Annotated in this window: 106 protein-coding genes, 1 tRNA gene and 1 rRNA gene (1 of these 108 only partly in view); 37 read left to right on the forward strand and 71 right to left on the reverse strand. The window is 64.4% G+C overall.

Features of this window, described 5'->3' with window-relative positions; genetic code table 11:
- The 16 genes from dnaE to rpsB all read right to left on the reverse strand — a co-directional run.
- On the reverse strand, positions 1 to 2762 hold the 5' portion of the coding sequence (gene dnaE / locus F0A17_RS12625) for a DNA polymerase III subunit alpha (RefSeq protein ID WP_149328682.1). It extends 742 nt beyond the left edge of the window; only the first 2762 of its 3504 coding nucleotides appear in the window; it begins with the start codon at positions 2760 to 2762; the stop codon falls past the left edge of the window.
- An 82-nt stretch (positions 2763 to 2844) separates the two neighbouring features.
- A complete protein-coding gene (gene rnhB / locus F0A17_RS12630; RefSeq protein WP_149328683.1) occupies positions 2845 to 3456 on the reverse strand; it encodes a ribonuclease HII in 612 nt (203 codons plus the stop codon).
- The gene (lpxB, locus tag F0A17_RS12635; RefSeq protein ID WP_149328684.1) at positions 3449 to 4687 is read right to left on the reverse strand and encodes a lipid-A-disaccharide synthase; all 1239 of its coding nucleotides are present in this window, start codon (positions 4685 to 4687) and stop codon (positions 3449 to 3451) included. Before lpxB ends, rnhB begins: the two co-directional genes overlap by 8 nt.
- 20 nt (positions 4688 to 4707) lie before the next feature.
- A complete protein-coding gene (gene lpxA / locus F0A17_RS12640) occupies positions 4708 to 5475 on the reverse strand; it encodes an acyl-ACP--UDP-N-acetylglucosamine O-acyltransferase (RefSeq protein ID WP_149328685.1) in 768 nt (255 codons plus the stop codon).
- The gene (gene fabZ / locus F0A17_RS12645) at positions 5472 to 5915 is read right to left on the reverse strand and encodes a 3-hydroxyacyl-ACP dehydratase FabZ (protein WP_149328686.1); all 444 of its coding nucleotides are present in this window, start codon (positions 5913 to 5915) and stop codon (positions 5472 to 5474) included. Before fabZ ends, lpxA begins: the two co-directional genes overlap by 4 nt.
- 121 nt (positions 5916 to 6036) lie before the next feature.
- Positions 6037 to 7080, reverse strand: a complete 1044-nt coding sequence (lpxD, locus tag F0A17_RS12650) for a UDP-3-O-(3-hydroxymyristoyl)glucosamine N-acyltransferase (RefSeq protein WP_149328687.1) — start codon at positions 7078 to 7080, stop codon at positions 6037 to 6039.
- Between the two features lie 37 nt (positions 7081 to 7117).
- Complete coding sequence (locus F0A17_RS12655; RefSeq protein ID WP_149328688.1) at positions 7118 to 7624, reverse strand: OmpH/Skp family outer membrane protein; 507 nt, start codon at positions 7622 to 7624, stop codon at positions 7118 to 7120.
- Between the two features lie 23 nt (positions 7625 to 7647).
- Positions 7648 to 9990, reverse strand: coding sequence for an outer membrane protein assembly factor BamA (gene bamA / locus F0A17_RS12660; RefSeq protein ID WP_228716903.1), 2343 nt, complete (start codon positions 9988 to 9990; stop codon positions 7648 to 7650).
- Between the two features lie 128 nt (positions 9991 to 10118).
- A complete protein-coding gene (gene rseP, locus F0A17_RS12665; RefSeq protein ID WP_149328689.1) occupies positions 10119 to 11477 on the reverse strand; it encodes a sigma E protease regulator RseP in 1359 nt (452 codons plus the stop codon).
- Positions 11478 to 11525: 48 nt separating this feature from the next.
- Complete coding sequence (gene ispC / locus F0A17_RS12670; protein ID WP_149328690.1) at positions 11526 to 12719, reverse strand: 1-deoxy-D-xylulose-5-phosphate reductoisomerase; 1194 nt, start codon at positions 12717 to 12719, stop codon at positions 11526 to 11528.
- Position 12720: 1 nt separating this feature from the next.
- On the reverse strand, positions 12721 to 13521 hold the full coding sequence (locus tag F0A17_RS12675; protein ID WP_149328691.1) for a phosphatidate cytidylyltransferase: 801 nt from the start codon (positions 13519 to 13521) through the stop codon (positions 12721 to 12723).
- The gene (gene uppS, locus F0A17_RS12680) at positions 13514 to 14290 is read right to left on the reverse strand and encodes a polyprenyl diphosphate synthase (protein WP_149328692.1); all 777 of its coding nucleotides are present in this window, start codon (positions 14288 to 14290) and stop codon (positions 13514 to 13516) included. Before uppS ends, F0A17_RS12675 begins: the two co-directional genes overlap by 8 nt.
- Positions 14291 to 14354: 64 nt before the next feature.
- Positions 14355 to 14912, reverse strand: coding sequence for a ribosome recycling factor (gene frr / locus F0A17_RS12685; protein ID WP_149328693.1), 558 nt, complete (start codon positions 14910 to 14912; stop codon positions 14355 to 14357).
- Positions 14913 to 14916: 4 nt separating this feature from the next.
- Entirely contained in the window at positions 14917 to 15705 is a 789-nt protein-coding gene (gene pyrH, locus F0A17_RS12690) for a UMP kinase (protein WP_149328694.1), read from the reverse strand.
- A gap of 119 nt (positions 15706 to 15824) precedes the next feature.
- Positions 15825 to 16694 (reverse strand): translation elongation factor Ts, encoded by an 870-nt coding sequence (gene tsf, locus F0A17_RS12695; protein WP_149328695.1) that lies wholly within the window; start codon positions 16692 to 16694, stop codon positions 15825 to 15827.
- Positions 16695 to 16871: 177 nt separating this feature from the next.
- Positions 16872 to 17618, reverse strand: coding sequence for a 30S ribosomal protein S2 (gene rpsB / locus F0A17_RS12700; protein WP_149328696.1), 747 nt, complete (start codon positions 17616 to 17618; stop codon positions 16872 to 16874).
- A gap of 329 nt (positions 17619 to 17947) precedes the next feature.
- On the opposite strand from rpsB, the gene map reads away from it, so the two are divergent.
- The 7 genes from map (at position 17948) to F0A17_RS12735 (ending at position 25781) form a co-directional block, all read left to right on the forward strand.
- Positions 17948 to 18739 carry a type I methionyl aminopeptidase gene (gene map / locus F0A17_RS12705; RefSeq protein ID WP_149328697.1) on the forward strand — a complete coding sequence of 264 codons (792 nt, stop codon included), beginning with the start codon at positions 17948 to 17950 and terminating at the stop codon, positions 18737 to 18739.
- 11 nt (positions 18740 to 18750) lie between these two features.
- The gene (locus F0A17_RS12710) at positions 18751 to 21432 is read left to right on the forward strand and encodes a [protein-PII] uridylyltransferase (RefSeq protein WP_149328698.1); all 2682 of its coding nucleotides are present in this window, start codon (positions 18751 to 18753) and stop codon (positions 21430 to 21432) included.
- Between the two features lie 100 nt (positions 21433 to 21532).
- Positions 21533 to 22732 (forward strand): succinyldiaminopimelate transaminase, encoded by a 1200-nt coding sequence (gene dapC, locus F0A17_RS12715; protein ID WP_149328699.1) that lies wholly within the window; start codon positions 21533 to 21535, stop codon positions 22730 to 22732.
- Positions 22732 to 23076 carry a Spx/MgsR family RNA polymerase-binding regulatory protein gene (locus tag F0A17_RS12720; RefSeq protein WP_149328700.1) on the forward strand — a complete coding sequence of 115 codons (345 nt, stop codon included), beginning with the start codon at positions 22732 to 22734 and terminating at the stop codon, positions 23074 to 23076. The genes dapC and F0A17_RS12720 overlap by 1 nt, the downstream gene beginning before the upstream one ends.
- Positions 23077 to 23105: 29 nt before the next feature.
- A complete protein-coding gene (dapD, locus tag F0A17_RS12725) occupies positions 23106 to 24131 on the forward strand; it encodes a 2,3,4,5-tetrahydropyridine-2,6-dicarboxylate N-succinyltransferase (RefSeq protein WP_149328701.1) in 1026 nt (341 codons plus the stop codon).
- Between the two features lie 50 nt (positions 24132 to 24181).
- Entirely contained in the window at positions 24182 to 25354 is a 1173-nt protein-coding gene (gene dapE, locus F0A17_RS12730; protein WP_149328702.1) for a succinyl-diaminopimelate desuccinylase, read from the forward strand.
- 19 nt (positions 25355 to 25373) lie between these two features.
- Positions 25374 to 25781 (forward strand): hypothetical protein, encoded by a 408-nt coding sequence (locus F0A17_RS12735; protein ID WP_149328703.1) that lies wholly within the window; start codon positions 25374 to 25376, stop codon positions 25779 to 25781.
- Between the two features lie 307 nt (positions 25782 to 26088).
- Here F0A17_RS12735 and F0A17_RS20955 read toward each other — a convergent pair whose 3' ends face one another.
- Positions 26089 to 26553 carry a cold-shock protein gene (locus tag F0A17_RS20955; protein WP_149328704.1) on the reverse strand — a complete coding sequence of 155 codons (465 nt, stop codon included), beginning with the start codon at positions 26551 to 26553 and terminating at the stop codon, positions 26089 to 26091.
- 128 nt (positions 26554 to 26681) lie between these two features.
- Here F0A17_RS20955 and F0A17_RS12745 point away from each other — a divergent pair, with 128 nt between their 5' ends.
- The gene (locus F0A17_RS12745; protein ID WP_228716904.1) at positions 26682 to 26918 is read left to right on the forward strand and encodes a SlyX family protein; all 237 of its coding nucleotides are present in this window, start codon (positions 26682 to 26684) and stop codon (positions 26916 to 26918) included.
- A 79-nt stretch (positions 26919 to 26997) separates the two neighbouring features.
- Here the strand turns inward: F0A17_RS12745 and trxB are convergent, their stop codons facing one another.
- Together trxB and F0A17_RS12755 are read right to left on the reverse strand one after the other, a co-directional pair.
- Positions 26998 to 27948, reverse strand: coding sequence for a thioredoxin-disulfide reductase (trxB, locus tag F0A17_RS12750; RefSeq protein WP_149328706.1), 951 nt, complete (start codon positions 27946 to 27948; stop codon positions 26998 to 27000).
- A gap of 142 nt (positions 27949 to 28090) precedes the next feature.
- Entirely contained in the window at positions 28091 to 28297 is a 207-nt protein-coding gene (locus F0A17_RS12755) for a CPXCG motif-containing cysteine-rich protein (protein ID WP_149328707.1), read from the reverse strand.
- Positions 28298 to 28454: 157 nt separating this feature from the next.
- Between F0A17_RS12755 and acnA the strand changes: the two genes are divergently transcribed.
- Positions 28455 to 31205: an aconitate hydratase AcnA gene (gene acnA / locus F0A17_RS12760; RefSeq protein WP_149328708.1), complete on the forward strand. Its 2751-nt coding sequence runs from the start codon at positions 28455 to 28457 to the stop codon at positions 31203 to 31205.
- Positions 31206 to 31284: 79 nt separating this feature from the next.
- On the opposite strand, the gene F0A17_RS12765 is transcribed toward acnA, so the two are convergent.
- The 11 genes from F0A17_RS12765 to radC form a co-directional block, all read right to left on the reverse strand.
- Positions 31285 to 32964 carry an NAD-dependent malic enzyme gene (locus tag F0A17_RS12765; protein WP_149328709.1) on the reverse strand — a complete coding sequence of 560 codons (1680 nt, stop codon included), beginning with the start codon at positions 32962 to 32964 and terminating at the stop codon, positions 31285 to 31287.
- A gap of 162 nt (positions 32965 to 33126) precedes the next feature.
- Positions 33127 to 34332, reverse strand: coding sequence for a YeeE/YedE family protein (locus F0A17_RS12770; RefSeq protein ID WP_149328710.1), 1206 nt, complete (start codon positions 34330 to 34332; stop codon positions 33127 to 33129).
- A gap of 111 nt (positions 34333 to 34443) precedes the next feature.
- Entirely contained in the window at positions 34444 to 35469 is a 1026-nt protein-coding gene (locus F0A17_RS12775) for a tryptophan--tRNA ligase (protein WP_149328711.1), read from the reverse strand.
- A 296-nt stretch (positions 35470 to 35765) separates the two neighbouring features.
- The gene (gene ald, locus F0A17_RS12780) at positions 35766 to 36878 is read right to left on the reverse strand and encodes an alanine dehydrogenase (RefSeq protein ID WP_149328712.1); all 1113 of its coding nucleotides are present in this window, start codon (positions 36876 to 36878) and stop codon (positions 35766 to 35768) included.
- Positions 36879 to 37045: 167 nt separating this feature from the next.
- On the reverse strand, positions 37046 to 37492 hold the full coding sequence (locus tag F0A17_RS12785) for an acyl-CoA thioesterase (RefSeq protein WP_149328713.1): 447 nt from the start codon (positions 37490 to 37492) through the stop codon (positions 37046 to 37048).
- Between the two features lies 1 nt (position 37493).
- Complete coding sequence (locus tag F0A17_RS12790) at positions 37494 to 37808, reverse strand: putative signal transducing protein (RefSeq protein ID WP_149328714.1); 315 nt, start codon at positions 37806 to 37808, stop codon at positions 37494 to 37496.
- 59 nt (positions 37809 to 37867) lie between these two features.
- Positions 37868 to 39058, reverse strand: coding sequence for a class I SAM-dependent rRNA methyltransferase (locus tag F0A17_RS12795; protein WP_149328715.1), 1191 nt, complete (start codon positions 39056 to 39058; stop codon positions 37868 to 37870).
- Positions 39059 to 39079: 21 nt separating this feature from the next.
- Positions 39080 to 39904, reverse strand: coding sequence for a bifunctional DNA-formamidopyrimidine glycosylase/DNA-(apurinic or apyrimidinic site) lyase (mutM, locus tag F0A17_RS12800; RefSeq protein ID WP_149328716.1), 825 nt, complete (start codon positions 39902 to 39904; stop codon positions 39080 to 39082).
- A 137-nt stretch (positions 39905 to 40041) separates the two neighbouring features.
- Positions 40042 to 40197, reverse strand: coding sequence for a 50S ribosomal protein L33 (gene rpmG, locus F0A17_RS12805; protein WP_016417370.1), 156 nt, complete (start codon positions 40195 to 40197; stop codon positions 40042 to 40044).
- A 25-nt stretch (positions 40198 to 40222) separates the two neighbouring features.
- Positions 40223 to 40459, reverse strand: a complete 237-nt coding sequence (gene rpmB / locus F0A17_RS12810) for a 50S ribosomal protein L28 (protein WP_149328717.1) — start codon at positions 40457 to 40459, stop codon at positions 40223 to 40225.
- A 271-nt stretch (positions 40460 to 40730) separates the two neighbouring features.
- A complete protein-coding gene (gene radC / locus F0A17_RS12815) occupies positions 40731 to 41405 on the reverse strand; it encodes a RadC family protein (RefSeq protein ID WP_149328718.1) in 675 nt (224 codons plus the stop codon).
- 134 nt (positions 41406 to 41539) lie between these two features.
- On the opposite strand from radC, the gene coaBC reads away from it, so the two are divergent.
- The 5 genes from coaBC to slmA all read left to right on the forward strand — a co-directional run bounded on the left by coaBC (position 41540) and on the right by slmA (position 46468).
- The gene (coaBC, locus tag F0A17_RS12820) at positions 41540 to 42826 is read left to right on the forward strand and encodes a bifunctional phosphopantothenoylcysteine decarboxylase/phosphopantothenate--cysteine ligase CoaBC (RefSeq protein WP_149328719.1); all 1287 of its coding nucleotides are present in this window, start codon (positions 41540 to 41542) and stop codon (positions 42824 to 42826) included.
- Positions 42827 to 42868: 42 nt separating this feature from the next.
- Positions 42869 to 43351, forward strand: coding sequence for a dUTP diphosphatase (gene dut, locus F0A17_RS12825; protein ID WP_149328720.1), 483 nt, complete (start codon positions 42869 to 42871; stop codon positions 43349 to 43351).
- A gap of 104 nt (positions 43352 to 43455) precedes the next feature.
- Positions 43456 to 44853 carry a phosphomannomutase/phosphoglucomutase gene (locus tag F0A17_RS12830; RefSeq protein ID WP_149328721.1) on the forward strand — a complete coding sequence of 466 codons (1398 nt, stop codon included), beginning with the start codon at positions 43456 to 43458 and terminating at the stop codon, positions 44851 to 44853.
- 33 nt (positions 44854 to 44886) lie between these two features.
- Complete coding sequence (argB, locus tag F0A17_RS12835) at positions 44887 to 45807, forward strand: acetylglutamate kinase (RefSeq protein WP_149328722.1); 921 nt, start codon at positions 44887 to 44889, stop codon at positions 45805 to 45807.
- 46 nt (positions 45808 to 45853) lie between these two features.
- Positions 45854 to 46468, forward strand: coding sequence for a nucleoid occlusion factor SlmA (gene slmA / locus F0A17_RS12840; RefSeq protein WP_149328723.1), 615 nt, complete (start codon positions 45854 to 45856; stop codon positions 46466 to 46468).
- A 68-nt stretch (positions 46469 to 46536) separates the two neighbouring features.
- Here slmA and rpoH read toward each other — a convergent pair whose 3' ends face one another.
- The 4 genes from rpoH to ftsY all read right to left on the reverse strand — a co-directional run bounded on the left by rpoH (position 46537) and on the right by ftsY (position 50659).
- Complete coding sequence (gene rpoH, locus F0A17_RS12845) at positions 46537 to 47403, reverse strand: RNA polymerase sigma factor RpoH (RefSeq protein WP_149328724.1); 867 nt, start codon at positions 47401 to 47403, stop codon at positions 46537 to 46539.
- A gap of 198 nt (positions 47404 to 47601) precedes the next feature.
- The gene (ftsX, locus tag F0A17_RS12850; protein ID WP_149328725.1) at positions 47602 to 48576 is read right to left on the reverse strand and encodes a permease-like cell division protein FtsX; all 975 of its coding nucleotides are present in this window, start codon (positions 48574 to 48576) and stop codon (positions 47602 to 47604) included.
- Positions 48573 to 49241, reverse strand: a complete 669-nt coding sequence (gene ftsE / locus F0A17_RS12855) for a cell division ATP-binding protein FtsE (RefSeq protein WP_149328726.1) — start codon at positions 49239 to 49241, stop codon at positions 48573 to 48575. Before ftsE ends, ftsX begins: the two co-directional genes overlap by 4 nt.
- Positions 49238 to 50659 (reverse strand): signal recognition particle-docking protein FtsY, encoded by a 1422-nt coding sequence (gene ftsY / locus F0A17_RS12860; RefSeq protein WP_149328819.1) that lies wholly within the window; start codon positions 50657 to 50659, stop codon positions 49238 to 49240. The genes ftsE and ftsY overlap by 4 nt, the downstream gene beginning before the upstream one ends.
- A gap of 90 nt (positions 50660 to 50749) precedes the next feature.
- Here ftsY and rsmD point away from each other — a divergent pair, with 90 nt between their 5' ends.
- Both rsmD and F0A17_RS12870 read left to right on the forward strand, forming a co-directional pair.
- Complete coding sequence (rsmD, locus tag F0A17_RS12865; RefSeq protein ID WP_149328727.1) at positions 50750 to 51373, forward strand: 16S rRNA (guanine(966)-N(2))-methyltransferase RsmD; 624 nt, start codon at positions 50750 to 50752, stop codon at positions 51371 to 51373.
- 119 nt (positions 51374 to 51492) lie between these two features.
- The gene (locus F0A17_RS12870) at positions 51493 to 51684 is read left to right on the forward strand and encodes a cell division protein ZapB (RefSeq protein ID WP_149328728.1); all 192 of its coding nucleotides are present in this window, start codon (positions 51493 to 51495) and stop codon (positions 51682 to 51684) included.
- Between the two features lie 48 nt (positions 51685 to 51732).
- Here the strand turns inward: F0A17_RS12870 and F0A17_RS12875 are convergent, their stop codons facing one another.
- The 8 genes from F0A17_RS12875 to F0A17_RS12910 all read right to left on the reverse strand — a co-directional run bounded on the left by F0A17_RS12875 (position 51733) and on the right by F0A17_RS12910 (position 59813).
- A complete protein-coding gene (locus F0A17_RS12875; RefSeq protein WP_149328729.1) occupies positions 51733 to 52209 on the reverse strand; it encodes a GNAT family N-acetyltransferase in 477 nt (158 codons plus the stop codon).
- Complete coding sequence (locus F0A17_RS12880) at positions 52202 to 53023, reverse strand: hypothetical protein (RefSeq protein ID WP_149328730.1); 822 nt, start codon at positions 53021 to 53023, stop codon at positions 52202 to 52204. Before F0A17_RS12880 ends, F0A17_RS12875 begins: the two co-directional genes overlap by 8 nt.
- Positions 53020 to 53328, reverse strand: a complete 309-nt coding sequence (locus F0A17_RS12885; protein ID WP_149328731.1) for a BolA family protein — start codon at positions 53326 to 53328, stop codon at positions 53020 to 53022. Before F0A17_RS12885 ends, F0A17_RS12880 begins: the two co-directional genes overlap by 4 nt.
- Before the next feature lie 33 nt (positions 53329 to 53361).
- The gene (locus tag F0A17_RS12890; protein WP_149328732.1) at positions 53362 to 54798 is read right to left on the reverse strand and encodes an MFS transporter; all 1437 of its coding nucleotides are present in this window, start codon (positions 54796 to 54798) and stop codon (positions 53362 to 53364) included.
- 77 nt (positions 54799 to 54875) lie between these two features.
- Complete coding sequence (locus tag F0A17_RS12895) at positions 54876 to 55262, reverse strand: hypothetical protein (RefSeq protein ID WP_149328733.1); 387 nt, start codon at positions 55260 to 55262, stop codon at positions 54876 to 54878.
- Positions 55263 to 55491: 229 nt separating this feature from the next.
- Complete coding sequence (lysS, locus tag F0A17_RS12900; protein WP_149328734.1) at positions 55492 to 57042, reverse strand: lysine--tRNA ligase; 1551 nt, start codon at positions 57040 to 57042, stop codon at positions 55492 to 55494.
- Between the two features lie 160 nt (positions 57043 to 57202).
- Positions 57203 to 58301, reverse strand: a protein-coding gene (prfB, locus tag F0A17_RS12905) for a peptide chain release factor 2 (RefSeq protein WP_149328735.1) whose coding sequence is annotated in 2 segments (ribosomal slippage) — positions 57203 to 58225 and positions 58227 to 58301 — 1098 coding nt in all. Because the reading frame shifts where the segments join, the coding sequence is not laid out codon by codon here.
- Between the two features lie 180 nt (positions 58302 to 58481).
- The gene (locus F0A17_RS12910) at positions 58482 to 59813 is read right to left on the reverse strand and encodes an OmpP1/FadL family transporter (RefSeq protein WP_149328736.1); all 1332 of its coding nucleotides are present in this window, start codon (positions 59811 to 59813) and stop codon (positions 58482 to 58484) included.
- Positions 59814 to 60102: 289 nt separating this feature from the next.
- On the opposite strand from F0A17_RS12910, the gene F0A17_RS12915 reads away from it, so the two are divergent.
- The 3 genes from F0A17_RS12915 (at position 60103) to F0A17_RS12925 (ending at position 63676) form a co-directional block, all read left to right on the forward strand.
- Positions 60103 to 60552: a MerR family transcriptional regulator gene (locus F0A17_RS12915; protein ID WP_149328737.1), complete on the forward strand. Its 450-nt coding sequence runs from the start codon at positions 60103 to 60105 to the stop codon at positions 60550 to 60552.
- Positions 60549 to 63122 (forward strand): heavy metal translocating P-type ATPase, encoded by a 2574-nt coding sequence (locus F0A17_RS12920; protein WP_149328738.1) that lies wholly within the window; start codon positions 60549 to 60551, stop codon positions 63120 to 63122. Before F0A17_RS12915 ends, F0A17_RS12920 begins: the two co-directional genes overlap by 4 nt.
- Before the next feature lie 134 nt (positions 63123 to 63256).
- On the forward strand, positions 63257 to 63676 hold the full coding sequence (locus F0A17_RS12925; RefSeq protein ID WP_149328739.1) for a VOC family protein: 420 nt from the start codon (positions 63257 to 63259) through the stop codon (positions 63674 to 63676).
- A 52-nt stretch (positions 63677 to 63728) separates the two neighbouring features.
- On the opposite strand, the gene F0A17_RS12930 is transcribed toward F0A17_RS12925, so the two are convergent.
- The 11 genes from F0A17_RS12930 to ffh all read right to left on the reverse strand — a co-directional run bounded on the left by F0A17_RS12930 (position 63729) and on the right by ffh (position 74905).
- Entirely contained in the window at positions 63729 to 64346 is a 618-nt protein-coding gene (locus F0A17_RS12930) for a YitT family protein (protein ID WP_149328740.1), read from the reverse strand.
- Positions 64347 to 64451: 105 nt separating this feature from the next.
- Positions 64452 to 66251, reverse strand: coding sequence for a single-stranded-DNA-specific exonuclease RecJ (locus F0A17_RS12935; RefSeq protein WP_422670887.1), 1800 nt, complete (start codon positions 66249 to 66251; stop codon positions 64452 to 64454).
- Between the two features lie 264 nt (positions 66252 to 66515).
- Positions 66516 to 67904 (reverse strand): threonine synthase, encoded by a 1389-nt coding sequence (gene thrC / locus F0A17_RS12940; RefSeq protein ID WP_149328742.1) that lies wholly within the window; start codon positions 67902 to 67904, stop codon positions 66516 to 66518.
- A gap of 87 nt (positions 67905 to 67991) precedes the next feature.
- Positions 67992 to 69308 (reverse strand): homoserine dehydrogenase, encoded by a 1317-nt coding sequence (locus F0A17_RS12945; RefSeq protein ID WP_149328743.1) that lies wholly within the window; start codon positions 69306 to 69308, stop codon positions 67992 to 67994.
- A 68-nt stretch (positions 69309 to 69376) separates the two neighbouring features.
- The gene (locus tag F0A17_RS12950) at positions 69377 to 70135 is read right to left on the reverse strand and encodes a DsbC family protein (RefSeq protein WP_149328744.1); all 759 of its coding nucleotides are present in this window, start codon (positions 70133 to 70135) and stop codon (positions 69377 to 69379) included.
- 3 nt (positions 70136 to 70138) lie between these two features.
- On the reverse strand, positions 70139 to 71041 hold the full coding sequence (xerD, locus tag F0A17_RS12955) for a site-specific tyrosine recombinase XerD (RefSeq protein ID WP_187774692.1): 903 nt from the start codon (positions 71039 to 71041) through the stop codon (positions 70139 to 70141).
- Positions 71042 to 71126: 85 nt separating this feature from the next.
- Positions 71127 to 71483 (reverse strand): 50S ribosomal protein L19, encoded by a 357-nt coding sequence (gene rplS / locus F0A17_RS12960; protein WP_149328745.1) that lies wholly within the window; start codon positions 71481 to 71483, stop codon positions 71127 to 71129.
- 118 nt (positions 71484 to 71601) lie between these two features.
- Positions 71602 to 72384, reverse strand: coding sequence for a tRNA (guanosine(37)-N1)-methyltransferase TrmD (gene trmD / locus F0A17_RS12965; protein ID WP_149328746.1), 783 nt, complete (start codon positions 72382 to 72384; stop codon positions 71602 to 71604).
- Between the two features lie 38 nt (positions 72385 to 72422).
- Positions 72423 to 72980 (reverse strand): ribosome maturation factor RimM, encoded by a 558-nt coding sequence (gene rimM, locus F0A17_RS12970; protein WP_149328747.1) that lies wholly within the window; start codon positions 72978 to 72980, stop codon positions 72423 to 72425.
- A 20-nt stretch (positions 72981 to 73000) separates the two neighbouring features.
- Entirely contained in the window at positions 73001 to 73249 is a 249-nt protein-coding gene (gene rpsP, locus F0A17_RS12975; RefSeq protein ID WP_104204845.1) for a 30S ribosomal protein S16, read from the reverse strand.
- Positions 73250 to 73498: 249 nt separating this feature from the next.
- Positions 73499 to 74905: a signal recognition particle protein gene (gene ffh / locus F0A17_RS12980; RefSeq protein ID WP_149328748.1), complete on the reverse strand. Its 1407-nt coding sequence runs from the start codon at positions 74903 to 74905 to the stop codon at positions 73499 to 73501.
- A gap of 245 nt (positions 74906 to 75150) precedes the next feature.
- Here ffh and F0A17_RS12985 point away from each other — a divergent pair, with 245 nt between their 5' ends.
- Both F0A17_RS12985 and F0A17_RS12990 read left to right on the forward strand, forming a co-directional pair.
- Positions 75151 to 75951, forward strand: coding sequence for a cytochrome C assembly family protein (locus F0A17_RS12985; RefSeq protein ID WP_149328749.1), 801 nt, complete (start codon positions 75151 to 75153; stop codon positions 75949 to 75951).
- Between the two features lie 74 nt (positions 75952 to 76025).
- Positions 76026 to 77312: an HlyC/CorC family transporter gene (locus tag F0A17_RS12990; protein ID WP_149328750.1), complete on the forward strand. Its 1287-nt coding sequence runs from the start codon at positions 76026 to 76028 to the stop codon at positions 77310 to 77312.
- On the opposite strand, the gene F0A17_RS12995 is transcribed toward F0A17_RS12990, so the two are convergent.
- Together F0A17_RS12995 and F0A17_RS13000 are read right to left on the reverse strand one after the other, a co-directional pair.
- Complete coding sequence (locus F0A17_RS12995; RefSeq protein ID WP_422670889.1) at positions 77303 to 77974, reverse strand: 1-acyl-sn-glycerol-3-phosphate acyltransferase; 672 nt, start codon at positions 77972 to 77974, stop codon at positions 77303 to 77305. The genes F0A17_RS12990 and F0A17_RS12995 overlap by 10 nt on opposite strands.
- Before the next feature lie 53 nt (positions 77975 to 78027).
- Positions 78028 to 78645 (reverse strand): TetR/AcrR family transcriptional regulator, encoded by a 618-nt coding sequence (locus F0A17_RS13000; protein ID WP_149328751.1) that lies wholly within the window; start codon positions 78643 to 78645, stop codon positions 78028 to 78030.
- 155 nt (positions 78646 to 78800) lie between these two features.
- Here F0A17_RS13000 and F0A17_RS13005 point away from each other — a divergent pair, with 155 nt between their 5' ends.
- Together F0A17_RS13005 and F0A17_RS13010 are read left to right on the forward strand one after the other, a co-directional pair.
- Entirely contained in the window at positions 78801 to 79484 is a 684-nt protein-coding gene (locus F0A17_RS13005; protein WP_149328752.1) for an SOS response-associated peptidase, read from the forward strand.
- Positions 79481 to 82363 (forward strand): insulinase family protein, encoded by a 2883-nt coding sequence (locus F0A17_RS13010; protein ID WP_149328753.1) that lies wholly within the window; start codon positions 79481 to 79483, stop codon positions 82361 to 82363. The genes F0A17_RS13005 and F0A17_RS13010 overlap by 4 nt, the downstream gene beginning before the upstream one ends.
- A 155-nt stretch (positions 82364 to 82518) precedes the next feature.
- On the opposite strand, the gene sbcB is transcribed toward F0A17_RS13010, so the two are convergent.
- From sbcB to minC, 4 genes are all read right to left on the reverse strand, one after another.
- Entirely contained in the window at positions 82519 to 84009 is a 1491-nt protein-coding gene (gene sbcB, locus F0A17_RS13015; protein WP_149328754.1) for an exodeoxyribonuclease I, read from the reverse strand.
- A gap of 64 nt (positions 84010 to 84073) precedes the next feature.
- Positions 84074 to 84325, reverse strand: a complete 252-nt coding sequence (gene minE, locus F0A17_RS13020) for a cell division topological specificity factor MinE (RefSeq protein ID WP_104205310.1) — start codon at positions 84323 to 84325, stop codon at positions 84074 to 84076.
- A complete protein-coding gene (gene minD / locus F0A17_RS13025) occupies positions 84322 to 85140 on the reverse strand; it encodes a septum site-determining protein MinD (protein WP_149328755.1) in 819 nt (272 codons plus the stop codon). The genes minE and minD overlap by 4 nt, the downstream gene beginning before the upstream one ends.
- 65 nt (positions 85141 to 85205) lie before the next feature.
- Positions 85206 to 85943, reverse strand: coding sequence for a septum site-determining protein MinC (gene minC, locus F0A17_RS13030; protein WP_149328756.1), 738 nt, complete (start codon positions 85941 to 85943; stop codon positions 85206 to 85208).
- Between the two features lie 289 nt (positions 85944 to 86232).
- Between minC and F0A17_RS13035 the strand changes: the two genes are divergently transcribed.
- Positions 86233 to 89016: a DUF349 domain-containing protein gene (locus tag F0A17_RS13035; RefSeq protein WP_149328757.1), complete on the forward strand. Its 2784-nt coding sequence runs from the start codon at positions 86233 to 86235 to the stop codon at positions 89014 to 89016.
- Between the two features lie 61 nt (positions 89017 to 89077).
- On the opposite strand, the gene phbB is transcribed toward F0A17_RS13035, so the two are convergent.
- Positions 89078 to 89824 carry an acetoacetyl-CoA reductase gene (gene phbB / locus F0A17_RS13040; protein WP_149328758.1) on the reverse strand — a complete coding sequence of 249 codons (747 nt, stop codon included), beginning with the start codon at positions 89822 to 89824 and terminating at the stop codon, positions 89078 to 89080.
- 201 nt (positions 89825 to 90025) lie between these two features.
- Between phbB and F0A17_RS13045 the strand changes: the two genes are divergently transcribed.
- Positions 90026 to 90102: transfer RNA gene (locus F0A17_RS13045), tRNA-Met, on the forward strand.
- 131 nt (positions 90103 to 90233) lie between these two features.
- On the opposite strand, the gene F0A17_RS13050 is transcribed toward F0A17_RS13045, so the two are convergent.
- The 4 genes from F0A17_RS13050 to F0A17_RS13065 all read right to left on the reverse strand — a co-directional run bounded on the left by F0A17_RS13050 (position 90234) and on the right by F0A17_RS13065 (position 95054).
- Positions 90234 to 92210, reverse strand: a complete 1977-nt coding sequence (locus F0A17_RS13050) for an acyltransferase family protein (protein WP_149328759.1) — start codon at positions 92208 to 92210, stop codon at positions 90234 to 90236.
- 253 nt (positions 92211 to 92463) lie between these two features.
- On the reverse strand, positions 92464 to 93315 hold the full coding sequence (locus tag F0A17_RS13055) for a PP2C family serine/threonine-protein phosphatase (protein WP_149328760.1): 852 nt from the start codon (positions 93313 to 93315) through the stop codon (positions 92464 to 92466).
- Positions 93305 to 94288: a kinase gene (locus tag F0A17_RS13060; RefSeq protein ID WP_149328761.1), complete on the reverse strand. Its 984-nt coding sequence runs from the start codon at positions 94286 to 94288 to the stop codon at positions 93305 to 93307. The genes F0A17_RS13055 and F0A17_RS13060 overlap by 11 nt, the downstream gene beginning before the upstream one ends.
- A 97-nt stretch (positions 94289 to 94385) precedes the next feature.
- Positions 94386 to 95054 (reverse strand): vWA domain-containing protein, encoded by a 669-nt coding sequence (locus tag F0A17_RS13065; protein WP_149328762.1) that lies wholly within the window; start codon positions 95052 to 95054, stop codon positions 94386 to 94388.
- A 199-nt stretch (positions 95055 to 95253) separates the two neighbouring features.
- Here F0A17_RS13065 and F0A17_RS13070 point away from each other — a divergent pair, with 199 nt between their 5' ends.
- A complete protein-coding gene (locus F0A17_RS13070; RefSeq protein ID WP_149328763.1) occupies positions 95254 to 96183 on the forward strand; it encodes a tetratricopeptide repeat protein in 930 nt (309 codons plus the stop codon).
- A 43-nt stretch (positions 96184 to 96226) separates the two neighbouring features.
- Here the strand turns inward: F0A17_RS13070 and F0A17_RS13075 are convergent, their stop codons facing one another.
- On the reverse strand, positions 96227 to 97405 hold the full coding sequence (locus tag F0A17_RS13075) for a MalY/PatB family protein (protein ID WP_149328764.1): 1179 nt from the start codon (positions 97403 to 97405) through the stop codon (positions 96227 to 96229).
- Positions 97406 to 97441: 36 nt separating this feature from the next.
- Between F0A17_RS13075 and F0A17_RS13080 the strand changes: the two genes are divergently transcribed.
- The 8 genes from F0A17_RS13080 (at position 97442) to F0A17_RS13115 (ending at position 102209) form a co-directional block, all read left to right on the forward strand.
- On the forward strand, positions 97442 to 97876 hold the full coding sequence (locus tag F0A17_RS13080; protein WP_149328822.1) for a hypothetical protein: 435 nt from the start codon (positions 97442 to 97444) through the stop codon (positions 97874 to 97876).
- Positions 97877 to 97905: 29 nt separating this feature from the next.
- The gene (locus F0A17_RS13085; RefSeq protein ID WP_149328765.1) at positions 97906 to 98721 is read left to right on the forward strand and encodes a hypothetical protein; all 816 of its coding nucleotides are present in this window, start codon (positions 97906 to 97908) and stop codon (positions 98719 to 98721) included.
- Positions 98722 to 98805: 84 nt separating this feature from the next.
- Entirely contained in the window at positions 98806 to 99219 is a 414-nt protein-coding gene (locus F0A17_RS13090; RefSeq protein WP_149328766.1) for an acyl-CoA thioesterase, read from the forward strand.
- Entirely contained in the window at positions 99216 to 99698 is a 483-nt protein-coding gene (gene ybaK / locus F0A17_RS13095) for a Cys-tRNA(Pro) deacylase (protein ID WP_149328767.1), read from the forward strand. The genes F0A17_RS13090 and ybaK overlap by 4 nt, the downstream gene beginning before the upstream one ends.
- 71 nt (positions 99699 to 99769) lie before the next feature.
- Positions 99770 to 100099 (forward strand): hypothetical protein, encoded by a 330-nt coding sequence (locus tag F0A17_RS13100; RefSeq protein ID WP_149328768.1) that lies wholly within the window; start codon positions 99770 to 99772, stop codon positions 100097 to 100099.
- Positions 100071 to 100592, forward strand: coding sequence for a DUF501 domain-containing protein (locus F0A17_RS13105; RefSeq protein ID WP_149328769.1), 522 nt, complete (start codon positions 100071 to 100073; stop codon positions 100590 to 100592). Before F0A17_RS13100 ends, F0A17_RS13105 begins: the two co-directional genes overlap by 29 nt.
- 68 nt (positions 100593 to 100660) lie before the next feature.
- A complete protein-coding gene (locus tag F0A17_RS13110; RefSeq protein WP_149328770.1) occupies positions 100661 to 101212 on the forward strand; it encodes an LOG family protein in 552 nt (183 codons plus the stop codon).
- 25 nt (positions 101213 to 101237) lie between these two features.
- Positions 101238 to 102209, forward strand: coding sequence for an NAD(P)H-quinone oxidoreductase (locus F0A17_RS13115; RefSeq protein WP_149328771.1), 972 nt, complete (start codon positions 101238 to 101240; stop codon positions 102207 to 102209).
- A gap of 23 nt (positions 102210 to 102232) precedes the next feature.
- On the opposite strand, the gene F0A17_RS13120 is transcribed toward F0A17_RS13115, so the two are convergent.
- Both F0A17_RS13120 and F0A17_RS13125 read right to left on the reverse strand, forming a co-directional pair.
- A complete protein-coding gene (locus F0A17_RS13120) occupies positions 102233 to 102733 on the reverse strand; it encodes a 3'-5' exonuclease (RefSeq protein WP_149328772.1) in 501 nt (166 codons plus the stop codon).
- A gap of 56 nt (positions 102734 to 102789) precedes the next feature.
- The gene (locus tag F0A17_RS13125) at positions 102790 to 103308 is read right to left on the reverse strand and encodes a tetratricopeptide repeat protein (RefSeq protein WP_149328773.1); all 519 of its coding nucleotides are present in this window, start codon (positions 103306 to 103308) and stop codon (positions 102790 to 102792) included.
- A gap of 255 nt (positions 103309 to 103563) precedes the next feature.
- Between F0A17_RS13125 and F0A17_RS13130 the strand changes: the two genes are divergently transcribed.
- On the forward strand, positions 103564 to 104595 hold the full coding sequence (locus F0A17_RS13130; RefSeq protein ID WP_149328774.1) for an NADP(H)-dependent aldo-keto reductase: 1032 nt from the start codon (positions 103564 to 103566) through the stop codon (positions 104593 to 104595).
- Positions 104596 to 104703: 108 nt separating this feature from the next.
- A complete protein-coding gene (gene yaaA, locus F0A17_RS13135; protein ID WP_149328775.1) occupies positions 104704 to 105483 on the forward strand; it encodes a peroxide stress protein YaaA in 780 nt (259 codons plus the stop codon).
- Positions 105484 to 105535: 52 nt separating this feature from the next.
- Here yaaA and F0A17_RS13140 read toward each other — a convergent pair whose 3' ends face one another.
- On the reverse strand, positions 105536 to 106111 hold the full coding sequence (locus F0A17_RS13140; RefSeq protein WP_149328776.1) for an isochorismatase family protein: 576 nt from the start codon (positions 106109 to 106111) through the stop codon (positions 105536 to 105538).
- Between the two features lie 92 nt (positions 106112 to 106203).
- Here F0A17_RS13140 and F0A17_RS13145 point away from each other — a divergent pair, with 92 nt between their 5' ends.
- On the forward strand, positions 106204 to 107025 hold the full coding sequence (locus tag F0A17_RS13145) for a Tim44 domain-containing protein (protein ID WP_149328777.1): 822 nt from the start codon (positions 106204 to 106206) through the stop codon (positions 107023 to 107025).
- A 52-nt stretch (positions 107026 to 107077) separates the two neighbouring features.
- Here the strand turns inward: F0A17_RS13145 and F0A17_RS13150 are convergent, their stop codons facing one another.
- The 3 genes from F0A17_RS13150 to rrf form a co-directional block, all read right to left on the reverse strand.
- Positions 107078 to 109003: a methyl-accepting chemotaxis protein gene (locus F0A17_RS13150; protein ID WP_149328778.1), complete on the reverse strand. Its 1926-nt coding sequence runs from the start codon at positions 109001 to 109003 to the stop codon at positions 107078 to 107080.
- A gap of 142 nt (positions 109004 to 109145) precedes the next feature.
- Entirely contained in the window at positions 109146 to 109334 is a 189-nt protein-coding gene (locus F0A17_RS13155; protein ID WP_149328779.1) for a hypothetical protein, read from the reverse strand.
- A 273-nt stretch (positions 109335 to 109607) separates the two neighbouring features.
- Positions 109608 to 109696: ribosomal RNA gene (gene rrf / locus F0A17_RS13160) — 5S ribosomal RNA — on the reverse strand; the annotation flags it as partial.

The raw sequence follows: 109696 nt of genomic DNA on the forward strand, positions 1-109696 counted from the left end.
TTGGTCTGGGTCTGGGCCGCCGCGCGAATGGCGTCGTCGAGCGCGGCGGCGAGCACCGCCCGGTTCGGCCCCAGATTATCCAGCGCCCCGGAGCGGATCAGCGCCTCCAAGGTGCGCTTGTTCATGCGCTTGGGGTCGACCCGGCGGCAGAAGTCGAACAGGTCGGCAAACGGCCCGTCGGCCTCGCGCGCCTCGACGATGGCACCGATGGGCCCCTCGCCCACGCCGCGGATCGCTCCCAGGCCGTAGACCACGCGCCCATCGGTATCCACGGTGAACTTATAGGCGCCGATGTTGACGTCCGGCGGCGTCACGGTAAGGCCGATACGCCGCGACTCCTCGATCAGCGGCACCACCTTGTCGAGGTTGTCCATCTCGGTGGACATGACCGCGGCCATGAATGGGCCGGGGTAATGTGTCTTGAGCCAGGCGGTCTGGTACGAAACCAGGCCATAGGCCGCCGAGTGCGACTTGTTGAAGCCGTAGCCGGCGAACTTCTCCACCAGGTCGAAGATGTTGCCGGCCAGCTCCTTGTCGATGCCGTTGGCCGCGCAGCCCTCCATGAAGCCGGCGCGCTGCTTGGCCATCTCCTCGGGCTTCTTCTTGCCCATCGCCCGGCGCAGCATGTCGGCCTGGCCCAGGCTGTAACCCGCCAGCACCTGGGCGATCTGCATCACCTGCTCCTGGTAGAGGATGATGCCGTAGGTGGGCTCCAGCACCGGCTTGAGCCACTCATGCTGGTAATCGGGGTGCGGGTAGGAGATCTCGGCGCGGCCGTGCTTACGGTTGATGAAGTCGTCGACCATGCCCGACTGCAGCGGTCCCGGGCGGAACAGCGCCACAAGCGCGATCATGTCCTCCAGCGAGTCGGGCAGCAGGCGCTTGATCAGCTCCTTCATGCCGCGCGATTCGAGCTGGAACACCGCCGTGGTCTCGGCGCGCTTGAGCATCTCGAAGGTGGGACCGTCGTCGAGCGGGATGCTGTCGATGTCAAGCGGCCCTTCACCCTTGGCGGCACGCACCTTGTCGACCATCTCCAGCGCCCAGTCGATGATGGTCAGCGTGCGCAGGCCGAGGAAGTCGAACTTGACCAGCCCGGCCTCCTCGATGTCGTTCTTGTCGAACTGCACCACCAGACCGTTGCCCTCCTCGTCGCACAGCAGCGGCGAGAAGTCGGTCAGCTTGGTCGGCGCGATCACCACGCCGCCGGCGTGTTTGCCGGTGCCGCGGGTGATGCCCTCGAGCTTGACCGCCATCTCCCAGATTTCGGCGGCCTCCTCGTCGTTCTCGACGAACTCCTTGAGCGCCGGCTCCGCCTCGATGGCCTTGGCCAGGGTCATGCCCACTTCGAAGGGGATCAGCTTGGAGAGCTTGTCGCCCAGCGAGTAGGGCTTGCCCTGGGCGCGCGCCACGTCGCGCACAACCGCCTTGGCCGCCATGGTGCCGAAGGTGACGATCTGCGACACCGCGTTGCGGCCGTAGCGGTCGGCCACGTACTCGATCACCCGGTCGCGCTTCTCCATGCAGAAGTCGACGTCGAAGTCGGGCATCGAGACCCGCTCGGGGTTCAAGAAGCGCTCGAACAGCAGGTCGTATTCCAGCGGATCGAGGTCGGTGATCTTCTGCGCGTAGGCCACCAGCGAGCCGGCGCCGGAGCCGCGCCCCGGCCCCACCGGAACGTCGTTGTCCTTGGCCCACTGAATGAAGTCCATCACGATCAGGAAGTAGCCGGGGAAACCCATCTGGATGATGATGTCGAGCTCGAAGTCGAGGCGCTCGCGATAGCGCTTGTCGATCTCGGCGAACTCGGCGCCATCGCGCGGGTACTTCTCGGCCGGATAGAGGAAGTCGAGGCGTTCGGTCAGGCCGTCGTGTGACACCTTGCGGAAGTACTCGTCCTGGGTCATGCCCTCGGGAATCTCGAACTCCGGCAGGAATATCTCGCCCAGGCGCACGTCGACGTTGCAGCGCGCGGCGATCATGACACTGTTCTCGAGCGCCTCGGGAATGTCGGCGAACAGCTCCGCCATCTCCGCCGGGCTCTTGAGGTACTGCTCTTCGGTATACTTGCGCTCGCGGCGCGGGTCGTCCAGCGCCTTGCCTTCGCCGATGGAAACGCGGGTCTCGTGGGCCCAGAAGTCGTCTCGTTCGAGGAAGCGCACGTCGTTGGTGGCCACCACCGGCGTGCCCGAGGCCACGGCGAGCTCCACCGAGAGATGCACGCACTCCTCCTCCAGCGGCCGCCCGGTACGGGTCAGCTCCAGGTAGAAGCGATCCGGAAAAGCGGCCTTCCATTCTTCGAGCAGGGCGTGTGCCTCGTCGCGATGATCGGCCAGCAGATGGCGGCCGATCTCGCCCTCGCGACCGCCGGAGAGCGCGATCAGCCCCTCGCTCTGCGCGAGCACCCAGGTCTTCTCCAGCACGGCGCGCCCTTGACGCTGCCCTTCCATCCAACCGCGCGAGATCAGTTCGGTGAGGTTGCGGTAGCCAACTTCGTTCATTGACAGTAGTGTCAACCGGTAGGGGTGCCCTTCATCATGGGGGTTGGCGAGCCATAAATCGGCACCGATCACCGGCTTGAGCCCGCTGCCCTGGGCGCCGCGGTAGAACTTGACCAGGCCGAACAGGTTGGCCTCGTCGGTCACGGCCAGGGCCGGCATGCCCTGCTCGGCGGTGGCCTTGAGCAACGGTTTGAGTCGCACCAGGCCGTCGACCAGTGAGTACTCGGTGTGGACACGAAGGTGTACGAAAGGCGTGGTCATGATGGACTCGGCGCTTGGCAGTGAATGAACCGCACGTAAACAGGGCGAACAGGCAAACGCAAACTTGGGCTGACCGACCGTGCTAGAGCAGCGCCAGCTGTCCCTTCAACGGAGCGAAGCTGCGGCGGTGCTCGGGCAAGGGCCCGTGGCGCTCCAGGGCGTCCAGGTGCTCAGGCGTCGGATAGCCCTTGTGGCGGGCGAAGCCGTACTCGGGATACAGGGCATCGAGCGCCACCATCTGCGCATCGCGAGCCACCTTGGCCAGAATCGAGGCGGCGGCAATGGCCGGGTGACGGGCATCGCCCTTGACCACCGCCTGGCCGGGGACATGATGCCCGGGCAGGCGATTGCCGTCCACCAGCAGGTATTCCGGCACCAACGGCAGCGCATCGATGGCTCGGCGCATGGCCAGGTGAGTGGCGTGGTAGATATTGAGCTCGTCGACCTCGGCATGATTCGCCTCGGCCACGGCGAAGGCCAGCGCCTTGTCGCGGATCTCGGCATCGAGCTCGACGCGTCGCTGCGGCGAGAGCTTCTTGGAGTCGGTCAGGCCCGCGATCGGCCGCAGCGGGTCGAGGATGGCGGCGGCGGCGACCACCGCGCCGATCAACGGCCCTCGGCCGACCTCGTCGACACCGGCCAGCAGATGGCCCTGATAGTCGACCACCAGAGAAGGAAACGGACAGTCAATCATGTCTCTTCTCTCCCTGACTTGCGCCTGGCTCAATCAGCGCCGGTCTCAGCCCCTCCTCGCTCGACAACGAGGCGGGCAGCGAGTGCCCTTCCACCAGCGCCTCGATGGCATCGCAGGCTCGAGCACTGGCATTGCGCCGCAACCCGGCGTGCATGTCGGCGAAACGCGACTCGAGTTCGGCGCGTTCCTCTTCGTCGTCGAGCAGCCCCGCGAGGCGCTCGGCAATCGCCTCGGGCGTGGCGGCGTCCTGAATCAGCTCCGGCACCAGGGTTTCCCGGGCGATCAGGTTGGGCAGCGAGATCCACTCGGTCTTGACCAGCCGCCTCGCCAGCCAATGGGTCATCGGCGCCATCCGGTAGGCCACCAGCATGGCGCGATGGCACAGCATCGCCTCGAGCGCCGCCGTACCCGAAGCCAGCAGCACAGCGTCGCTGGCCACCATCGCCTGACGGGCCCGGCCGTCAAGCAGCGTGACTCGCTCGTCGAGCAGCGGCCGGCATTCGAGAAGTTGTTCCAGTGCCTGGCGGCGTAGCGGGGTCGCGGCCGGAATCAATACCCTCAACGCCGGCCGTTCGCGACACAGCCGCTCGGCGGCATCGAGGAACGTCTCACCGAGATAGCGAATTTCGTTGGCCCGGGAGCCGGGCAGCACGGCCAGCACCGGATCGCCAGAGGGTAGGCCGAGTTCGGCACGCGCCCCGGCGCGATCATTGACCAGCGGCAGTTCGTCGGCCAGCGGATGGCCGACGAAGGCCACCGGCAGCCGATGCCGTTCGTAGAAGGCCGCTTCGAAGGGCAGGAGGGCCAACACAGCGTCCACCGAGCGGGCGATTCCCTTGACCCTGCCCTGCCGCCACGCCCATACCGTTGGGCTAACGTAATGGACGGTGGTGAGGCCGGCTTCTCGCAGCTGCCGCTCGAGTCCCAGATTGAAGTCGGGGGCGTCGATGCCGATCATGATATCCGGCCCCCAGGCCAGCGCATCGGCACGCAGGGCGCGTCGCACCCGGATCAGCTCGGGCAGGTGTTTGAGCACCTCGATCAATCCCATGATCGAGAGCGTTTCCAGCGGGAAGCGGCTATCGATGCCCTCGGCGATCATGCCGGCCCCCCCGATACCGCGGAATGCCACCTGCGGATGGCGCGCTTTCAGGGCGCGCATCAGGCTGGCACCGAGCTGGTCGCCGGACATCTCGCCAGCGACGATATAGACGCGCTTGATCTCGCTCATGGCAGGCCCTACAGCGCCGGTCAGCGCACAATACCTCGCGTCGACACCTCGATCGAGGCAGCGAAGGTCTCGGTCTCGGCCAACGAAAAACGGCGACGAATCTCTTCGAGCGCCTGAGTCACGGTGAAGCCCTGCCGATAGACCAGCTTGTAGGCCTCGCTCAATGCCCTGATCGCCTCCGATGAAAAGCCGCGACGCTTGAGGCCAACCAGATTCAATCCGTGGACCTGGGCCGGGTTGCCGTTGATCATGACGAAGGCCGGGGTGTCCTTGGTGATGATCGAGCCGCCACCGGCCATGGCATGCGCGCCGAAGTGGCAGAACTGATGAATGGCCGACAACCCGCCGAGGATGGCGAAATCGCCCACCGTCACATGGCCGGCCAGGGTCACCTGGTTGGCCAGCACGCAGTCGTTGCCGATCACGCAGTCGTGCCCTACGTGCACGTAGGCCATGAACAGATTGCGTGACCCGATGGTGGTCTCGCCACGATCCTGTGCGGTGCCGCGATGCAGCGTCACTCCTTCGCGAATGACGTTGTCATCGCCCATCACCAGGCGCGTTGGCTCACCGGCGTACTTCTTGTCCTGGCAATCTTCGCCCACCGAAGCGAACTGAAAGATGCGGGTTCGCGCCCCCAGTACGGTCGGCCCCTTGACGACCACATGGGGGCCGATGCGACTGCCGGGCCCGATTTCCACATCGGGCCCGATCACGCAAAAAGGCCCGACCTCCACATCCTCGGCCAGACATGCCCCCGGATCGACGATGGCAGTGGAATGAATCAAGCAACCTTCCTCTCGGCACAGATGATATCGGCCTCACAGGCCAGCTCGCCGTCTACAGTAGCACGGCAGGCGAACTTCCAGATGCCGCGTTTTTCACGTTCAACCTTCGCTTCCAGCACCAGGCAGTCGCCCGGCATCACCGGTCGCTTGAAACGCACGTTGTCACTCCCTACCAGATAATAAACATAGCCGTCCGCGGGCAGCTTGTTGACCGTCTTGAAGCCGAGAATGCCGCAGGCCTGCGCCAGCGCCTCGAGAACCAGCACGCCGGGCATGATCGGGTGATGCGGGAAGTGGCCGTTGAAGAACGGCTCGTTGATGCTGACGTTCTTGTAGGCAACGATGGATTCGCCAAGCGCGAGTTCCGTCACTCGGTCCACCAGCAGGAAGGGGTAGCGGTGCGGCAGATACTCACGAATCTCGTTGATGTCCATTACCATCGTAGCGACCTCTGAAATGAAGTTGGGAAGCCTGCGCGAGCATTGGCATCGCGGCCGGCTTCCCGAAAAGACCCGCATACGGCACGGGCAGGCGTGGATTATAGCCACGTCCGTCCTCGCCTCAACCCTCCTGGTCGCGTTTCTCCAGCCGTACCAGGCGACGTGCGATGTCGTCCAGCTGCTTGAAGCGCACTGCGTTCCTGCGCCATTGGGCGTTGGGCATGGCACCGGTACCCGAAGAGTAGACGCCCGGCTCATGGATCGAGTTGGTCACCAGGCTCATGCCGGTGACCTGCACGCCGTCACATATCGTCAGGTGGCCGGACAGCCCCACGCCGCCACCCAGCATACAGTTCCTGCCCACGCGGGTGGAGCCGGCAATGCCGACGCAGCCGGCCAGGGCGCTGTGGTCGCCAATGCGCACGTTATGCGCGATCTGCACCTGGCTGTCGATCTTTACGTCATTACCGATCACGGTGTCGTCAAGAGCGCCGCGATCGATGCTCGAGCAGCTCCCCACCTCGACGTCGTCACCCAGTACCACGCCGCCGAGCTGAGCGATCTTGTGCCAGCGGCCGCCATCATGGGCGAAACCGAAGCCATCCGCCCCGATGACGCAGCCGCTGTGGAGAATCGCTCGCTTGCCGATGACCACGCCGTAGCTGACGGTCACGTTGGGGTGGAGCCGCGACTCGGCGCCGATGCAAGTATGTGCGCCGATCACGCATCCGGCCCCGATCACCACATCGTCACCAAGTTCCACGCCGGCCTCGACCACCGCGTTGGGACCGATCTCGACCCGATCTCCCATGGCCACGTCATCGGCCACCACGGCCGTGGGGTGAACGCCTCCCTGTGGCGGCGCCAGGCTGGGATCGAAGAGTCGCGACAACTGGGCGTAGCCCAGGTAGGGGTTGTCCAGTTCCAGACGAGCGACCGGGCAAACGTCGGCGTGTTTGGAGTGAAGCAGCACGGCGCCGGCCCGTGTCGTGGCCAGGTCCTTGAGGTAGGAGCGGTTGGCGACGAAGGCGACCTGGTCGGGACCGGCCTCCTTCAGGGTGGCCAGCCCCGTCATCCGGCGGGCTTCGTCGCCGCCCACCAGGTGGGCGCCAAGTCGCTCGGCCAGCTCGGCCAGGGTGAAGTCGGGAGAGGCAGGGTGCGTCATGAAAACCCGTATCGTGTGGCGGTGGCGACCGCCCGTATCAGTTGAGAGAATTGAGAATTTCGACCACTTCACTCGTGAGGTTGGGCAGGTCCCGCTCGGAGTGCAACACCCCCTGCGGTTCCACCAGAATCTCGACGCCGTGACGCTCGATCACCTGTTCCACGGCCTGCTCCAGCTTTGGCTCCGCCTCCTGCAGGAAAGCTTCTTCGGCGCTTCGCTGCTCCTCCATGATCTGCTGGCGCAGCTGCTCGAAGCGGCTTCCCTTCTGCTGAAACTCCTGAATCAGCGTGCGACGCTCGGCATCGGGTAGCGTCTCGCCCTCCTGCTGCAGGCGCTGCTGCAATTGCGACAGTTCCTGACCCAGCGACTGCGCTTCCTGCTGTTGGCCGCTCAGGCGGCTCTCCAGCTCGCTCATGGAACGCTGCGCAGCGTCAGAGGTGAACAGCGCCTGGCGCCAGTCCAGCACGGCGACCTCGGCGGCCAGGGCCGGCAATGCCACCGCCGCGACCAGCCCCAGGCAGAAGGTGACGATTGACTTACGCATGGCGTACCCCTTGGCAAATCGGATCAGAACGTCTGACCCAGAGAGAATTGGAAGAACTGAGTATCGTCGCCGCTCTTGTCGTTGAGCGGTTCGGCGATGCTGAAGGTCAGCGGTCCCACCGGGGTCAGCCAGGAGAGCCCAACGCCGACGCTATAGCGCAGATCGCCCAGGTCGACGCCCGACGAACAGTTCGACGGGCCATCTTCGGGCATGACCGGATAGCAGCTGGTCAGGAAGGTATTGCCCGCGTCGAGGAAGAAACCGGTCTGCATCGAACGACGATCCTCGATGAACGGCAGCGGAAAGAGCAGCTCGGCGCTGCCCTCGACCAGCACGTTGCCACCCAGGGTGCGGTCGCGCCCGGACTCGCGCGGCGTGGTGCGCTCACCCAGCGTGTTGGCGGTGAAGCCTCGCACCGACCCCAGCCCTCCGGCGAAGAAGTTTTCGTAGAACGGGTAGGGGTCGTTGCCGATGCTGTCGGCGTAGCCCAGCGTGGTACCGAACTTCAGCGTCCAGGTTTCCTCCTCGTTGAGCGGGAAGAGCTGTTGGGCCCGGGCGCGCAGCTTATAGTAGTCGGCATCGCTGCCGGGAGCGGCGGTCTCCAGCGACAGGCGCTGATAGTTGCCCGAGGTCGGCATGATGCCGCGGTTGAGGTTGTTGCGCGTCCAGCTTGCCGTAAGCTTGAGACTCTGGGCGTTGTCGCCCTGCTCTTCGGCATAGCGCACGATCTCGGAGGCGGTGTCGCGATAGGTCTTGATGGTCAGATCCTCGACGCTGGCGCCGAAGTTGAGCCGCGAGAGTTCGCTGATCGGGTAACCGAAGTTGATCCCCGCACCGTAGGCGTCGGTGGAGTAGGTCGAGATATCCGAATCTTCGTAGTCGGTTTCGCGATAGAAGATGTTGTACCCGCGAGAGATGCCGTCCAAAGTCCAGTAGGGATCGGTGTAACCGAAGTTGACGCTGGTGAAGGTGTCACTGCGCTGGGCACCGATGTTGACGCGATTGCCGGTCCCCAGGAAATTGTTCTGGGCCAGCGCCGCGCCGTAGATCACCCCTGCGCTCTGCGAGAAACCGATACTCGCCGAGACCGAGCCGGAGGGCTGCTCTTCGACGGTATAGGTGACATCGAGCTTGTCGGGTTCACCGGCCACCGGCTGGGTCTCCACTTCGACCTGACTGAAGAAGCCCAGGCGCTCCAGGCGCCGACGCGACTGGCTGATCGAGTCGGTGGAAGCCGGCGCTCCCTCCATCTGGATCATCTCGCGTCGTAGCACCTCGTCCTGCGTGGTGGTGTTGCCGATGAAGTTGATGCGACGCACGTAGGCACGGCGTCCCGGATCGACGCTGAAGGTGAGATCGACCGTCTCGCCATCGGCCCGCGGCTCGGGCACGCCCTCGACCCGGGCGAAGGCGAAACCCTCGGCCCCCAGCCGGGAGCGCAGCGCCTCGGTGGAGGCGGTGACGTCACTGCGCGAGAAGATCTCCCCGCTCTCTACCTGCAGCAGCTCGCGGGCTTCCCGCTCGCCGATACGCAAGTCGCCGGCGAAGCGAATGTCGCCCAGGCGGTACTGGCCGCCCTCGTCGACGTTGACGGTAACGAAGATCTGCGACTTGTCGGGACTGATCGAGACCTGGGTGGAAGTGATGTTGAAGTTGACGTAGCCGCGATCGAGATAGAAGGAGCGCAGCCGCTCGAGGTCACCGGCCAGCGCTTCGCGTGAATACTCGTCCTTGGAGAACCAGCCGAAGAAGCGCCCGGGGCGGTCGTTGAGTTCGAAGACATCGCGCAGCTCCTCGTCGTCGAATTGGCGGTTGCCGACGATGTTGATCTGACGAATCTTGGCCACCGCACCTTCGTCGATATCGATATCGACCTGGACCCGGCCTTCGTCGATCTCGCTTACGCTGGTATCGATGCGCGCGCTGTAACGACCCTGGGCCTGGTAGACCCCCTCGAGTTCGCGCTGGATCTCTTCCAGCGTGGAGAGCTGCAGCACTTGACCCTCGGCCAAGCCTGCCTCGCTCAGGCCGCGGCGCAGGTCCTCCTCGGAGAGCTGCTTGTTACCGCTGATGCTGAGCCGTGAGATGGTCGGCCGTTCCACCACCTGAATGACCAGCACGTCGCCGTCACGGGCGAGCTGGATGTCCTCGAACAGGCCGGTGGCAAACAGGCTGCGGGCCGCCTCGGCGAGCTCACGGTCGTCCACCCTGTCGCTGGCGCTGATGGGAAAGGCATTGAAGACGGAGGCAGCGGAAACTCGCTGCAGCCCCTCCACGCGTATGTCGGAAACTTCAAAGGGTTCGGCCAGTACCTGACTGGAACCGGCCAGCAGCAGAGCCGCCAGTCCGAGGGTCTTGATATTCATGCAGTCGCTTCGCTCGCGTTGATCCGCCTGCCTGTCCAGACGGGCACCTTATACATATATGCGGGTGACTGACAAGGCGGAGCCGAGCTCCACCTCCCTGTGTCCCCGACAGGGGAGTGAGTCGCTCGCTACCAGAGACGCATCAGATCGAAATAGAGCGCCATCAGCATCAGCGTGGCGACCAGTGCCAGGCCGATGCGCAATCCGAATGCCTGGGTCCGCTCCGACACCGGCCGGCCGCGAACCACCTCGACGAAATAATAAAGCAGATGCCCCCCGTCCAGCACCGGTATCGGCAGCAGGTTGAGCACCGCCAGGCTGATCGACACGTAGGCCAGGAAGCTGACGAAGGTCTCAAGTCCGGTGCGCGCCGTATCCCCCGCCATCTGGGCGATAGTGATAGGACCCGACAGGTTGGACGGCGAGATCAGCCCGATCAGCATCTTGCGGATTGCGTCCAGGGTCAGCACGGTCATCTCGCCGGTGCGCATGACCGCCTGCCCCATGGCGGCGAGCGGCCCGTAGCGAATCTCCCGATGATACTCCTCGGGCCACTCCACCGGCACCACACCGGCGCCAACGTAGCCGATCGTCGCACCGTCCTCGATCTCCCTGGGGTCGGGCTCGAGGTTCAGCGTCAACCGCTCCTCGCCCCGCGCCACATCCAGCGCCAGCGTCTCGCCGGGACTTGCCCGCACCACGCTGACGAAATCCATCCACTCGTCGACCGGATTGCCGTTCACGGCGAGAACCTCGTCGCCTGGCTGCAACCCTGCCTCGGCGGCGGCCTCGCCATCGACAATCTGCCCCAGCACGGCGGGAAAACGCGGCTGCCAAGGCGTGATACCGAGGCTTGCCAACGGCTGGGGAGGATCCTGGCGGACCAGGAAGTTCTCCACCGGGAGCCGGTGCTCGCGGGGCTCCGACTCGGCATCGTCGCGAGCCTGGAGCGTCAGCTCGCCGCTGGCGCCGATTCGAGCGATCAGGCGCAGATTGATCTCGTCCCAGGAGCGTACCTCCCCCCCTTCCACCGCGACGATTTCCTGGCCGCTCTGCAAGCCGCTGCGCGCGGCCGGTGAGTCGGGCGCGATATCGCCCACCACCGGCGCCACCGTGGTGGTGCCGGCCACGAAGAGCGCCCAGTACGCCACGATCGCCAGCAGGAAGTTGGCCAGCGGCCCCGCCGCGACGATAGCAATCCGGCGCCATACCGACTGACGGTTGAACGCCTCGTCGAGCTGTTCGTCGGGCACCGGCCCCTCGCGCTCGTCGAGCATCTTGACGTAGCCGCCGAGAGGAATCGCCGCCACGGCGAACTCGGTCCCGTGGCGATCGACACGGGACCAGATCGGCTTGCCGAAGCCCACCGAGAAGCGCAACACCCTGACGCCGCAGCGACGCGCCACCCAGTAATGGCCGAACTCGTGGAAGGTGATCAACACCCCCAGCACCACGATGATGGCCAAAATATTCTGGATCAGGCCCAAGACACTCTCCTTGACAACAAACAGACAACAGGGAACATGCGCACCGCTTCAGCGCCGCTGCAGCCAATCGTGCGCCGCCCGGCGTGCCCGCGCGTCGGCTTCGAGGATGGTTTCAAGATCCCCCGCCGGCTCCATCGGCAGTGCCCCCAGGATTCGCTCAACCAGCTCACCGATACCGGTGAACGCCAGCCGACCGGCGAGAAAGGCGTCTACTGCAACCTCGTTGGCCCCATTCAGCATCGCCGGCGCCGTGCCACCTGCCGCCATCGCTTCCCGAGCCAGGCGCAGGCAGGGGAAGGCCGCTTCATCGGGCGCCTCGAAGTCGAGCCGAGCGACCCGGAACAGGTCGAGGGCCTCGACGCCGGCCTCAATGCGCTCAGGCCAGGCCAGGCCATAGGCGATCGGCGTGCGCATGTCGGGGTTGCCCAGCTGCGCCAGCACCGAACCGTCGCTGTAGGCGGCCATCGAATGAATCACGCTCTGCGGGTGTACCACCACCTGCACCTGCTCGGGACGCGCATCGAAGAGCCAGCACGCCTCGATCAATTCGAGCCCCTTGTTCATCAAGGTGGCACTGTCGACGGAAATCTTGCGCCCCATGGACCAGTTGGGGTGGGCGCAGGCCTGCGCCGGCGTCACCGAAGCCAGCCGCTCGACCGGCCATCCGCGGAAGGGACCGCCGGAAGCGGTCAGCAGCAGCTGCGTCACGCCGTGGCGAGACAGTCCACCACGGTGCTCGGAAGGTAGACACTGGTAGATGGCATTGTGTTCGGAGTCGATCGGCAACAGGGTCGCGCCATGGCGGACCACGGCGTCCATGAACAGCGCCCCCGACATCACCAGCGCTTCCTTGTTGGCCAATAGCACGCGCTTGCCGGTGCGCACCGCGGCCATCGTCGGCAATAGCCCCGCGGCACCGACGATGGCCGCCATCACCACGTCGACCTCGGTGGCGCTGGCCGCCTCGACCAGGGCACCGACGCCGGCCCGCACCTCGGTCGGCAGCCCGGCTGCGACGAGGCGCTCGCGCAGCCAGGCGGCGTCGCGCTCGTGATCGAGCACCGCCAGCGCCGGGCGATGCCGGCGACACTGCGTCAACAGCGTCTCGCGCGAGCGATGCGCCGTCAGCGCATGCACGCGATAGCGTTCGGGATGACGGGCGATGACATCGAGCGTGCTGGTGCCAATGGAGCCGGTCGCGCCCAATACCGTAACGGTCTGCTGCCTTTTGCCCTGGCTCATGCTACAGCACTCCGAGGGAGAGCAGCGCGAGGAGCGGTACCGCTGCCGTCAGGCTGTCGATGCGATCCAGCACCCCCCCGTGGCCCGGCAACAGGTTGCTGGAGTCCTTGATGCCGCGGAAGCGCTTGAGCATGCTCTCGAGCAGGTCGCCGAGCACCGAGACCAGCGTTACCGCGACGGTGGTAAGCACGAGACCGAGACCGCCGACCGCCCCGAGCCGCTGCCAGACGGCGAAGACCACCGCCAGCGACAAGGTCACCGCCAGCCCCCCAAGCACGCCCTCCCAGGACTTGCCCGGGCTGACCGCCGGCGACAGCTTGCGCCGGCCCCAGGCACGCCCGCTGAAATAAGCGCCGATATCGGCGCCCCACACCAGCAGCAGCACGTACAGCAGCCATACGCCGCCCATGTCGCGCAGCACGTTGAAACCGACCCAGGCCGGCAGCAACACCCACAACCCCATGGCCAGTCGCGCGATCGTCGAGCCCCACTGGTCGCTCTTTGCCGGATAGTGCACCACCCAGTAGAGATTGATCGCCCAGCCGGCCACGGCGATCCACAGCGGCCAGGCGGCCAATGCTGCACCGAGCCACCACAGCAGCGCCATCAGCAGCGCCAGGCCGGTCACCAGCATCAGGCGACGACTCGCCACGGTAACGCCGGCCAGGTTGGTCCACTCCCAGGCCGCCAGCAACACGATGACGCCGGTGAAGGCGGCGAAGGCGCCACCGGCAAGGCCGAACAGGCCGGCCAGCATCAGCGGCGCCAGCCACGCCGCCGTGATGATCCGCTGCCTAAGCACCTTTTGCCTCGATCTGTTCGTCGGTCATGCCGAAGCGCCGCTGCCGCCGGCAGAAGTCATCAATCGCCATGTCGAAAGCCTGGCCATTGAAATCCGGCCACAGCAGCGGCGTGAAGTAGAGTTCGGCATAGGCCATTTGCCACAACAGGAAGTTGGAAATGCGCTGCTCGCCGCTGGTGCGAATGCACAGGTCGATCGGCGCCTCCTCGCCCAGGCAAAGTTCTCGCTGGAAAGCGTGCTCGTCGATGGCATCGGGTTCGATCTCGTTGCGCGCGATGCGCTCGGCCAAGTGCCGCGCGGCGTTGACGATGTCCCAGCGCCCGCCGTAGTTGGCGGCGACGACGAGGTGCAGGCCGGTATTGTCACGGGTGAGCTCTTCAGCCCGAACGATGTACTTCTGGATCGAGTCGGAGAAGGCAGTGCGGTCGCCGATGACCGAGAGCCGGATGCCATTGTCGTGGAGCTTGCGCACCTCGCGCTTGAGCGCGATGAGAAACAACTCCATCAAGGCGCGGACCTCGGCTTCGGGGCGGCGCCAGTTCTCGCTGGAGAAGGCGAACAGGGTCAGGGTCTGGATGCCACGCTCGGCGGCGCGTCGGATCACTGCACGCACTGCCTCGACGCCGGCCCGATGGCCACGAATGCCGGAGAGACCGCGCGCACGCGCCCAGCGGTTGTTGCCATCCATGATGATCGCCACGTGGCGTGGCAGGTCGTCACCGGGCGGTTTGGGAGGCATCTGGGATGCGGAGGTCGGCGCTGACGTCATGGTGTCTCGCATTGGGGTGGGAGAACCGGGTGGAGCGCAAGGGACGGCGCCCACCCGGCGCCGCTCAGACCTGCATCAGGTCGTGTTCCTTCACTTCGAGCAGCTTGTCGATTTCGGCAATGTACTTGTCGGTCAGCTTCTGGATCGCGTCCTCGGCGCGGTGCTGCTCGTCTTCGGAGATTTCCTTCTCCTTGAGCAGAGACTTGAGGTCGCTGTTGGCATCACGACGCACGTTGCGCACCGCCACCCGGGCGTTCTCGGCCTCGGCGCGAGCCTGCTTGATGTACCCCTTGCGGGTCTCCTCGGTGAGCATCGGCATCGGCACGCGGATCACGTTGCCGGCGCTCGCCGGGTTCAGGCCCAGATCGGAGGTCATGATCGCCTTCTCGATCTTGGGCACCATGTTCTGCTCCCATGGCACCACCGAAAGCGTACGGGCGTCTTCCACGTTGACCGAAGCAACTTGGTTGAGCGGTACCTGGCTGCCGTAATACTCCACGGTGACCGAATCGAGAATGCTGGAGTGCGCGCGCCCGGTACGAATCTTGTTGAAGTTGGCATGAAGGGCGTCGAGGCTCTTCTTCATGCGACTTTCAGCGTCTTTCTGGATGTCATTGATCACGGTGTCAACCTCTGTCTATCAGCGTGCCTTCCTTGCCGCCCATCACCAGATTCAGCAGGGCGCCCGGCTTATTCATATTGAAGACGCGGACCGGCATGTCATGGTCCCGCACCAGGCAGATAGCGGTCAAATCCATGATACCGAGCTTCTGATCGAGCGCATCATCGTAGCTCAGGTGATCGTACTTGACCGCATCGGTGTGCTTCACCGGATCCTTGTCGTAGACACCATCCACCTTGGTGGCCTTGACCACTACGTCGGCATCGATCTCGATGCCGCGCAGGCAGGCGGCGGAATCGGTGGTGAAGAAGGGATTGCCGGTACCGGCCGAGAACAATACCACGTCTCCGGACGTCAGGTAGCGAATGGCGGTACGGCGGTCGTAGTGCTCGACCACACCGCTCATGGGAATCGCCGACATCACGCGGGAGCGGATGTTGGAACGCTCCAGCGCGTCGCGCATGGCCAGGGCGTTCATGACCGTCGCCAGCATGCCCATGTGGTCGCCGGTGACCCGATCCATGCCGGCCGCGTTGAGCGCGGCACCGCGGAACAGGTTGCCGCCACCGATGACGATGCCGACCTGAACGCCGATACCCACCAGCTGACCGATCTCCAGCGCCATGCGGTCGAGTACCTGAGGGTCGATGCCGAAGTCGTGCTCCCCCATCAGGGCTTCGCCGGAGAGCTTCAGCAGGATGCGCTTGTACTTCGACTTGTCGGTACGGGACTTGTCGGACCGGGACTTGGTGTCCGGCTCGTGGGGGGCGTCACTGCGATCGGCTGGGGCCATGGCGTCTCTCCTGAGGGTCAACGGATGAAGCAACTCTACAGCAGCGGCCGACGCAGCGGCCGGATACGAGAAGGCGTGCGCTCGCGCGCACGCCATGTCTCGAGCTGGAACCTCTGACCTTAGCGACGGCCAGCCTGTTCCATGACTTCCTTGGCGAAGTCGACTTCTTCCTTCTCGATGCCTTCGCCCACTTCGAAGCGGGTAAAACCGAGCACTTCGCCACCGGCGGCCTTGGCATAGGCGGCGACGGTCTGGTTCGGATCCTTGACGAAGGGCTGCTCGGTCAGGCTGTTCTCGGCCAGGTACTTCTTCAGGCGGCCTTCGACCATCTTCTCGGCGATCTGCTCGGGCTTGCCGGCCATGTCGGGCTGGGCCAGGATGATCGCCTTCTCTTTGTCGAGCTGTTCCTGCGGCATGTCCTCGGGACGCGCCACGGCCGGATTGATGGCGGCCACGTGCATGGCGACATCCTTGGCCACGTCGGCGTTGCCACCCTTGAGCACGGTGAGCACACCAATGCGGCCACCGTGGACGTATTCGCCCACCAGCCCGCCTTTCGGCGCCTCGACGACGGCGCAACGACGCACACCGATGTTCTCGCCGATCTTCTGTACCAGCTGTTCGCGAGCGCTTTCAAGAGCGCCTTCCATCACGGCGGCGACGTCTTCGCTCTTGGCGGCGAAGAAGGCGTCGGCGACCTGATCGGCGAAAGCCTTGAAATTGTCGTCACGGGCGACGAAATCGGTCTCGGAATTGATCTCGACCACCACACCGTAGCTGCCGTCCTCGGCGACGCGGGTCGCCACGGCGCCTTCGGCGGCGGTACGGCCAGCCTTCTTGGCGGCCTTGAGGCCGGAGCTCTTGCGCAGGTTCTCGATGGCGACTTCGATGTCGCCGCCGGCTTCGGTGAGTGCCTTTTTACACTCCATCATGCCGAGCCCGGTACGCTCGCGCAGTTCCTTGACCTGGGAGGCGCTGATCGCTGCCATGGTATTCACCTCTTGATAGTGGAACCCGGTTCGGTTCGACCTGGGACCTGGGAATAAGGGCGCCGGACCCTGGGCCCGGTGAAATTCCACCCCGCCGGGGCGGGGGTAAAGAGGGCGATCGCACCCGGCGATCGCCTGCCCGGGGACGGCACTGCCGACCCGGGCCTTTCGCCGTTATTACTCGGCAGCGGCAGTCGCGTCGCCGCCTTCACCCTCGGTGACCTCGACGAACTCATCGGGGCGACCTTCCTTCGCACGCGCGCAGGCATCGGCGATAGCCCGAACGTAGATCTGGATGGCGCGAATGGAGTCATCGTTGCCGGGAATGACATAGTCGACGCCATCCGGATCGGAATTGGTATCCACCACGCCGATGACCGGAATGCCGAGTTTATTCGCCTCGTTGATGGCGATACGCTCGTGGTCGACATCGATCACGAACAGCGCGTCGGGCAGGCCACCCATCTCCTTGATACCACCGATGGAACGCTCGAGCTTGTCCTGCTCGCGGGTTGCCATCAGGACCTCTTTCTTGGTCAGCTTGTCGAAGGTGCCGTCCTCGCGCATGGTCTCGAGGTCACGCAGACGCTTGATCGACTGACGAATGGTCTTGTAGTTGGTCAGCATGCCACCGAGCCAGCGGTGGTTGACGAACGGCTGGCCGACCCGGTTGGCCTCTTCCTTGATGATCTTGCTCGCGCTGCGCTTGGTGCCGACGAACAGGATCTTGTTGTTGGCCGCCGCCATCTTCTCGACCACGTCGATGACCTCGTTCAAGGCCGGCAAGGTGTGCTCGAGATTGATGATGTGGATCTTGTTACGGGCACCGAAGATGAACTTGCCCATCTTCGGGTTCCAGTAGCGGGTCTGGTGACCGAAGTGTGCGCCTGCCTTGAGCAGGTCGCGCATATTGACATGTGCCATGGATGACTCCTGAAAAATCGGGTTAGGCCTCCACGCACCCCATGGATCCGACCGCCGGGATCGACCGACGGCACCCGGGACCATGTGCCGGTACGTGTGTGTTTTCAAGGCTGTAGAGTTACGGCTCGAACCGTCGATGCGCACAGGCGCTTCGCCGCTCTCGTCGCCGGCGCCATCGCTGCGCCTCGTTTGGGTCGGGCGAGGCCCAGCCGGGGGAGGCGATTGCAGGAAAGCGCGCGGCTTTATACCATAGTTCATCAGCGAGATGAAGTCGCCCGCCTTCGACCACGCCGGATACCGGCGCTGCAACCCCTCTGAAACGAGCATTCATGAACATACCCATCAAGACGCCCGACGAAATCGAGAAGATGCGCGAGGCCGGTCGCCAGGCCGCCAGCGTGCTGGAAATGATAGCACCGCATGTCACGGCCGGCGTGACCACCGGCGAGCTGGACCGTCTGTGCCACGATTACATCGTCGACGAATTGGGCTCCACGCCGGCGCCACTCAACTATCACGGCTTCCCCAAGTCGATCTGCACCTCGATCAATCACGTGGTCTGCCACGGCATCCCGGACCTCGCCAAGAAGCTCAAGAAAGGCGACATCATGAATATCGATGTCACCGTCAGGACCGCCGAGGGCTACCACGGCGACTCCAGCGCCATGTACATCGTCGGCGAGAACATTCAAGGCGAGCGGCTGTGTCGCGTCACCCAGGAGTGCCTGTATCGCAGCATCGCCCTGGTACGCCCCGGCGTGCGTCTGTCCGATCTGGCCCGCGCCATTCAGCGTCATGCCGAGGCCAACGGCTATTCGGTGGTGCGCGATTTCTGCGGCCATGGCATCGGTGCCGGCTTTCACGAGGACCCGCAAGTGCTGCACTATGACGGCTACGCGCCCGAGGCCGATGCGACCCTCGCCGCCGGCATGTGCCTTACCATCGAGCCGATGATCAATGTCGGCGGGCACCAGACCAAGGTGCTGCGCGACGGCTGGACTGCCGTCACTCGCGACAAGAGCCTGTCCGCGCAATGGGAGCATACGCTGCTGGTCACCGAGACCGGCGTCGAGGTGCTGACGGCGCGCCACGAGGAAGACTTCTCCTTCCTCGATCACTGAGCCGAGTCGCCATGCTCTTGCATCACTATCGCTTCGTGCCCGATGCATCGCTGTTCGATGCCGAGACTTTCCGTCGTGAGCTCGCCGGCACCCGCTCGCCCATCGCCCCCTTCAAGGCCGCCCTGCGCGACATCCAGAGCCGACTCGACGAGCGCTTTCGCGCCGGGGCCGACATTCGCGATCTGGTGCACGGCCGGGCCTGGTGCCTCGACCAACTGCTCGGCGTGGCGTGGTCGCTGCAAGAGTGGCCCGACGACGGCGTGGCACTGCTCGCCGTGGGCGGCTATGGCCGCGGCGAGTTGCATCCCCACTCCGATGTGGACCTGATGCTGCTGCTGGAGCACGACGACGACACGCCCTACCGCGAGGGGCTGACCGCCTTCATCACGCTGTTGTGGGACATCGGCCTGGAGATCGGCCACAGCGTACGCTCGCTTTCCGACTGCCAGCGCGAGGCCGAGGCCGACATCACGATCATCACCAACCTGATGGAGTCGCGCACCCTGGCCGGCCCCGAGCGCCTGCGTGACGCCATGAAATCACGCATCGCACCCAAGCGGATGTGGCCCGCCGACCGCTTCTTCGAGGCCAAGTGGCAGGAGCAGATCACCCGCCATCATCGCTTCAACAACTCCGAGTACCACCTCGAACCCAACATCAAGAGCTCGCCCGGCGGGCTGCGCGACATCCAGATGATCGGCTGGGTGGCCAAGCGCCATTTCGGCAGCCAGCGCTACGAGGATCTGGTGGCCGGCGGTTTCATGAACGACGCAGAGCTGCGCATCCTCAGCCAGGGCCAAGCCTTCTTGTGGCAGGTGCGCTATGCCTTGCATATGCTCACCGGTCGCGCCGAGGATCGCCTGCTGTTCGACCATCAGCGCACCATCGCCGAGCTGTTCGGCTTTCGCGACATCCCGGAACGACTCGCCGTCGAGCAGTTCATGAAACGCTACTATCGCCATGTCACGGCACTGGCGGGTCTCAACGACATGCTGCTGCAGCATTTCGACGAAGCGATCCTGCGCGGCGGCGAGCGACTGGAAATGCAACCCCTCAACGAGCGCTTCGTGATCGAGGGTGGCTACATCAAGGCGCGCCACCGCGCGGTCTTCCGCGAACACCCCTCGGCACTGCTCGAGCTGTTCCTGCTGATGGCCGAGCACCCCGAGATTGAAGGCGTGCGTGCCGACACCATTCGCCTGATCCGCGATCATCGTCACCAGATCGACGATTTCTACCGCGACGATGCCCATCATCAGCACCTGTTCATGTCACTGCTGCGCTCCAGCGGCAACGTGGCCCGCCAGCTCAGGCGCATGAACCGTTACGGCGTGCTGGGCAAATACCTGCCGGAGTTCGGCCGCGCGGTGGGGTTGATGCAGCACGACCTGTTCCACATCTATACCGTGGACGCGCATACCCTGCGCCTGCTCAAGTTCATCCAGCAATTTCGCAAGCCGGAAGCGCGCGACGAATATCCGGTGGCGGCGACGCTGGTGCACCAACTGCCCAAGCTGGAGCTGCTGTGGATCGCCGGCCTCTTCCACGACATCGGCAAGGGCCGCGGCGGCGATCACTCGGTCCTGGGCGCCCGGGACGTGGAGCGCTTCGCCGAGCGTCACGGACTATCGCAGCGCGATACGCGGTTGGTCAGCTGGCTGGTGGAGAATCATCTGGTGATGTCGATGGTGGCCCAGAAGCGGGACATCACCGACCCCGACGTGATCCGGGAATTCGCCGTCCTGGTCGGCGACGAGATTCGCCTGGACTATCTCTACGTGCTGACCGTGGCCGACATCAACGCCACCAACCCGACGCTATGGAACGGCTGGCGCGCTTCGTTGTTGCGTCAGCTTCATGCCGAGACCAAGCGTGCCCTGCGCCGCGGCCTGGACAATCCGCTCGACCGCGAGGAGTGGGTGCGCGAGACCCGCGGCGAGGCGCGCTCGCTGCTGGTCACGGTGGGCGCCGACATCGACCGGGTCGACCGCCTGTGGGAATCGCTCGGCGAAGAGTATTTCCTGCAGTATGCGCCCAGCGAGATCGCCTGGCAGACCATGGGCATCCTGGCCCACGGCGAATCTCCCCTGCCGTTGATCCTGATCAGCGCCCCCATCGATGACATGAGCGATGGCGGCACCAAGGTATTCATCCACACCCGCTCGGTGGACGACCTGTTCGCCGCCACCGCGGCCGCCATGGAGCAGCTCGGGCTCTCCATCCACGATGCGCGCATCGCCACCTCGAGCAACGACTGGACGCTCAATACCTTCATCGTGCTCGACGACCAGGGCCGCGCCATCCGCGACGCCCGGCGCATCGAGGAGATACGCGAGCACTTGGTGGAAGAGCTCGATGACCCGGACGACTACCCGCAGATCGTCACTCGCCACACACCGCGCCAGCTGCGCCACTTCAGGGTGCCCACCGAAGTGACCATCGAGCAGGATCCGGCTAACGATCGCACCCTGCTTGAGCTGACCGCCCCCGACCGCCCCGGCCTGCTGGCCCGGGTGGGGCGTATCTTCATGGAGCAGGGCATCGCCCTGTCGGCAGCCAAGATCGCCACCCTGGGTGAACGCGTCGAGGACGTCTTCTTCATTACCGACAAGACCGGCCAACCACTGACCGATCCGGAGCGCCAGCAGCGCCTTCGCGCGCGATTGATCGACGTGCTCGACGTGGCAGGGTGAGCCTGTCGCTCGTCGGTTTGAGGCGAGCCGGGGCCTTCCCTATAATCGTCCGTCTGCCCGTAATGACGATAACGACGCCGCTCACGGCGCCTGGACTCCGATGAACCCCGACCTCGATGCCCTGAAACCCTACCCCTTCGAGAAGCTTGCCGCCCTCAAGGTCGGCGTGACGCCTCCCGAAGGGCTGGCCCACATCCCGCTCACCATCGGCGAGCCGCAGCACGCGCCCTTTGCCGCCGCACTGGAAACTCTGCAGGCCCACCAACAGGCGTTCGCCCGCTATCCGGCGACCGCCGGGATTCATGAGCTGCGCATGGCGATCGCCGGCTGGGCCACGCGGCGCTTCGGGCTCGAAGGGCTCGATCCCGACCGTCAGGTGCTCCCGGTCAACGGCACGCGTGAGGCGATTTTCGCCTTCGTCCAGGCCGCACTGGACCGCACCCGGCCGGCGAAGGTCGCGGTGCCCAACCCCTTCTACCAGATCTACGAGGGCGCCACCCTGCTCGCCGGGGGCCGGCCGCTCTACCTGGACTGCCTCGCCGAGACCGGCTTTCGCCCCGATGTCGATGCCGTGCCGGCCGATACCTGGCGCGAGGTGCAGATCGTCTTCCTCTGCTCGCCGGGCAATCCCACCGGCGCGGTGACGCCGCGGACCGAATTCGAAAAGCTCATCGCGCTTGCCGACGAGTTCGATTTCATCATTGCCTCCGACGAGTGTTACTCCGAACTCTACCTCGACGAGAGCGCCCCGCCGCCGGGGCTGCTCGAGGCGTGCGCTGCCCTCGGCCGGCACGACTATCGCCGCTGCCTGGTGTTCCACTCGCTCTCCAAGCGCTCCAACCTGCCGGGACTGCGCTCAGGGTTCGTGGCGGGCGACGCCGCACTGATCGCCCCGTTCAAGCGCTACCGCACCTATCATGGCGGCGCCATGTCGCTGCCGCTGCAGCACGCCTCGATCACCGCCTGGAACGACGAGGCCCACGTGCGGGCCAACCGCGACGCCTATCGCGAGAAGTTCGCCGCCGTGACCGACATCCTCGCTCCAATCCTTGAATTTCCTATACCCGAGGCCAGTTTCTATCTATGGCCGGCGGTGCCGGGAGGAGACGACGAGACTTTCACCCGCTCGCTGTTTGCCGAGGAGCATGTCAGCGTACTGCCCGGCGCCTACATGGGTCGCGAGAGCAATGACGGCTCCCATCCCGGGCGCGGGCGGGTACGCCTGGCACTGGTGGCCGAACTCGAAGCAACGGTAGAAGCCGCCCATCGCATTCGCCGTTTCATTGAAAGGAGCTCATGATGGCAACGCTCTTCGTGATCAAGAATTGCGATACCTGCCGCAAGGCACGCCAGGCGCTGGACGAGAAGGGCCTGCCCTACCAGGTTCATGACCTGCGGGAGGACGGTCTTTCCGCGGCGCTGCTAGAACACATCCTCGAGCGCGTCCCGGTGATGGAGGCCATCAACCGGCGCAGCACCACCTGGCGCAACCTCCCCGAGGAGGACAAGCAGGACATTGACGCCAACAAGGCTCGCGCACTGCTCATGGCGAATCCCACCCTGCTCAAGCGACCGCTGCTCGATACCGGCGACGAGATTCGCGTTGGCTATCGCGACGGCGACTATGACGATCTCAAGGGCTGATGCCCCCCGACACGACGTGAGGACACCAAATGCTGAGTTTTGCCTTCGGTATCGGCACCCAGAACACCCAGGGCGATTGGCTGGAGATCTACTATCCGGCACCGCTGCTCAAGCCCGATGCCAGCCTGGTGGAGGCCGTCGGCAAGGTACTCGACGTCCCCGCCGGCAACAGTGCCGTCAGCTTCCTGCCCGAGCACTGCACCGCACTCGGCGCCGCGCTCAGGGAAGCCGGCCATACCGCCCAAGCGGAACTGGCCGAAGCGCTGGCGGCCAGCCAGCGGCCGCTGGTCGCCATGTTCCTGGAAACCGACCTGCCGCCGCAGAGCGCCCCGGAGGTCTACCTCAAGCTGCATCTGCTGTCGCATCGCCTGGTCAAGCCGCACGGCGTCGACCTGACCGGCATGTTCGGCCTGCTGCGCAATGTCGCCTGGACCAGTGAAGGGCCGATCGATATCGAGGAGCTCCCGGCCCGCCGTCTCAAAGCGCGCCTGGCGGGTCGCCCCCTGTCGGTGGATTGCGTCGACAAGTTCCCCAAGATGACCGACTACGTGGTGCCCAGCGGCGTGCGCATCGCCGACACCGCCCGGGTGCGCCTGGGCGCCTACCTGGGCGAAGGCACTACCGTCATGCATGAAGGCTTCGTCAACTTCAATGCCGGCACCGAGGGCCCCGGCATGATCGAGGGCCGCATTTCCGCCGGCGTCATGGTGGGCAAGGGCTCCGACCTGGGGGGTGGCTGCTCCACCATGGGCACGCTCTCCGGCGGCGGCAACATTGTCATCAAGGTGGGCGAGGGCTGCCTGATCGGCGCCAACGCCGGTATCGGTATTCCGCTGGGCGATCGTTGCACCGTGGAGGCCGGGCTCTATATCACCGCCGGCGCCAAGGTGACGTTGTTGGACGACCAGGGCCAAGAGGTCAAGACCGTGGCAGCGCGCGAGCTGGCCGGCCAGAGCGACCTGTTGCTGCGCCGCAACTCGCAGAACGGTCGCATCGAGTGCCTGACCAACAAGAGCGCCATCGCATTGAACGAAGCGCTGCACGCCCACAACTGAGGCGCGAAGGTGGCGTCACCCGGCGCCGCCCGCCCCTTCCGGGATTCTGAATGTCCTCGACGACGACCTCCGACCTCTCCCCCACCCTGGCCCTGGCCACGGAGCTGATCCGCCGCCCTTCGGTGACGCCCGACGACTGTGGCTGTCAGGCGCTGATGATCGAACGCCTGGAACGGCTCGGCTTCCATATCGAGCGCCTGCCCTTCGGCGACGTGGAAAATTTCTGGGCCACGCATGGTCATCACGGCCCGGTGCTGGCCTTCGCCGGCCATACCGACGTGGTGCCGAGCGGACCCCATGTACACTGGCAGACGCCGCCGTTCGAGCCCGTCATCGACGCGGACGGCATGCTGTGCGGTCGCGGCTCGGCCGATATGAAAGGCAGCCTGGCAGCGATGATCACTGCCGTGGAGCGCTTCGTCGGCGCTCACCCCGACCATCACGGCCGCATCGCCTTTCTCATCACTTCCGATGAAGAAGGCCCCGCGGTGGATGGCACCCGGGCGGTGGTCGAGCATTTGCGCGAGCGCAACGAGCGCCTCGACTACTGCATCGTCGGCGAACCCTCCTCCACCGACCTGCTCGGCGACGTGATCAAGAACGGACGGCGCGGCTCGCTGGGCGGCGTACTGCATGTCAAGGGCATCCAGGGCCACGTGGCCTACCCTCATTTGGCGCGCAATCCGATTCACCAGACGATGCCGGCACTGGATGCGCTTGTGCGGGAGCACTGGGACAGCGGCAACGATTTCTTTCCGGCCACCAGTTTCCAGATTTCCAATCTTCGCGCCGGCACCGGCGCCACCAACGTCATTCCCGGCGACGTGGAAGTGGTGTTCAACTTCCGCTTCTCCACCGAGGTGACCCATGAGCAGCTTCGAGCACGCACCGAGGCGATCCTCGATGCCCACGGCCTCGAGTACCAGCTCGACTGGACGCTCAACGGCGAGCCCTTCCTGACGGCCGAGGGCGAATTGGTGGAGGCCGCCCTCCACGGGGTGGAGACGGTGCTCGGCCGTCAGCCCCGTCTCTCGACCAGCGGCGGCACGTCCGATGGTCGTTTCATTGCCACGCTGGGTAGTCAGGTAGTAGAACTGGGACCACGCAACGCCACCATTCACCAGGCCAACGAGTGCGTGCGCGCCGCCGATCTCGACGATCTGAGCCGAGTCTATGAAGCCATTCTGGCCCGGCTCCTTGTCAACGGCAGTGCCCAGCCCTGAGTGCCCGAGGAAGAACGCCATGCCAGACCAGCACCACAGCGATACGCGCTATCCGGACATCGAGATCTACCTCCGCCAGGCACCGCTGGATACCTTGAATGCCTGGCTGGGCGAGACGCTGGATGCCGCTCCGCTGCGCGCCGCGGGACGCAACAAGTGGCAAACCCGCGGTCACCGTGGTGGACACAGCGTGCCGGTGTTGCTGGTCGAGAAGGCCGCCGACGGCTTCGCCAGCCTGTGGTTCGACAGCGACCATACCCCCTGGCAGCGCGACACCGACTGCGCTCGCGAAGCCGCCGGCCGGCTCGGCTGCGAGGTGCGCTGCTCGCTGGGTGGCTGGCAGCCCGGCGACGACCCCGATCGCTTCTGGCGCGTGCTGCCCGACGGCAGCGAAGGCGTCATCGACTGGCCCGATTCCGGCCAGTGACCCGAAACGACATCGCCCCGCATGTTCGAAACATGCGGGGCGATGTTCTTGACTAGCTTGCGAAAGCTGGCGAGCGAAGGTCAGGGCTAGGCCCGTTTCCTACGGGCCGACGCACTTCCCACATCCCCGTGGGTCGCAAGGCAAAAATCGGTGACAAATCGGCATGGAAAGCCGATTTGGGCAGCTCCGCTGTTCGAAGAGCGAGCGACAGGGATGTCGCGATCCATAGACGGAGTTTGCTGTTGCAAATGAGTACCTTGACCCGATTTTTAATGCAGTATGACCGAGCGCAGCCGCTTTCTACCACCTAAGTAATGACGGTGACGTCGTCGGCTTGAAGCCCCCTCTCATTCTCGATCACGTGATAGCGCACCTTTTGCCCCTCGGCCAGGGTGCGATGCCCACGACCGCGGATGGCGCGGAAGTGCACGAACACGTCCTCGCCGCTCTCGCGCTTGATGAAACCGTAGCCCTTGTTGACGTTGAACCACTTGACCTCGCCAATCTCGCGATCGTCATTCTCCACCGCGGCCAGCACCGCCAGCTGCGGGCTCAGCGCATGGGTGGCCAACGTGGCGATGAGCAGCAGTACGAAGACGGCGGCGACCACGGCGAGATAGGCCGCCGCGACACCGCCGACTTCCAGTAGGGTGAGGAGTTGGCGAGGCAGGCCGACATCGGCCAGGCCGAGGGAGAGGGCGACCAGTAGCGGCGCCGGAGCGGCCAGCAACAGGCTAATCAGCGTGCAGCGAAAGATAACCTTGCGATTCATGGATCCGTATTGCTCACTTGTTGTGTGGAAATGATGAAACAGGAAGTCCGATGACGACACGGCCAGAAGCCCCACCGCCCGACGAAGGTGTCACGATGAACAGTGACACGCAGCGCGACGATTCTAGCATGAGCCTTTCTCAGGCGCTCGCTGCCCGTTTTGAGGAACTGGAGAGCCGCATCGCCTACCAGGAGCACTGGTTGGAGACGCTGGACGAAGCCGTGGCCAGCCAGGAACGACGCCTGGCCCAGCTTGAACGGATCAATGCCCTGATGCAGAAAACGCTGCGCGAACAGCAGCGCGCGCTGCAGGAAGCGGACATGACGGCACCCGGTCCGCAGGACGAGATGCCGCCGCACTACTGAAGGGGAAGCCAGCCTATGGCGTCTCTTAACGACAAGGCGCGCAGCGCCGGTCTTCGCCCTTCAGGCGGCAAAGCCGCGTTTACAACTCGTCTAGGTATCGCTCCGCATCCAGCGCCGCCATGCAGCCGGTGCCTGCGGAAGTCACCGCCTGTCGATAGACGTGATCCATGACGTCGCCGGCAGCGAATACACCCGGCACGCTGGTGGCGGTGGCGTTGCCCTCGAGGCCGGACTTGACCTTGATGTAGCCGTCGTGCATCTCGAGCTGCCCCTCGAAGATACCGGTGTTCGGGCTGTGGCCGATGGCGATGAACACGCCGGGTACCTCGAGCTCCTTCACGCTGCCATCGACGGTGGAGCGGATACGCACGCCGGTCACCCCGCTGGCATCGCCCAGCACTTCCTCCACTACGTGATTCCATTCGAGCGCCACATTGCCGCCTTCGGCCTTTTCGCGCAGCCGATCCTGCAGGATCTTCTCCGCGCGCAGGGTATCGCGGCGGTGCACCAGGGTCACCTTGGAGGCGATGTTCGACAGGTACAGGGCTTCCTCCACGGCGGTATTGCCACCGCCCACCACCACGACTTCCTTGTTGCGGTAGAAGAAACCGTCGCAGGTGGCGCAGGCCGAGACGCCCTGGCCCATGAACTGCTGTTCGGAGGGCAACCCCAGGTAACGGGCGCTGGCACCGGTGGCAATGATCAACGCATCGCAAGTGTAGGTGCCGGTGTCACCCTTGAGCGTGAAGGGCCGGCTTCGCAGCTCCACCTCGTGAATGTGGTCGAACAGCACCTCGGTATCGAAACGTTCGGCGTGACGTTTCATGCGCTCCATGAGTTCCGGTCCCTGGACGCCGGCATCGTCGCCGGGCCAATTGTCCACGTCGGTGGTGGTGGTCAACTGGCCGCCGGCCTGGATGCCGGTGATCAGCACCGGCTTGAGATTGGCCCGCGCCGCGTAGACGGCGGCGGTATAGCCGGCCGGGCCGGAGCCGAGAATGATCAGGCGTTCGTGACGCGCTTCGCTCATGCGGAGAACCTCGCAACTGGCTAACGGGATGAGACGTAGAATGGCGCGCCCGGCGACACGCTAGCCGCAGCCGACCGGGGCAGCGAATGTTCCCATTGTACCAGCACCCGACGCCAAGCGGGGTGATGTCGCACGGCGTCCGTTACAGGACTTCGTCGTCGCGTCCCAGGGCCAGCCCCTCGAGTTCGCCGCTGACCGAGACCATCACGCGCAGTTGGATCGGCGAACAGCAATAAGGACAATCCTCCCATGTCTCGTGGCTACCCTGGGAGATGTCGATCAACAGATCGAAGGGCATATCGCAGTAGGGGCAGTTCACCGGGTGACTGTCGAGATGCGCTTCGTGCATTGCAAATCTCCTTGCCGCGGCGTCTTCACGACGCGGCACATCCGCTCACGGACAGCATAGAAACGTTGGGCAGCGCTTGAAAGGGAGACCTATCATGACCATGTGTTAAAGACGAGAATACGAAAAGGACCGTTCTCAACCGTGACAGGAGGCCCTCATGAGCCGTGACGAGATGCCGGATACCCTGCAGACGCTGGATGCCGGCGGCACCACCTATCACTACTACAGCCTGCCGAAGGCGGCCGATGCGCTGGGTCGTATCGACCGGCTGCCGAAGACGCTGAAGATTCTGCTGGAGAATCAGCTGCGCTTCGCCAGTGACCCGAGCGTGGCGCGAGAGGATCTCCAGGCGCTGGTCGACTGGCAGCAGGGGGGGCGCTCCGACCGCGAGATCGGCTACCGCCCGGCACGCGTGCTGATGCAGGACTTCACCGGCGTGCCCGCCGTGGTGGACTTGGCCTCCATGCGCGCTGCAGTGCAGAAGCTTGGCGAGGATCCCTCGCGCATCAACCCGTTGTCGCCGGTGGACCTGGTCATCGACCACTCGGTGATGGTCGACAAGTTCGGCAACCCCACCGCCTTCAAGGATAACGTTGCCATCGAGATGGAGCGCAACCGCGAACGCTACGAGTTCCTGCGCTGGGGTCAGCAGGCGTTCGACAACTTCAGCGTGGTGCCGCCGGGTACCGGCATCTGTCACCAGGTCAACCTCGAGTACCTGGGCCGAGCGGTGTGGAGCAAGGAAGAGGACGGAAAGACATTCGCCTATCCCGATACCTTGGTGGGTACCGACTCCCATACCACCATGATCAACGGTCTGGGTGTGCTCGGCTGGGGCGTCGGCGGCATCGAGGCCGAAGCCGCCATGCTCGGCCAGCCGGTGTCGATGCTGATACCCGAGGTGGTGGGTTTCAAGCTTACCGGCAAGCTCCGTGAGGGCATCACCGCCACCGACCTGGTGCTCACCGTCACCCAGATGCTGCGCAACCACGGAGTGGTCGGCAAGTTCGTCGAGTTCTACGGCGACGGCCTGGCCGACCTGCCGCTGGCCGACCGCGCCACCATCGGCAACATGGCGCCCGAGTACGGCGCTACCTGCGGTTTCTTCCCGGTCGACGAGGAGACCCTCGAGTACATGCGCCTGACCGGACGCGACGCGGTTCAGATCGAGCTGGTCGAGGCCTACTGCAAGGCTCAGGGACTCTGGCGCGAGCCGGGCGACGAGCCAATCTTCAGCGACGCCCTGCATCTCGACCTCGGCGATGTCGAAGCCAGCCTGGCCGGCCCCAAGCGTCCACAGGACCGGGTCGCACTGAAGGACATGAAGGCAACCTTCGAGAAGCTCATGGAGGGAGAGAACGGCGGCAAGCCGCTCCCCAGCGAGGAAAAGGGCCGACTGTTCTCCGAAGGCGGCCAGACCGCGGTCGGCGTACACGAGAGCTACGAGCACCACGACAGCCAGAACGTCGAGTTGGACGGCGAGCAGTTCATGCTCAACCCCGGCGCCGTGGTAATCGCCGCCATCACCTCCTGCACCAACACCTCCAACCCCAGCGTGATGATGGCCGCCGGGCTGCTGGCGCGCAACGCCCGCGCCAAGGGGCTCAGGACCAAGCCATGGGTGAAGCCTTCACTGGCACCCGGCTCCAAGGTGGTGACGGAGTACTTTCAGGCTGCCGGCGTCCAGGAGGACCTCGACGCCCTTGGCTTCAACCTGGTGGGCTACGGCTGCACCACCTGTATCGGCAACTCCGGCCCGCTGCCGCCGCCCATCGAGAAAGCGATCGAGGACGGCGACCTCACCGTGGCCTCGGTGCTCTCCGGTAACCGCAACTTCGAGGGGCGCATTCATCCACTGGTGAAAACCAACTGGCTCGCCTCGCCGCCGCTGGTGGTGGCTTACGCCCTGGCCGGCAACGTGCGCCTGGATCTCAGCAGTGAACCGCTGGGCGAGGACCCGGACGGCAATCCGGTCTACCTGCAGGATATCTGGCCCTCCCAGGCCGATATCGCCAGCGCCGTGGAGAAGGTCAAGACCGAGATGTTCCGCAAGGAGTATGCCGAGGTGTTCGAGGGCGACGAGACCTGGAAGGCCCTGCAGGTACCGCAGAGCCAGGTCTATGAATGGTCGCCCTCCTCCACCTACATCCAGCACCCGCCCTTCTTCGAGGGCATGGGCCGCGAGCCCGAGCCCATCGAGGACGTCGAGAACGCCCATATCCTCGCTCTGCTGGGCGACTCGGTGACCACCGACCACATCTCGCCGGCCGGTGCCATCAAGCCCGACAGTCCCGCAGGGCGCTATCTGCAGGAACGCGGCATCAAGCCGGTGGATTTCAATTCCTACGGCTCCCGCCGCGGCAATCACGAGGTGATGATGCGCGGCACCTTCGCCAACGTGCGCATTCGCAACGAGATGCTTGAGGGTGTGATCGGCGGCGAGACCCGTCACGTGCCCAGTGGCGAGCAGATGGCCATCTATGACGCGGCCATGAGATATCAGGAAAAGGGGACGCCGCTGGTAGTGGTGGCCGGCAAGGAATACGGTACCGGTTCCTCTCGTGACTGGGCGGCCAAGGGCACCCGACTGCTTGGGGTGCGCGCCGTGCTCGCCGAATCCTACGAGCGAATCCACCGCTCCAACCTGATCGGCATGGGCGTAGTGCCGCTGCAGTTCCCCGAGGGCGAGGATCGAAAGAGCCTCGGCCTGACCGGCGACGAGACGATCTCCATCGAAGGTCTGGCCAGCCTCACCCCAGGCGGCAGGGTGACGGTCACCATCAAGAGCGAAAAGGGCGAAAAACGTATCGAAGCCCTGTGCCGCATCGATACTGCCAACGAGCTGGAGTACTACCGCCACGGCGGTATCCTCCACTACGTGTTGCGGCGGATGATCGGCGCGGTGTGAAGCGAGCCTTCACTCGCTCATGCAAGGCCCCGCCGAGGCGGGGCCTTCTTCGTACAGCCAGAGCGCGATGCGCTTGCCGTCAGAAGGAGCGGCGGCGATAGCGGCGATACTCCGGCGTCCAGCTGCTGCGCTCGATGGCCTGGCGCAGCTTGATACCGTCGGTGCGCAGTGCCACGCCCTCTTGCTGGGCCTGGGCGGCCACGTCGAAGGCGATGGCCTTGGAGAGCTCGCGGATCTGCGACAGCGCCGGCAGCAGCGATCCTTTGCCCTCCTTGACCAGTGGCGCCTCGCGGGCCAGCGCCCGCGAAGCGGACATCAACATGGCATCGGTGACGCGCTTGGCGCCGCTGGCCACCACGCCAAGGCCGATACCGGGGAAAATGTAGGCGTTGTTGCACTGGGCGATAGGATAGGTCTTGCCGTCATGCACCACCGGCATGAAAGGACTGCCGGTCGCCACCAGCGCCTGGCCGTCAGTCCACTCGAGCACCTCCGAGGGCGTGGCCTCGGCGCGGGAGGTGGGGTTGGAGAGCGGCATGATCACCGGCCGCTCGCAGCCGGCGTGCATGGCACGGACCACGTCCTCGGAGAACAGCCCCGGCTGCCCCGACACGCCGATCAACACCGTCGGCTTGATATGGCGCGCCACTTCGAGCAGGGATTGATCCTGCCACCCTTCGACGAGTTCGGGCTCATGGGACAGGCGGCGCTGGAAGTCGCGTAGCCATGCCTGATCCGAGGTCACCAGGCCTTCGCGGTCGACCATGAACACTCGGCGGCGAGCCTCCCTCTCGGAGAGCCCCTCCGCCTGCATGGCGATCACCACCTGTTCGGCAATGCCGCAGCCGGCGGAACCGGCACCGACGAAGACCACACGCTGGTCGGCGATGGTCTCGTCGCGGGCCTGACAGGCCGCCATCAGCGTGCCAACGGCGACGGCGGCGGTGCCCTGGACGTCGTCGTTGAAGCAGCACAGCTGATCCCGATAGCGCTCCAACAGCGGCACGGCATTGGCCTGGGCGAAATCCTCGAACTGCAACAGCACGTTGGGCCAGCGGCGCTTCACCGCGGCGATGAATTCATCGAGGAAGGCATCGTACTCCTCCTGGGAGATGCGCGGGTGCCGCCAGCCCATGTACATGGGGTCGTCGAGCAGTGCCTGGTTGTTGGTGCCCACGTCGAGAGTGATCGGCAGCGTGTAGGCCGGGCTGATGCCGCCGCAAGCGGTATAGAGCGCCAGCTTGCCGATGGGAATGCCCATGCCGCCGATGCCCTGATCGCCGAGGCCGAGAATGCGCTCGCCGTCGGTCACCACGATCACCTTGACCTTGTCCTTGGTGGCGCTGCGCAGGATGTCATCCATGCGCTCGCGGTCCGGATAGCTGACGAACAGCCCGCGGTGGCTGCGGTAGATATTGGAGAACTCCTCGCAGGCCTGACCCACCGTCGGGGTGTAGATGATCGGCAACATTTCCTCGAGATGCTCCATCACCATGTGATAGTAGAGGGTCTCGTTGTCGTCCTGGATCGCCCGCAGGTGAATGTGCCGCTCCAGGTCGCTATGACACTGCTGGTACTGGCGGTAGGCCCGTTCGGCTTGCTCCTCGATGGATTCCACGTTCTGCGGCAGCAGGCCGACCAGGTTGAACTCGAGGCGCTCCTCGCGGGTGAACGCACTGCCCTTGTTGAGCAGCGGCATCTCGAGCAGCGAAGGACCCGCGTAGGGAATGTAGAGGGGGCGTTTGCTTTCGATGGGCATCTCTGATCTCGTTGCGGTGACTGGAACCGGGCCGTAAGGGAAACGCTGCCATCGCGCCACGCTGTGATTCATTCGCACGGCCAGTCGAGCAGTGTCTCCCAAGCGCTCTGACGGCGCCTTGGCGCTAACTCTACCACGCCTGTGCTGCGGCGGCGCCCTGGCTCAACTTACCTTGGCCCGGGTCCTTTCGCTGGGCGGGCGGTCGAAGAACAGCGGGCGCAGCCGCACGCCTAGCATGTTGCCGGCGAAGCCCGCCACTAGCCACACCCAGCCGTGCAGGCTGCCCGAGGCGATGCCGCTGAAGTAGGCGCCAATATTGCAGCCGAAGGCCAGACGCGCACCATAGCCCAGCAGCAGCCCGCCGATCACCGCCGCCAGCACCGAACCGAGCGGAATGCGTAGGGTCGGGGCGAAGCGTCCGGCCAGAGTGGCGGCGACCATGGCGCCGAGGATGATTCCGATGTTCATTACCGTGGTGATGTCGCTCCACACGCTGGCGCGCAGCGCTGCGGCATTGGCCGGGTGTTGCCAGTAGCCCCACTGAGTCACGTCGCCGCCGACGAATTCGTAGGTCTTGGCCCCCCACAGGGCGAAGGCCGAAGTGATGCCCCAGGGGCGCCCGGCCAGGGCCAGGGTGGCAAAGTTGAGCAACGCCAGCGCCACCGCACCGAGCAGCAGCGGCCAAGGACCGGTGAGCCAGCGCCTCTCGCTCAGGTTGACGCGCGGGCTCTCCTCCAGCCGGCCATGGCGACGCTTCTCCATCAGCACGGTAAAAGCGGCGATGGCGCCGAACAGGGCCAGACTCACGGCGATGCCGCCGCCAGCACCGAAGGCCTGCACCAGCGACACCGGCTGAAAGGCCGGCAAGCTCATCCACCATGAGAAATGAGCGGTACCGATCAACGAGCCGGCAATGAAGAAGAGCAGCGTTATCACCATGCGCGCATTGCCGCCACCGGCGGTGAACAACGTGCCCGAGGCACAGCCGCCACCGAGCTGCATGCCGATACCGAAAAGGAAAGCGCCCACCACCACCGAGACACCGATCGGCGAGACGAAGCCCGTCACGCTCTGCCCCCACAAGGTACCCGCGCCCAGTGCAGGGAAGAACAGCACCACGGCAATGGCCAGCATGACCATCTGGGCGCGCAGCCCGCGCCCACGGCGCTCGCTGATAAAGACCCGCCAGGCGGCGGTGAAACCGAAGGCGGCGTGGTAGAGAGAAACGCCGAGCAACGCCCCGACGATCATCAGCAGCCCCAGGCGCGTGCCGTAGGCCAGGCCCACCAGCAGCGCCCCGGCCAGCAGCAGTGCCCCCAATATCGAGGAGATCCGCCGTGGTCGTTTCGCATCCAGTGCAGTGGCCATCCGATTCCTCCTTATCCTCTCCTGTAGAGTGGCAAGTTTGATCGATGCATGCCAGGCAGCGGGCAGAACGAGACAGGGCGCCCAGCGAAACCGGGTACCTTCTCCCACTCCTTATGCAAAGCGGCCCAGCCCCACGGTCTGGCGCAGCTTGTCCATGAGCGGGGCGGCCTCGGCACGTGCCCGCTCGGCCCCCTTGAGCAGCACGCTCTCGATGTGTCCCGGATCCTCCATCAGCGCCTGATAACGCTCTCGGGGCTCCCGGAGCTGGGCGTCGAGATGCTCGAACAGACGGTTCTTGACTTCGCCCCAACCGATGCCGTTCTCGTACTCGCGGCGCATCGCCTCGCGCTCATCGCGGCTGGCGAAGGCGGAGTAGATCTGGAACAGGGTGCAGCCCTCGGGATCCTTGGGCTCGCCGGGCTCCAGCGAATTGGTCTTAATCTTGCGCACCAGCTTGAGCAGTTTCTTCTCGGAGACGAACAGCGGAATGGTGTTGTTGTAGCTCTTTGACATCTTGCGCCCGTCGAGGCCGTTCAACACCGCCACGTCATCATCCACCACCGCCTCGGGCAGGGTGAAGAATTGCCCCTTGTAGAGATGGTTGAAGCGCCCGCCCATGTCGCGAGCCATCTCGATGTGCTGGATTTGGTCGCGCCCCACCGGCACCTTGTTGGCATTGAACATCAGGATGTCGGCGGCCATCAGCACCGGATAACCGAACAGCCCCATGGTGATGCCCTTGTCGGGGTCCTGGTTGCCGGCGGTCTCGTTCTCGGCCACCGCCGCCTTGTAGGCGTGGGCGCGGTTCATCAACCCCTTGGCGCACACACACGAGAGCATCCAGGTCAGCTCGGGGATCTCGGGAATGTCCGATTGCCGATAGAAGATGGCGTTGTCGGTGTCCAGCCCCAGCGCCAGCCAAGTGGCGGCAATTTCCAGACGCGACGCCTGCACGCGCTTGGGATCCTGACACTTGATCAGCGCATGCAGGTCGGCGAGGAAGTAGTAGGACTGCACGCTGGGGTCCTGGCTCGCGGCGATGGCGGGCTTGATCGCGCCGACGTAGTTGCCCAGGTGCGGGGTACCGGTGGTGGTGATGCCGGTGAGAACGCGGGTCTTCTGTAAAGCTGCACTCATGGAAGGCGGACTCTGCTAGCGGAAATGCCCGCTATGGTAACGCGAGGGGACGGTCAAGGCGACCTGGCCAGGTGCGCCCCCCGCGGCTTTCCCGGCGCCGCTCGCCAAGGCGATTCGTGTAGCGCCAAACAAATTGGCGAGCGAGATGAAGCGACCAACAGCCGTAGGCGGGCCCCGGAGGGGCGAGAAGCCGAAAGCTTCGCGTCAACCGGAGCCTATGGGGTGTAGGTGAGGATTCCGACCGGGCGGGCGCACCAGTACCACGCAACGCAGCGATTCGCTCGCGCAGACATTTGTTATACCAGGCTGGCGGGATCGACGCTCTGAAGGCCGAAGGCCTCGCCCACGGCGCGGTAGGTGACCTGGCCATCATGCACGTTGAGCCCCGGCAGGAAGTGCGGATCGTCGGAAAGCGCCCGCTTCCAGCCCTTCTCGGCCAGGGCGATGACGAACGGCAGGGTGGCGTTGGTCAATGCCTGGGTGGAGGTACGCGCCACCGCCCCCGGCATGTTGGCCACGCAGTAGTGGACGATGCCGTCGACGATATAGGTCGGCTCGGCGTGGGTGGTCGCGCGGCTGGTCTCGAAGCAGCCGCCCTGGTCGATGGCCACGTCCACCAGCACGCTGCCGGGCTTCATGTCGGCGAGCATCGCGCGGGTGATCAGCTTGGGCGCGGCGGCACCGGGGATCAGCACGGCGCCGACGATCAGGTCGCATTCGCGCACCGCCTCGTCGATGGCGTCGGCGGTGGAGAAGACGGTCTTCATGCGGCCCTGGTAGCGGTCGTCGAGGACCTCCAGGCGCGGGATCGACTTGTCGAGCACGGTCACCTCGGCACCCAGGCCCAGCGCCATGCGTGCGGCGTTCTCGCCCACCACACCGCCGCCGATCACGGCGACCTTGCCGGGAACCACGCCGGGCACGCCGGGCAGCAGTACGCCGGAACCGCCCTGGGCCTTCTCCAGGCTATGTGCCCCGGCCTGCACCGCCATGCGGCCGGCCACGGTGCTCATCGGTGCCAGCAGCGGCAGGCCACCTTGCCGGTCGGTGACGGTTTCGTAGGCGATACAGGTGGCCCCGCTCTCCATCAGCCCACGGGTCAGCTTCTCCTCGGCGGCCAGATGCAGATAAGTGAACAGGATCTGGCCACGGGAGAGGCGTGCGACCTCCTCCGCCTGCGGCTCCTTGACTTTGAGGACCAGCTCCGCGTCGCGCCAGACGGTGTCCACGTTCGCCTCGAGGCTGGCCCCAGCCGCTTCATAATCGGCATCCGAGAAGCCAGCGCCTTCACCGGCACCGACCTGAACGGTGACCGAATGGCCACGCGATACCAACTCACGGGCTCCCGTGGGTGTCAGGGCGACGCGATACTCATGGTTCTTGATCTCCTTCGGCACGGTAATCTTCATGAAGCACCTCCTGGGCGTTGACTGCACGTTGTTTGGTATACGACAGGCGCATTACAGCACAGGAAGTTCAAACATGAAGCATTCGGAAACAAGTACGGCAAAAATCCTCGCAGAGACAACGGACAGCAGAAAAACGTCGTTCGAAAGAAAACGCCGACAAAAAATTTTCAAGCCTGCTCGACAATGAGCGCACCGCCGTAGACAGCCACGTACTCCTCGGGGAGCCGCCGTGGCCGGCCGCTGGTGAGTTCGATGCAGGCAAAGCGGGTGCGTGCCCGCAGCAAGGTCCGGCCATCGGCGGGACGCAGTAGCTGGAAGCGGCGGGTCAGGGTAAGACGACCGTCGCAGTCGACGATCCAAGTGGCCAGCCTCAGTCGGTCACCGTTGAAGGCGGGGGCCAGATAGTCGAGTTCGTGGCGGTGTACCGCCATGGCGCGGTCCAGCTCGCGGTAGCGGGCCAGATTGAGGCCCAGCCGCTCCGAATGGGCCCAGCTCACCTGTTCGACCCAGCGCAGGTATTCGGCGTTGTTGGCATGGCCGTATTCGTCGATAGCCGAGGCGTCGACCTGGATCTCGATGATGAACGGATCGGGCAAATCCCACGCTTCCTGCATCTCACATCTCCTTGTCGCTGCATTGCCAGCAGGCCTCGAAAACGCCCTCCAACCGTTCGCCACAGGAGGACGGGCAGATCCATTCAGGGGCCTCGCTCACGCCCTCCAGAGCCTCCCGAATGATGGTATCGGCATGCTTGCGATTGTGCGACGCCACCCACACCTCGGGCTCGCACTCTCCCAACGGCAACTCTCCCGCGCCCCCACCCAGCACCATGTTGCGCAGCTCCACGGGAATGCCCGCCGCGGCCAGCACGTTGCGTACGTGGCATACCAGCAGCGCATTGGAGTGAGCGAAGACACGCACGTAATTCATAAGCGGTATGCGCGAATGTCAGTCAGGACCAAGCCGCTCCCCACGAACCACTCCATTCTTCAGTCGCGGAAGACGCGAACACCCAGCGTCTTCAAATAAGCGGTTTCAGGAATGGCAGGATGCACCGGGTGATCCGCTGCCTGGTGCCCCTGATAGAGCACCTGACCGTGGCGGTCCTGATGGCGCACCGCGCCACGCACCACTTCCATCAGCCGCTCCGGTGCCAGGTGCATGGAGCAGGAGGCGGAAAGCAACAGTCCGTCGCGCCCCAGCAGGCGCATCGCCTCGCGGTTGAGCTTGGCGTAGGCGCGCTCGCCGTTGGGAAGGTCCTTGCGCTTCTTGATGAAGGCCGGTGGATCGAGGATCACCACGTCGAACTGCTCCCCGTCGGCTTTGAGCGCGGCCAGCGCTTCGAAGGCATCGGCCTCGCCCACCGCCACTTGCTCATGGAGACCGTTGAGCGCCGCGTTCTCGGCCACCCGTTCCAGCGCCTGAGCACTGGCATCGACGCACAGCACTTCGCTGGCGCCATGTGCCGCCGCCTGCACGCCCCAGCCGCCGATATAGCTGAACACGTCAAGCACCCGCTTGCCGGCAACCAGCCCGTTGAGCCAGGCTCGGTTGGCCCGATGATCGAAGAACCAGCCGGTCTTCTGCCCGTCGAGCACGGGCGCGTGGAAACGGACGCCATTCTCTTCAAGCCGCACCGGGCCGTCGAGCTCACCCTTGGCCACGATGACCTGACGTTCGAGCTGCTCCTGGCGGCGGCCCGAGGAGTCGTTCTTGAACACGATGACCCGCGGCGAGAGCACCTTGTCCAGTGCGGCCAATATCTCCTCGGCGAGGCGCTCCATACCGAGAGTATTGAGCTGCACCACCAGCACGTCATCGAAACGATCGATCACCAGTCCCGGCAGCAGGTCGCCCTCGCCGTGTACCAGCCGGTAGAACGGCTTGGCGTAGAGCCGCTGGCGAAGGGCCAGTGCCTGATTGAAACGATGCACCAGCAGCGAACGGTCGAGGCGCACACCGGAATCGCGCGACACCACCCGGGCGCAGATCAGCGAATTGGGATTGACGTAAGCCACTCCCATCGCCCTGCCGTTGGCGGCTTCGACCACTACCTGGCCGCCCGGCTCGAGCCCCTTGAGCGGCGTGGCCTCGGTGTCGACCTCGTTGGAGTAGAGCCACAGGTGACCGGCCTTGAGGCGGCGGTCGGCGTTCTTCTTGAGGCGCAGGGTCTGGGTCATGGTAGGTCTCGTGGAATGGAATCATCTTTGGCAAGAAGGACAGAACACACTGGCCCGTTGTCCCAGTGTCACCAGGCGCAGCTCACCGTTGCAGCGCCGGCAGCCCTGGCCATGCCGGCCGTAAACATTGAGGCGCTGTTTGAAGTAGCCCGGCTCGCCGGTGCCGCTGACAAAATCGCGCAGGGTGGTACCGCCCTGCGTAATGGCCGCGGCCAGCACCTCGCGCACCGCCGTGGCCAAACGCCCATAGCGCTCGCGGGAGATACGCCCCGCCGCCCGGCGCGGGTCGATGCCCGCCAGGAACAGCGCCTCGCTGGCATAGATATTGCCCACGCCCACCACCACGGTATTGTCCATCAGGAACGGCTTGACCGCCATGCGACGACCGCGCGAGAGCCGATAGAGCCGCTCGCCGTCAAAGGCCTCCGACAGCGGTTCGGGCCCCAGGCTCGCCAGTCGCGGGTCGCTCTCGGCGCTGCCGGCCAGCCAGTCGACGAAGCCGAAGCGTCGCGGGTCGTGATAGCGAAGGATGGCACCGTCGTCCATCACCAGATCGATATGGTCGTGTTTTCTTGGTAGCTCGCCAAGGCGAGCAATACGCAGGCTGCCCGACATACCCAGATGCCAGATCAGGCTGGCGTCGCCGTCGCCCTCGATCGGCAGCAGCAGGTACTTGGCACGACGAGAAAGCGTGCCGACACACGCCCCGACCAGGCGATCGATGAAGTCGCCAGGTACCGGCACGCGCAGGCGCGGCTGACGTACGATTGCCTCTACGATTTCGCGCCCCTCCACGTGTGGGGCGATGCCTCGCCGGGTGGTCTCGACTTCGGGAAGCTCGGGCATGGCGAGAAGATCCGGGAATAGATACGCCTGAACCCGGCGGCGAGCCGGGTTCAGGGGGACAGGTCTTGCTACCTGCGGCTGGAAGCCATCAAGTCACCCGATGATGTCCGTTGCCAATGGGCGGACATCGGAACGGCTTACTTGATCTTGGCTTCCTTGTACATCACGTGCTTGCGGACGACCGGATCGTACTTCTTGAATTCGAGCTTGTCCGGAGTGTTCCGCTTGTTCTTGTCGGTGGTGTAGAAGTGACCGGTACCGGCACTGGACACCAGCTTGATCTTGTCACGCATGATGGCTGTCTCCCTGGAAGATCGCTTAGACGGCTTCGCCGCGCTTGCGGATATCGCTGAGTACCGCGTCGATACCCTTCTTGTCGATGATGCGCATGCCCTTGGAGGAGATGCGCAGCTTGACGAAGCGATTTTCCGACTCCACCCAGAAGCGATGGGTGTGCAGGTTCGGCAAGAAACGACGGCGGGTCTTGCGCTGGGAGTGTGAAACGTTGTTTCCAGTCACCGGACGCTTGCCGGTAACCTGACATACTTTGGACATGGGAGCCTCCAACCGCTTGGCCAGGTGGTCAAACCTGTGTGTTCAAAACCTGTCGGGCAAACCGGGAACGACCCCGTTGTCATTTGACCCAAGGGAATTCAAAGGCTGCACTTTATAGCAGAGTGCGCCCCGTCAGGCAATAGTAGCCGCGTATTCTACACCTCACGTCCCCCACTCCCGCAAGTGTTTATCACCGCTACCGCTCGCCTCCCACCCGACCAAGCCCCCCTATCATCCACCGACTAGCGAACCGAGCTCACCCGCCCCTTCCCTAAAGCCATCCTCTCTCGGCGAAGGACACCACCTCACCATCGCCGATGACGAAATGATCCAGCACGCGAATGTCGAACAACCCCAGCGCCTCGCGCAGCCGCTCGGTGATACGCCGATCGGCATCAGAAGGCTCGGCCACGCCCGAAGGATGATTATGGGCGAAGATGATCGCGCCGGCGCCGAGCTCCAGTGCCCGGCGCGCCACTTCGCGGGGATAGACCGAGGCGCTGTCCAGCGTGCCGCGGAACAGCGACTCGAAGCGGATCACTCGGTGTTGGGTGTCGAGAAATAGCGCAGCGAACTCCTCGTGCCCGAGGTGGCGCAACTGCGTGGCCAGGTAGGCACGCACCAGGGTGGGGGATGTCAAGGCACTCCCGCGGGCGAGCTGGGCAGCCAAGTGGCGCTTGGAGAGTTCCAGGGTCGCCTGTAGCTGCACGAACTTGGCCGTGCCCAGGCCGCGCTCGGCACAGAAGCGCGCTTGGTCAGCTTCGAGCAATTGACGCAGGCCGCCGAAAGCCGTGAGTAGATCGCGAGCGAGATCCACCGCCGAACGCCCCGTCACCCCCACCCGCAGAAAGATCGCCAGCAACTCGGCGTCGGACAGCGCCTCGGCGCCCAGCGCCAGCAGTTTCTCCCGCGGCCGCTCGCCCTCGGGCCAGTGACGGATCGACATCCTCTGTCTCCTTGTTACGCTTCCATAGTGAAATGATGCCAAGCATTGTAACCGAACCACACGGAGTGCTGCGGCTGCGCAACTTCAACGGCAGTGGTAAGGTAGAAGGTCGGGTTTCAGCTCAGGAATTCGCCATGACAACGCTTTCCGCCACCCCGGTCGCCGGTCGGCGCATCCTGCTCGGCATCAGTGCCGGTATCGCGGCCTACAAGAGCGCTCAGCTCGCCCGGCTACTCAGGCAGGCCGGCGGTGAGGTGCGAGCGGTCATGACCCAGGGCGCCCAGGCCTTTATCACTCCGCTGACGCTGCAGGCACTAACCGGCGAACCGGTGCGCACCTCACTGCTCGATCCCGAGGCCGAAGCCGGGATGGGCCATATCGAGCTGGCGCGCTGGGCCGACCTAATCCTGATCGCCCCGGCCACCGCCGATCTGATGGCACGGCTCGCCACCGGTCAGGCCGATGATCTGCTCACCACACTCTGCCTGGCAAGCGAAGCCGACAAGCTGATGGCACCGGCCATGAACCAGGCCATGTGGCGACATCCCGCCACTCAGCGCAACGTCATTCACCTCGAACAGGACGGCTGGCGCCTGCTGGGCCCCGATAGCGGTGACCAGGCCTGCGGCGACGTAGGACCGGGTCGCATGCTCGAGCCCGAAGCGATCGTCGCCGAGCTCGGCCGGCTGCGAGACCCCACCCCACGACGACAGGACGCAGCAACGCAAGATACCCCGGCGCTGGGGCTGCATATCGCAATTACCGCCGGTCCCACCCGGGAGCCCCTCGACCCGGTGCGCTACCTTTCCAATCACAGCTCGGGGAAGATGGGTTTCGCTCTGGCGGCGGCGGCGGCCGAACTCGGCGCCCGTGTCAGTCTGATCAGCGGACCGGTAAGCCTGCCGACACCGGATGGCGTCGAGCGCATCGACGTGGAGACGGCACTGCAGATGCACGAGGCGAGCCGCCGCCTGGCCGGCGACTGCGATATCTTCATTGGCTGCGCCGCGGTGGCAGACTACCGAGCCGAGGCGCCGGCCGAGCACAAGATCAAGAAGGTCGAGAGCGAGGATGCACTGACGCTGAGACTGGTCAAGAATCCGGATATCATTGCCGATATCGCCAATGAGCGGGACGCGGCAGGGGGGCGCCCCTTCGTGGTGGGCTTCGCCGCGGAGACCCGCGACCTGGAGGCCTACGCTCGCGACAAGCTCACGCGCAAGCGTCTGGACATGATTGTCGCCAATGACGTTTCCAGCGCCGGGCTGGGGTTCGGTGCCGATGACAACGCCGCCCTGCTGCTGTGGCGCGATGGCGAGGGCGAGGGGGGCGAGAGCCTGCCACCTCAACCCAAGACCCAGCTGGCCAGAGCGGTGATCGAACGCGCGCTCGGCTGCCTGTCGGTCCGCCCGGTCCACTGAACGCCACTTTCCGAACGAAGCATCGAACGCAACGGAGTCCCGATGACCGACACGACACCAAGCCCACCATCCGTCCGGCCTCGCCTGGAGGTTAAACTGCTAGACGAGCGGCTGCGCGACTACCTGCCCCGGTATGCCACCCTCGGTTCCGCGGGCATGGATCTGCGCGCCCTGCTCGATGAACCGCTGACCCTCGAGCCCGGCCAGTGCGAGCTGATCCGCACGGGGCTCGCCGTGCACATCGGCGACCCCGGCCTGGCCGGCCTGATCCTGCCGCGCTCGGGGCTCGGTCACAAGCACGGCATCGTGCTCGGCAATCTGGTCGGACTGATCGATTCCGACTACCAGGGCGAGCTGATGATTTCGACCTGGAACCGCGGCAGCGCCCCGTTCGTGCTGGAGCCGTTCGAGCGCCTGGCCCAGTATGTCCTGGTGCCAGTGATCCAGGCCGAACTCGACGTCGTCGACCGCTTCGAAGCCAGTCTGCGTGGCGAAGACGGCTTCGGCAGTTCGGGCCGTCACTGATCACCGCCCCTGCGGATGCCGGCCGCAACAAGGATCGACACCGGCCGCATCGCCTCGCAACCCTGATCACATTGACATACACCCAGCATTGACAAGGAAACGTTATGAGCCAAGCCCAGAACAGCACCGTCCCCGCTTCCATCTTCCGCGCCTACGACATTCGCGGCATCGTCGACGATACCCTGAGCGAGGCGACCGTCGAGAAGATTGGCCGCGCCATCGGTTCGGAGGCCGCCGCCCGCAACGAATCCACCGTGGTGGTGGCCCGCGATGGCCGCCTCTCCGGACCGCGGCTCAGCGAGGCGCTGATTCGCGGCCTGACCGCTGCCGGCCGCAACGTGATCGATATCGGCATGGTGCCCACGCCGGTACTCTACTTTGCCACTCACGTGCTCGAGGGCACCGCTTCGGGAGTCATGGTCACCGGCAGCCACAACCCGCCCGACTACAACGGCTTCAAGATCGTGCTCGGTGGGGAGACGCTCTCGGGCGAAGCGATCACGGCGCTGTACCGCCGCATCGAGGCCGGCGAGCTCGCCGAGGGCCAGGGCAGTGTGCGCCACGAAGACGTGCGCAACGCCTATCTCGAGCGCATCGTCGGCGACGTCAAGCTGGATCGCCCGATCAAGGCGGTGGTCGACTGCGGCAACGGCGTGGCCGGCGAACTCGGCCCCAAGCTGATCGAGAAACTTGGCGCCGAGACCGTGCCACTGTTTGCCGAAATCGACGGCCACTTCCCCAATCATCACCCTGACCCGGGCAAGTTGGAGAACCTGCAGGACGTGATGCGAGCCGTGAAGGAGACCGGCGCCGACATCGGCCTGGCCTTCGATGGCGACGGCGACCGCCTGGGCGTGGTCACGCCGAACGGCAAGCTGGTTTATCCGGATCACCTGCTGATGGCCTTCGCCGAGGACATGCTGTCGCGCAACCCTGGCGCGCGGGTGATCTTTGACGTCAAGTGCACCGGCAACCTGGCGCAAGTGGTCGAAGAAGCCGGCGGCACGCCGGAAATGTGGCGTACCGGCCACTCGCTGATCAAGGCGCGCATGAAGGAGACCGGGGCTCAGCTCGCCGGCGAGATGAGCGGCCACATCTTCTTTCAGGAGCGCTGGTACGGCTTCGACGACGGCCTCTACGGCGCCGCCCGGCTGCTCGAGATCCTGTCCAAGCAGGACATGGATGCCGATGCCTTCTTCGATCGTTTCCCGCAGGACTTCGGCACCCCCGAGATCAACGTGCACGTGACCGACGAAAACAAATTCGACCTGGTGGATAAGCTGGCCCGCGAGGGCGACTTCGGCGAAGACGGCGTCAAGACCACGCTTGACGGCATCCGCGTTGATTACTCCGACGGCTGGGGCCTGTGCCGCGCCTCCAATACCACGCCGGTGCTGGTGCTGCGCTTCGAAGGCAAGAGCGACGAGGCCCTTGCACGTATCCGCCACCGTTTTGCCGACGCCCTCAAGCAGGTCGACCCGACGCTGACGCTGCCGAATTGACGACAGCGCTTCCGTATCCGTAAAGGAAGGACCATGACCGAAACGACTCGTGACCCGCGACTGGTAGTGGAAGTGCTCTCCGAAGCGCTTCCCTATATCCAGCGCTTCTCCGGCAAGACCGTCGTCGTCAAGTACGGCGGCAACGCCATGACCGAGGACACCCTGATCGACTCATTCGCCCGCAATATGGTGTTGATGAAGGAGGTGGGGATCAATCCGGTGGTGGTGCACGGCGGCGGTCCGCAGATCGGCGATCTGCTGGCCAAGCTCAGGATCGAGTCGCGCTTCGTCAACGGCATGCGGGTGACCGATTCACAGACCATGGACGTGGTGGAGATGGTGCTCGGCGGGCTGGTCAACAAGGGCATCGTCAACTTGATCAACCAGTGCGGCGGCAAGGCGATCGGACTCACCGGCAAGGACGGCGCCCAGATCCGTGCGCGCCAGCTCAAGGTGGCGCACAAGACGCCCGAGATGACCGCCCCCGAGATCATCGATATCGGTCATGTGGGCGAGGTCGAGCATATCTCCACCGACCTGATCGAGATGCTCGCCGAGCGTGATTTCATTCCGGTGATCGCACCGATCGGCGTCGATGCCCAGGGCCACAGCTACAACATCAATGCCGACCTCGTGGCCGGGAAGGTAGCCGAGGCACTGGGCGCCGAGAAATTGATGCTGTTGACCAACGTGGCCGGCCTGATGAACGCCGAGGGCGACGTGCTTACCGGACTCACCACCGCCCAGGTCGACGCGCTGATCGACGACGGCACCATTCACGGCGGTATGCTGCCGAAGATCCGCTGTGCGCTGGAGGCAGTCAAGGGCGGCGTGAAGAGCGCCCACATTATCGACGGGCGGGTGCCCCATGCCACCCTGCTGGAAATTTTCACCAACGCCGGCGTCGGTACCCTGATTACCGACACCGCGCAGGAAGGGAACGACAACGCCTGAGGCCGACCGCTTCGGGCCATCTCAATAACCAGAAGACAACATCGACATGACGCAGGCAACGCAATCAACCAGCCGGCGCGAGCAGATCCTTCAAGCGCTCGCCCTGATGCTGGAGGAGGACAGCGGTAAACGCATCACCATCGCGGCACTGGCACGCCAGGTGGGCGTCTCCGAGGCCGCTCTCTACCGCCATTTTCCCAGCAAGGCTCGCATGTTCGAGGGGCTGATCGAGTTCATCGAGGAAACGCTGTTCGAACGCATCAAGCGCATCCTCGAGGAGGTCCCCGAGGCCGTGCCGCGCTGCGGCCAGATCCTCACCCTGCTGCTGGCCTTCGCCGAGAAGAACCCGGGGCTCTCACGCCTACTGGAAGGTGACGTGCTGACCGGAGAAACCGCCCGGCTGCGGTTGCGCATCCATCAGCTCTTCGAGCGCCTGGAGACGCAGCTCAAGCAGTTACTGCGCGAGGCGGAGCTGCGCGAACGACAGCGTACCGTACTGACGGTCTCGGCCACGGCCAATCTGCTGATGGCCCATGCCGAAGGATGCATTTCTCGGTACGTGCGCAGCGACTTCCAGCGCCGCCCCACCGAGCATTGGGACGACCAGTGGTCGCTGCTCTCGGCCCAGCTCATGCGCCAGCCTGCCACCCAGACCGCCTGAGGCCACCCAAACGCGCGAAGCCCCGGTCATGGCCGGGGCTTCGTCGTTCGGTGCGGGCAGGCTCGCCGTCACGCGGCCAAGGCGTCGCCCAACTGCTGGCGGATCTTCTTCATGGCGTTCTTCTCGAGCTGACGAATGCGCTCGGCGGATACGCCGTAGACATCGGCCAGCTCATGCAGTGTGGCCTTGTCATCGCTCAGCCAGCGGCGCTGCAGGATATCGCGCGAGCGATCGTCCAGCGCCTCCAGTGCCAACTGCAGCCGACGGCTGGCATCGTCCTCCCAGTCGCTGTCCTCGAGCTGCACGGCGGGATCCGCCTCGGCGTCGTCCAGGTAATGGACCGGCGCCTGGTAGACGGCATCCTCGTCCTCGCTCGGGGAGACATCGAAGCCGGCGTCGTGAGCCGCCAGGCGACCCTCCATCTCGCGCACCACCTCGGGCTTGACGTCGAGATCGCGGGCGATGGCGTCGACCTCGTCGTTGTTGAGCCAGGCCAGGCGCTTCTTGGCACTGCGCAAGTTGAAGAACAGCTTGCGCTGGGCCTTGGTGGTGGCGATCTTCACGATGCGCCAGTTGCGCAGCACGAATTCGTGTATCTCGGCCTTGATCCAGTGCACGGCGAAGGAGACCAGACGCACGCCCTGATTGGGATCGAAGCGTTTGACGGCCTTCATCAGGCCCACGTTGCCTTCCTGGATCAGGTCGGCCTGGGGCAGGCCATAACCGGAATAACTGCGCGCGATATGCACGACGAAGCGCAGATGAGACAACACCAGACGACGCGCCGCCTCCAAGTCGCCTTCGTCGTGAAGGCGGAAGGCAAGCTCGCGCTCTTCCTCAGCGGTCAGCATGGGAATGCCGTTGACCGCCTGGATGTAACCATTGAGATCATGCCCCGGAGAGAGCTGACCCACCGGCAGAAGACTGGTGCTCATTGCAGGTTGTCTCCCTTGTAAACCTGTTGTGCCATTCACAACCGCCCGATTAGACGGGCATTATCGAAAAACGTTCACTGCCCGGCAAAAGCCATCGTGGCAGAGGGCAGCGGGTGGCGCCGGCGAGACAACGCCCGAGTGACGGGATGACGCAGTCGCGGCGCGGCGGGCAGGTCTCCGCGGTCGGAACTCCGCGCTTTACCGTGGCCGGATCTCCGCGAGGTGGCGGCTCACGGCGATCCAGGCACCCAGCCAGCCCAATAGTGTACTGCACAACAGCAGCGTTGCCGACCCCTCGAGGCCCAGCCGGGGCAAAGTGAAAGAGGCGCCGTAACTGGCGGCGAGTGCGCTGACCGGCACCGTCAGCCATTGATTGCCGAGTCCCAGCAGCCCGCAGGCGAGCAGACCGCCGCCAAGCCCGTACCAGGCCCCGCTGTAGAGAAAGGGTCGGCGTACGAAGGCATGGGTGGCACCGATCAGCATCACCACCTCGATTTCCTGGCGGCGGCTCTCCACCGCCAGGCGTATGGTGTTGCCCACCACCAGCAACACGCCCAAGCCAAACAGCACCGCCAGGGCCAGGGCCAGACGACTGCCGAGCTCGGCCAGGTGGCGCAGGCGCTCGAGCCAGGCCAGGTCGAGGCGCACCTCGTCGACACCGCTCAGTGCCTGGAGTTCGCCGGCCAGCTGACGCACGGCCTCGGGCGCCGGGTCGCTCGGCACTACCACGATGCTGGCTGGCAAGGGATTGTCCTCGAGACGCTCAAGCGCGTCATCCAGCCCCAGCGCCTGCTGGAACTCCGCCATGCCTTCGGCAGCGGTGATCAAGCGGCTGCGCATCACGCCCTCATGGGCCGCCATGGCCTCGTCGATGCGTCCGGCCTGCGCCTCGCCCACGTGCGGCTCCAGGTAGGCGGTCAAGGTGGCGCTCTCGTCCAGTTCGGCGTCGAGTAGGCGCGCACTGTCGAGCGCCAGCCACAGTGCCGCCGGCAGTACCAGGGCAATGGCGATGGCGAGCATGGTCAGCAGACTGCCGATGGGCCGACGCAGCAGTCGGCGGGCACTGTCCAGCATCATGGCGCGATGATGACGCAACCAACCGCGGAAACGGCTCGAGGAGCGGGTGCGCTGACTGCGGGCACCACGTGGCGGCGCCGGAGACTGGCGGCTCATGCGGCCTCCTCGTCATCCACCAGGCGCCCCTCGCGCAGTCGCAGCACGCGATGCCGCAGGCGGGCGATCAGAGCGAGGTCGTGACTGGCGATCATCACCGTGGTGCCGATGCGATTGAAGTCTTCGAACAGCGCCATGATATCGGCCGAAAGCTGGGGATCGAGGTTACCGGTGGGCTCGTCGGCGAGCAGCAGCGAGGGCTTGTTGACCACCGCCCTGGCGATACCCACCCGCTGCTGCTCGCCGCCGGAAAGCTCGACCGGCAACGCCTTCTCGCGATGCAGCAGGCCAACCTTGTCAAGCGCCGCCCTGACACGGCGCGCGACCTCGCGCGGCTCGACCCCGCGAATCTCCAGTGGCAGTGCCACGTTGTGGTAGATGGAGCGATCCAGCAATAGCTGATGATCCTGGAACACCACACCGATCTGTCGGCGGTAGAACGGCACTTGGCTGGGGTGCAGACGGCCGATATCGTGCCCGGCCACCAGCACGCGCCCGCGGGTCGGCCGCTCGAGCAGCATAATCAGGCGCAGCAGCGAACTCTTGCCGGCGCCCGAATGCCCGGTGAGAAACACCATCTCGCCACGCCGCACGCGAAAATCGATATTGGCCAGTGCCTCGAAGCGCCCGCCGTATCGCTTCCCCACATGCTCGAACGCGATCATGGCGAGGCGGTGTCACGCTCGTCGCCCTGATCGAAGAGGGCATCGACGAAATCGCGGGCCGCGAAGGGCCGCAGGTCATCCAGGCCTTCGCCCACCCCGATGAAGCGTATTGGGGTGCCGAGCTGCTTGGCCAAAGCAAAGATGATACCGCCCTTGGCGGTACCGTCGAGCTTGGTCAGGGTGATGCCGGTCACCGTCACCGCCTCGTTGAAGGTGTTGGCCTGGGCCAGCGCGTTCTGACCGGTACCGGCATCCAACACCAGCATCACCTCGTGGGGTGCGCTGACGTCGAGTTTGCCCATCACCCGGTGCACCTTCTTGAGTTCCTCCATCAGGTGCCCCTTGTTGTGCAGCCTGCCGGCGGTATCGGCAATCAGAACGTCGACCCCCCGCGCCTTGGCTGCGGACACCGCATCGTAGACCACCGAGGCACTATCGGCGCCGGTGTGCTGGGCAATGACCGGCACCTTGTTGCGCTCGCCCCATACCTTGAGCTGCTCCACGGCTGCGGCGCGGAACGTATCACCGGCCGCCAGCATCACGCTGCGCCCTTCACGCTGAAACCGCTGGGTCAGCTTGCCGATGGTGGTGGTCTTGCCGACACCGTTGACCCCCACGACCAGGATCACGAAAGGCCCTTCGCCCTTGGGCGGCAATTCGAGCGGCTTGGCTACGGCATCGAGCATGACGGCAAGCTCGTCCTGCAGCGCGCGGTAGAGCGCCTGGGGCTCCTTGAGTTCCTTGCGCGAGACGCGCTCGGTCAGTCGCTCGATGATCTCCGTGGTCGCCTCGATGCCCACGTCGGCCATCAGCAGTTGGGTCTCGAGATCCTCGATCAGCTCGTCGTCGATCTGTTTCTTGCCCAGAAACAACCCCGCGATACCCTCGGTGAGGTTGGCGCGGGTTTTGCCCAGGCCCGAGCGGATGCGCGCGAACCAGCCCTTCTTCTCGGCGACGGGTTTCTCTTGCAGGGGCGCGCCTTCGGGTTCGGGTTCGGGTTCGGGTTCGGGTTCGGGTTCGGGTTCGGGTTCGGGTTCGGGTTCGGGTTCGGGTTCGGGTTCGGGTTCGGGTTCGGGTTCGGCGGGAGTCTGTTCCGATGCGGCCTCCGGCACCGCCTGTGCCTCTTCGCGCAGCGCGGCGTTCTCCTCCTCGCGACTCACCGCATCCACCGCCTCGGTGCGCGCTAGCGCCTCATCCGCTGCCGGACCGGCCATCGCGGCCTCCCCGGGCTGCGACTCATCGGCGATATCGGGCTCAGCGGGAGCTCGCTCGCGTGGGGCGTCACGAACCTCGTCCGGCGGAATCGTGGCGGCTTCGGGCAACGTCTGCTCCCGCTCCGCCTCTTGCCGCTCCGGCGAGCGCTCTTCCTCTCGTTCCTGCCGTTCCTGCTGTTTCTTGCGCTTGAAAAAACCGAACATGGGGGGATTCAGCCTCACGGGTGAATGATCGCTACATCCTAACACTGCGCATCATGACTGTGGACAAGGCGGCGGGTACAATTAGGTCGCATGACACGCCGCCGCTCTCCTCCACGCTCCCGACAGCGCCCCGCCACCCGCTCCACTCAGGGAGGCGGCCGTCTGCGCATCATCGGTGGCGAGTTTCGTCGTCGATTGCTGCCGGTGCTTGACAGTCCCGGTCTGCGCCCCACGCCGGACCGGGTACGCGAGACCCTGTTTAACTGGCTGGCCGCGGCCACGCCAGGCGCCCGGGTGCTGGATGTGTTCGCCGGCACCGGGGCGCTGGGGCTTGAGGCCCTTTCCCGCGGTGCCACCGAGGCCCGCTTCGTCGAGCGAGACGGCCATGTCGCCCAGGCGTTGATCGCGAACCTGCACGCCCTGGGTGCGAGTGAGCGCGCCCGGGTCGACATCGCCGATGCCCTCGCTTTCCTGGCGGCCGGTCCCGTTAATGGTGAAGATGTCACTCTGGCCTTCCTCGACCCACCTTTCCGTCAGAACCTGGCCGAGCCCTGCTGCAAGCGCCTGGAGCAGGGCTGGCTCGCCGATGATGCCTTCATCTACCTGGAAACGGAATCCGAGCTGGTCCCGTATGTCCCCTCCACCTGGACGTTGCATCGCGAGGTGCGTGCCGGCGACAGCACCGGGAGGCTGTACCGTCGTCTCGCGACCTGACGGGACCCACGTCGCCGCTCGGCGACGCTTGCCGTGCCACAGCCCCCGGCGTTACGCTGCGCGACGGGTAACTCGGCGGGCAGGGCCCGCCCCGGCAGGATGTATTTCAGGAGAAAAGGATGAGCACCGAACTCTTCAACCGGCTCGAGCAGAAAGTCACCAGCGCCGTCGAGGCCCTGGAGCTGCTGAAAATGGAAGCCGAGGAGCTGCGCGAGGAAAACAGTCGCCTGAAGCAGGAACGCGAGGACTGGGAGCGCCGCCTCACCGAACTGCTGGGCAAGTTCGACGAAGTGGAAGCCGGCAGTCGCTGACACCGCTTCGCCTTCAACATCGATCACCTCGACCTGGCCCACCGCCTGTCACGGCCGGCGCGACATCAGGATGGCATCTTCCCGCTTCGCGCCGGCACCGACTTCCCCTGCAACGGATACCAAGAGCGGATAGTAACCGCGCCGCCTGCCGTCCTCGCTGAAGCCGCAGCGCCGGTAGAGCGCAATGGCTGGTGCGTTACCGGCCCGCACCTCGAGCAGCAACCGCTCACTGCCCCAGCGTCGCGCCTGTTTCCTTGCCGCCTCCAGCAGTTGCGTTCCCAGGCCGTATCGGCGCATGACCGGTGCCACCAGCATGGCCTGCAGTTCGGCCTCGAAGGGAAGACGCATCACGACGGCATGGCCGACCAGGGCACCGCCGTATTCGGCTCCCAATACGCAACCGTCAGCGGTCGTCAGGGCGGCCTCCAACTGGCCGACCGTCCACGGACGCGGCTGGCCGCGCTCCAGCATCGCCAGGGGTGCCAGATCGGCGACGCCCAGGCGTCGAATCGACGCCTCACGCATCGGCGTTCGCCTCGGGGCCCTGCGACCAGGCCCGCTGCCACTCCAGCAGGGTGGGCCATAGCGAGCGCTTGGCTTCGGCGCTCTCGGCCAGCTCGGCGAGCGCCGGTCCCTGCCAGCCGGGCATCGCAAGCGGCCCGCAATGCCCTTGCTCGATCGACAAGACTCGATCGATGGTTTCCTCACGGCCGAAGATCAGCACCCGCTCGGGCGCCCAGCCTCGACGACGTGTCCCGTCGATGAAGGCATGCAGGCCCTCGCGCGCCTCCTCGAGTGGCGAGATCACCGACAGTTCCTCCATCAACGGCCAGCGAAACGTCTGGAAAGCAGGTAACCGGTCAGGGACGATGCCCACCGCCTGCAACGCATTGCCGAGCAACTGGATCTGGGCGGCATCGGGCGGCGACGCCTCCGGAACGACGATCAGCCAGCGGTCGCCGAGACAGGCAACCTGCAATACGAAACGCAATGGCTCCTGTCGCGGCGCCACCTCGTCCGGCACGGCCTTGGCATTCTCCGCTGGAACGACGTTACCGTTTTCGGGCATCGCCCCCAACAGCTGCCGGGCACGCCCGATCGTGGCCGGGCGCGGCGCTTCCGCAACGACCGGATCGGGATCGGACTGGCGTGATGACGCCGCTTCCGCCTCGTCCAGCAGGGCGTGCAGGCGCTCTGCCGGTGGCTTGGCGACAGGGCGTTCCGGCAGTTCCCATTCGCAGGCGTCGGTCGGCCGGGCATTGGGCAGCCGGTAGCGTGCCACCCATGCCGTCAACCCCATCGCCTCCAGGTACTGCAGACGCTGCGGCTCGGTGATCACGTGCCCGCGCCACGACAGTCGGGGGAGTCGGGCCGCCCCTCGCCGCGCGCGGCCCATTCTTCGGGAGTATAGAGGTGCAGCGCCAGAGCATGCACCGGCCCGGAAAGCTCATCGGCGAGCAGCGCATAGAGGCGCTGGTGGCGCTTCACCGGCATCAAGCCCTGGAAGTGCTCGGATACCACGGTGACCTTGAAATGGGTTTCGGAGTTGGGCGGCACGGCATGTCGGTGGCTTTCGTTCTCCACCGCCACGAAGCTGGGGTCGAGGGCCTTCAGCTTCTCTTCAATGACGGCCTGAATGCTCATGTGGGCTCCTCGAGGATGGATGTGTCGTCATCATCATTGTACGCTTTTGCCCGATCGGTTGCTCCGGGTCCCGGCGGATGCGCTCTGCTGGTACCGCTGGGCGATCCCGGCCAACGACATCCGCGCCAGGCTGGCCGCGAGTGACAGCACGCACGCCAGGCAACCCACCCAGAGCGTCATCTGTACGGGTGAACCGACGGCGAGAAACACCCCCACCAGCGCCACACCGAGAGACTGACCCACGGTGCGGGTGGTGCTCATCACCCCCGAGGCGCTAGTGCTGAGTTCGCGTGGCGCACTGGTCATTATCTCGCGGTTGTTAGGTGGCTGAAACAGCCCAAACCCGATGCCACACAGTGCCGTGCGCCAAAGGCTGTCGGCGAGCCCGGCCTCCGCCGGCAACAACGCCAGGGAGGCCAGCCCCAGCATCAATAGCACCAGCCCCGCGCTGGCCATGACGCTGGGATTGGCGCGGTCGGCCAAGCGGCCGGCGACGGGCCCGACCAGCATGATCGCGAGCGGCCATGGCGTGAAGAGCCAGGCGGTGTGCAGTGGCGAGAACCCCATCTCCTGTTGGTACAGGAACGATAGCGCAACGAAGGCGAGCCCCTGCCCCACGAAGGCGAACCCCGAGGCGGATACTGCGAGTCGGAAACGCGGCTCGAGGAACAGGCGCGGCGGCAACAGTGGGTGGCTGGCTCGCCGCTGGCGGCGCAGGAACAGGTAGCCCGTGACGAAGCTCAGCAACAGCCAGGCCAGCGATTGCAGAAGTGGCGCATCATGCCCCAGGGTATCCATCGCCAGGAAAAAGCTGCCCAGCATAATCACCGAGCCCAACGCTCCACGACCATCGAAACCGCCGCGGCGCGTAGTTTCGCGAGGCAACGCGCGCCATGCGAGCCAGAGCGCGCAAAGCCCCAGCGGCAAATGGAGAGCGAACAGCCATGGCCAGCTCACCACCGACAGCATCAGCCCACCCAGCGCGGGACCGGCGGCGTAGCCGCCCGCCACCACCAAGGCACTGAGCCCCAGGGCGCTGCCCAGCAGACGCGTCGGAAAGATCGAGCGATAGAGCGAGGGACCGATGGAAAGAGTCGCCGCAGCCCCGAGTCCTTGCAACGCGCGAAACACCAGCAGCAGCTCGAGGCTGCGTGACAGGGCGGCGCCCAATGAAGCCAGCACGAACAGCGCCAGCCCCCCCACGTAGAGCCGTCGACGGCTGACCATCTCGCTGAACGAGGCGCATACCAGCAGAAAGGCGGCACAGACGATCTGAAAGAGATTGGTGACCCATACCGCCCGGGCAGCGGATACCTCGAGGTCACGGGCGATCGATGGGAGCGCGATATTGATCATGGTGGTATCCACCACCGCCATCAGGGTCCCGAGGATCAACGCCAGTACCGCCAAGCGTCGCTCGGGGCCCGGCAAACCATCGTCACCGGGCCGGGAGGAAAAGAGTCGGCTCATTCTAGTTCCATCACTGCGGGGTCCGTGACGAGAAAACCGGCCGTAGCCGGTTCTCGAAGATCAACGAGGGAAGCGCATCAGTCCTGATCCGTCTCCAGCAGCAGGGAATCGTCGACCTCAGAGATCTCCAGTGCCGTCTCGTCATCCAGATCGATCGCCAGGTAGCTATGCTCGATCTGCAGGAAGCGCTGAAACAGCGCCCAGTCCAGGGCCTCGGGCCATTGCCGTTCGTCCTCCTCCCAGGCGCGCAGCTCGGTCTCGAGGATCTCGAGGTAGCGCTCGCGCACGAAGGCCTCCAGCGCCTCCGGGGTATCCATCTCGGGAATGAGGTAGACGGTGCTTTCGCGTTCGACGTCGTCCAGGGTGAGGTCATCGTCTCCCACCGTGGGTTCCAGGGCATTGATCCAATCCACGAAGTGCCGGGTCGGCCTGACGCTCAGGGCGGAGCGGTTGAGCAGTTTCATCGCGGTCTCCTCGACGTCGAAACGGTGATCATTATGGGCGTTACCTCCGCCGCTTACCAATACTTCCGCCGGTCAGCAGAGAAGCCCGGGGCTTTACAGGGGGGGCAGGCCTTCGAGGAAGCGAGCAAAGGCCAGGCTAGGCGCTCAGGGGCTCGCTGGCGGAATGTACGAGTTGTACATGAGCAAAGCGAACTCCTGAGCAACAATGCCTGGCCGAAGCGCAGCCCCTTCATTCCCCTTCAGGGCGCATGGCCGGGAACAGCAACACGTCCCGGATCGAGGCGCTGTCAGTGAACAGCATGACGAGGCGGTCGATGCCGATGCCCTCGCCCGCCGTGGGCGGTAGGCCGTACTCCAGCGCACGCACGTAGTCGGCATCGTAGTACATCGCCTCGAGATCGCCGGCTTCCTTCTCCGCCGCCTGGGCGCGGAAGCGTTCGGCCTGATCCTCGGCGTCGTTGAGCTCCGAAAAACCGTTGGCGATCTCGCGCCCGCCGACGAAGAACTCAAAGCGCTCGGTGACGAACGGGTTACTGTCGTTGCGCCGCGCCAGCGGGCTCACCTCGGTGGGGTAATCGGTGATGAAGGTAGGGTCCTTCAGCCGATGTTCGACGGTCTTCTCGAAGATCTCGATCTGGATCTTACCCAGTCGCCAACCGTCCTTGACGTCGATGTCCAGCCGCTCGGCGATCTGGCGAGCCGCCGCCTCATCGGCCAGGGCATCGGCATGGATGTCGGGATTGTGCTCGAGGATCGAGTCGAACACGCTGATGCGCTTGAGCGGCTTGCCGAAGTCGTATTCGTAGGTTTCCAACACCTCGCCGTCGGCGTTGCGCACGGTGTTGACTACCGTGGTAGTCCCCAGCACCTGGCGCGCAATGGTGCGCAGCATCTCTTCGGTGAGATCCATCAGGTCATGGTGGTTGGCATGTGCCTGGTAGAATTCAACCATGGTGAACTCGGGATTGTGGCGCGTCGACAAGCCTTCGTTGCGGAAGTTGCGGTTGATCTCGAAGACCTTCTCGAATCCCCCCACCACCAGGCGCTTCAGATAGAGCTCCGGCGCGATGCGCAGGTACATGTCGATATCCAGCGCATTGTGATGGGTGACGAAGGGGCGCGCCGTGGCGCCGCCGGGAATCGGTTGCAGCATGGGGGTTTCAACCTCCATGAAGCCACGCTCCTCGAAGAAGCGACGCATGGCACTGATCACCCCGGCGCGGGTCTCGAACACCTTGCGCGAGTCCGGATTCATGATCAGGTCGACGTAGCGCTGGCGGTAGCGCGCCTCCATATCGGTCAGGCCGTGGAACTTGTCCGGCAACGGGCGCAGGCTCTTGGTCAAGAGCTTGGCCTCCTCCATCATCACGTAGAGGTCACCCTTGCCCGACTTGTGCACCGGACCGCGGCCGGCCACGATATCACCAATGTCCCAGCCCTTGATGTCCTCCAACACTTCCTCCGCCAGGCCCTTCTTGTCGACGTAGAGCTGGATCGTGCCGGAGGGGTCCTGAATCACCAAGAAGGGGCCGCGCTTGCGCATGACGCGCCCGGCCACCGCCGCTCGGCGTTTCAGCGCCTCGAGCTCCGCCTTGTCCTTGTCGCCCAGTTCGTCGTTCAACTCCGCGGCGAGGCTATCGCGGCGAAAGTCGTTGGGGAAGGCGCTGCCGCCGGTCTCGGCGGCACGCTCGCGCCGTGCCGCCAGTTTGGCGCGCCGCTCGGCAATGAGGCGGTTCTCGTCGATCTGGGGGTTGTCCTGGGAAGAGCTCTGGTTGGCCATGACACTACCTGTTAGCAATCACAATATGCGGTGTAGTAAACGCGATTAGAGCCGCGCGGGCGAAGCTGAGACAAGACACCCCTCAACGAGAGAACGGAGTTGACTACTGTCAATGCCTATCTCGAGCTAAGGGCAACGCCGTACCAGCGAGCGCAGCAGGCTATAGCCCTTGCTTCAAGCTAGCTTCGATGAAGGCGTCCAGATCGCCGTCGAGCACCCGGTCGCAATTGCTCGTCTGCACCCCAGTACGCAAGTCCTTGATGCGTTGGTCGTCGAGTACATAGGAGCGGATTTGGCTGCCCCAGCCGATGTCGGCCTTGGCGTCCTCCGCCTCCTGCTTGGCGGCGTTGCGCTTCTGCATCTCGTGCTCCCACAGCTTCGCCTTGAGTTGCTTCATGGCGAAGTCGCGGTTGGCGTGCTGGCTGCGCTGACTCTGGCAGGCCACCACGATGCCGGTGGGCTCGTGGGTGATGCGCACCGCGGAGTCGGTGGTGTTGACGTGCTGGCCGCCGGCGCCACTGGAGCGATAGGTATCGACGCGCAGGTCCGCCGGATTGATCTCTACCTCGAAGTTGTCGTCCACCTCCGGCGACAGGAATACCGAAGCAAAGGAGGTATGGCGGCGACCACCGGAATCGAACGGGCTCTTGCGCACCAGGCGGTGCACGCCGGTTTCGGTGCGCAGCCAACCGAAGGCATGGTCGCCCTGCACATGCACGGTGGCTGATTTGATGCCTGCCACTTCACCGGCCGAAATCTCGACGATCTCCGCCTTGAAACCGTGATGCTCGCACCAGCGCAGGTACATGCGCAGCAGCATGTTGGCCCAGTCCTGGGCCTCGGTGCCGCCGGAGCCGGCCTGGATGTCCAGGTAAGCATTGTTGGCGTCCATCTCGCCGGAGAACATGCGCCGGAACTCGAGCTTCGCCAGGCTCTCCTGCAGCCCGTCGAGCTCCTTCTGGACCTCGGCGACGGTGTCCTCGTCCTCCTCCATCTCGGCCAGCTCCAGCAAGTCGCGACTATCCGCCAGGCCACGGTCGAGTTCGTCGATGGTCTCGACCACCAGTTCGAGGGAGGCGCGTTCCTTGCCGAGCTTCTGGGCATAGTCGGGGTCGTTCCAGACGCCGGGATCTTCCAGCTCGCGGGAGACTTCCTCTAGCCGGTCCTTCTTCTCGGCATAGTCAAAGATACCCCCTCAGGACGTCTGTCCGTTCGGCCAGGTCCTTGATGAGGTTGTGAATGGGGTTGGTTTCCAACATGGGCTCGCTCGCCTGATGGCAGTGGATGTTCGGCGGCCTACGCGGCGCCGAATCGACGGCGCGCCGGACGGCGCGGAAAAGGTCGTTATTGTAGCTAACTTACCGGGAGGACGCATCCGCCAGGGATCACAACGCAAGCGACCCGGCCGAAGCCGGGTCGCGAGCCAGCACCTGCGGAGCTTAGAAGCGATAGGTCAGCTGAGCGCCGAAGCCGTGGGCTTCGTTCTTGTAGTCAGCAGCATAATCCAATTCCATTGGCCCTAAGCTCCTTTCTCTATCAATTGTTGTACTACGCTCGGTCAGATAGGAATAAGCGAAATCCAGCGTAAGGTCTTCAGTCGGGCTCCAACCAGCTCCGATAGAGAAAATCCGACGATCATCGGACGGAATGCGGACACTACGGTACTCATCATTCGTCGGGGTATTGTCAATGGTGACACCGGCACGAAGAGCCAATTGTGTACTAAGCTGATACTCTCCGCCGACGCCGAAGGCCCAAGCGTTAGAATAATCCTGCGTTTCTTCAGTGATGGGATCAGGATTGACACTACCCTCGATTCGTATTTGTTCGAAACGACTCCAACGCGCCCAAGAGGCGCCAAACATAAGTTTCAACCTATCGGTCATTTTTTGGGTCACGGAAAAGTTAACCGTTTCGGGAGTGGTTAACTTGAGAGAAGCATCTTGGTTCGGAATTAATGCTTCAGCTCCGCCTGAAGCACGTGATGCTCCTTCCAACGTATACGAAACTTTCGAACGATAAGTTAAACCCAGCGTGGTTTCAGGGGCAGGTTGATACATGACACCAAAGTTATACCCGTAAGCCTCGTCATCACCCTCTACCCGCACCTCCCCATCTTGCCCACCAGGCCTTCCCAAGAGAGTGCCAGGAATACTGGTCGCCAATTCTCCATCAACACGATTATACGTCACACCCAAGCCGACCGACCATTGATCGTTGAAACGATAAGAAACCGTCGGCTGAGCACTCATGACTCTTACTTCAGTGTAGTTACCGAAGTTTCGTCCTTCGAACGTATTTTCATATTCGGTTTTGGAACCGAAAGGAGCGTAGACGCCGAAGCCAAAGGCCAACCGCTCATTGACCGGATGAGCATAAAAAGCAAAGGGAACCAGAGTCCCCGGAACCATATCGCCGTTATTGGTGCCATCAATCGGACCCAACGGCACCTGCACATCACCGGGTGCCACCGGAAGCCCAGCAGCAGCCCCATCAATAGAGGAATCAGACCGAGCGTTGCGTATTTCACTATTGACGTTCAGATAGGTGCCGCCCGCCGTCACCTGCGCCCGGTCGAGAAACGACATGCCGGCCGGGTTGCCGAAGACAATGGTGGCATCGTTGACGTTGGAACTCCGCCCCGCATGGCCATAACCCTGGCCGCTGACGCTCTGCTCGTTGATCTGGTAGCCGCCGGCGTTGGCCTGGCTGGCAAAAGCGGCAGCGGCAGCCGCCACGGCCCAGGTAAGCTTGTTGAACTTGTTGTGCATGTCTTGAGGTCCTCTTCCAGATGCGAGCTGGCGCTGGTTGTGTGTTGCGCCCTCGCCGGGGCGCTACCCTACGAGACCAGTTTTCGCCAAACATCCGTTCGGATCAAGGCCAAACGTTCGTTTTAATACGATAAAAGCTAATACTTTAGTCCAAGCAAAGCATCAGACTTTGAACTTTTGCCACCCCCTTTGATACAGAACGGCACTTCTCTTCGGACAACCGCTTGACCTTTGGGTAACACACAGGTTTTAGACTCCAGCCATGACTGGGATTCCATGAGGTCGAAGCATGAAGGTCAGCGAACTGGCGCGCCGCGCCGACGTCACCGCCGAAACGGTGCGCCACTATACCCGTGAGGGGCTGCTGCAGCCCCGGCGCGATCCCGACAATGGCTATCAGCTTTACGGTCAGAGCGATCTGGAGCGACTGCGCTTCATCCAGCGCGCCCGCACGTTGGGCTTCAGCGTCGCCGAGATCGGCGACATCCTGGCCCACGCCGACCAGGGCGACTCTCCCTGCCCCATGGTGCGTGATCTGTTGGCCAGCCGACTGCCGCAGATTCGTACTCGTATCCGCGAACTGGAGGCATTGGCGACACGCATGGAACAAGCCTTGGAAACCTGGGCCGGGATGCCCGACGGCATACCCGACGGACATAGCCTGTGCCGGTTGATCGAGAGCTTTCCCGAAGCGTCGCAAGCTCCCGCCTACCGCCATAAAGGCAAGGAGTCACGATGACGATTCATACCCTCGAGCGCCACGTGCCGGGCATGAGCTGCCAGGGCTGTGTCAAACGTATGCGCGAAGCGATTCAGGTCCGTGATCCCGAGGCCGAAGTGATCGGCTTTCCGGCCGACAAGCGCCTGGCCGTTTCTTCCATTCTGGATGAGGCCCAGTTGGATAGTGCGCTGGAACAGGCCGGATACCCGTCCCGGCTTCCTTCCGGTAACGGGATGACCGAAGCAGGATCCGGGATGACGGCATCAGCACCTGCTGCCCAGCCTGCGAGCACGGATGAGCCTCCACGCCAGGAAGGCGGCATCACCTATCGTCTGGCGATCTCTGGCATGACCTGTGCCAGCTGCGTGAAGACTGTGCAACAGGCGCTGGAGCGCACGCCGGGCGTGGCGACGGCCACGGTAAATTTCGGCACGCGCATTGCCCAGGTGCACGGCCATGTAGACGATCAGGCGCTGATGCGAGCGGTGGCAGCCGTGGGTTACGGCGCCGAGCCCATCGTCGACCTGCGCCAGGCCGAAGCGGCCCGTGCCGAGCACGACGCTCGCGAGTATCGCCGCCGCCTGCGCGGCAGCGCCTGGTCGCTGGCACTTGCCGTGCCGTTAATGGCCAGCATGTTCGTCTACCATCCGCATCCAGTCGGCTGGGGACGTTTCTACTGGCTGGTGGTCGGGCTCTTGACGTTGGCCGTACTGGCCGGCCCGGGGCGCCATTTCTTCATCAACGCCTGGAAGAACTTCCGCCACCATCAGGCCAATATGGATACGTTGGTCGCCATGGGCACCGGCACCGCCTGGCTCTACTCCATGGCGGTGGTGGCTTTCGCCCCTTGGTTGCCCCATGCGGCCCAAGACATCTACTTCGAGGCTTCGGCGATGATCGTCGGGCTGATTCTGCTGGGCAACGCCCTGGAGCTGCGTGCCAGGGGCCGTACCAGCGAGGCGCTCAAGCGGCTGCTCGACCTGCAGAGCCGCACGGCTCGAGTCATACGTGGCGGCGACGAACGCGAGCTGCCCATCGACGAAGTGCGCGAAGGCGACCGTATCCGCGTTCGTCCCGGCGAGCGTCTGCCTGTCGATGGCAGGGTGACCGAAGGCAGCAGCCATATTGACGAATCCATGCTGACCGGCGAACCGCTGCCGGTGGCCAAGAGCGAGGGTGACGAGGTCAGCGCCGGCACCGTCAACGGCCGCGGCGGCCTGGTCTACCGCGCCACCCGCGTCGGTGCCGATACTCGCCTGGGCCAGATCACCGAACAGGTGGCATTGGCACAGAATTCACGCCCACCGATCGGCGAATTGGCCGATAAAGTGTCGAGCCTCTTCGTACCCGCGATAATGATCATTGCCGTGCTCACCGCGCTGGCCTGGTTCAACGTTGGCGCCGAACCGCGCCTGGTCCATATGTTCGTCACCGCCACCACGGTGTTGATCATCGCCTGTCCCTGCGCCCTGGGCCTGGCCACGCCCATCTCGACCATGATCGGGGTAGGCAAGGCCGCCGAGCATGGCATTCTGGTCAGGAGCGGCGAGGCGCTGCAGACCGCCAGCCGACTCACCACTCTGGTGGTCGACAAGACCGGTACCCTGACCGAAGGCAAGCCGAGCGTCACCGAGGTGCACTGTCTCGATAAGGATCAGGCAAGGCTGCTGGGAATGGTGGCGGCGCTCGAGCGCGGCTCCGAGCACCCGCTCGCCGCCGCCTTGCTGATACATGCCGAGCGGGCCGGCGCCGAGGCCGTTGAGGTGACGGATTTCGACAGCATCACCGGGGGCGGCGTACAGGCCACGGGGCCGCAAGGCGAGCCACTGCTGCTGGGCAACGCCCGACTGCTACGCGAGGCCGGCGTCGACCTGGCTGCCGGCAGCGGGCTGGCCGACGAGCTGGAAAAGCGGGCTCGTACCGTGGTCTACCTCGCCGTGAACGGCCGGCTCAGCGCGCTGTTCGGAATCAGTGATCCGCTGCGTGCCGATACCCGCGAGGCGGTGAAGCGACTGCAGACCGACGGCCTCAGGGTGGTAATGCTCACCGGGGACAACGAGCACACCGCGGCGGCCATTGCCCGAGAGGTCGGCATCGACGATTTCCGCGCGGGGCTTTTACCCGAGGACAAGCACACCGAGATCGAGCGCCTGCAGCAGGCCGGTGAAGTGGTCGGCATGGTCGGCGATGGCATCAATGACGCTCCCGCTCTGGCTCGTGCCGATGTCGGCTTTGCCATTGGCCAGGGCACCGACGTGGCCATCGAGAGCGCCGGTATCACGCTGATGCGCAGCTCACTACACGGTATTGCCGATGCCATCGAGATCAGCCGTCTGACGCTGCGCAACATCAAGCAGAACCTGGTCGGCGCCTTCGGCTACAACGTGCTGTGCATTCCCATCGCCGCCGGCGTTCTCTACCCGATCACCGGCATGCTGCTGTCGCCGATGATCGCCGGCGCCGCCATGTCGCTGTCGTCGATCACGGTGGTCAGCAACGCCAACCGACTACGCCTGCTCAGGATCCGTGGCGACACCTCCTCGGGACACCAGGCGGCAGCGACCGAATCGAGAGAGGCGCTGTCATGAACGGGATCGTCAATCTTGCTGGACTGGCCTTGATCGTCGCCATCATCTGGTGGTTTTGGTGGCGCCGCTAAGACGGGCTTAGACAGAAAAGGCAACTGCTAAGCTAAGGAAAATGGCTGAAGGGAGGAGACGCCATGCCCAAGCTCAACGGCGTACTGGAGACTGCACTCTACGTCGACGACATGGATCGGGCGCGAGTCTTCTTTGAAGGCGTGATGGGTCTCGAGCCCTTCAATGCCGATCATCGCTTCACCGCCTACGATGCCGGTGCCGGCTCGGTGCTGCTGCTGTTCCTGCAGGGCGAGACGTTGGAGACCGTGGTGCTACCCAAGAGGATGGGTACCATTCCGCCCCATGACGGCAAGGGGCGAGTGCACCTCGCCTTCGCCATCTCAACTCAGGAATTGCCCGCCTGGGAGCGTCAGCTCGACGATCACGGCGTGGTCATCGAGGGCCGCACCCACTGGCCCCGCGGCGGCGAGAGCCTTTACTTCCGCGACCCCGACGGGCATCTGATCGAGCTGGCGACGCCGGGTGTATGGCCCAACTACTGACGGCGCCCTGCCCGTGCCGCCGAAAAGTCGGCGAGCGAAGCGCAGCCACTTTTCAACTCACGCCCATATAGCGGCCTGGCTTGTGATTAAGCGCAATAATCAGATTCAATGCCACCGCCCCCAGTACCGAGAGCCCCACCCGCTCCGGCGGCAACACGAGAAAGGCGGCGAGCATGATCAACCCATCGATGCCGAGCTGCACGTAGCCGGCGCGCAGGCCGTAGCGACCCTGCAAGTAGAGCGCCAGGATGTTGATGCCACCGAGGCTAGTGCGATGGCGAAACAGCACCAGCATGCCGATGCCGATCAGGCTACCGCCCATCAACGAGGCGTAGAGCGGATTGAGGCTGTCGAAGGCGACCCACTTGCCGGTCAGCTCGGAGAATAGCGACACCAGGGCGATGGCAACGAAGGTGCGCAGAGTGAACGACCACCCCATGCGCTTCACCGCCAGGTAATAGAACGGCATGTTGATCAGGAAGAACCACGCGCCGAAGCGCCAGCCGGTGGCGTACTGCAGCAGGAAAGCCATGCCGGCGGTACTGCCGGTGAGCAGCAGCGCCTGGGTATAGAAGGCCACACCGAGCGCGACGAACAGCGTGCCCACCAGCATGGCCATCACATCCTCGTGGGGGCGATGGGGGTCGGTGGGAAGATCTTGCGGGTCCATTCGAGTTTCCTTGGGATGGCGGACGGCAAGCCCGAACGAGCCGGATTCTAGCGGGAAGGGTTTGCCAAATCATTGACCTCGCTCAGCGGCCCGCGAACCCCGTCATCAGCGACCCAGCGGCTCGGCGTATTCCACCATCAGTTGCAGCGACTCCTCCCCCCGCCAGCGGTTGCGGTTGAGTCGGTAGGCACAGCGCAGCGTGTCTCCCATGCCGAAGACCGGCAGCTCGCCTGGCGTCAAGGCACGAAACCAGATCGCCTTGAGGCTTGCTGCCCCGGTGGAGAGCACCATCGACAGGTGGGTTCCGTCCGCTCCCACGGAGCGCAGCGACTCCACCAGGAATTCGCCTTCGAACAACGGCGCGTCGAATTCGCGCCCGTAGGGGCCGAGCGCCTCCAGCTCGCTTAGCGTTGCCAACTGAAACTGTCCTGGAGCCAGGGCCCCGTCGGTCAACACACGGGGATACAGTTCGGCAGCTCCCAATTGTTCCGTCACTGCCTGCAGGAGAGCGGCACGGAAAACCTCCAGCCACGCCACCGGCACGCCGACACCGGCCGCCCCGCGGTGGCCACCGAAGCGCGGCAACGCCTCGGGTGCCAGCTCATGGGCGCGTTGCAGGGCATCGCGCAGATGCAGGGCTTCGATAGAGCGCCCCGAGCCGGTGAGCATGCCAGGCGCCGCGGCCGGTGTCAGCACCAGCGCCGGGCGGCCGAAGGCCTGCACCAGGCGCGAGGCGACGATGCCCTGCACGCCGGGGTGACCGCCTTCGAGAAAGACCACCAGCACCGGTCGATCGGCCTCGAGCTGCGGCATGGCCAGGGCGCGCGCCTCTTCGATCATCTCCGCCTCGATCGCCTTGCGTGACTGGTTGTCGTCATCCAGCGTCTGCAGGTGGCGCGTCGCCGTGGCGTCGTCCTCGGCCAGCATGAAGTGCAGCGCCGCATAAGGGTCGTCGAGGCGTGAACGAGCGTTGATCCGCGGCCCCATCTGGAAGGCCAGCGTTTCGGCGGAAAACGGTATGCTGCCTTCCCCCAGGCGTGCCGCCATGGCCCGCCAGCAGGCGGCCTCCATGCGATTGATCAGCGTCAGGCCGTGTCTGACCACGGCACGGTTGGCTGGGCTCGCGCCGAGCGATACACAGTCGGCCACGGTGCCAAGGGCTACATAAGAGAGCCAGGAGGAGAGTTTGGGCGTGGCGGCGGGTATCACGCCCCACTCGACCAACACGCTGCGCGTGAGCGACATCACCAACCACGCCACCATGCAGCCGGCAATGGTGCCATCGGGGTACTGACAATCGTCTCGGGTCGGATTCACCACGGCATGCGCCGAAACCGGCGGCCCCTCTACCGGCAGGGCGTGGTGGTCGCTCACCACCACATCGATGCCCGCCGCCTTGAGCCGAGCGATGCGCGGCTCGTCGGAACTGCCGCAGTCGGCGGTGATCACCAGGCTCGGCCGTGGCGAGAGACCGAGCGTGCGCTCCACTAGCGGCAGGCTGATGCCGTAGCCGTCATGGATGCGATGGCCGATCAGGCTATGCAGGCGCGGTTCCGGCACGCCGAAGAGTTCCACCAGGGTGCGCCGGATTACCACGTGGGAGGTGATGCCGTCGACGTCGTAGTCGGTGAGAATGCCGATGTGCTCGCCCTCCGCTACCGCTCGCGCGATGCGCTCGGCGGCGCGGCGGCCATCGGCGAGGTGCTCGGGATGTTCGAGGTAGCGCAGGCCGGGCTGGGTCAGCGGGGCCAGCTCGCCCTCATAATCGGCCAGGCGGCCGGCGAGCACACGGGCCTGCAGCTCGCTCAACCCTTCGGCGCGAGCTCGCGCATAGAGCGCCTCGTTACGCGGGCGCGGCAGTAGCCTTGGCTTGAGTCGGGCGTGCAGGTCTGGCGGCGCGGTCACGTCCAAGCGTGGCTCCTGTTGCATGACGGGTTTTGCGGCCGGCTCATGGGCATCGCGGTGCGGTCTCTCGGGCTGTCCCCGATGCGAGGGGCGCAGGGCCTATCTTCGCCGACACTGACCACCGCTCGGGCTAGCCGGCGACAGGACTACGAGGAGGCGCTGTAAACCCATCCCTGGGCGCTACTTTTGCCATCCATGGCAAAAGACCTCCTCTTCGACCTGTCCCCTATGCCCTCGCTACCTTGGCGAGGTGCCTTGCTGACCCTATCGCCGGTTCTCGGCCACGAACGCCTGCACCTTCGCCAGCTCCGCCGGCAGCACGGTGTAACGCTCCTCGCGCTCCAGCAGGTCATCCATGTGCGGCGGCAGCGGCACGCCGGGGAAGCCGGACTTGACCACCGCCTCGGCAAACTTCGCCGGGTGGGCCGTGGCCAGGGTGATCATCGGCGTCTCGGCATCGGCCCGGACACGCTCGGCGGCACGATAGCCGGTGGCGGTGTGCGGGTCGAGCAGCTCCTTGGTGCGGTGGTGCGCCTCACGGATCACCTCGAGGATGGTGGCGTCGTCGACGCTGTGGCTGGCGAACAATGCACGCAGCCGTTCCAGCGGCGCCTCGGCCAGCGCCGTGGGTTCCCGCTGGAAGCGCTCGAGCAGCGCTGCCACGGCTTCGCCGTCACGCTCGTAGGCCTCGAACAGTAGCCGCTCGAAGTTGGACGACACCACGATGTCCATGGAGGGCGCCAGGGTCGCCTTGAGTTCCTGCTTGGAGAAGTCGTTGGCGGCGATGGTGCGGTGCAGGATGTCGTTGGCGTTGGTGGCGATGATGAACTGCCTGACCGGCAGCCCCATGCGATAGGCCATGTAGCCGGCAAAGACATTGCCGAAGTTGGCCGAGGGCACGCAGAAGCTGACCTGACGGTGAGGCGCGCCCAGCGCCACGCCGGCGGCCACGTAGTAGACGATCTGGGCCATGATGCGCGCCCAGTTGATCGAATTCACCGCCACCAGGCGCGTGCCGTTCAGAAAGCTCTGGTCGGCGAAGCTCGCCTTGACCATCGCCTGGGCGTCGTCGAAGTTGCCCTCGATGGCGATGTTGAACACGTTGTCGGCCAGCACCGAGGTCATCTGCCGACGCTGTACCTCGGACACCCGGTTGTGCGGGTGCAGGATGAAGATGTCGAGGTTGTCGCAGTGACGGCAGCCCTCGATCGCCGCCGAACCGGTGTCGCCCGAGGTGGCGCCCATGATGACCGCGCGCTCGCCGCGCTTGGCCAGGAAGTGGTCGAGGATACGGCCAAGCAATTGCAAGGCGATATCCTTGAAGGCCAGCGTGGGGCCGTGGAACAGCTCGAGCAGGAAATGGTTGGCGTCGAGCTGGTTGAGCGGCACCACGGCATCATGGCTGAAGGTGGCGTAGGCGTCGCGCACGATGCCACGAAACGTCTCGTCGTCGATCTCGCCGTTGACGAACGGCTTCATCACGCGAAAGGCAATCTCGGCATAGGAGAGCCCGGCCATCGCCTCGAGCTCTTCGCGCGCGAGCTGCGGAATCGCTTCCGGTACATAGAGCCCGCCATCGCTGGCCATGCCGGTCAGCACGACCTCTTCGAAGGAGAGCGAGGGCGCCTGCCCGCGGGTACTGATGTAGCGCATAGATTCACTCCGTAAGCATCGAGTCACCGGCTAAGGGTTACGAGCCAGTTTCGCTCGAAGCCCTTAGCTCCAGGCTCGATGCCGATGTCATTCCTGCTCGTCCAGGGACTCCACGCGGATCCGCGTGACCGGCCCGGCGATGTCGGCCATCGATTCGATATGCCGGATCGCCTCGTTCATCTGCTTCTCGCGGCAGCTATGGGTCAGCAGGATGATCGGCACCAGCTCACCCTCGGTGGCCTCCTTCTGCACCAGCGCCTCGATGGAGATGCCTTGCTCGGAGAGAATCGTTGCCACCCGTGCGAGTACACCGGGGCGATCCACCGCCAGCAGGCGCAAATAGTAAGCGGTAACGATGTCCTCCATGGGCAGGATCGGCGGATTGCCTTCATCCTCGCCGATGCCGCTGAAGGCCAGGTAGGGCACTCGGTAATGGTGATCGGTGGCGATATCGCGGGCCACGTCGAGCAGATCCGCCACTACCGCCGAGGCGGTGGGCTCGGAGCCGGCGCCGGCGCCGTAGTAGAGGGTTGGCCCCACGGCGTCGCCCATGATGGCAATGGCATTCTTGACCCCGTTCACATTGGCCAGCAGCCGTTCCTTGGGAATCAAGGTCGGATGCACGCGCAGCTCCAGTCCCTGTTCGGTTCGCTTGGAAATGCCCAGGTGCTTGATGACGTAGCCCAGGTTGTCGGCCTGCTGCACGTCGTCGAAGGTGACCCGCGAAATGCCTTCGGTATAGGCTTTCTCGAACTGAAGCGGCACGCCATAGGCGATCGAGGCCAGGATGGTCAGCTTGTGGGCGGCATCGATGCCTTCGACGTCGAAGGTGGGGTCGGCCTCGGCGTAGCCCAGCGCCTGGGCCTCGGCGAGTACGTCCTCGAAGGCGCGACCCTCGCTGCGCATGTGGGTCAGGATGTAGTTGCCGGTTCCGTTGATGATGCCAGCCACCCATTCGATGCGATTGGCGCCGAGCCCCTCACGCAGCGACTTGATCACCGGGATGCCACCGGCCACGGCGGCCTCGAAGGCCACGATCACGCCCTGCTCGTGGGCCGCCTGGAAGATCTCGTTACCGTGCACCGCGATCAACGCCTTGTTGGCGGTGACCACGTGCTTGCCGTTGGCGATGGCGGTGAGCACGAGCTCGCGCGGCACGTCATAGCCCCCCAGCACCTCGACCAGCACATCGACGTCGGGGTTACGGGCCACCTCGAACACGTCGTTGGTGGTCTTGATGCCGGTGAGGTCACACTCCGGGTTGGTGCTGCGCAGTGCCACCTGCTCGATGACGATCGGGCGGCCTGCCCGCCGCGCGATTTCGTCGGCGTTGCGCGTCAGCACGTTGAAGGTGCCGCCTCCGACGGTACCTAAACCACAGATTCCCACTCTCACCGGTTTCAATGTCCTGCTCCCCAGGTTGTGTCAATGTCCAGCGTTCTTCGGTTCGGCCGCTCGTCGTCGACCCTTCGTCATTCGCTCGCCAGCCCGAGCATGCCGGCCAGGCGTTCGGCGGGCACGTAGCCGGGCACCAGGCGACCATCGGGCAGCACGATGGCCGGCGTTCCCTGCACGCCCAGCATCATGCCCAGATGATACTGTTCCTCGACCGGATTGTCGCAGTCGGCGCTGCCCGAAAACGTCTCCTCGCGCTTGGCCGCGTCCATCGCATCGCTAGGGCTGTCGGCGCACCATACCTGCTCGAGCAGTCGCGCTCCCTGGGAGTCCAAACCCGCCCGCGGGAACGCGAGGTAGTGCACTTCGATGCCCATCTCGTTGAGACTCGGCACTTCTTCATGAAACTGACGGCAATAGGGACATGTGGTGTCAGTGAAGACCACGATCTCGGCCTGGCTCTCGCCGGTTCCGCGAAAGACCACCCGCTCGCTCTCGGGAACCTCGACCAGGCGCTCCATGCGCTCGGTATTGCGCGACTGCTCGGTCAGGTTGGTCAAGCCCTGTTCGTCGTTACGATAGAGGTCGCCGACCAGGAAATGCTTGCCTTCGGCATCGCTGTAGAAGGACTCACCGGTCTCCAGGTGCACCTGAAAGAAGCCCTCGAGTGACGTCTCGCGAACGCTTTTCACCGGCATCGGCTGGCCGCCGACCTGGAGACGCTCGGCCAACCGGGCGGCCTCGTCGGCCAGGGCGGTGGCGGGCAGAAGAGCAACCGCAAGCGGCACGGTCAGGGCGAGCACGGAAACGGCAAATCGGTGGGTCAACGCGATCATGAATCAGCCTCGAGGATGATGGTCGGCGTGCAGGGCTTCGAGTCGCGCCTGCGCGACATGGGTATAGATCTGTGTGGTCGACAGGTCGCTGTGACCGAGCAACAGCTGTACGACACGTAGATTGGCGCCATGATTCAACAGATGCGTGGCGAAAGCATGCCGCAGGGTATGCGGCGACAAGGGCCGTGTGATTCCCGCCGTACGGGCATGGGCCTTGATCCGGTGCCAGAACGTCTGTCGTGTCATGCCATTGTCGCCACGCCCCGGAAACAGCGCCGGGCGCGACACGTCGTTCATCAGCGCACCTCGCGAAGTGCGCAGATAACGCGACAACCAGTGTACGGCCTCTTCCCCCAGCGGGACCAGCCGATCCTTGTCGCCTTTGCCACGTACCCGCACCACGCCCTGGCGCAGGTTGACCGAATCCGTCGTCAGCCCCACCAGCTCCGAGACCCGCAGGCCGCAGCCATAGAGCACCTCGAGCATGGCTCGGTCGCGCAAGCCGAGGTCGGTGGTTACGTCGGGAGCGGCCAGCAGGCGCTCTACCTCGTCTTCCTCGAGGGTGTCCGGCAGGTTGGGGCGAACCCGCGGAAGACGCACCTCCACCAGCGGATCATGCGCGATGCGCCCCTCGGCCAGCGCCCAGCGGTAAAAGCCGCGCAGGCTCGACAGCAGCCTGGCGTTGCTGCGCAGCCGATAGCCGGTATTGCGTCGCTCCTCGATCCAAGCGGACAGAAGCGCCGCATCTGGGGCCAATAGCTCGCCCCCCCCCTCGGCCAGTCGAGCGGCCCATGCCTCCAGGTCGCGACGGTAGGCCGTGAGCGTGTGCTCGCTTGCCCCGCGCTCGAGCCACAAGGCATCGAGGAACGCTTCGATCAGGGCCAGGGAGTGGATATCGTGTGTCATGTCACCGCCCGATACGACGAAGCCCCGCCCCGCGTGAGCGGTGGCGGGGCTTCGCATGGCGCATGGCGCCGTCAGCCAACCCGGATCAGGAGAGCTTTTCCTTGATGCGAGCCGACTTGCCGCTACGCTCGCGGAGGTAGTACAGCTTGGCCTGGCGCACGTCGCCGCGACGCTTGACCTCAATGGAGTCGACCAGCGGGCTGTAGGTCTGGAAGGTACGCTCAACGCCGACACCGTGAGAGATCTTGCGTACGGTGAAAGCGGAGTTCAAACCGCGGTTACGCTTGCCGATCACCACACCTTCGAAGGCCTGAAGACGCTCGCGGTTACCTTCCTTGACCTTGACCTGCACGACGATGGTGTCCCCCGGCGCGAATTCCGGCACCTGCTTGCTCATCTGCTCGGCCTCAAGCGCCTGGATCACCTTGTTCTTGCTGCTCATGACATAACTCCTCGATAGTCGGCGCCGCCGCTATTCCACGTCCAAGGGCGGCGCGTGATCCCGGCGCTCGAGTCTGACTCGAGAGCGCGGGAGATGATGGGTGACGCAGGTCCACGGCTCACCGGGAATCCGTGTCCTGCACCTCCGCCCCGCGGGCGTATTCTTCGATGAACTCCTCGAGCAGCTCGCGCTGCTCGACACTCAACGCCCTGCCCTCGAGCAGGTCGGGACGCCTCAACCAAGTCCGCCCCAGCGACTGCTTGAGCCGCCAGCGCCGGATCTCGCCGTGATGGCCGCTGAGCAGCACATCCGGTACCCGCCGCCCGTCGATCTCCTCGGGGCGCGTATAGTGCGGGCAATCCAGCAACCCCTCGTTGAAGGAGTCCTCTACAGCGGAATCCTGATGGCCCAGCACGCCGGGCACCAGTCTCGCCGCCGCATCGATCAGCACCATGGCCGGCAGCTCACCGCCGCTGAGCACATAGTCGCCGATCGACCACTCTTCATCGATGTCGCTCTCCACCACGCGTTCATCGATACCTTCGTAGCGCCCGGCCACCACGACCAGCGGCGGGCCGGAAGCCAATTCATGCACACCCTGTTGATCGAGCCGTCGCCCCTGAGGCGAGAGGTAGACCACCCGGGGTCGTACACCGGTAATCGCCTCGGCACGCGCGCGGGCATCATGAATGGCCGCGCGCAGGGTGTCGACCTTCATCAGCATGCCGGGACCGCCTCCGTAGGGACGGTCATCCACCGTGCGATGCCGGTCGCGAGCATAATCGCGCGGGTTCCAGAACTCCAGCGCGATACGCCCCTGGCTCACCGCTCGTCCCGTGACGCCGTGCTGTGCGACAGCCTCGAACATCTCGGGAAACAGCGAAACGACGCCAATCCACATGCCTTGCGACTCGCTCGGAGATCCGCTCGCCTCGACGTTCAAAACGCCGGATCCCAGTCGACGGTCATGGTGCCAGACGCCAAATCCACCTCGACGATCACCTCGTCGGGCAGGAACGGCAGCAGACGCTCACGATCGTCGATGGCCGGCGGCTCGCCTTGCGGGTCACCCCGCACCACCAGTACGTCGTTAGCACCGGTTTCGAACAGATAACCGACCCGCCCCAGCACGACACCGTCACGGGTCACAACCGTCAACCCTTCCAGCTGGTGCCAGTAGAACTCGTCATCGGCGAGCTCGGGCAATTCCGCCTTGGGTAGCAGAATCTCCGCCCCCGCGATGCGCTCGGCAGCCTCGCGCGAGTCGATCCCCTCCAGCAAGGCCACCAGCCCCTTGCCGTGATGCCGCCCTTGGAGCAGGCGGTGGCGCTTCAGAGCGTTATCTTGCCTCAGCACCCATTCGGAGTACTCGAGGATGCTATCCATCGGGCTGGTATGAGAGTAGACCTTGAGCCACCCCTTGACGCCGTAGGGGCTGGTCAGCTTGCCCAGCACCACGTGGTCGTCGCGTTCGCTGCGTGAGGCCTGCTCGTTCATGACGTCACCGGGCCGCGGGCTCAGGCCTGCTTACGAGCTTCCTTGACCAGCTCGGCCACACGATCGGACATCTGGGCGCCCTGGTCCTGCCAGTGGGCGATGCGATCCAGATCGACGCGCAGACGCTCTTCCTGACCGCGAGCGATCGGGTTGAAGAAGCCGAGGCGCTCGATGAAGCGGCCATCGCGCGAGTTGCGTGAATCGGTCACGGTCAGGTGGTAGAAGGGACGCTTCTTGGCGCCACCACGTGCCAGACGAATGGTAACCATGGCGTTAACTGTCCTTCGGTTGAGGTTACGTTTACTACCGATATGCGCCGAGCCGGCTGATGGCCGGAGTCGGCATTTGCCAGGAAAACGGGTCCACGAGACCCGCCTTCGCGTCATTCGGTCACTTTCCTTTATAGGCGTGCAGCCGGGCAGAGCCACGGTCCTGCCATGAAGACGCAGCATTCTACGGAAATCAGCCCCGCTTTGAAACCCTTTTCTCGAGCTTCGGCAGCGCAGCCATTCGATGGCTTATCGCCAGGGAAAACCGCCGGGGCCGCCCATTCCCCCCATTCCACCCGGGCCGCCCGGGCCGCCACCCATCATGCCGGACATACCGCGCATCATCTTCTGCATGCCGCCCTTCTTGCCCGCCTTCTTCATCATCTTCTGCATCTGCTTGTGCTGCTTGAGCAAGCGATTGAGATCCGGTACCTGAAGACCGGCACCGGCAGCGATGCGGCGCTTGCGCGATCCGTTGATGATTTCGGGCTTGCGACGTTCCTGAGGCGTCATCGAATTGATCAAGGCCTCAAGCTTGCCCAGCTCCTTCTCCGGGCCCGGCCCCTGGGCCAGTTCGGCCATCTGGCCCATGCCCGGCAGCTTGCCGAGCAGGCCGCCCATGCCGCCCATCTTCTTGAGCTGCTGGAGCTGATCGCGGAAATCCTCGAGGTCGAAGCCCTCGCCCTTTTTGACCTTCTTGGCCAGCTGCTCCGCCTTCTTCTTGTCGACGGTGCGCTCGGCCTCTTCGATCAGCGACAGCACGTCGCCCATGCCGAGGATTCGCGAAGCCACCCGATCCGGATGGAAAGGTTCCAGGGCATCGACCTTCTCGCCGACCCCCATGAACTTGATCGGCTTACCGGTGATGTGACGCACCGACAACGCAGCACCGCCGCGGGCGTCGCCGTCGGCCTTGGTCAGGATCACGCCGGTCAACGGTAGCGCCTCGTGGAATGCCTTGGCCGTGTTGGCGGCGTCCTGGCCGGTCATGGCGTCGACCACGAACAGGGTTTCCTGCGGCTGGCAGGCGCGGTGCAGCTCGGCGATTTCCTCCATCATGGCATCGTCGATGGCCAGGCGGCCGGCGGTATCGACGATCACCACGTCGTGAAACTGGATCCTGGCGTGCTTGATCGCCGCCTCGGCGATGGCCACCGGCATCTGGTCGGAGCGAGACGGAAAGAAGTCCACTCCCACCTCGCCGGCCAGGGTCTCGAGCTGGTCGATGGCCGCCGGGCGATAGACGTCGGCGGAAACCACCAGGACCTTCTTCTTTTCGCGCTCGCGCAGGTAGCGCGCCAGCTTTGCCACGGAGGTCGTCTTACCGGCCCCCTGCAGGCCCGCCATCAATACCACGGCGGGCGCTCCCTTGAGCGAGAGCCCCTCGTTGGCCTCGCCCATGATCGCCTCGAGCTCCTGCTGGACGATCTTGACGAACTGCTGGCCTGGTGACAGGCTCTTCGACACCTCCTGACCGACAGCGCGCTCGCGCACTCGTTCGATGAAGGCTTTGACCACCGGCAGGGCCACATCGGCCTCGAGCAGCGCACGACGCACCTCTCGCAGGGTGTCCTTGATGTTGTCCTCGGTCAGACGGGCCTGACCCTTGATGGACTTGAGCGTCTCGGACAGCCGCTCACTGAGATTCTGGAACATAAGCCACTCCGGCATTGAGCTGACAGGCGATCGGCACGCTTGGCGGCCGCTTTCCCTGCTCGCCTAGGTCTAACAGCTCGGTTTGAAGCATTTGGCGCGAATTATACGCCTTGTGGCGGCCAGTCTCCATGCATGCCGCCGCTTACCGGCTGTGCGGCGCAGCGAGGATTGGGTATAGTGGCAGCGGCAGACTTCTTCAACCCAGAGATGCATAGACGCTGGCAACGGCGTACGGACGGCAACCGATGCAGGCGCTTCCTCTGGCCATCATGGCCTTCCTCCTCTATCTGGGCGCTGCCTCCTGGCAGGGGCTCACGCTGCTGAGGCGCGTTCCACAGCGTCCGGCGCTGGTGCGCGCTCTGGGCGTGCTGGGCCTGCTGTTTCACCTTCCCGCAGCGCTACAACTGATCGACCAGAGCCCTGGCCAGATGCCCGGCCTGTCGACGAGCGCCGCGGTGCTGACCGCCATCATGATCGTGCTGCTGCTGGGCGTAAGCCTGGCCAAGCCGGTACTCAACGTGGCGGTGGCGCTATTTCCGATCTCCGGCCTGGCCCTGCTGCTGGCAGTGGGCCTGCCGAGTCCGGAGCGCACCGGCGGCATGACGCCGGGCATTGCCCTGCACGCGATGAGTTCGGCACTCGCATTCGGCGTGCTGTTCATCGCCGCGTGCCAGGCAGGGCTCCTTGGATTGCAGAACCAGGCCCTACGCCACCATCACACCCGCGGCATGGTTCAGGTGTTGCCCCCACTGACCACCATGGAGCGAGTGCTGTTCGAGCTGATCTGGGCCGGCATGGTACTGCTCACCCTGTCGATCATCAGTGGCTTTCTGTTTCTCGATAACATGTTTGCCCAGCACTTGGCGCACAAGACCTTCCTGTCGTTGGCCGCCTGGCTCATCTTTGCCATCCTGCTGGTCAGCCATCACGTGCTCGGCTGGCGCGGCATGCGCGCCGTGCGCTGGACGTTGGGCGGCTGCGCCGTGCTGCTGCTGGCCTATTTCGGCAGCAAGTTCGTGCTTGAGGTCGTTCTCAACCACGCCTGAGCCGGAAGTCGCCTTGACACTGTAAGGCCGAATCCCTACAAACGGGGCTGACACGCCAGCGAGGATCCATCGACTTGAGCGACGACTTCCCTTTGGGATTGCTGTTCGGCCTGCTTTTCCTACTCGTCTGTCTTTCCGCTTTCTTCTCGAGCTCAGAGACCGGCATGATGTCGATCAACCGCTATCGGCTGAATCACGAAGCCAACAGCGGTGACCGCCGGGCTCGTCGAGTCCTGCGCCTGCTGGCGCGCCCCGATCGATTGATCGGGGTGATCCTGATCGGCAACAATTTCGTCAACAACCTGGCCGCATCCATCGCCACCATCATCGCCATTCACTTCTTTGGCGAAGTGACCGGCCCGGCGGTGGCTACCACATTGCTGACCATCACCATCCTTATCTTTGCCGAGGTCACGCCCAAGACTTATGCCGCGATAAAGCCGGAGCGCATTGCCTATCCCACTTCGCGCGCTCTGGAACCGCTGCTCAAGCTTCTCTACCCGTTGGTATGGCTCGTCAATGTGATTTCCAATGGCCTGCTGCGGTTGCTCGGCGTGAAGGAGATCGAGGGAGGCGCCGATAGCCTGACCCGCGACGAGCTGCGTACCATCGTGCATGAAGCCGGCACGCTGATTCCTCACCGTCACCAGGCGATGCTGCTGTCGATCCTCGATCTGGAGAACGTCACGGTCAACGACATCATGGTGCCGCGCCACGAGGTGGTGGGGATCGATCTCGACGACGAGCTGGAGGCCATCCTGACGCAGATTCGCACCAGCCAACACACGCGCCTGCCGGTCTTCAAGGGCGACATCAACAACATCATCGGCATGCTGCATCTACGCAACGCGGCTCGCTTCCTGTCTCGCAGCGAAGTGACCAAGGCCGCAATCGTGCAGGAGGCCCGGGAGCCTTACTTCATTCCCGAATCGACGCCGCTACACACCCAGCTACTCAACTTCCAGAAACAGAAACGGCGGATTGGCATCGTGGTCGACGAGTACGGCGACGTGGAGGGCCTGGTCACCCTGGAGGACATCTTGGAGGAGATCGTCGGCGAGTTCACCACCGACGTCGCCGGCCAGGACCAGGACATCCATCGCCTGGATGATGGCAGTCATGTGATCGACGGCACGGCCAATATTCGCGACATCAACCGCTCGCTGGGCTGGCAGTTGCCCACGGATGGCCCCAAGACTCTCAACGGTCTCATTCTCGAACACCTCGAAGCCTTTCCCGAAGGGCCGACCTGCCTGCAGATCGGCGCGGTGCGTATGGAAATTCTCGAAGTGCGCGACAACCTGATCACCTCGGCCCGCTGCTGGCCGGCCACGCGGACCGGACGCCAGCGTCAGTCGTGATCGCGCCGGGGAGAGGCGGCCTCGAGCGGACATGCCCAGCGATCGGCTTCGGCCTTGAGTGCGCGCACCTTCGCCTCCATCCGATCCCGCCGAGCCAGACGCGGCGGGATCGGCTCACCGAAGCAAAGCGCCACCCGGGCACGAAAACGGCGCGGTCGCTTGGTTAACGCTCGCCCGTCACGATGGGAGGTCCAGGACCCCCACAGTCCCGCCAGTCCCGCAGGGATCACCGGCACGGGGTCCCGCGCCAGAATCGTTTCCAGGCCGCGACGAAACGTCTGGACGTCACCGTCCGGCGTCAGCCGCCCCTCAGGAAACAGCATGACCACTTCGCCGCCGCGAAGCGCCCGGCTGACTTCCTGCAACGCCCGTCGCACGCTGCCGGGGTCGCGCCGGTCGGATTCCACCGGTATCGCACCCACCAGGCGAAACAGCCAGTTGAGCCAGGGCGACTCGTAGATCGGTCGATCCATCAGAAAGCGCAGCGGGCGCGGGCTGGCTCCACCGATGACCAGCGCATCCATGAAGCTGACGTGATTGCAAACCACCAATGCCGGCCCCCTGACCGGAATGTGGTGCCGCCCACGCAGCCGCAGCCGATAGCAGCAGTGCACCAGCAGGAAAATCAGTCGTCGGATGAATGGCCTCGGCGCACGCGCCACGCGCCACGCAATCAGCACACAGAGAATGCTGCACAGCCCGAGCAGGGCAAACTTCACGCGATATCGGGCCTTTGCCGGAGGCCGGAGAGAATGGTGGAAAGCAACTGGTCGAGCAGCTCCGGCACCTCGAGTTGCTGACCCTGCCAATAGCCCAGTCGCTCATTGAGCCCTAGCTGCACCAGGCCGTGCACGCTGCCCCACAACGTACGCCCAAGCCGCCGTGCCTCGAGATCGCCGAGCGCCGGCTGGTACTCCTTGAGGCTGGACTCGACTCGCAGGAACAAACCTTCGATCATGTCCGACTGCCGCTGGTCGAGTTCGCCTTCCTGGGCCAGCGGGTAGTCGAACAGCAGCTGCCAGCGATACGGCTCGCGCTGAGCGAACTGCCAGTAAGCCAGCGCCAGGGCGCGCATCTGCTGTTCCGGCGCGCTGCCCTGGGTCAACGGCTCTATGACCATGCGCAGTCGAGCCAGGGTCTCGATATTCACGTGCTGTAGCAGGTTACCGAAGCTGCCATAGAGCTTGAGCAGTGTACTCGGAGCGCAGCCCACCTCGCGCGCCAAGGCACGCAGCGAGAGCGCATGCACGGGATTACCCTGCAGCCAGTCATCGCATGCGGCCATGACTTGGGCATGGAGCGCTTCGGGCGCATGCTGTCGGGGACGAGCCATCGGGTTCCTCGCAGAACGTTGAGCGTCACGGGCGTTTGACAACCGGTTATTTAGCATAGCTTAGATCGAACACTGTTTTCGACCTTACCACGACAAGCCTTTTCAGTCCCATTCGACTTGGCTACCCTGTCGCCATCCCGACATCCGGAGGCCCCATGGCCGGTCGCCTGTATATTCCGCCACTCGATACGGCTCGACTGCTGCCGGACCTGCGCCAAGAGGCTCCCCTGCTGACCGCCCCCAACCTGGCCCCTAGACGGACGCTCTCGCATATCCGCCTGACGGAAGGCAGGGCCTGCTTGAGCCGCGCCTTCTGGGGGCTGACGCCGGCCTGGCTCAGCGTGCTGGATCACGCTCCTCATTGCGCCCGGGCAGAGTCGCTGGAAACACGCGCCATGTTCCGCGATGCCTTCGCCGCCCGGCGCAGCCTGGTACCGGTGGGCGGCGTCTACGTATGGCGGATCCAGCCACGCTTCAAGCAGCCTTTCCTGATCACCCGCGTCGATCGCGGCCCAATGCTGCTTGCCGGCCTGTGGTGTCGCTATCATACGAGCCTGACCGAACATGCCGACTCCATGGCGCTGATCACCGTGGCCACCCGGGAACCGCTAGCCTCGCTCAGCGATCGATTGCCCGCGTTGATTGCCGCCGAGGATGCCATGCGCTGGCTCGATCCCCGGACCTCGATGGAAGCTGCCCAGCGCCTGCTGCACCCCGCTCCGCGGGAACTGTTGGGTGCTTTCCCGGTATCTAGAAAGGTGAACGATCCCGCCAATCAGGATCCCGCCTGTGCGCACCCGACAGGGCCCATGTTGCGCTGGAACGAACAGGAGAAATGATGCCGCTTCCCACCCTCACCCTGCCACGTCCCGACCGTCGCCATGCGCCGACCTGGCTTGCCCTCGTGCTGCTGGTCGGCCTATTGATCGGCCCTGCCGATATGAGCCAAGCCACTCCCGTGGTATCGCCCGAGGAGACGGTCGACGAGGTCGTTCATCCCCGAGTCAGCCCTCACGACAACCGCGACTATCGCGTACTGATCCTCGAAAACGGCCTCACCGCGCTCTTGGTCAGCGACCCCGAAGCCGACCAGGCGGCTGCCTCCATGAACGTCGGCGTGGGCAGTGCCCAGGATCCCCGCGACCTGCCGGGCCTGGCGCACTTTCTGGAGCACATGCTGTTTCTCGGCACCGAGCCTTATCCCGAGGCGGATGCCTACCAGAGTTACTTGCGTCGACACGGCGGCAGTCACAACGCCTTCACGGCGCCCCAGGACACCAACTACTTCTTCGACATCGAGCCCGAGGCATTGCCCGGCGCCCTGGATCGCTTTAGCCAATTCTTCCTCACGCCGCTGTTCAATCACGAACGGCTAGAGAGCGAACGCAACATCGTGCATTCCGAGTACATGGCCCGGATCCGCGACGATGCTCGGCGTGAGATCGACGTGCTCAACCAACTGCTCAACCCGGACAATCCGCTCACCAAGTTCTCGGTGGGCAGCCGCGAAACCCTCGACCCCACCGGCGGCGAGGCCTCGCTGCGAGAGCGGGTGATCGATTTCTACGAGCGCTACTACGATGCCAATGTCATGCATCTGGCGCTGGTCGCGCCGCAGCCACTCGACGAGCTCGAAGCGATGGTCACCGAGCGCTTTGCCGGCATCGCCGACCGCGGGCTGGAGCGTCCCACGATCGAGGAGCCGTTGGTTCACGAAGCGGATTTGCCCCGCTATGTCGAGGTGCAATCGACACGCGACAGCCGCCATGTCCGCTTCATGTTCCCCGTACCCGACCCTATCCAGCATTACCGGCACAAGCCGGCCGACTACCTGGCTCATCTGCTCGGGCACGAGGGCGAAGGGAGCCTGCTCGCGGTGCTGCGCGAAGCCGGGCTGGCCGACGGCCTTTCGGCCGGCATGGATCGCGGCGATGGACGGCATGCCCTGTTTACCGTCCGCGTTAGCCTCACACCGGCCGGCGCCGAGCGTATCGACGAGATCCAGGCCACCCTGTTCGCTGCCGTCGACCAGATTCGCGAAGCGGGCTTGGAAGCTTGGCGCTACGATGAGCAGGCCCGCCTGGCCGAGCAGGAGTTTCGCTTCCAGCAGCACGGCTCCTCGCTGCAGAGCGCCATGCGCCTGGCCATGAATCTGGCACGCTTCCCCGTGGAAGACGTACAGTACGCTGCCTACCGCATGGATGGGTTCGACCGGGAGCTGATCGAGGGCTACTTGGATGCGCTACGCCCCGAGATGCTGCTGCGCGTCTACAGCGGCCCCGAGGTCGAGGGCGAATACACCTCGCCTTGGTTCAACGCTCCCTGGCGCGAGGCCGAGCCGAGGATCGCCGATGTCCTGCCGCTCGCAGGGCTCGCCTTGCCTCAGCCCAACCCCTTCATTGCCGCAGACCTGACGCTGCTCGACGTGCAGGACGAGCGGCCTGAACAACGGGTCGAGGAACCGGGGTTCACGCTTTGGCATATGGCCGAGTCGCGCTTCAATACGCCCAAGGTGGAGTGGCGCTTCAGCCTGCAGCATCCCGATGCCAGCCGCGATCCGCACCACGCGGCACTCTCGCAGCTCCTGGCCGGCTGGCTCGATGACAGCCTCAACGAGGAATTCTATACGGCGCGGCTGGCCGGACACGACATAGACGCCTATGCCCACGCCCGGGGCATCACGCTGGCGTTCTCGGGCTGGCGCGACCGCCAGGACCGCGTCATGACCCGCACCTTCGAGCAGCTCATGGAGGGCGATATCGGCGAGGGCAGTTTCGAGCGTGCGCGCTATCGCCTGCAGCGCGAGTGGCGCAATGCCCCCCAGGCCCCCCTGTATCGTCAGGGCCACCGCACCCTGGCCGAAGCGCTGCTGCGCCCCCAATGGCCCACCCAGAGCCTGCTGGAAGCCAGCCGCGAGCTGACAGTCGACGATCTGCGCGCTTTTCGTGACGCCTTTCTCGGCGAGCTGCGTCTGGAGACGCTGGTGATCGGCAACCTCGACGCCGAACTGGCCGAACGCGAAGGCCGCCAGGTCGCCGAGCGTCTCCAGCCCGCGCTGCCGGAAGAGGCGATCCCCGACCTGGTTCCGCTGCGCATCGCCAAGGCCCTGCCTACGCTGCATCCCGTCACGACCCGCGAGGAGTCTCTAGTGCTGCGCTACCTCCAAGGCAAGGACCGTTCGCTGGCAACCCAGGCCCGTCTCGCCGTGCTCGGCCAGTTGATCGATACTCCCTTCTATCAACGCCTGCGCACCGAACAGCAACTAGGTTACGTGGTCAGTGCCGGTTACTCACCCCTGCTCGATGCGCCGGGCCTGAGCTTGCTGGTCCAGTCACCGGATGTCGAGAGCGAGGAGATACGAACCCATATCGACACCTTCCTCGATGATTTCGGGCGTCGTATCGCGGCGCTGGACGACGACGAGCTGGCGCCCTATCGCCAGGCGGTGCATGATGGTCTTCTCGAGCGAGATACCAGCCTCTCGGGACTGACCAATCGGTTATGGCGCGCCCTGTCCTTCGGCGACACCGATTTCGATCGTCGCGAGCGCTTGGCCGAACGCGTCCTGGCGGTTACGGCCGACGACCTGCGACGTACCTGGCCTGAATTGCGCGAAATGGAGAATACCGCGACCATCGCCTACGACCCGGGCGACGAGCCCAGCGACGTAGCGGCCCTGACCCGGCAGCTGGAACCGCTACCCGAAGCCGATGATTGATTTCCTGTAACGGGCTTGAAACCTCGGCACATGGCCTTTGGCCTAGGTGCCGAGATTGGACTTCCGGCGCTTCTTGTATACCAGGAAACGTACTTGACGCCGCGAGTCAAAAGCGGGGGCTCTGCACCGAAGCACGACAGGCAAGGAGCCCTGGCTTAGCCGAAGGCCTGGGCCGGCATCATCGCCTCCACGTGCATCACCAATTCTTCGAGGATCTGTCGGTCGCGATCGCTCAGCGCCATCTGGTTGAGCCGCTCGATCTCACGGGCGAAATCCCTGAGCGTAAAGCCGGCCACGGCAGCATCGTTCAGTCGCTCCCAACGATAGGCCTCCCAGCGAGCCTGTTCCTCGCTGGTGAGGGTATCGGGAAAGCTGCGCGCCCGGTAGCGGAACAGCATCTCCTCCAGGCGAGGATCCTGGAAGGCGAAACGTGCCTCCACCAGGTCCCAGGGGGCGGTCTCGCGCACCCGCTGCATCTGTTGGCGGTCGTCGGGTGAGAAGAAGCCACCACCGTAGAGCATTAGGTCGGGATCCCGAGGTCCCTCGGGAGGCGGTTGGGAAAAGACCTCGCTGGCCTTGCGCACCGCCTCGGGGCTCGTTGACAGCCGTTTCCAATGCGCTCGGCAGGCGGCCAGATCCAGCCCAAGACGCTCGACGATCTCGCCGTATTCTCCCCGACGCGGCCCTTCCACATCCTTGAGTGCGGCAACGGGCAGGATCACCGGGCTGCGATTGAGGTGGATCACCTTCAGCGGAATACGCGCCTCACCCTCGGCCAGGTCGTCGCTGCTGACGAAGACGCGCTGCCGGATTTGCTCGGCATCCAATGCGAGCAACGGTTCCGGATCCACCGACAGGTCGTAGACGATCACCCCGTTGGGATTGGTAGGATGCACGGCCAGCGGCATCACCAGCGCGCTGCAACCGCGGCTGGCGGGGTAACGACGCGATACGTGCAATACCGGCTTGCGCCCATCCAAGTCGAGCCGACGTGCTACCTCCCGCTTGCTGCGAAGCGCAAACAGGTGATCGAAAAGACGGGGATTGCGCTGCCGCAGCCGCCGCGCCAGGGCGATGGTGGCACGCACGTCGGCCACCGCATCGTGCGCCCCCTCATGGGCGATGCCGTTGGCGGCGGTAAGGTGCTCGAGGCGGAAGCTGGGCGAGCCGTCCTCGCGACGCGGCCACTCGATACCGGCCGGCCTGAGGGCGTGGAATGCACGCACCGCATCGATCAGATCCCAACGCGAGTTGCCGTTCTGCCATTCGCGGGAATAGGGGTCGAGCAGGTTGCGGTAGAACAGGCAGCGGCTGACCTCGTCGTCGAAGCGCAGCGTGTTGTAGCCCAGCGCACAGGTGCCGGGCTCGCTCATCAGAGCGTGTATGCGACCGGCGAACTCGGCCTCGGGCAATCCGAGGCGGCGCGCCTGCTGCGGCGTTATGCCGGTGATCAGACAGGCCTGGGGGTGCGGCAGGTAGTCGTCGGCCGGCTTGCAGAACAGCTCGACTGGCTCGCCGATTTCATTGAACTCGACGTCGGTGCGAATCGCGGCGAACTGCGAGGGACGATCGCGACGAGGATCGGCGCCGAAGGTTTCGTAATCGTGCCACAGGAACGTCATCGGGGCGGCATCGGGCTTTGCCATGGGCGCGGTGTCTCCTGACTCTGCGTCGCTGAATGGCACAGCCTAGCACAGCCCCACGAACGACTCAGCTGCGTGGCAGGGTGACGTTGAGTTCCAGCACCGAACAATTGTCCTCGCTGTCCAGGCTGATGTTGATGGCATCGTCGTCCACCTGCACGTAGCGGCGGATCACCTCCAGCAGCTCCTTCTCCAGCATCGGCATATAGTCGGGCTGGCCACGCTGGCTACGCTGATGCGCCACGATGATCTGCAGCCGCTCCTTGGCGACAGAGGCAGATTTCTTGCGTTCACGTTTGAGGAATTCCAGTAGTTTCACCGGCGACCTCCCCCGAACACGCGGCTAAGCAGGCTTTTTTTCTGTATTTCATGGAAGCGCAGTGGCACATCCTCCCCTAGCAGGCGCGATACGGTATCCATGTAGGCCTGGCCCGCGTCGCTGCTGTCGTCATGGGTGACCGGAACGCCTTGGTTCGAAGCCCGCAGCACCGCTTCGGACTCGGGGATCAGGCCGATCAGGTCGATGGCCAGGATCTCGCGAATGTCCTCCAGGTTGAGCATGTCACCCTCGGTGACCCGAGCGGGGTTGTAACGCGTAATTAGCAGATGCTCCTTGATCGGATCCTCGCCGCGCTCGGCCCGGCGCGTCTTCGACGCCAGCAGGCCCAGAATGCGGTCGGAGTCGCGCACCGACGATACCTCGGGATTGGTGACGACTACCGCTTCGTCGGCGTAGTACATGGCCAACTGTGCGCCGCGCTCGATGCCGGCGGGCGAATCGCACAGGATGTAGTCGAAGTCCTTATCCAGCGTATCGAGGATCTTCTCCACGCCCTCTGCGGTGAGGGCATCCTTGTCGCGAGTCTGTGATGCCGGCAGGATGTGCAGGTTGTCGACCCGCTTGTCGCGGATCAGTGCCTGGTTGAGGCCAGCCTCGCCCTGGATCACATTGACCAGGTCATAGACCACGCGGCGCTCGCAGCCCATGATCAAGTCGAGGTTGCGCAATCCCACGTCGAAATCGATGACGACCGTCTTGTTGCCTCGCAGCGCCAGCCCGGTGGCGATGGCCGCTGCACTGGTAGTCTTGCCGACCCCACCCTTGCCTGAGGTCACTACGATGATCTTGGCCAAGTTGTACGTTCCTTTGGTAACGGTGAAAGCAATGTCGCTGAAGACTAGGCGCTCGCCGGCAACGACTAGTCCAGGGCCGTGATGCCCAGTTGAGCGTCGCTGAGCGTCACCTGCACCGACGAACCCAGCAAATGCGGATCGATATCCTCCATGCGCTTGTAGGTTCCCGCTACCGAGAGCAGCTCGGCGCGCAGCTCGCGACAGAAGATGCCGGCCTGGATATCGCCATGAATGCCGGCCAGGGCGCGACCGCGCAGGGCGCCGTAGACGTGAATGCTGCCTGCGGCCAGGACTTCGGCGCCGGCGTTTACGGCCCCCACCACCACGAGGTCGCCTTCGGGGGCGCTGATCTGCTGCCCGGAACGCACCGTGCCCCGATAGATACGACCACCGCTGGCCGTCGGTATCGTCGCTTCCGGCTCGGCGCCGCGCGCGGGCTCGGTCGGCGGCACCTCTTCGAGGACCCGGCTTCGCGTGCCGTCTGAGGGCGGAAACCAGCCCAGCCCCAAGGCCCAGGCCGACTGCTTGACGGGGTCGGAGCCGCCTCGCACGGCCACCGGCAGAAGCTTATGGGTTCGACACACGGCACAGATCCGCTCCAGCGCCAGATGCGGTTCGTCGAGCTTCTCGACGCTGAGCACCACGGGCGTGTGCTGGAAGAAAGCGGGTGATTGGCTAAGCTTGCCCGATAGCTGTTCACGGATCTGCTCCGGGTCAGCGCTGGCCAGCTCCATGACCGTCATCGGCAGCATGCCTCCCTTGAAGGTAAATGCCATGCCTGCCCTGTCCACGTTAAGGCTCATTGCCGAACTCCACTCGGGTGTTGTCGGGTCGTGGGGCTAAAGCTAAGCGACTCCCCTCCCCCCTGCAACTGATGATACGGCCAGCCGCCCCCCGATGACCATAGCCCTGGCGACGTCGCTCCGCCTTCGGAGCGCTCTTTTCCAGCGCCACGTCACATGCTTAGATAATAAGTTGGACGAAAGACGATGCCCCTCGGCAAACCCAAAGCAACAAGCCGAAAGTTACAAGTCGAAAGCAACAAGAAAAGACCGCGCAGCCATTGCTACGCCTCTTCACTCAGGATGTCTCATGCCCGGATTTCTCCGCCGCCTTTTCGCCCCGCGCTGGCAGCACCCTGATGCCCAGGTCCGCCTGCAGGCCATCGGCCGTCTCGATCCCGCGCGCGCCGACCAGCGCTTGGCGCTGGAGTCGCTATGCCTTGACGAAGAAGCGCAGGTACGCCAGGCGGCACTGGACAGGATCGATTCGCCCGAAACGCTGCTGCCCCTGCTGGCACGGGCACCGGAGACGCCCGAACTACGGCGTCGCCTGGTCGCGCTGCTCAGCGGCCAGGTCGCCCACCTCGAGCTGGCCAGGCGTCTACGCATCGTGGAAAGCCTCGACGACCCCGAACTGCTCGCTGAGGTGGCACGGGAGGGAGACAATCAGCAATTGCGTCTGACGGCCGTGGCGCGCATCACCCGGGAAGAGGATCTCATTGCGCAGGCGTGCGACAACCGCATTGCCGCCGTGCGCCACGCTGCAGCCGCTCGCGTGACTAGCGAGTCGGGGCTGCAGCGCTTGGCCCAGCGGGCCCGTCGCGATCGCCAGGTCATGCGTCAGGCGCGTGAGCGCTTGAATCGATTGCGCGCCGACGCAGCCTCGCTGGCCGCGGCGCGAGAGCAGCGCGAAGCATTGCTGAACAAGTTGGAAGCACACGCTCGGGCCCCCTGGGAGCCGCTCTATGCGGGACGCTATCGCCACCTGATTCGCGAGTGGGAAGCGCTCACGGACCTGCCGGATCCGCAGCAAGAGCGGCGTTTTCAGGACGCCTCTCAGCGCTGCCGCAAAGTGATCTCCGATCATCAGGCGCAAGAACATGCTCTGGCCGAGGCCGAGCGCCGCCGTGAACAGGCCACCGAGGCGCGTGAGTCGCTGCTGGAGGCGCTCGAAGAGAGTCTCGCCAGCCTGCCCCGCGGCGATAGACTGACCGGCCAGGACATCGCCAGCCTGCGTTCGCAGAAGCTGCTGTTGGCCAATCGCTGGCAGGCGCTCTCCGACCTCCACTTGACCGACGAGACGCTGCGGCAGCGCTACGACGCCGTGCTCACGGACTACAGCCGCGTCCTTGACGCCTGGGAGCGGCTCGAAGCGCAGGCCGCCGAAATCGAACAGGCAATGAAGGAGAAGGATGTCGAGCGCCTCTCCGATGCCCTGAAGGCCTGCCAGTGGCCCGACACCCTCCCCCCCACCCCGTTGTTCGCTCGCGCTCAGCAGATGCTATGCGGACAGCGCCTCGCCGAGGAGGGCGACCTCGAGGCGCGCCTGGCGCGCTTCGACAAGGATCTCTCGCTGTTCGAGACACTGCTTGATCGCGGCGCTTTCAAGAGTGCCAGCCGACTCCACCAAAGCCTCAGGCACCGCACCGATTCGCTGCCCGCCGAAGCGCTGCGCCCCTATCAGGCCAGGCTCAAGCGACTTGGGGCCCGCTTGGCGGAACTTCGTGATTGGCGCGGTTTCGTCGCCGGCCCCAAGCGTGAACAGCTGTGCCTGGCCATCGAGCAACTTGCCGAGGCCCCGCGCCTCACCGACGCCGAGCGGGACCGACGACATCGCCAACTCGTTCGTGACTGGAAAGGTCTGGGCGACGCCGCCGCCAGCCCGGAGCTTTCCGAGCGCTTCCGCGGCGCCTCCGACCGCATTCACGAGCGCCTGGCACCGTGGCGCGAACGCCAGGCCCATGAGAGAAGACGCCATCTCGAAGCGCGTATCGCCTTGTGCGAACAGCTCGAGGCCCTGCTGGAATCGCCGGCCGCCGATGCCGACCCGGACGCGCTGCGGCAGATCCGCGATCAGGCCCGGGAAGAGTGGCGGCAGCACTCGCCCGTTCCACGCGACCAGGCTCAAGCCATCGGACGACGCTTCGGTCGCATCCGCTTTGCGCTGCAGAGTCTGATCGAACAACGCGCCCGTGAAGTGGCCCACGCCAAGCGCCAGCTGATCGACGAAGCCCAGGCACTGCTGGAGCGACAGATGGCGCCCGATGCCCGAGCCGAACAGGCCAAGGCCCTGCAACAGCGCTGGCGCGAGCTGGGTCGCGCTCCGCGCGGTGAGGAGCAGGCGCTGTGGCGCGAATTTCGCGGCGCTTGCGATCGGATTTTCGCTCTGCGCGAAGCCCAGCGAGACGACCGCACCCAGCGCGCCCGCGAGCGCCTCGAACAGATGCAGGTCCTCGTGGATCGGCTCGACGCCTGGCAACCCGCCAAGCCCGGTGATGCCGATTTTCTCGAACGTGCCCTCGGAGAGGCGGCCATGCTGGAGCCCTTGCCCTCGGGCAGGCGCACCGAAGGCATGAGGCGACGCTGGAGCGGCATCGTTCGCAGCCGGCGCGAACGCTTGGCACGTCTGGCCGTGGCCGAAGAGATACATCGCTGGCAGAACTGCCGACCGTTGTTGGATGCTCACCTGGCCGCAGATGCCCGATTGCATGAGCACGGCAAGGTCGAAGCCGTATCGCTGCCTGCCGGGGTCGAGCTAACCGGCGAGCTGCACGAGGCACACGAGCGTCGCAACGCGGCACGCCTCGCCCCCCCTTCTCCCGCAGAAGTCGCCGAGCAGCTGGCCCGCCTGCGGGTCCACCTTTCGCTACTCGCCATGGGGCGTATCAGTCAGCATGACGAGCCGCTGCGACTGGCGATCCAGGTCGAGCGACTCAATGAGGGGCTGGGACGCGAAATGAGCCGGGCGGAAGAAGTAAGGGTCGTGCTCCGCACCCTGCTGGCCACCGGCCCGGTGTCGCCGGAACAATGGGATCGCGAAGTCGGCGAACTCGATGCACTACTCACGCAGCTGACGGAGCTTCCGCCACCGTGAGGTCTCCACACACGAACGAAGCGGGAGTCCAGCAGGCCTCCCGTCTTGGACCGAGAGCCGATCAGCCCATGAACTGGCCGCCGTTGATGTCGATATTGGCACCCGTGATGAAGCCTGATTCCCTGTCGGCCAGAAACACCACCAGCCGGGCGATCTCTTCCGGCGTCCCATAGCGCTTCACCGGTATTGTCTCGCGGATTGCCTCGCGTACGTTCTCGGGGATCTTCATGATCATATCGGTGGCGATATAGCCCGGCGAGACGGTGTTGACGGTAATGCCCTTGGTCGCGGTCTCTTGGGCCAGCGCCATGGTCAGGCCATGCATGCCGGCCTTGGCCGCCGAGTAGTTGACCTGACCGAACTGGCCCTTGCGCCCGTTGATCGAGGAGATGTTGATGATGCGTCCATACTTCTGCTCAAGCATGCTTTCGATGACGCTGCGACAGGTGTTGAACACGCTGTTGAGGTTGGTGTCGATGACTTCGTGCCACTGCTCGGGCGACATTTTTTTCATCGTGCCGTCGCGAGTGATCCCTGCACAGTTGACCAGCACGCTGATCGGGCCATGCGCCGCCTCGATTTCCTTGACGCCGGCCTCGCACGCCCGGTAGTCGGTCAGGTCGATACCCGACAGGGAGATATTATCGAATCCATCGGCTTTCTGGGTCTCGAGCCAGGTCTTGGCCTTCTCCGGATTGTGATAGCCTGCCACCACGTGGAAGCCCGATGACGCAAGTGCGCGGCAGATCGCCGAACCGATGCCACCGGTTCCACCGGTGACCCACGCTACGGGTGTTGTTTGAGTCATATTCCACCTCCCTGATCATGACACTTGTAATTGCATGGCTTGACCTAACGCGGCAGGCCAGCCGTAACAGGATGCTGCCTGAAGGTCACGCCTTCAAGCACCCCCTCCTGAGTCATTATGGACACATGCGGAGGGCTTGCACGGACAATGCGCACGGCCTTGACACAACGCAGAAAAAGCGTAGAATGCGCCTCACGTTGATGCGGGGTGGAGCAGTCTGGTAGCTCGTCGGGCTCATAACCCGAAGGTCGTCGGTTCAAATCCGGCCCCCGCTACCAAACATGAAGACCGAGGCCATGAAGCCTCGGTTTTTTATTGCCCGCTGGGTGCTGGACCGACGACCGTCGGTTCGCTCTTCGTGGGGCTCGTCCAAAAAGCCTTTCGTGGTGGCGCCTCGCCTTGGCCGCTTCTACAGCAGCCACTCGATATCATCGTGCGAATAAGGGGAGAGCTCCCTGGCGGCCTGAGTCGTAAGATGGTGCTCGTCTCGATATACCACCGTATCCCCCAGGAGAGAGTGACACTTCCCACCCGGACATAGCTGCGCATGAAAGTCGACGACCCTGACGTTCGGTTCCTCCTCGGCAATTCCGTGCATGACGGAAAGAATGGCCTCCCTTCTCTTCTCCAACCGTCGCTGGAAGTTACGACACGACTCCACCGTCCTCCTGGCCAGGCATTCCGTCATGGGTACGCTGAAAACGGGAGTGGGCGCGATGACGACCACTCGCAGCCCGTACCCAAGCAAGGTATCGACGGTATTCCTGAGCCCCTCTTCCGCCAGCGATAGATGCGTCTTACTGCTGGTCCGTCCCAGCCAGCTGGCACTCAGCACGACCCCGGAAAGCCCCCTTTCCGCCAATCTGGAAAGCTCCCTCTCCATTTCGTCCTTGAACAGCTCGCAATTACGATCATTCTCCTGAGGAAGGCCCTGAGTATGGCCGTGGGTATAACCGATCAACGGTGGGCACGTGCTATATGTTCTCTGAAGGAACGTAAACTGCAAATCTTTCGAAAGCGCGTCCAGCATCGGCGAATAGTGGTCCGCATGAGAATCGCCCCATAGCAATAAGTCCGGAGATTTCATGCCAGGCCTGTTCATACAGGTGGACTCGTCAGGGAGCCCCTGATAAGGCGTGCTTAAATGACAATTCTCTCGGAGTTTGGGCATGTCCTCAGCGGCGCTTTCGAGCTGACGATAGAACCCCGAGTTCTTTTGTTGGTTGGCGTGGCTCATCAACCCAAACGCGGCGAGAGCGAGCAGGAGAGAAGATAGAGCGCCTAACTTGACGAGCTGTTTGCTGGATACGGATCGCTTCGTGAAAAACTTTACTGCCGGCTTTTCCACCAACTTGTAGGTCAGGTATGCCAGAACAAACGAAAGTGCGGCCAAGATCACATCGCGTAACAGGTTGTCTTCCCCCAGATGATAGGCGCGCGCCATGGCCAGCAGGGGCCAGTGCCAGAGATACCATGGATACGATATCTTCCCTACGAAGACGAAGGGGTTCGTTGAGAGCAAGCGGGAAATGAAGTTTCCAGCACTGCCGAACCCGGCCACGATGAATGCCAGTGCCGAAAGAACGGGAAGCATGCCTACCCAGCCAGGATACGCATGGGAGCCTTCGATGACGAACGCCGCTATCGGTAGCAGCATCGCTCCGAGCGCAGCCAACAAAGACATGGCTGGACTCGGTACTCGTGGAAGCTGCCCATGGCCGATAAGGCAAGCCAGCAGTGAACCCGCCAGTAATTGCCAGCCGCGAGACAGGACGGAGAAGTAAGCCGCGTTCGGGTGGGTACTGGCAAGCCATACGCCATAGAAGAAAGAGGCGCCGATTCCCAACGCTGCAAGCGTCGCGATGATGACCCACACCTTTTTCTCATGGCGCCTGGCCAAGGCCACGCTGGCGATAAGCAGGACGGGCCAGATGGCATAGAACTGCTCCTCCACGGACAGGGACCACATATGCAACAGCGGCACCTGATCGGTGGGACCGTCGAAATACCCCCCTGTCGTCGCGATGAAATAGTAATTGGCGAAGAACGCGATGGAAGCAATGGCGGACTCCGCCAGGCTCTGCTGCTGTCCGATAGGAGTGAGAAACAGATAACCAAGGACAAGGGAGGCGATTATCACGACGGCCATCGCCGGCATCAGTCGACGAACGCGGCGACCATAAAAGGAGAGAAGGTTTATGCTGTCCGAACTCTCCAACTCCCTTATAAGCAAACTAGTAATCAAAAAGCCCGATATGACGAAGAAAATATCTACGCCTATGAATCCGAACTCGAATCCCGGCACCCCGGCATGGTAGGCCACAACCAGAATGACGGCTATCGCCCTCAGGCCATCAATATCCGGCCTGTATTGCGGCTTCTGCATCGTTTCTCCAACCTTGGCTCTTCCATTCGAAGCGTGTCGTACCTCTCATCTTGTCGCCGGCAGCGAGCCATGCTGGGCGCTGTGGCAGGGAGACGACTTCTTGCCGTGCAGCCAAGCATAGCCTACGGAGCACGTCTCTCTTATGGGGGCGGGTGCTGGCGAAAACTCGAAAGCCAAGGCTCGAACACCTTGGCTTTCGTTTGTCCGCCTGATGGGTTCCGATCACGGCGGCAATGGAGGCTTCCTCGTCGTTTCACAGCGTTTCGAGATCCCGGGCCAACAGGGCGATGCTACGATCGTCACCGCTGGTGCCGCGAGAGAAGGTTTCGCTGTAGAAGCAGCGCACCAGGTCACGCTGGCGCAGCTTCCCCTGACGCAAGTCGTCGAGCCAATGACTGAGCCGTCCAGAGACTCGCTCACCGTCGTGAGACACCATTTTCTCTGCGGCGCCATCACTCATCGCAGCGATGCCGGTCAGAGCCACGACCGCCTCGCAGCCGTACTGCACCTGTCCCAGGGCCAGCCGATCGTCGACGAAGCACGTCTGGTTGGCGAACTCACCCTTGCCACGCTCTCCCAATACGATCAGTTGGGGCATCAGCCCTGACCCACCGTCGCCCGCCTCGACAGCCCGCTCAAGAACGATCTCACCGTCGCCGACCTTGAACCATAGCAGCCGCGAGTGTCCCGCAACGACGAGCAGCAGCGTACAGCGCAGGTCTCGCACCGGCCGGCGCTGCTCGGCCGCGCGATCCTCAAGTGTACCCTTGGCGTGACGCATCAGCATGGCGACGAACTGACGTACGGTGTCGGGGTCCGGCTCAGCGTCGGCATCGAGCAGCCAAGCCAGCTGCGCTTCCACGGTATCGAACAGCCGCAGCATGGCAGACACGATCGTTCGAGCCCCCAAGTCCGAAGCCGATGAGCTACCGGCACCATCGGCCACCGCCAGCATCGGACGCGGGCTCGAGGCGGCACCGGCGGCATCCTGGCACGGCAGCGGTGGCGTACCTTCCAGATGGGCCAGGCCCGCGACGGCCGCTGTCAGCGCCCACCAGTCGAGCTGCTGCATCTCGCTCGTAGAAGCGTCGACGCTAGCGTGCATGAAGCACCTTCGCGCGCTGCGGTCGATTTGGCATGGTCAACGTCATGGCACACTCGCCAGCCGTCATGGCGTCGCGATAGTCGCTCAGCGCCGCATGCCACTGAGCCAGGGTCGCTCGTCGACTCGGCGCACTGGCACCTTCGGTGAACGTCGTCACGAACATGTCGCGAATGGTTTCGGGCAGTTCGCCCCACAGCTCATACCACACTCCCTGGGGCACGTCGCGCTGGCCGCGACCGTAGGCGAAGTGACCGCGCCTCAGGTTGCGCACCGGGTCGTCGCCTCCGACGATGTCGTAGGGATGACGTCCGAGCATCAGGCACTTGAACAGCACGATGGCGAGCGAAAAAGCCTCGCTGCGTGAGTTGCGCAGGGTATGGCGGAACGCCACTCCCTGGTGCTCCTTGGGCGTCATGTCGGGGCTGCCGACAGGGCAGGGATAGAAGGTGCCATCCACCCGCAGTTGGTAGCTGTCGCAGTCGATCAGAGTCACCTGGTCGCTGCCCGGCATACAGAAGATGTTATTGAGGTTGTAGTCGCCGATGCAGACACCGGCTTCATGCAACTGCTGGACGATCTCGACGAAGCGGATCAGGTAGCCGACGATCTGGCGCCGATCGAGACCGGGGAAGTAGCGCTGGTAGAGCAGCGCATGGGCGAGGAAGCCCATTTTCACTCCGCGTGCGCGATACATGGCGAATCCGATCCAGCGGTGGTGTTCATCGAAAACCCGGATCAGGGGCCAGCAGACGTCGCGGGTCATATGCGAATCGCGCAGCCCGCGCATCGCCTCGACCTTGCGATGCAACGTTTCGCCGCGTTTCTTCAGGACTTCGGGGTAATACCATTTGACGATCACGTCGGAGCGATCGAGCAGGGCGAATATCTCCCCTTCGCCACCGCGCTCGAGGCGCTTGCCGAGCCGCCGCGTCTTACCCAGCGAATCCGTGACCACGCGTCCCCGAGCTACCATGCCACCTCCATGCATGCCACAAGCCTCGACGCCCCGGCCAAGGCCAAGCTCGCGTCATTTGCAGTCACGGCGTTCGGCATCAAGATGCGCATATAAGTCAAATACTGTCCCAGCTATCCGTTGGCGGCAGCTTGACCTGATCGGTGGTCGACGTTGACGCCGAGACACGGCTCATGCTGGCCGAGAGCCACAGGAAGAACTCGCGAAATTTCAGGCCATCGAGACGCTTGGCCGGGCGAGTGGAGAAGGCACTGAGCGCCTCAAGATCGGCTTCCTCGACGCCCACCGGCATCACCACCAGCTTGCGCTGCTGGGCCAGCGCCCGCGATCGGACTGAGGCGGCTTGCCACTGATCGGTCGGCACGCCGTCACTGATCACCACCAGCCAGGGCTGATAATAGGCCACGCCCGCCTTGCGATAGGCTGCGGTGCGCTCCTCCAGGCGATCCAGCGCCAGCGTTATGGCCTCCCCCAGCGGGGTGAGACCGGCTGCGGGAAACTGGCGGCACTGGGAGATATGCATGGCCGAGGTGAAGGGCAGTTGCTCGGTGACTTTTCCCCCTGCCGTGATCACGCCAAGCTCAACGGAGCAGGCGGCCATGTCGTCCTCTTTGATTGCCGAGATGAAGGCCTGCACGCCAGCGTTCAGCTCACGGATCGGTGGGCCGAACATCGAGGCGGAAGTGTCCAGCACCAACATGCAGGCACAGCGGGGCGAAGGGTTGTCTATCAGATCGCTATCGCCGTTCAGTCGGTATGTCGCCATCCCACGGTTCCTCATGTCTGGATGTCCGGTACTGGCGCGTCCGGACGCACACGAGCCTATCATAGCCCCGCGACCGATGCCGCGCCCGCCGTAACGGAGCCGCCAACGCGACAAGGACAATCGCCGCCCACGCCCCTTGAATCCCGACGCCGCCACCCGCATCTTTCGACAAATTCACCCCTACGTTAAGGCTTTGCCCATGTCCATCGTCGACCCCCGCAGCGGCGCCCCTTTGACACCAGACGAACCGGCCGCCGCTCAAGCCCAGGACGTGCCACCGGACGAGCAGTTGATCATCGATGTCGACCGCAACAACATTCAGCAGTTGCTGGAATTTTCCATGCAGGTGCCGGTGCTGCTCGACTGTTGGGCCCCTTGGTGTCAGCCGTGCAAGACGCTGGTGCCGATCCTGGAGAAGCTGGCCCGGGAATACCGTGGCGCTTTCATCCTTGCCAAGCTCAACATCGAAGACAATCAGGAGATCGCCGCTCAACTGGGCGTGCGCTCGGTTCCTGACGTGAAGCTGATCAGCCAAGGCGGGCTGGTGGATCACTTCCAGGGCGCGCTGCCCGAGAAGGAGATCCGCGAATGGCTCGCCCGTTACTTCCCGGCCCCAGAGGACGCTCCGGCTAGCCCCGAGGAACAGGCCGCCGAAGCGCTGACCCAGGGCGACGCGGCCACGGCGCGGGCCATCTACGAGCAACTGGTGCAGCAGAGCCCCGACCACGCTCCCTATCAGATCGAGCTGGCGCGGGCGCTGGTCGCCGAAGACCGCAGCCAGGAAGCGCTCGACCTGCTCGACAACCTGCCGCCGGAAGAACGTGACGCCGCCCCGGCCCGCGGCGTGCGCGCCAGCATCGAGTTCCGCAAGGAGGCACCGGACGACGACGACTTGGCCGCTCTCGAGGGGCGCGATGACAGCGAGGCACAGTACAAGCGCGCCCTGCGTCAGGTCGCCGACGGGCACTACGAGACCGGACTGGAAGGTTTGCTGGATCTGATGCGCCGCGATCGCAGCTATGGCGATGAGGCCGCGCGCAAGACACTGCTGCGGGTATTCGACGCTCTCGGCGCCGACCATCCGCTGACCGTCACCTATCGCCGCAAGCTGTTCACCCTGCTCTATTGACCCGTTCGATGACTCGCCTCGACGGCGGCCCAGCGGGGCCGCCTCATCCTTTCAGCACGCGATCGAGCCGTACCAACGCTTCCTCCAGCTGCGCCGCGGTAGTACCGAAGTTGAGTCTTACGAAGCCCGGCCACCCGAAGTCGGCGCCGTCGGAAAGCGCCACGCTCGCCTCTTCCAGAAGTATCCGTTGAGGCGAGGCGTTACGCCCCGCCAGTCCTTCGGCGCGGCGCAGGTCGAACCAGGCCAGATAGGTAGATTCGGGCGGGGCGAAAGCGACCCCGGGCCAGGCGGCGGCACGTTCGACCAGCGTGCGTCGATGAGCGCGCAATACCTTGAGCAGAGCGAGACGCCACGGATTGCCCCGGGCATAGGCGGCCTCGGCAGCGACCATGCCCAGTACGTTGACGTCGGGCATCAGGCCGCTCAGGCGGGCGGCGAAGCGTCGGCGCAGCTCGGGGTCGGGTATGACGGCACAGGCCGCGGTGAGACCGGCGACGTTGAAGGTCTTGGAAGGAGCCCACAGCGTGACAGTGCGCGCCGCGAGCGCGGGGAAAGCGGCCGCCAGAGGCCGATGCGTGGCCCCCTCGTCGAGCAGCAGGTCGCAGTGGAGTTCGTCGGACACCACCAGCAAGTTGTGCCGTTCGACCAGCGCCGCCAGGCCGGCCAGCTCCTCGTGACGCCACACGCGCCCGGTAGGGTTGTGCGGATGGCACCACAACAACAGCCGTGTCTCGGGTGTGATCGCTGCTTCCAGCGCCGCCAGGTCGAGCCGCCATGGCTCGCCGGGAGCCGTCGGCTCGGCCAGTCGCGCCCGCTGAGCCAGGCGCCCGGTGCGTTCGGCCACCTTCAGGAAGGGGGGATAGATGGGCGTGACGCTTAGCACGCCCTGCCCGGGCTCCGTCAGCGCCAGGCTGGCCAGGTGCAGCGCCGGAACCACGCCGGGCAACCATAGCTGCCAATCGGGCTCGATCGCCCAGCCATACTCGCGGTCGCTCCACACGCATAGGGTATGCTTCAGGCTATCGGGCACCCGTCCGTAGCCGAAAACGCCGTGTTCGACCCTTGCCTGGATCGCCTCGATGACGGCGGGCGGTGAACGAAAGTCCATATCGGCCACCCATAGCGGCAGGATGCTGGCATCATAGCGTTGCCACTTCTGCGAAGGCCAATTGCCCCCCTCGGGGTGGCGACGGGCGACGGGCGTGGCAAAATCGAACTCCATGCTCTGTACCTCGGACGGCAATATATGAGCGAAACCATGCCGCAAAGCGGCTTCTATGCCAAGGTACGCCGCGGCATGCCGGCACTCATCGACCAGTGGCGCCGGCTCGGCCAGGGCGACGCGGATCGTCTGGCCCTGATTGTGGCCGAAACCGCCCGAGTGGCGAAACTGGGCGAACCCGACACGACGCCCAGCGGAGCGCAACTCGACAACTGGAGCCGGCCCGATGCGGGCGACGAGGTACCGCTCTGGGCCGCGCGCACCGTCACTTTCCTACTGATGCAGATGCCGGCACGGCCGGTGCCGCAGAGCGACGACGAGGCCTGCGCCTGGGCCTACTGCTGGCTGCGCAACCGCGAGTTCGGCGATGTCGAGTCCGCCCGCGCCGCCTTGCCGGCCCACCTGCAGGAGAAGTTGGCCCATGCGGTGGGTGCCGCCTGGGCGGATCGACAGGGCCTGCGCCTCCTCTAGACGTACCACTACCACCACAAGGAAGCCTCATGGATGTTCCCCTGAGCTGGCAGCTGGCCAAGCTGCTGGTATCGATCGGTATCGTACTCGGCCTGTCGATCGTAGCCGAGCGCGTCAGCACCCGGGTAGCCGGCCTGCTTTCCGGCTACCCGCTGGGCACGGCCATCGCCCTGTTCTTCATCGGCCTGGAGATTTCGCCTGGCTTCGCTGCCGAGAGCGCCGTGTTCAGCCTGGCAGGCTTCACCGCCACCATGGCGTTGGGTGGCGGCTACCTGCTGTGCGGTCGCCGCGACGGACTTGCCGGAGTGCTCATGGGTACGACGGGGGGGCTCGCCGCCTGGTGGCTAGCGAGCCTTGTACTGACGCGCTTCGATCTTGACCGCTTGAGCGGGACCCTGGTGACCCTGCTGGCCATCTTCGCCTTCACCTGGCTCTATCGGCACGTCCCGGAAACTCGTGTCACGGTGCGTCATGGCAGCTCTCGCTGGAAGCCGCTTGTGCTGCGCGCCGGGCTTGCCACCGCCATTGTCTTTCTGGTCACCGCCCTGGCCCATGTGCTGCCGGCCTCCTGGGCCGGCATGCTGGCGGCGTTCCCGATCTCGATGTACCCGCTGTTGGTCATCCTGCACCTCACCCATGGCGCCGCGCCAGCCGCTACGGTGATCAAGCATTATCCGGCCGGGCTGGGGGCGCTGCTCTGCTATGCCCTTTGCGTGTCGCTCAGCTATGCCACACTGGGTCTGCTGTGGGGCACCCTGGCGGGATTCGCAGTCGCCACCCTGTGGCTGCTGGGCTGGATGCGACTGCAGGCCTGGCACGTCGCGAGGCAGGCGGTCGGCACTTGACCTAGCATTTGCTCGGGGCAATGCTGTTAGCCTGCCAACCCCGCCATCACGCTGCTTTGTGACCGAAGCCACAAGGAAATCGCCATGTTCGTGCGCACCATCGAGCCCGCTTTCTACGACACCGATGCCCTCGGCCACGTCAACAATACCCGGCTACCCGCCTGGTTCGAGCTGGCACGCAACGACCTGTTCCGCCTGTTCACGCCGGACCTGGATCCGCGCAAGTGGCGGCTGATCATGGCGCGCATGGAAGTCGATTACCACGCTGAGCTGCATTACGGCAGCGATATCGAGATTCGCACCTATGTCTCGCGGCTGGGCAACAGTTCTTTCACCGTGACTCAGGAGGCGTGGCAGAAGGGCGAGCTGACCAACCTGGGCCATACCGTGATGGTGCACTTCGACCACGGCACCAAGCGCGCCGTGCCCATCCAGGGCGAACTGCGCGACGCGCTGAAGGCCCACCTGCAGGCGATCGAGGAGCCGACCGACGCATGACCCCGGCCGTCAAGACGCTGGAGCGCAACGGTGCCGCCTTCGAGCTGCTCAGCTACGAGCATGATCCCCGCGCCTCCGCTTACGGGGAGGAGGCGGCGAGCGCGCTGGGGCTCGACCCGCGGACCGTGTTCAAAACCCTGATCGCCAGCCTCGATGACGGCAGGCTGGCAGTGGGCATCGTGCCTGTGACCGGCCAGCTCGACCTCAAGGCACTGGCCAAGGCCGCCGGCGCCCGACGTGCGAACATGGCCGAGGCGGCCGAGGCCGAGCGCGCCACCGGATATGTGCTCGGCGGCATCAGTCCCCTGGGCCAGAAAAAGCGCCTGCCGACCTTCCTCGACGTCAGCGCCGAATCCCTCGAACACCTGCACGTCAGCGGTGGGCGTCGCGGCTTGGAGATACGCCTGGCTCCCGCCGATCTGATGCGTTTGTGCGGCGCACGCCTAGCATCGTTGTCGCGCACCTGGGTTCCCACATGAGCCGATCCCGGATTCATGTGGTCAAAGCTCCATGACCCGGCAGGGCCAGTCACCGCTTTCAGGAGCCGAACATGGCCATCCGCTATAACCTCTGGCTCGACCCCGATAACGTCGCGCAGCATCGAGCCGTGGAAGCCGACCTGGAGCGCTACTTCATGGAGCGTTTTGCCGACTATCCGCATATCCGCTTGTTCGGGGCCGATCCCTACGATTATGATGCGCCGTTCAATCGCCTCTACGACGTGCTGATGGCACGGGCCAACGAGTACTGCGAACGCCAGTGGCGGGGCTACGTGCCGACGCCCGAGCAGCTCAACCGGACCTTCTTTCGCGCCGTGGGTCGCTCCAACAAGTTCGTGCGAGACTCCGACGATGGTGATCCAAACCGATCAGGTGCCTGATACCGGCCAACTGGCCATCATTGCCGAACAGTTGGGGCGGGCACCGCGTGGTATCGAGGCGGTAGCCGCCGTGGACGGCAATGGCACTCCGCTGGTGCTGCGCATGGCGCCCATCGTCGACGGCAAGCCTTTCCCCACCCTCTACTGGCTCTGCTCCGAGCGGCTCAAGATCGACATCTCCCGTATCGAGGCGCAGGGTGTCATCAAGCAGCTCGAGACGCGCCTGTGCCAGGACACCGACTTCCTCACCGCCTATCACGCCAGTCATCGCGACTATGTAGAAGCGCGCTGGCGCCACATGAGCGATACCCAGCGCCGCGAGGTCGAGCGACTCGGCTACGCAGGCATCATGCGCGAGCGTGGTATCGGCGGTATTGCCAACTGGGATCAGGTCCGCTGCCTGCATACGCAATATGCCCACCATCTCTGCGGACACAATGTCGTCGGTCAGTGGCTCGATGCCGAGTTCGGCGTGGCCAATGCGCTTCCCTAAGCGGTCGTGGCAACGCTTTCGAAGCCTCTCCTTGCCAGCTAGGATAAGGGCTTGCCAAGGAGAAGCGCATGTCCAGATTCTGTGTGTACCTGGGGTCCCGCGAAGGACGGGATCCCGCCTTTCTTGAAGCCACCCGAGCCCTCGGACGTGAGCTGGCCGCACGCGGCCACGGTCTGGTCTATGGTGGTGCTCGCATCGGTCTGATGGGCGAACTGGCCAATGCCGTACTGGCCGGAGGTGGCGACGTGATCGGGGTGATGCCCTATCACCTGGTGGAACGCGAACAGGCCCACGAAGGGCTGCCGACCTTGATCCGCGTGCACAACATGCACGAGCGCAAGGCCAGCATGGCCGCCCACGCCGATGCCTTCATCGCCCTGCCCGGCGGCATCGGCACCTTGGAGGAGTTGTTCGAGGCCTGGACCTGGCAATATCTGGGACTTCACGACAAGCCCATCGGGGTGCTCGATACCGCCGGCTTCTACTCGCCCCTGCTCGCCTTCCTCGACAGCACCGTGGAGCACGGCTTCCTCAACGCCCGCACCCGCACCCGTCTGATCGACGCCGAGGAGCCGGCTGCCCTGTTGGACGCCCTGGAGGCACGACTCACCGAAACCTGAACGCTGCTGACATAAGGAGACCGTCATGCTCGCCATTGCTGTCGAACAGGAGCGCCTGGTCTGGCGCGAATGCCCTACCCCGGAGGGCCCTTCTGCCGGGGAAGTGCGCCTGCGCGTGGCCTGGACCGGTGTCAATCGCGCCGACCTGATGCAGCGGGAGGGACACTATCCGCCGCCCCCCGGTGCCAGCGAGATTCTTGGACTCGAAGTCAGCGGCACGGTGATCGAAACAGGCACCGAGGTCGAACACCTGCGGCCCGGCGATAGGGTGTGTGCTCTGCTGTCGGGCGGCGGTTACGCCGAGGAGGTAATCGTTGATGCGCGTCAGGTAATGCCTCTGCCCGAGGGTTTCGGCCTGCGCGAAGCGGCTGCGCTACCCGAAGTGTTCGCCACCGCCTGGCTCAACCTGTTCATGGAGGGTCAGCTGGCCCCGGGCGAACGTGTATTGCTGCACGCCGGCGCCAGCGGCGTGGGCACGGCGGCGATCCAGCTCTGCCGCGCCTTTTCTCATCCATGTTTCGTCACGGTCGGCAGCGATGCCAAACTTGCCGCTTGCCGCGAGCTGGGAGCCGATGACGGCTTTAATCGACACCGGGGTAGCTTCGTCGAGGCGGTCATGGCCTGGGGCGGTGCCGATGTGATTCTCGATCCGGTGGGCGGATCCTATCTCGCCGATAATCAGCGCGTACTCAATAGCGATGGCCGACTGATCCTGATCGGCCTGATGGGGGGACGCACGGCCGAACTCGACATGGGGCGTATGCTGATGAAGCGCCAGCGCTTGATCGGCTCCACCCTGCGCGCCAAGTCACCCGCCGTCAAGGGGGTCATTCTCGACGCCCTGCTGGCGCATGTATGGCCGCGTCTGATCAGCGGCGAGCTCAAACCGCTTATCGACCGCACCTGGCCGATCGACGAGGCCGAAGCCGCCCATACCCACGTGAAGCAGGATGCCAATATCGGCAAGGTATTGCTTGCGGTTAGCGGTGAGGGTTGAGGTACGCTCCGATAGCGGGGAAGTCACCCACAGCCGGCCAATTGGCGGGTCCGCTGATAAGTGAGCTGCAGCAGGCGGGCGTCCTCGCCGGCACGGTGGCGATGGATGCCCAGCTCTGTGACCAGCGCTTCGCGGGTTCGGTGCCACATGTCGAGCTGGCGCTCGTCGAGCAAGATGCGTAGCGCCTCGAGGCGAAAGGCCGGCAGCATGCCAGCATGATGGAACAACAGGGACAGCCAAGTATTGTCATAGCCCCAGCTGTCGCTATAGGCCACACCGACCTCGCTCAGTTCGTCATTGATCCAGCGTGCCACTTGTGCCACGGGCAATCCCTCGCGCTTGAGCCGTGCGCGAGAGATGCCATGTAGCAGTTCGGCCTTTGGATCCCAGTGGGTCCACTCCTCGAGCGGCTGGACGAGAAAGGCACAACAACTGCCGTCGGCCCGCGCCAGGCCGATCTCGATAGGGTAGCTACCGCGCCCGAATCCGGACGCTTCGATATCCAGCAGTGTCGGCAGCGTCACGAATGGGCGGGTCCTCGATGGGGGCCGCAGTCGTTCGCCGCGGCGGAAGCAGGCGTTCAGTGTCGGGTCTGGACGCCGTGCGTGTCCAGTGTCTCGCCGGCGAGCCCGGCATGCCGATCGGCGAGCGCCTGCCAGTGCCTGGCCTGGGCGACATCCACCGGCAGCCCCAGCTCGCCATCACGGTAGGCCTTGGCCATTCGCGCTGCAGCCAACGGATGGCCGGCCTCGCCGGCACGGGCATACCAGGTCACGGCACGCTCATCGCGACGTGGGTACTGGGCACAGCCGTGCTCATGGATCAGGCCGGCTTGGTATTGCGCCTTGAGATTGCCGGCCTGGGCGGCCTCCAAGACGTAGCGCGCGCCGCGCGCCTTGTCCTGAGGACTGACCCCGCGATGGAAGAGCATATGGCCATAGAGCGACAGTGCCGCCGGGTGGCCCGCATCGGCGCAGCGCTGGAAAAGATGCATGGTCAGACGCTGGGTACGCGGCGAACGCGGCAGCCAGCGCGTATGGAACAATTGTTCAGCAAGACGGTATTCGATCCTGGTGAACAATGACGATGCCTGCGACATGAGCAAACAACCTTGCGTTCATCTTGCATCCGCATGACGTATCACACTGCCCTGTGTTCGCGCCATGGCCAAACGTGAGCGCCTTCGGACTCCGCCGGGGCCGTTCGAGGGTCGCCAGCATACGCCCGCCTCGGGACCGACTCAACCCCTGCGATTTGCTGCCTTGGTAGGGCTCGGCTAGCATGGCTCTGGATACGCTGATGAAACGACACAGCGGACCTTTCCCCTATCTGACAGGCACCCACAGGAGCGATGATGCAGACGCGACCGCTTGGCAATACCGGCATCGAAGTCAGCCGCCTGTGCCTAGGCACCATGACCTTCGGCGAGCAGAACAGCGAAGCCGAAGCCCATGAACAGCTCGACCGCGCCGTAGCCTTCGGCATCAACTTCATCGACGCCGCCGAGATGTACCCTGTGCCGCCGCGCGCCGACACCCAGGGACGCACCGAAAGCTACATCGGAAGCTGGCTCAAGCGCCGCGACAGCCGAGACGACGTCATCATCGCGACCAAGGTCACCGGTCCCGGTCTCGAGCATATCCGTGGCGGTCCCCGTCTAGACCGCCAGCAGATACATCAGGCCATCGACGCCAGCCTGGGCCGGCTCAACACCGACTACGTCGACCTCTATCAATTGCATTGGCCCGAGCGTCATACCAACTATTTCGGCAAGCTGGGCTACGAACACGACGATGAGGAAGAGGCGATCCCGCTGCAGGAAACCCTCGGCGCGCTAAAGGAGCTGGTGGATGCCGGCAAAGTACGCGCCATCGGCCTGTCCAACGAGACCCCCTGGGGCGTGATGAAGGCGCTGCAACTGGCTGAACGGCTGGATCTGCCACGTGTCGCCTCCATCCAGAATCCCTACAACTTGCTCAACCGCACCTTCGAGGTTGGCCTGGCAGAAATTGCCCACCGAGAGAATGTCGGCCTGCTGGCCTACTCTCCGCTGGGCTTCGGCGTGCTTTCCGGCAAGTACCTGGATGGTGCAAGGCCTCCCAAGGCACGCCTGACTCTGTACGAACGCTTCCAGCGTTATACGTCCAATCTGGCGGAGCAGGCCACTCGGGCCTACGTGGAGATCGCGCATGAACACGATCTGGACCCGGCTCAGATGGCACTCGCTTTCATCAATTCGCGCCGCTTCCTGACCAGCAACATTATCGGGGCCACTACGATGGAGCAGTTGGAAACCAACCTGGCCAGTGAATCGCTCAAGCTTGATCAGCGCGTACTCGACGCCATCGAGTCGGTGCATCGCCGCATTCCCAACCCCTGTCCCTGATCGACACGGTCATCGCCCGGGGCTATTGTCGCCATAGCCCCGTCAGCGCCTCGTGCCTGATATACTCGGGCCGTTCCCGACAGGCCGACCCAGGTATAGGAGTGTTCCATGCTGAGCGTGATCTCGCCCGCGAAGACGCTGGATTTCGAGACCCCCGCCACGACCGCCATCCATTCGCAGCCCGATTTCCTCGATCGCAGCCGCGAACTGATCGAGATCCTGCGTGACTACTCTCCGCAGCGGCTCAGCGAACTCATGGGCATCAGCGACAAGTTGGCCGGCCTCAACGCGGCACGCTTTGCCGAATGGCACACGCCGTTCACACGGCACAATGCCAAGCCAGCGGCCCAGGCGTTCCAGGGCGACGTGTATGTCGGCCTTGAGGCAGATACCTTCGGCGATGGCGACAACGACTTCGCTCAGCGGCATCTGCGAATTCTCTCAGGCCTCTACGGCCTGCTTCGGCCTCTCGACCTGATCCAGCCCTACCGTCTGGAGATGGGCACACGGCTGCCCAATCCCGCCGGCAAGGATCTCTATGCCTATTGGCAGGACACCCTCACCGAGGCGGTCAACCGCACCGTTGCCGACAGCGGCTCCAAGGTACTGGTGAATCTTGCCTCCAATGAGTATTTCAAGGCCATCGATACCAGGCGGCTCCAGGCCCGCCTCATCACTCCGGTGTTCAGGGACGAGAAAAATGGCCAGTACAAGATCATCAGTTTCTACGCCAAGAAGGCGCGCGGACTGATGGCGGCCTGGGCGATCCGTCAACGACTGGATGACCCCGAAGGACTCAAGGAGTTCGATGTGGCCGGCTATGCCTTCGCTCCGGCCATGTCGGAAGGCGATACCTTCGTATTCACTCGTCGCGAAGACCAGGCGTAGGCTCTCTCTCCAACACTGCTTACGCTCGTGGCCTTGCCCGTACAGACTTCGTTCAGAAGAAGCGCACCGGGCGTGCCGAGCGCGGCTTGAGAAAACGCTTGTGGACCTGGCGGAATCGCTCGTCATCGCAGCGTTCGAGCCACTCGTAGGCCACCATATCGGCCGTTACCGCCGTCGCCCCAGCGCGCACCATGCGCTCGCGGGCGAACCGGGCCTCCTCCGCGCGCCGGCTGGCCGACGCCTCGCTCAGCCAATATACCTCGTAGCCTGCCTCCAGCAGCCCCAGACCGGTCTGCATGACACAGATATGCGCTTCGCTGCCGCACAGCACGATCTGGCGCTTGCCGCTGCCGACCAAGGCGTCGGCGAAGTCGGGCTCGGCATGGGCATTGAAATGCACCTTTCGCCATAGCCGGTGGCTGGGCAGTGCCTCGAGCAGCCGCGGTTCGCTACCGCCCAGGCCTTCGGGATACTGCTCGGTAAGCCAGACGGGGATGGCCAATGCCTCGGCGACTCGGCCCAGCCAGATGGCCTCCTCAACGGCCCGGGAGCCACCCTCGATCACCGGAAGCAGGCCAGCCTGCAGGTCGACGATCAACAGCAGGCTCGTCTCACTTTTCAAGCGCACGCTTTCTCTCCCTTGTTGTCTCACCTTTCGCCAGCATAGCCGCTAGAATGGGCTGTCTGAATCCCCTTCCCAATTCCTTTGAGAGACTCGCGATGCGCCAACTCTTCGTCATGCTCCTCGTCGGCGTTCTAGGCTTCGGCCTGGCCGCGGATTACGCCGAAGCTCGCCGCCTGGGTGGTGGTGGCAGCGTAGGAAGCTTTTCCCGCTCCGCCGATCGACCGGCAGCCGCCCCCAGCCAGGCCGCGCCGGCACGCCAGGCCCAGACGAACAAGGCCACGGGCTCACGCATGCCGGGCATGCTCGGCGGCATGCTGGCCGGCGGACTGTTGGCGGCGCTGTTTTTCGGTGGCGCCTTCGATGAGCTGCGCCTGATGGATATCCTTTTAATGGCCGGATTCGGCTTCCTGCTGTTTCGCCTGCTGGCACGGCGCCGTATCGCCCCAGCGCACGGCCCGCAGTCCGCCTACCGGGAGGAAACCCCCGAACCCCGGAACTCCCAGCCGTCCTATGCGGGTGCCTTCGGCCAGAGCGGCTTCGGTAGTCTGCCTTCCTGGTTCGATCGCGAGCGATTCCTCCGCGACGCCAAGGAGCACTTCATGACCCTTCAGCGCGCCTGGGATAACAACGATTTCTCCGGCCTTCAGGAGTACGTCACACCGGCACTCTACAACCTGTTGCGCGACGAACGCAGCCGGCAGCCGGCGAACAACCGAACGGATATCGTGCGTCTGTTCGCCGAGCTCGGCGACGTGTGTGAAGTCGGTGATCAGGCCGAGGCCTCGGTGATCTTCCATGGCCTGCTCGAAGAGAACGGTGAGCAGACCGAATTCAACGAGACATGGCACCTGATTCGTCAAGTACGCGATGGCGCGCCCTGGTACCTTCAGGGTATCGAGCAGAACGCCTCCAGCTAAGGTGGCGAACGGCTCTTGGGGCCAGCCGTGCCGGCTGGCCCTCGCAAACGCCTCAGGTCGGTTCCATCTTCACCTCGCCCAGAGGCATCTCGTATCCCGGCAGGTTCTCACGATGTTCCGGCCCGACCTCTCCGCGTAGCTTGAAGCGCCCCACCATCTCCGCCAGCCGATCGGCCTGCTCGCGCAATTGCTCGGCTGCCGTGGTCGACTCTTCCGCCAACGCGGCGTTCTGTTGCGTCATGCGATCCAGCTCCGCTACGGCAAGGTTCACCTGTCCGATGCCGTCGCTCTGCTCTCCCGTGGCATGACTGATTTCTCCCAGCATGCAGGCAACCCGATTCACGCCCTTCCTGAGCTCCCGCATGGCACTCCCCGTTTCGCGCACGAGATGGGTGCCACCCCGCACTTTTTCGCCGGAGGCCTCGATCAGCTGACGAATATCACGCGAAGCGGTCGCACTGCGGGTGGCCAATTGCCTCACTTCTCCCGCCACGACGGCAAAGCCCCTGCCGCTCTCTCCGGCCCGAGCGGCTTCGACGGAAGCATTCAAGGCAAGCAAATTGGTCTGGAAGGCGATGTCATCCATCACCTTGACGATTTCGGCAACGCGTGTGGATGCATTCTGGATTTCGCCCATGGTCGCCACGACATGCTCGACCTTCTCTCCAGTGCGCTGCGCCAAGTCGGCGGCCGATTGGGAGAGTGAACTTGCTTCGCGCGACGAAGCCGAAGTATTCGCCACCGTGCTATTGATTTCCTCCATGGAGGCGGAAGTCTGCTGAAGGCTCGATGCCGCCTGGTCGGTGCGCCGCGACATATCATGACCGCCGCTGGCGATCTCCTGGGCAGCCAACCGGACCGCATCGCTACTGGCCCTGACGAGCGACAGCACATCATGCATCTTGTCGGCGAAGGCGTTGAACTGAATGGCCAGCTCGGTGCTTTCGTCCCTCCCTTCGACCGGCAAGCGAAGCGTCAAATCACCTTCGCCTTCGGCAACCTCTCTCATGGCGTGCGCCGTACGTCGGATCGGCCGGAACAAAGTGCGCAGAAGCACGGCAATTACCGCCAGGCTTGCCAGCAGTATCACAGCCACGGTCAGCACGACCAGCAGGACCGCCCGGTTAAGATCGGCGAATAGCTCATTGCGCGGGATCTGGGCAAACGCCACCCATTCGGTCCCCGGCACATCAATGGCGGCCACCAGTTGCTCAGCCCCCTGTGCATCCTCCGCCACCCCGTACCGGTAGCCTTGCGCATCCAGCAACGTGGCGGAAATCGTATCCCATCCTGGCAGGGCATCGATCGGCTCCCCAACCCTTTCCACCCCTTCCGGATGGATGCTGATGGTACCGTCCCGATTGGCCAGAAGCACGCTACCGCTCTGTCCCAGGCGATAGTTGCGAATCGTCTCGGCCATGGCATCCAAGGAGTATCCCACACCGGCCACACCCACCCGTTCTCCGTCTGCCTCGACGACATGGTTGACGAAGACTTGAACCTGGCCGCCTTCGTCATCGACGTTCATTTGGTAGGTATTCCCGCCGTCCTCGTCGACCAAATCGTAGAACCAGCGATCATTTTCTCGGCTGAGCGTTCGCTCGATACCCTCTTGGGTATAATACTTGCCACTTCGCGCCGACACGTAGAAGACGATGCTGGCACCGGTGCGCCGCTTTATGTCCTGAAAGTAGGCGATTGCCCGTTCGGCGCCTCGTCGGGACTCCCCCGCTGCCATCCATTCCTGCAGATAGGGATTGTTCGCCAGCCCCTGCGCTGTGGTTATCGGCCCGGTCAGCGTCGCCTCGATATCGTTGCGAATGCTCTCCAGCGTGGCGGGTAATTCCACCGCCGTGACGCGCTCGGTGACCAAATCCCCGAACAGGCGATACTGTACGGCTGTGGCACCGCCCACGATGAACAGCATACAGAGGCTGATACAGAGCATCAGCCTCTGGGCTATGGTGAGTTTATTCATTCTTTTCCCCTTCGCTGCGGCGTATCGTCAGGGGATACGCTCCAATTTGACCAGCTGGTCAATATCGCTATCGGCGACTCGGGGAAAAACTGAAGGGCTGAAGGGGCGGGCCTCGTCTGGCAACCCTGAACGCAGCAGGAGCTCAATTCTCTTCCGCGTCCTCTTCGATCTCTTCGCTAACTTCTTCCAAGCGCTTCTCCACATCCTCCATGGCGTTGTCGATGTTGCGGTCTGTCTTGTCGCCGGGCCCCGTATTATCGCATCCCACCATCATTCCCATGCCAAACACAGCAAGCATGCACGCGATGGTCCATCGTCTCAACGTTCTCATTCGCTCCGCTCCATGGCCTTTAATGTCATTACATTACTCGTGGCGCCGTCCTTAGTGCCACTCGATCCTGTATGAAGCTGTACGCTGTGTAAACACAATAAGGTTCCGTCTTGGTAACGGTATTTGGCTGGGATAAAAGAAACCCCCGAGCGCTTTCGCATCCGGAGGTTCGGGAGAGATGCCTAACGCTCCGGGCGGCGCTCCGCTACGCTACGTGGGAGGCCCCCAAACGACAAAACCCAGCCTCTCTCGAAGCTGGGTTTCTGAAGAGATGCCTGACGATGACCTACTCTCGCATGGGGAAGCCCCACACTACCATCGGCGCTGAGCGGTTTCACTGCTGAGTTCGGCATGGGGTCAGG

It is taken from the genome of Billgrantia pellis (genome assembly GCF_008297955.1).
GTDB lineage: Bacteria > Pseudomonadota > Gammaproteobacteria > Pseudomonadales > Halomonadaceae > Halomonas > Halomonas pellis.

What these genes read in the sequence shown, in the direction of transcription:
- rnhB (WP_149328683.1), bottom strand. Translation starts at nt 3,456, where the DNA reads ATGATTGACTGTCCGTTTCCTTCTCTGGTGGTCGACTATCAGGGCCAT.
- lpxB (WP_149328684.1), bottom strand. Translation starts at nt 4,687, where the DNA reads ATGAGCGAGATCAAGCGCGTCTATATCGTCGCTGGCGAGATGTCCGGC.
- fabZ (WP_149328686.1), bottom strand. Translation starts at nt 5,915, where the DNA reads ATGGTAATGGACATCAACGAGATTCGTGAGTATCTGCCGCACCGCTAC.
- lpxD (WP_149328687.1), bottom strand. Translation starts at nt 7,080, where the DNA reads ATGACGCACCCTGCCTCTCCCGACTTCACCCTGGCCGAGCTGGCCGAG.
- F0A17_RS12655 (WP_149328688.1), bottom strand. Translation starts at nt 7,624, where the DNA reads ATGCGTAAGTCAATCGTCACCTTCTGCCTGGGGCTGGTCGCGGCGGTG.
- bamA (WP_228716903.1), bottom strand. Translation starts at nt 9,990, where the DNA reads ATGAATATCAAGACCCTCGGACTGGCGGCTCTGCTGCTGGCCGGTTCC.
- ispC (WP_149328690.1), bottom strand. Translation starts at nt 12,719, where the DNA reads ATGAGCCAGGGCAAAAGGCAGCAGACCGTTACGGTATTGGGCGCGACC.
- uppS (WP_149328692.1), bottom strand. Translation starts at nt 14,290, where the DNA reads ATGACGTCAGCGCCGACCTCCGCATCCCAGATGCCTCCCAAACCGCCC.
- pyrH (WP_149328694.1), bottom strand. Translation starts at nt 15,705, where the DNA reads ATGGCCCCAGCCGATCGCAGTGACGCCCCCCACGAGCCGGACACCAAG.
- tsf (WP_149328695.1), bottom strand. Translation starts at nt 16,694, where the DNA reads ATGGCAGCGATCAGCGCCTCCCAGGTCAAGGAACTGCGCGAGCGTACC.
- rpsB (WP_149328696.1), bottom strand. Translation starts at nt 17,618, where the DNA reads ATGGCACATGTCAATATGCGCGACCTGCTCAAGGCAGGCGCACACTTC.
- map (WP_149328697.1), top strand. Translation starts at nt 17,948, where the DNA reads ATGAACATACCCATCAAGACGCCCGACGAAATCGAGAAGATGCGCGAG.
- F0A17_RS12710 (WP_149328698.1), top strand. Translation starts at nt 18,751, where the DNA reads ATGCTCTTGCATCACTATCGCTTCGTGCCCGATGCATCGCTGTTCGAT.
- dapC (WP_149328699.1), top strand. Translation starts at nt 21,533, where the DNA reads ATGAACCCCGACCTCGATGCCCTGAAACCCTACCCCTTCGAGAAGCTT.
- F0A17_RS12720 (WP_149328700.1), top strand. Translation starts at nt 22,732, where the DNA reads ATGGCAACGCTCTTCGTGATCAAGAATTGCGATACCTGCCGCAAGGCA.
- dapD (WP_149328701.1), top strand. Translation starts at nt 23,106, where the DNA reads ATGCTGAGTTTTGCCTTCGGTATCGGCACCCAGAACACCCAGGGCGAT.
- dapE (WP_149328702.1), top strand. Translation starts at nt 24,182, where the DNA reads ATGTCCTCGACGACGACCTCCGACCTCTCCCCCACCCTGGCCCTGGCC.
- F0A17_RS12735 (WP_149328703.1), top strand. Translation starts at nt 25,374, where the DNA reads ATGCCAGACCAGCACCACAGCGATACGCGCTATCCGGACATCGAGATC.
- F0A17_RS20955 (WP_149328704.1), bottom strand. Translation starts at nt 26,553, where the DNA reads ATGAATCGCAAGGTTATCTTTCGCTGCACGCTGATTAGCCTGTTGCTG.
- F0A17_RS12745 (WP_228716904.1), top strand. Translation starts at nt 26,682, where the DNA reads ATGAGCCTTTCTCAGGCGCTCGCTGCCCGTTTTGAGGAACTGGAGAGC.
- trxB (WP_149328706.1), bottom strand. Translation starts at nt 27,948, where the DNA reads ATGAGCGAAGCGCGTCACGAACGCCTGATCATTCTCGGCTCCGGCCCG.
- F0A17_RS12755 (WP_149328707.1), bottom strand. Translation starts at nt 28,297, where the DNA reads ATGCACGAAGCGCATCTCGACAGTCACCCGGTGAACTGCCCCTACTGC.
- acnA (WP_149328708.1), top strand. Translation starts at nt 28,455, where the DNA reads ATGAGCCGTGACGAGATGCCGGATACCCTGCAGACGCTGGATGCCGGC.
- F0A17_RS12765 (WP_149328709.1), bottom strand. Translation starts at nt 32,964, where the DNA reads ATGCCCATCGAAAGCAAACGCCCCCTCTACATTCCCTACGCGGGTCCT.
- F0A17_RS12770 (WP_149328710.1), bottom strand. Translation starts at nt 34,332, where the DNA reads ATGGCCACTGCACTGGATGCGAAACGACCACGGCGGATCTCCTCGATA.
- F0A17_RS12775 (WP_149328711.1), bottom strand. Translation starts at nt 35,469, where the DNA reads ATGAGTGCAGCTTTACAGAAGACCCGCGTTCTCACCGGCATCACCACC.
- ald (WP_149328712.1), bottom strand. Translation starts at nt 36,878, where the DNA reads ATGAAGATTACCGTGCCGAAGGAGATCAAGAACCATGAGTATCGCGTC.
- F0A17_RS12785 (WP_149328713.1), bottom strand. Translation starts at nt 37,492, where the DNA reads ATGCAGGAAGCGTGGGATTTGCCCGATCCGTTCATCATCGAGATCCAG.
- F0A17_RS12790 (WP_149328714.1), bottom strand. Translation starts at nt 37,808, where the DNA reads ATGAATTACGTGCGTGTCTTCGCTCACTCCAATGCGCTGCTGGTATGC.
- F0A17_RS12795 (WP_149328715.1), bottom strand. Translation starts at nt 39,058, where the DNA reads ATGACCCAGACCCTGCGCCTCAAGAAGAACGCCGACCGCCGCCTCAAG.
- mutM (WP_149328716.1), bottom strand. Translation starts at nt 39,904, where the DNA reads ATGCCCGAGCTTCCCGAAGTCGAGACCACCCGGCGAGGCATCGCCCCA.
- rpmG (WP_016417370.1), bottom strand. Translation starts at nt 40,197, where the DNA reads ATGCGTGACAAGATCAAGCTGGTGTCCAGTGCCGGTACCGGTCACTTC.
- rpmB (WP_149328717.1), bottom strand. Translation starts at nt 40,459, where the DNA reads ATGTCCAAAGTATGTCAGGTTACCGGCAAGCGTCCGGTGACTGGAAAC.
- radC (WP_149328718.1), bottom strand. Translation starts at nt 41,405, where the DNA reads ATGTCGATCCGTCACTGGCCCGAGGGCGAGCGGCCGCGGGAGAAACTG.
- coaBC (WP_149328719.1), top strand. Translation starts at nt 41,540, where the DNA reads ATGACAACGCTTTCCGCCACCCCGGTCGCCGGTCGGCGCATCCTGCTC.
- dut (WP_149328720.1), top strand. Translation starts at nt 42,869, where the DNA reads ATGACCGACACGACACCAAGCCCACCATCCGTCCGGCCTCGCCTGGAG.
- F0A17_RS12830 (WP_149328721.1), top strand. Translation starts at nt 43,456, where the DNA reads ATGAGCCAAGCCCAGAACAGCACCGTCCCCGCTTCCATCTTCCGCGCC.
- argB (WP_149328722.1), top strand. Translation starts at nt 44,887, where the DNA reads ATGACCGAAACGACTCGTGACCCGCGACTGGTAGTGGAAGTGCTCTCC.
- slmA (WP_149328723.1), top strand. Translation starts at nt 45,854, where the DNA reads ATGACGCAGGCAACGCAATCAACCAGCCGGCGCGAGCAGATCCTTCAA.
- rpoH (WP_149328724.1), bottom strand. Translation starts at nt 47,403, where the DNA reads ATGAGCACCAGTCTTCTGCCGGTGGGTCAGCTCTCTCCGGGGCATGAT.
- ftsX (WP_149328725.1), bottom strand. Translation starts at nt 48,576, where the DNA reads ATGAGCCGCCAGTCTCCGGCGCCGCCACGTGGTGCCCGCAGTCAGCGC.
- ftsE (WP_149328726.1), bottom strand. Translation starts at nt 49,241, where the DNA reads ATGATCGCGTTCGAGCATGTGGGGAAGCGATACGGCGGGCGCTTCGAG.
- ftsY (WP_149328819.1), bottom strand. Translation starts at nt 50,659, where the DNA reads ATGTTCGGTTTTTTCAAGCGCAAGAAACAGCAGGAACGGCAGGAACGA.
- rsmD (WP_149328727.1), top strand. Translation starts at nt 50,750, where the DNA reads ATGACACGCCGCCGCTCTCCTCCACGCTCCCGACAGCGCCCCGCCACC.
- F0A17_RS12870 (WP_149328728.1), top strand. Translation starts at nt 51,493, where the DNA reads ATGAGCACCGAACTCTTCAACCGGCTCGAGCAGAAAGTCACCAGCGCC.
- F0A17_RS12875 (WP_149328729.1), bottom strand. Translation starts at nt 52,209, where the DNA reads ATGCGTGAGGCGTCGATTCGACGCCTGGGCGTCGCCGATCTGGCACCC.
- F0A17_RS12885 (WP_149328731.1), bottom strand. Translation starts at nt 53,328, where the DNA reads ATGAGCATTCAGGCCGTCATTGAAGAGAAGCTGAAGGCCCTCGACCCC.
- F0A17_RS12890 (WP_149328732.1), bottom strand. Translation starts at nt 54,798, where the DNA reads ATGAGCCGACTCTTTTCCTCCCGGCCCGGTGACGATGGTTTGCCGGGC.
- F0A17_RS12895 (WP_149328733.1), bottom strand. Translation starts at nt 55,262, where the DNA reads ATGAAACTGCTCAACCGCTCCGCCCTGAGCGTCAGGCCGACCCGGCAC.
- lysS (WP_149328734.1), bottom strand. Translation starts at nt 57,042, where the DNA reads ATGGCCAACCAGAGCTCTTCCCAGGACAACCCCCAGATCGACGAGAAC.
- F0A17_RS12910 (WP_149328736.1), bottom strand. Translation starts at nt 59,813, where the DNA reads ATGCACAACAAGTTCAACAAGCTTACCTGGGCCGTGGCGGCTGCCGCT.
- F0A17_RS12915 (WP_149328737.1), top strand. Translation starts at nt 60,103, where the DNA reads ATGAAGGTCAGCGAACTGGCGCGCCGCGCCGACGTCACCGCCGAAACG.
- F0A17_RS12920 (WP_149328738.1), top strand. Translation starts at nt 60,549, where the DNA reads ATGACGATTCATACCCTCGAGCGCCACGTGCCGGGCATGAGCTGCCAG.
- F0A17_RS12925 (WP_149328739.1), top strand. Translation starts at nt 63,257, where the DNA reads ATGCCCAAGCTCAACGGCGTACTGGAGACTGCACTCTACGTCGACGAC.
- F0A17_RS12930 (WP_149328740.1), bottom strand. Translation starts at nt 64,346, where the DNA reads ATGGACCCGCAAGATCTTCCCACCGACCCCCATCGCCCCCACGAGGAT.
- thrC (WP_149328742.1), bottom strand. Translation starts at nt 67,904, where the DNA reads ATGCGCTACATCAGTACCCGCGGGCAGGCGCCCTCGCTCTCCTTCGAA.
- F0A17_RS12950 (WP_149328744.1), bottom strand. Translation starts at nt 70,135, where the DNA reads ATGATCGCGTTGACCCACCGATTTGCCGTTTCCGTGCTCGCCCTGACC.
- xerD (WP_187774692.1), bottom strand. Translation starts at nt 71,041, where the DNA reads ATGACACACGATATCCACTCCCTGGCCCTGATCGAAGCGTTCCTCGAT.
- rplS (WP_149328745.1), bottom strand. Translation starts at nt 71,483, where the DNA reads ATGAGCAGCAAGAACAAGGTGATCCAGGCGCTTGAGGCCGAGCAGATG.
- trmD (WP_149328746.1), bottom strand. Translation starts at nt 72,384, where the DNA reads ATGTGGATTGGCGTCGTTTCGCTGTTTCCCGAGATGTTCGAGGCTGTC.
- rimM (WP_149328747.1), bottom strand. Translation starts at nt 72,980, where the DNA reads ATGAACGAGCAGGCCTCACGCAGCGAACGCGACGACCACGTGGTGCTG.
- rpsP (WP_104204845.1), bottom strand. Translation starts at nt 73,249, where the DNA reads ATGGTTACCATTCGTCTGGCACGTGGTGGCGCCAAGAAGCGTCCCTTC.
- ffh (WP_149328748.1), bottom strand. Translation starts at nt 74,905, where the DNA reads ATGTTCCAGAATCTCAGTGAGCGGCTGTCCGAGACGCTCAAGTCCATC.
- F0A17_RS12985 (WP_149328749.1), top strand. Translation starts at nt 75,151, where the DNA reads ATGCAGGCGCTTCCTCTGGCCATCATGGCCTTCCTCCTCTATCTGGGC.
- F0A17_RS13000 (WP_149328751.1), bottom strand. Translation starts at nt 78,645, where the DNA reads ATGGCTCGTCCCCGACAGCATGCGCCCGAAGCGCTCCATGCCCAAGTC.
- F0A17_RS13005 (WP_149328752.1), top strand. Translation starts at nt 78,801, where the DNA reads ATGGCCGGTCGCCTGTATATTCCGCCACTCGATACGGCTCGACTGCTG.
- F0A17_RS13010 (WP_149328753.1), top strand. Translation starts at nt 79,481, where the DNA reads ATGATGCCGCTTCCCACCCTCACCCTGCCACGTCCCGACCGTCGCCAT.
- sbcB (WP_149328754.1), bottom strand. Translation starts at nt 84,009, where the DNA reads ATGGCAAAGCCCGATGCCGCCCCGATGACGTTCCTGTGGCACGATTAC.
- minC (WP_149328756.1), bottom strand. Translation starts at nt 85,943, where the DNA reads ATGAGCCTTAACGTGGACAGGGCAGGCATGGCATTTACCTTCAAGGGA.
- F0A17_RS13035 (WP_149328757.1), top strand. Translation starts at nt 86,233, where the DNA reads ATGCCCGGATTTCTCCGCCGCCTTTTCGCCCCGCGCTGGCAGCACCCT.
- phbB (WP_149328758.1), bottom strand. Translation starts at nt 89,824, where the DNA reads ATGACTCAAACAACACCCGTAGCGTGGGTCACCGGTGGAACCGGTGGC.
- F0A17_RS13050 (WP_149328759.1), bottom strand. Translation starts at nt 92,210, where the DNA reads ATGCAGAAGCCGCAATACAGGCCGGATATTGATGGCCTGAGGGCGATA.
- F0A17_RS13055 (WP_149328760.1), bottom strand. Translation starts at nt 93,315, where the DNA reads ATGCACGCTAGCGTCGACGCTTCTACGAGCGAGATGCAGCAGCTCGAC.
- F0A17_RS13060 (WP_149328761.1), bottom strand. Translation starts at nt 94,288, where the DNA reads ATGGTAGCTCGGGGACGCGTGGTCACGGATTCGCTGGGTAAGACGCGG.
- F0A17_RS13065 (WP_149328762.1), bottom strand. Translation starts at nt 95,054, where the DNA reads ATGGCGACATACCGACTGAACGGCGATAGCGATCTGATAGACAACCCT.
- F0A17_RS13070 (WP_149328763.1), top strand. Translation starts at nt 95,254, where the DNA reads ATGTCCATCGTCGACCCCCGCAGCGGCGCCCCTTTGACACCAGACGAA.
- F0A17_RS13075 (WP_149328764.1), bottom strand. Translation starts at nt 97,405, where the DNA reads ATGGAGTTCGATTTTGCCACGCCCGTCGCCCGTCGCCACCCCGAGGGG.
- F0A17_RS13080 (WP_149328822.1), top strand. Translation starts at nt 97,442, where the DNA reads ATGCCGCAAAGCGGCTTCTATGCCAAGGTACGCCGCGGCATGCCGGCA.
- F0A17_RS13085 (WP_149328765.1), top strand. Translation starts at nt 97,906, where the DNA reads ATGGATGTTCCCCTGAGCTGGCAGCTGGCCAAGCTGCTGGTATCGATC.
- F0A17_RS13090 (WP_149328766.1), top strand. Translation starts at nt 98,806, where the DNA reads ATGTTCGTGCGCACCATCGAGCCCGCTTTCTACGACACCGATGCCCTC.
- ybaK (WP_149328767.1), top strand. Translation starts at nt 99,216, where the DNA reads ATGACCCCGGCCGTCAAGACGCTGGAGCGCAACGGTGCCGCCTTCGAG.
- F0A17_RS13100 (WP_149328768.1), top strand. Translation starts at nt 99,770, where the DNA reads ATGGCCATCCGCTATAACCTCTGGCTCGACCCCGATAACGTCGCGCAG.
- F0A17_RS13105 (WP_149328769.1), top strand. Translation starts at nt 100,071, where the DNA reads ATGGTGATCCAAACCGATCAGGTGCCTGATACCGGCCAACTGGCCATC.
- F0A17_RS13110 (WP_149328770.1), top strand. Translation starts at nt 100,661, where the DNA reads ATGTCCAGATTCTGTGTGTACCTGGGGTCCCGCGAAGGACGGGATCCC.
- F0A17_RS13115 (WP_149328771.1), top strand. Translation starts at nt 101,238, where the DNA reads ATGCTCGCCATTGCTGTCGAACAGGAGCGCCTGGTCTGGCGCGAATGC.
- F0A17_RS13125 (WP_149328773.1), bottom strand. Translation starts at nt 103,308, where the DNA reads ATGTCGCAGGCATCGTCATTGTTCACCAGGATCGAATACCGTCTTGCT.
- F0A17_RS13130 (WP_149328774.1), top strand. Translation starts at nt 103,564, where the DNA reads ATGCAGACGCGACCGCTTGGCAATACCGGCATCGAAGTCAGCCGCCTG.
- yaaA (WP_149328775.1), top strand. Translation starts at nt 104,704, where the DNA reads ATGCTGAGCGTGATCTCGCCCGCGAAGACGCTGGATTTCGAGACCCCC.
- F0A17_RS13145 (WP_149328777.1), top strand. Translation starts at nt 106,204, where the DNA reads ATGCGCCAACTCTTCGTCATGCTCCTCGTCGGCGTTCTAGGCTTCGGC.
- F0A17_RS13150 (WP_149328778.1), bottom strand. Translation starts at nt 109,003, where the DNA reads ATGAATAAACTCACCATAGCCCAGAGGCTGATGCTCTGTATCAGCCTC.
- F0A17_RS13155 (WP_149328779.1), bottom strand. Translation starts at nt 109,334, where the DNA reads ATGAGAACGTTGAGACGATGGACCATCGCGTGCATGCTTGCTGTGTTT.